This is a genomic window from Variovorax atrisoli 110B (assembly GCF_000382045.1).
In the GTDB taxonomy this organism is placed as follows: Bacteria; Pseudomonadota; Gammaproteobacteria; order Burkholderiales; family Burkholderiaceae_C; genus Variovorax; species Variovorax atrisoli.
Genome location: NZ_KB907451.1, coordinates 222,113 through 335,054 on the forward strand (window position 1 = coordinate 222,113; position 112,942 = coordinate 335,054).

Consider the following 112,942-nt stretch of genomic DNA (forward strand, 5'->3'; position numbering starts at 1 on the left):
GGACGTCCGATGCTGGAAGTGCTGCGCCACCAGCAGGTCGAGGGTGCGCTCGCGACCGTGGTGCGCTACTTCGGCGGCGTGAAGCTGGGCGCGGGCGGGCTCGTGCGGGCCTACACCGATGCGGTCGCGCAGGCCCTGCTCGGCGCCACGCTGGTGCCGCTCCTGCGCCAGCGCAGCCTGCGCTGCTTGGTGCCCTATGCGCTCGAAGGGCTGGTGCGGCGCGAGCTCGCTGCCGCGGGCGCGGTGCTCGAGGGCGTGCAGCACGGCGACGACGTAGCCTTCGCATTCTCGCTGCCGGAGCCGGAGGCCGACGCCTTCATCGCGCGCCTCGGCGATGCTGCGCAAGGGCGCGTCGTCTGGCCGCAGGAGTGAGCCTCTTCGCCCGGACCGCGGGTGCCGGCTCGACCATCGCGAGAACGCCGCGCTGCGCCACCGGCAGGACGGCCGGTTCGTCGTCGCTCCCGCGCCGCGCCATCTCGGCGGTCACGATGCCGGTCGGCACCGCGAGCACGCCCCAGCCCACCAGCATCATCACCGAGGCGATCGCGCGGCCGAGGTCGGTCTTGGGCACGAGGTCGCCGAAGCCCACGGTGGCCATCGTCGAGATCGCCCAGTAGACCGCCACCGGAATGCTGGTGAAGCCGTGCTGCGGCCCCTCGACCACGTACATCAGCGTGCCCATCACCAGCACCACGAGCATCACGAAGCCGACGAACACGGTGATCTTCCGCCGGCTCGCCGCCACCGCCGAGACCAGCGCGCGGTACTCGACCGAGTAGCGCGATAGTTTGAAGATGCGGAACACGCGCAGCAGTCGCAGGATGCGCACGTCGATGAGATAGCCCAGCCCCATCTCCGGCGCGAAGACCACGAGGAAGGTCGGCAGCAGCGCGAGCAGGTCGATCACGCCGTAGAAGCTCGTCGCGTAGCGCAGCGGCCTGTTCACGCAGCTCAGCCGCGCGATGTACTCCAGCGTGAAGAGCGCCGTGAACACCCATTCGAGCACGTTGAACACCGAGCGCCACTGCTCGCGGATGGACTGCACGCTGTCGAGGATCACCACGAGCACGCTCGCCACGATCACCGCGATCAGCGCGAGGTCGAACCACAGCCCTGCGCGCGTGTCGGCCTCGAAGATCACCGTGAAGAGCGTGCGCCGCCAGCCGTGCGCGGGCTTGTCGAAGCGCGAGTCCGAAGAGGCCGACATGGCTCGCGATGCGGGCATGGTGGAAGGCGTGGCGTCGGCTGCGGTGTTCTGGCGGGTCATGGCGTCACATTGTCATGCGCGCGATCGACTTATTCAGTTACGCTTCTTGCGCAATGAAGTGCCGCAGGCCGTGAGTGCGTTCTTACGATAGTCCCTTTCATGAGGAGCTCCCCTTTGGCTACACAGTCCCCCTTCTTCGGCAAGCGTGATCGTGACACCGATTCGTTGACATCGCGCCCCGCGCCGCTCGTCGGCTCGGGCACCAACCTCTCCGGAAGCCCCGTCAATCCTTCTTCGCTCACCGCACAGCAAGGCGGCCTGAACACCCCCGCGACCGCGCCGGCCAAGGAAGGCGGCAGCAAGCTGACCGTCGGTCCCAACATCAAGCTCAAGGGCGTGGAGATCACCGATTGCGACACGCTCGTGGTCGAAGGCCTGGTCGAAGCCACCATGGACTCGCGCCTGATGCAGATCGCCGAGCAGGGCGCGTTCAAGGGCTCCGCCGAGATCGACATCGCCGAGATCCGCGGCGTGTTCGACGGCAGCCTCACCGTGCGCGAGAAGCTCGTCATCCACTCGACCGGCAAGGTCACGGGCAAGATCCGCTACGGCAAGATCGTGATCGAGGAAGGCGGCCAGATCTCCGGCGAGATCAGCTTCGGCGCCGCCAAGCCCTCGCTGCAGGCTGCGGCCTGAAGTCGGCCCCCCGGCTTTTCACTTCGCTTCGCTGCGTGTAAATCCATCCCTCGAGGGGGATGGCGCGGACCGCCCGGGGAGCGGCCCGGTGGCGCCCACGGGCGCCTTTCACGTGGCAGGCGCGGTCCATCCAAGACGCTCCAGCAAGGCACCGGCAGCAGCCGGTGCCTTTTCCTTTGCGCCGTTGATGAAGTAGACGAACACGTCGCGCTTCTTCGGCGACGTGCCCCACCCCTGCGCGCGCTCGGCCCAGGTGTCGAGGGCCTTCGGCGCATAACCCAGCTTCAGCTTGGCGTCGGCCATCATCAGCCGCGCGTAGGCGATGTCGCCTTCGGGCTCTTCGAAGGACGGAAACTTGTCGGCGTCGGTGAACACCGTCGACACCTTGTACTTCTTCGCGAGCGCCTTGTAGGCGGGCACGATGAAGCTCTCGTGCCGCACGTCCATCACGTGGCGCAGCGCGCGGCTGCCCTCCTTCTTCGGCAGCAGCGCGAGAAAAGCCTCGAAGTCCTCCGCATCGAACTGCTTGGTCGGCATGAACTGCCACACGATCGGCCCGAGCTTGTCGCCGAGCTCGGCCACGCCGCTGTCGATGAAGCGCTTGATGGAGTCGCCCGCGCCCGACAGCAGCTTGCGGTTGGTCGCGAAGCGCGAGGCCTTCATCGAGAACACGAAGTCGTCGGGCGTGTCGTCGTGCCACTTGCGGAAGGTCTCGGGCTTGAAGGTGCTGTAGTAGGTGCCGTTGATCTCGATGGCGCTGACCTTGCGGCTCGCGTAGTTGAGTTCCTTCGCATGCGCGAGCCCCTTGGGATAGAAGTTGTCGCGCCAGGGCTCGTAGGTCCAGCCGCCGATGCCCACCTTGATGTTTGCCTTGCTCACGTGGCCCTCCGGGTTGAGATCGCCCGCACTCTACGCGCGGTCGCTCCAAGGCGCAAAATGCGTCCTTTCTTTCGTCACCCGCGGAGAACCCACCGATGAACGCCCCCCTGCACCGCGAAATGCCCGCCGGCACGCTCGACGCCGAGCGCGCCCTGTCCGACGTCACCGCCCAATGGGACGGCGACATCCTCAAGCAAATCACCGACTACATCGGCATCCCCGCGAAGTCGCCCGGCTTCGACAAGGACTGGTCGGCCAACGGCTATCTCGAGACGGTGCTGCGCAACGCCGCCGCGTGGGTCGAGGCGCAGAAGGTCGAGGGCCTGAAGCTCGAGATCGTGCGCCTGGAGGGCCGCACCCCGGTGCTGTTCTTCGAAGTGCCGGCCACCGGCACCGACATGGGCGAGACCGTGCTGATGTACGGCCATCTCGACAAGCAGCCCGAGTTCACCGGCTGGCGCAACGACCTCGGCCCCTGGACGCCCAAGTACGAGAACGGCCTGCTCTACGGCCGCGGCGGTGCCGACGACGGCTACGCGGTGTACGCCAGCATCGCCGCGCTGCAGGCGCTCAAGAACCAGGGCGCGACGCATCCGCGCATCGTCGGCCTGATCGAGACCTGCGAGGAAAGCGGCTCCTACGACCTGCTGCCCTACGTCGACGCGCTGCGCCCGCGCCTGGGCAACGTCGAGCTCGTGATCTGCCTCGACTCCGGCGCCGGCAACTACGACCAGCTGTGGCTCACCACGTCGCTGCGCGGCATGGCCAGCGGCACGCTCAAGGTCGAGGTGCTGACCGAGGGCATCCACTCGGGTGACGCCTCGGGCCTCGTGCCCTCCAGCTTCCGCATCATGCGGCAGGTGCTCGACAGGCTCGAGGACAGCGCCACCGGCCGCCTGCTGCCCGCGAGCTTCCACTGCGAAGTGCCCGCCGACCGCCTCGCGCAGGCCAAGGCCACCGCCGCCATCCTCGGTGAGGAGGTCTACAAGCGCTTCCCGTGGGCGCACTACGACTGCGGCGGCTCGACCGTGTTCGCGCTGCCCACCACCACCGACCCGGTCGAGGCGCTGCTCAACCGCACCTGGAAGCCCACGCTGTCGGTGACCGGTGCCGAAGGCTTCCCGGCGCTGAAGGACGCGGGCAACGTGCTGCGTCCCTACACCGCCTTCAAGCTGTCGCTGCGCCTGCCCCCGCTGGTGGACGCGGCCGAGGCCGTGCAGAACCTCAAGACGCTGCTGGAGGACAACGCGCCCTACCAGGCCCGCGTCACCTTCGAGAGCAACGGCGGCGCCACCGGCTGGAACGCACCCACCATCACGCCGTGGTTCGAGGACGCGCTCAACAAGGCCTCGAAGGCGCACTTCGGCGCTTCCTGCGGCTACATCGGCCAGGGCGGCACCATCCCGCTGATGAACATGCTCAGTGCCGGCTTCCCGAAGGCGCAGATGATGGTCTGCGGCGTGCTCGGCCCGAAGAGCAATGCGCACGGCCCCAACGAGTTCCTGCACGTGCCCTATGCCAAGAAGCTCACTGCTGCCGTGGCCGAAGTGATCGCCGCATTGCCGGCCGCGCACCGCGCAGCAGCATCGGAGCCGGTGGCCGCTTGAGCGAGGCGCTGCCTCTGCCCCAGCGCGTTTCGCTGTCCACGCCCGGCGGCGAGACGCTCGCATTGCGCCGGCTGCCCGCGCCCGGCCCGGCGCGCGCCGTGGTCGTCGTGGTCCACGGGCTCGGCGAGCATGCGGGCCGCTACCACGGCCTGGCCGAGTACCTGCACGAATGGGGCTTCGCGGTGTGGGCGCACGACCACTACGGGCACGGCGAATCCAGCGGCCCGCGCGGCGGCCTGCCGAGCGAGCTGCGGCTGGTGGATGACCTCGCGCTGGTCATCGACGACGCGCGCCGCGAGAACCCCGGCCTGCCGCTGGTGCTGCTGGGCCACAGCCTCGGCGGCCTGGTGGCGGCGAGCCTGGTCGCGCGCGGCGTGCGGCAGGTCGATGCGCTGGTGCTCTCCTCGCCGGGGCTCGACCCGGGGCTGAGCGGCTTCCAGAAGATGCTGCTCGCGGTGCTGCCGCGCATCGCGCCCGGGCTGCGCGTGGGCAACGGCCTGGACGACAACTTCCTCTCGCACGATCCGGCCGTGGTGCAGGCCTATCGCGACGACCCGCTCACGCACGACCGCATCGGCGGGCGCCTCGCGCGCTTCCTCGCGTACGAGGGGCAGACCGTGCTGCAGCAGGCCCCGGACTGGCCCGTGCCGACGCTGCTGCTCTACGCGGGCGACGACCGCCTCGTGCGCCCCGCGGCCAGCCGCGCCTTCGCCTCGGCGGCGACGCCCGGCGGCAAGGTCGAGGCGCACTGCTTCGACAGCCTGTACCACGAGATCTTCAACGAGCTCGAAGCCGAGCCGGTCTTCGAGGCCCTGCAGCGCTGGCTCAACCGGCGCTTTCCGCCGCGGATCTGACGGCGCGCTTGCGGCGCGCCAGCCAGAGCAGCGCCGCACCGGTCAGCACCACCGGCACCAGCGAGCCGACGTTCAGCAGTTGCCAGCCCTGCGTGGTCACCAGCACGCCCGAGGCGAACGAGGTCAGCGCCAGCGTGGCGAACACGCAGAAGTTGAGCGCGCCCTGGGCGCGGTCGCGCTCCTCGGGCGCGTAGGCGGTGAGCGAGAGCGTGGTGCTGCCGGTGAACAGGAAATTCCAGCCCACGCCCAGCAGGAACAGCGCCACGATGAAGTGATGCAGTTCCACGCCCGAGAGCGCGACGGCGATGCAGCCGAGGTTCAGCAGCAGCCCCACGCCCATCACCGGCAGTGCGCCGAAGCGGCGGATCAGGTGGCCGGTGAAGAAGCCCGGCGCGAACATGCCGATCACGTGCCATTCGAGCACCAGCGCGGCGTCGGAGAAGGGCAGGCTGCAGATCTGCATCGCGATCGGCGTCGCGGCCATCAGCAGGTTCATGACGCCATAGCCCAGCGCGCCGGCTGCGGCCGCCACGATGAACACGGGCTGCCGCGCGATCTCCGACAGCGAGCGTCCGCCGCCCGACTCCTTGCGCGCGGGCGCTGGCGGGAATTCGATGAAGTGCATCACCACCATCGACAGCAGCGCCACCGCGGCGAGCGCGATGTAGGCGCCCGCGAAAGGCACGGCGAAGGCCTCGCGCGTGGCCTTGGCGAGGTTGGGCCCGGCCACGGCGCCGATCAGCCCGCCGGCCATCACCATCGACACCGCCTTCTCGCGCCATTCCGGCGCCGCCAGTTCGGCCGCGGCGAAGCGGTAGAGCCCCGCGTTGGCGTTGTAGTAGCCCGCGATGACGGTGGCGAAGCACAGCAGCCAGAAGTTCCTGGTGACGGCCGCGAAGCAGCACAGCAGCGCCGACACCAGCGCCACAGCCAGACCGGTCTGGAACGAGCCGCGCCGGCCGAAGCGCTGCTGCGTGCGCGCCACCAGCCCGGTGGAGAGCGCGCCGCCGATCACGTAGCTCATCACCGGCAGCGTGGCCATCCAGCCGCGCGGAGCGATGGCCAGGCCCACCAGGCCGTTGATGGCGATGAAGGTGACGTTGTTCGTCAGCAGCAGGCCCTGGCAGATGGCGAGCAGCCAGAGGTTGCGGTTCATGGTGCGGTCTCTCGTATCGCGCGCTGCAGGTCGCGCTCGATCTCGCTGAAGGCGATGGCGGGCAGGTCGCCCAGCGTGCGCTCGGTGCCGGTGAGCGCCACGCCGAGCACGGTCTGGAGCGCCTTGCCGTCGGGGCTGTCCTGCACGAACCAGCCTTCCTCCAGCTGCAGGCGGACCTGGCCCTCGCCGGGCACGCCCTTGTTGAAGGCGTTGACCATGCCGCCGTCGCCGATCTCGCGCACCCAGCCGCGCGTCTCCAGGCCCATGAGCGCGGCGTTCGACACCGCGCGGCCGGCCCATTGCGGCAGCTCGCGGCCGGCGCGCAGCGCATCGTCGAGCACGAAGGACTGGCGCGAGAGCTGCTCGAAGGGCTGCAGCAGCTCGTAGTCGGCCAGCACCTGGCCCCATGCGGCCGCGAGCGAGGCATCGAGCGCTGCGAAGTCCAGCGGATGCGGCAGGCCGATGCGCGCGTTCTCCGCCAGCTTCACCGGGTCGTCGTTCAGGTCGGCCAGCTCGCCTTCCGCCGTGACGCGGAACGTGCCCTGCAGCCTGTCGGCGGCATCGAACAGGCCCCAGACCAGCGGCCGGCTGAACACGCGCAGCACCGGATGGTTGGCGAAGAAGGGCATGAATTCGTCGGGGCTCCAGCGGCGCTGCGCGCACATCGCGGCTTCGAGCCGCCTGATCTGCGTGGTGGCGACGGTCTTCGCGAGCTTGCGCAGTTCCTTGAGCTGGGTCGTTGCGGCGGCCGCCTTGCCGGGGTCGTCGTTCGCGCCGGCCTTGGGCAGCGTCTTGAGCACCTTGCCCTTCGCATCGTGGACGACGGGCTGGAAGCTGTCGTCCATGCGCACCTCGAAGCTGCGCGAGCCGAAGTCCAGGGTGAGGCGCGCGCGGACATCGAGGCCGAGCTCGGGCACGGTGCGGTCGGCCAGCTGGTCGAGGCTCAGGCCGCGCTGTTCGGCCACTTCGCCGAGCATGCGGTCGGCGCGGGTGCGCAGGTCGTCGTAGCGGGTCTGGCGCGAGAGTTCGGCCAGGTGCATCAGCGCGGCGTCGCTGCCGATCTCGCCGAGCATGGCCATGGCGTCGTAGGCGCGCACGCGGTCCAGCGCGGCGCGCCACTGGCGCAGCAGGCCGTAGAGCTGGCGCGCGGTCTCGCCGTCGCCCAGGCGGCCCTGCAGCGCGAACATCCAGCGTTCCTTGCTCGGGCGGCCGTTGCCGATCCACCAGGCCAGCAGCGCGCGGCCGAAGCGTGCCAGCGAGTCGGGCGTGATCGCCTCCAGCAGCCCGGCGAGCCCCGGATAGGGCGCGTCGGCCTTGCCGAGCATCATCGCCATCAGCACGTCGGGCACCACGGCCTGCGGCAGCGCGAGGCCGTCCTTGGCGAGGATCAGCCGGGGCAGCGTCGGCAGCGGCAGCGTCTTCGGCACCGCGGGCAGGCTGTCGGGCAGCACGTCCTCGGGCGCGATGGACAGCAGCTGCGCCACTGCGTCGGCGGCTTCGGCGCCGTAGGCCTGCGCCTGCGCACGCACCGCATCGGCATGGCCGTTGTCGTGCAGCCAGCGCAACGCGGCCTGTGCCGATTCATGCGCGGCGCCGGGCTCGCCCAGCGCGATGGGGACGAGCCCGCGCGCTGCGGTGTCGGGGTAGCGCTCCAGCCATGCGGCCGCCTCGCGCCGCACCCAGCGGTTGGTGTGGAAGCCCCTGGCGATCCAGCCGGCGAGCGGGTCCCACTCGATGACCGACGCCAGCTCGAACATCGCGCGCGAGCCCTGCTTGAGAAAGCGCGGCAGCCCCGGCAGCGCGTCCGCGCCGAGGGCGTGGAGGATGGGCCGCACGCGCGCCACGTCGCCCATGAAGTGATCGACGGCCGGCCCGTGCGTGAACGCCGCCACGGCCAGCGGCGCGGGCAGCTGCCAGATGTATTCGGCCACGCCCCAGCGCGTGCCCGGGAGCGGGCCGAAATCCTCGGGTCCGGCGATCTCGCGGCGCCCGGCGGCCACGTCGTCGACGAGCTCGGGGCGCAGGCCCAGCATCCACAGCGCCTTGTGCACGCTGCCGCCTTCGCGGATGGCGTCGGGCGCATCGGGCTGGTGGCGCGGGAACTCGGTCATCCACTGGTTCGAGCGGTCGCGCGAGACGCGCACCTCGCGCGCCAGCCAGTCGGACAGGTCGCCCGTGGCCTGCAGGTACTGCGGCGGCTGCAGGTCGGCCCAATGCAGCCGCGCTGTCGGTGGCAGCGGCTGCAGCGCCAGCACCGGAATGACGGGCAGCGCCTGCCGGTTCTTCCATGGGGGGCGGCGCAGCAGCGCGGGCCAGTCGTCGGCGGATGCGTCGGCCACGCCGGGAGAGCCGTCTTCCTGCAGGCGCGCGAGCGTCTTGCGCTGCGCCTCGTCGCAGGAGGCCTCGAGCGGCTTCTGCCATTCGGGGTTCGCCGCGAGCAGCTCCAGGATCAGCGCGGCCCCGGCCTGGTGCCGAGCCGGGTTCGCCGACAGCAGTTCGCGCAGCACGAAGAGCGGCCAGCGCGCCGCCTGCTTCACCAGTGCGTTCTTGCAGTCGATCTGCTTGACCTGCGCGACGAAGAAGCGCACCACCTCCGCGTCATGGATGGCCAGCAGGTCGGTGACGGCTTCCTTCTGCGGCGAGGGCTCGAAGAGGAGCTCGGCTGCCGCAGCGCCATGCATCTCGAGCATGCGCAGCCGCGCGGCGCGCGGGGGATAAAAGCTGGAGCGGTGGCGGCGGAAGAAGTCGAGGCTGTCGGCCAGGCTGCGTTCGTCGGAGAGCGAGCCGCCGCACTGGCCGCAGGGCCGGTCGTTGAACCGCGCGAGCGCGTCGCGCATGCTCTTGGACCACCGCACCTTGCCGTCGGGCCGCGCGTCGAGGCCGCCCTCTTTCTTCTCGTCTTCTCCCTTCGACTTGCGACTGCCCGCCATGCCATTGCTCTCCGTTGATGCCGCAGGGATTGTCGGCCAACACGCGCGGGCCAAAAAAAAGCGCCCTCGCGGGCGCTCGAACGCTGGAGAAGGCAGTCCGGTTCAGGACTGCTTGCCTTGCAGCAGACCGCTGAGCGAGCCCAGCAGGTCGTCATGGTTGCCCAGCCCCTGGTCGGGGACCTTGCCGTGGGGCGTGAGCTGGTCGATGAGCGCCGGCAGCATGGTGGCCAGCATTGGCAGGAGCGTCTGCGCATTGATGCCGAGCTTGGATGCGATGCTCGCGATGGTGTCGCTGCCCAGCGCGTTCTGCAGCTGGTCGCCGGTGACGGGCTGGTTTTCTCCCTTGCCGATCCAAGAGCCGATGACGTCGCCCATGCCGGCCTGCTCGAACTTCGAGACCAGGCCACCCAGGCCACCCACGCTGCCGTTGTTGGCGAGCAGGCCGCCCAGCGCGCCGGCCAGGCCGCCCAGATCACCCAGACCGCCGAGGCCTCCACCTTGCGGCTGCTGCTGTTGCGCAGCGCCTCCGAGCACCTGGCCGAGTACCGAATCGAGCAATCCCATGGCTGTTTCCTTGATGTGTGACAGAACCGCCAACATTGTTAAATGCCGCGGACCGTAAGTCGAAAGTGCCACGCCACTTTCGAACCGGCAACGTGACAAATTACTTGGTACGTGCCGTCCGTTTGGCGAGCAGCGCGGGGCTGACTCCCTGCACGCCCACCAGGCCGAGCACGGTGACGAGCGAATTCTGCGCGCCTTTCCACGCATCTGTCATGTCAATGGACTCGCTCAGCGAATGGAATCCCGAGGCCCTTCCTCCGCCGCCCACGATGATCGCCGGCACGCCCAGCGAGATCGGCACGTTGGCGTCGGTGCTGCCGCCGCGCAGCAGCGTCCTGTTGCCGAAGGCGGCGTTCGAGCGGATCGCGGCCTCGACGATCGGCGAGTCGGGCGGCGTACGGCCTCCGGGGCGCTCGCCGATGAGCTTGGTGCTCACGCTCAGCGTGCTGACGTTCCAGCGCCTGTTCTCCTCGACCACGGCTTCGTCGATGGCCGCAAGGATCTTCTTCTCGGTCTCCAGCAGCGAGGCCATGTCGTCCGAACGGATGTCGATGGCCATGCGCGCATCGGGCGCGATGGTGTTCACCGACGTGCCGCCGCTCACGGTGCCGACGGTGAACGTCGTCTTCGGGAAACTCGGCGTGCGGATGTCGGCGATCTTCGCGATGGCGCGGCCCATGCCGTGGATCGCGCTGGGCACCTGCCCGAAGGCGCCGAAGCTGTGCCCGCCGGGCCCCTGGAAAGTGACCTCGTAGCGGTGGCTCGCGGTGCCCAGCACCAGCACCGAGCCGGGCGCCGAAGGCTCGAGCCCCACCATGCCGTCGATGTCGAGGTGGTCGCGGAAGATCGCCTTCATGCCGCGCAGGTTGCCGAGTTCTTCCTCGCCCACGTTGGCGACGAACATCAGGTCGCCCACCGTCTGGATCCTGTTGTCGTTGAGCACCTTGAGCCACGACAGCAGCACTGCGAGGCCGCGCGTGTCGTCGGCGATGCCCGGCGCATGGAGCCGGCCGTCGCGCTCCTTGACCTTCACGTCGGTGCCGGCGGGGAACACGGTGTCGAGGTGGGCCGAGATCAGCAGCTTGGGCCCGTTGCCCGTGCCCCTGCGCAGGCCGACCACATTGCCTTCGGCGTCGATCTTCGCGCTCGTCAGCCCGAGCGCCTTCATGCGGGCGAGAAAGGCTTCGGCGCGCCGGTGCTCCTTGAACGGCGGGGCTTCGATCTCTGTGAGCATCTTCAGGTCTTCGATCGAGCGGTCGTGGTCGGCCCTGACTGCGTCCAGCAGCTTCTGGATGGGGGGGGACGCCATCAGCTGGGTGAAAGCCTGGTCGATCTCGGGGCTGACCTGAGCGGGCGTCGGGGCGACGGCCTGGGGCTGGGCGAGCGCGCCTTGAGCCGCGCAAAGCAGCGTCGCGGCAAGTGTCAGAGGGGCGAGGCGCAGCAGGCCGGGCAACTTGAACATGGGCGCGGGAGTCCTTCTTTTGTCTTAAAGAAGTAACGATTGTTTCTCAGGCTGTCCGGGCGCGCGTTGCGGAAAACACCCACCGGCACGCCGGCGGCGCTCCGCCTGACTGTTCGCCCGCCTAGAGGCCGGCCAAGGCCACCAGCGCGGCCAGCGCCGCCGTCTCGGCACGCAGCACCCTCGCGCCGAGGGTGACGGGAGCGAAGCCTCGGGCGATGGCCTGCTGCTCCTCTGCGGCGCTCAGGCCGCCTTCGGGGCCGCTCAGCACGGTCGCGCCCTGGTCGCCCGGGGCGATGGCCGCGATGCCGCGCGTGCCCTCGGCCAGGCTCAGCACCAGGCGCACGGCCGGCTCGCGCCGGGTTTCGAGCCAGGTCGCGAAAGGCTGCACCGGATGGATCGCCGGCACGCGGTTGCGGCCGCATTGCTCGCAGGCCGCGACGGCGATGGCTTCCCAGTGCGCACGCTTCTTCTCGGCACGCTCGCCGGCCAGGCGCAGCACGCCGTGGGCCGTGGCCAGCGGCTGGATGCTCGCCACGCCGAGTTCGGTCGCCTTCTCGACCAGCCAGTCCATGCGCTCGTTGGCCGGCATGCCGACTGCGAGATGCACCGCGCGCGGCGCTTCGCGCTCCACGGCGAGGTGCGCGCCGACCGTCACCGAGACGTCGCTGCGGCCCATGCGCTCGACCGTGGCCGCGTACTCGCCGCCCGCGCCATCGAACAGCGTAAGGGCATCGCCGGGCTGCATCCGCAGCACCTGCACATGGCGCGCGGCGCCTGCCGGCAGCGCCAGGCTGGCGCCGACGCTCAACGGCACTGAACAATGGAAACGCGGCATGCTCCGGAATCGATAGCTGCGAGCGGCCGTTGCGCGGGCGCCGCAGGGTGGTGCTTTTTCAGTTCGCCTTCAGACACGGCCGTAGGCGTAGCCGGTGATGGCCGAGGTGCCCTCGATCTCGTCGATCACCCGCGACAGGGGCGTCAGTTCCGAATAACGGCTCGCGGTGGCGCGGATGTAGGCGATGAAGCGCGGCGTGTCGGCCAGGTAGCGCGGCTTGCCGTCGCGCAGCGTGAGGCGCGCGAAGATGCCGGCGACCTTCAGGTGGCGCTGCAGGCCCATCCACTCGACCGCGCGATAGAAGGCGCCGAAGTCCTCGTCGACCGGCAGCCCGGCCTTGCGCGCCGCCTGCCAGTAGCGGATGGTGACGTCGAGCACGAACTCCTCGTCCCAGCTCAGGAAGGCGTCGCGCATCAGGCTGGCGATGTCGTAGGTGATGGGGCCGTACACCGCGTCCTGGAAGTCGAGCACGCCGAGAGCAGCGCCCGAGTCGCCGCCGGGCGTGGGGGCCGCATCCACCATCAGGTTGCGCGGCATGAAGTCGCGGTGCACGTAGACGCTGGGCGACGCGAGGTTGCTCTCGACGATAAGCTTGAAGCTGCGCTCGAGCCGCTCCTTCAGCTTGCCCTCGACGGCGATGCCGCGGTGGCGGCCGATGTACCACTCGGGGAAGAGGGCCAGTTCGCGCTCCAGCAGCGCCCGGTCGTAGGGGGGAAGCACGCCGGGCCTGGAGGAAAGCTGCCAGCGGACCAGCGCGTCGATGGCCTGGTCGTAGAGCGGGCGGGCGGCCTCCGGGCGGGTCGGATCGATCACGTCCAGCATGGTCTGGCGGCCCAGGTCGTCCAGCAGCAGGAAGCCGTTGGGCTCGTCCCATTCGAGCACCGTGGGGGCCAGCACGCCGGCCGTGGCCATCAGTCCGGCCACCTGCACGAAGGGGGCGCTGTTTTCCTTGTCGGGCGGGGCGTCCATGACGATGCGCGTGGGGGTGGCAGCGTCGGTGGTGTCGAGCCGGAAGTAGCGGCGGAAGCTCGCGTCGGCCGAGGCGAGCCTCACGGTTTCGGGCCGCAGCGCGTGGCGCGGCGCGACGGCCGCCAGCCAGCCTCGGAACGCTTCGGCCCGCTGCGGATCCGTCCAGGCAATGGTTTCGGCGGGGCGGCTTGGGGCCAATGCGGCCGGGGGCGGGGGTGCTGTCATGGATAATCGATTCTACAAATCCGCCTGGCGCGGCAATCCCCCTTGGCCGGCTTCCGGCCGATGCGGATCGCCACCGGCCCCTGCAACCCGCCGGCCTGCCGCGCCGTCCCCCGACGACCTTTCGTTCCGAACCGATGCCTACGACCCAAAGCCCTCACGCTTGGCACCTTGTGCGCTCGCTGCTCTCCACGGGAGAGTCGCCGGCTTTCCTCGGAACGGCCGGGCGGGAGGCCTGATGAGCCGACGTCGTGTCGCCGCCCCGCGTCCGCGGCGCCCGGGCGTGCCGCCCCTGCCGCTGGCCGTGCTGTCGCTGGCGCTGATCCATGTGCACGGCGCCTCGGCCCAGACGGCCGGCAATCTCGCCGACGCCCCGCTCACGCTGAAGCGCACGCCGCAGCTCACCGAGACCCTGACGCCCGCCGACCGCGGCCAGATGCCCAGCCTGGTCACCGGCGACCGCATCTCCGGCCGGCCCGACCTCGAGACCGTGGTCGAGGGCAACGCCACGCTGCGCCGCGGCGCGGTGTCCATCACCGCCGACCGGCTCGAGTACTACCAGCCCGACGACCGCGCCAAGGCCACCGGCAACGTGCGGGTCAACCAGGCCGGCAACGTCTATGAAGGCCCCGAGCTGCAGCTCAAGCTCGAGACCTTCGAGGGCTTCTTCAACAACGTGCGCTACCAGTTCCTCGCGAACGAGGCGCACGGCGAGGCCAAGCGCATCGACTTCGTCGACGCCAACGTCTCCATCGCCCGCGAAGCCACCTACACCACCTGCCGCCGCGAGGACTTCCCCGGCTGGATGCCCGCCTGGCTGCTGACCGCGACCTCGATCACCACCGACACCGAGGAGAACGAGGGCGTGGCGAAGAACGCGCGCCTGAGCTTCATGGGCATCAGCACGCCGCCCATCCCGAGCGTGAGCTTCCCGCTGTCGAACGACCGCAAGACCGGCCTGCTGCCGCCCACCATCGGCATCGACAACATCAACGGCCTGGAGATCGCGCAGCCGTACTACTGGAACATCGCGCCCAACCGCGACGCCACGTTCACGCCGACGATCATGAGCAAGCGCGGCGTCAACTTCAGCAACGAGTTCCGCTACCTCGAGAAGCAATACAAGGGCGAGATCCGCCTCGACCTGATGGGCAGCGACCGCCTCGTGGGCGACCGCTACAACGAGCTGCGCACCAGCCAGCTCCAGCAGCTGGCCAACGGGCAGATCACGGCCGGCAGCCTGACCAACCCGCCGAAGAACACCCGGCGCTGGGGCCTGTGGCTCACGCACCACCAGGACTTCGACGCCAAGGCGCTCGGCCTCGATTCGCTCTCGGCCAACGTCACCATCAACCGGGTGAGCGACGACGACTACTGGCGCGACTTCACCCGCACGCCCTCGCTCGCGCAGCGCCAGCTGCCGAACGACGCCTCGCTGAACTGGAGCAAGGGCGACTGGAGCGGCATGATCCGCACGCTCAAGTACCAGAACCTGCAGTACAACCTGTCGCCGATCACGCCGTCGTACGACCGGATGCCGCAGATCACGGCCAACTACAGCAAGTACGACTGGCACGGCTTCGACGTCGCGCTGAACCTCGACTACACGCGCTTCCGCGTGAACAAGCTCTCGCCGACGCAGCTCGGCTACGACGTCAACCAGCAGTCTCAGCCCGACGGCGACCGCGCCATGGCCGTGGCGACGATCAGCCGGCCCTTCATCACGCCGAGCACGTACGTCATCCCGAAGCTGATCCTGAACGCGGCTTCGTACAACTACTACCTGCCGCAGGCCGATATTCCGAAGCTCACGCTCAATGGCGTGCAGTACGTCAACGGACAGGTCTACAACCCGAGTTCGCTGTACTTCTTCCCGACGTCCAGCAACCGGGTGGTGCCGACCTTCAGCCTCGACAGCGGCATGACCTTCGAGCGCGACGCCAGCTATTTCGGCCGCGCCTTCCGCCAGACGCTGGAGCCGCGCGCGTACTACGTGTACACGCCCTACCGCAACCAGAGCATGCTGCCGAACTACGACTCGGCGGCCAACGACTTCAGCTTCGCGACCATCTACACCGAGAACGCGTTCTCGGGCGGCGACCGCATTTCCGACACCAATGCGCTCACGCTGGGCGTGACCTCCCGCCTGATCGACCCGGACACCGGCGTCGAGGCCGCGCGCTTCGGCATCGCGCAGCGCCTGCGCTTCAGCGACCAGAAGGTCACGCTGCCGGGCGGCACGCCGGTGACCGACCGAGCGAGCGACCTGCTGCTGGGCGCCACGATCAACTGGACGCCCAAGTGGAGCCTGGACACGCTGGTCCAGTACAACCCCGACACCCGCCGGTCCGAGCGCTCGGCCATCAGCGCGCGCTACAACCCCGAGCCGTACCACAACCTGAGTGCGGCCTTCCGCTATCAGGCGCCCAGCACCCCGACCGCGACCGACGGCAACAAGTCGATCGACGTGGGCTGGCAGTGGCCGCTGAACGACCTGTGGGGCGACAAGGGCAAGAACCTCGGCCCCGGCAAGGGCCAGGGCGGCGGGCGCTGGTATGCGGTCGGCCGGCTCAACTACAGCCTGCAGGACAAGAAACTCACCGACGGCGTGCTCGGCTTCGAGTACGACGGCTGCTGCTGGATCGGTCGCGTGGTGATGCAGCGCATCACCACCGGCCAGGTGACGGCGAACACGCGCATCATGTTCCAGCTCGAATTCGTCGGCTTCTCCAGCATCGGCTCGAGCCCCATGCAGACGCTGCGGCAGAACATCCAGCGCTACGAACCCCTGCGCCAACCGGGCGAAGCGCCCAGCCGCTTCACCAACTACGACTGAGACGACTGACTCCGACTGAGCTAGCGAGCGACGCCATGAAAAACATCCGTTCCATCATCACCCTGGGTTGCCTCGCGGCGATCGCCGCCACGGCGGGTGCCCAGGGCTATCGTCCCGGTACCGGCATCACGGACATCATGCGCGCCGGTCCGCGCCTGGGTCCGCCGCCGGCGCGCCCGTCCACCGCTCCTGCGGCGGCCCCGGTGCAGCGCTCGGCGGAATTCATCGTCGCGCTGGTCAACTCCGAGCCGATCACCAACACCGACGTGCAGTCGCGCGTGACGCGGCTCATCAAGGAGAACCCCGACGCCGAGCGCGTGCCCCGCGGCGAGCTCACGCGGCTCGTGCTCGAGCGCCTGATCACCGAGCGCGCGCAGCTGCAGCTCGCGAAGGAAAACGGCATCAAGGTCGACGAAGTGGCCATCGACCAGGCCGAGCAGACCGTGGCGCGCCAGAACGAGATCAGCCTGGTGGAGCTGCGCCGCCGCGTGGCTGCCGAGGGCATCGCGCAGCAGGACTTCCGCAACGACCTGCGCGACCAGCTGCTGCTCACCCGACTGCGCGACCGCGAGGTCGAGTCGAAGGTCAAAGTCAGCGACGCCGAGGCCGACGAGTACCTGCGCGATCAGCGCAACCAGTCCGTCAAGAACGTGGCGCTGGAGAACCTCAACCTCGCCCAGGTGCTGGTGGCCGTTCCCGAGAACGCCACCGACGCGCAGGTGGCCGCCGCCCAGAAGAAGGCGCAGGACATCGCCCAGCGCGCCCGTGCCGGCGAAGACTTCGCCAAGCTGGTGCGCGAGAACTCCGATTCGCCCGACCGCGGCAACGGCGGCGCCATCGGCATGCGAAGCGCCGACCGCTACCCCTCGCTGTTCGTCGAGGCCACGCAGTCGACCGCCGTGAACGGCATCGCCGGGCCCGTGCGTTCGAGCGCCGGCTTCCACGTGCTGAAGGTGCTGGCCAAGGCCCAGATCGGTTCCGGCGACGCCACCGTCACCCAGACCCAGGTGCGCCACATCCTGCTGCTCAACGATCCCAAGCGCACCACCGCTCAGGCGGTTGCGCAGCTGGCCGAGTTCAAGCGCCGCATCCAGGCCGGCACGGCAGACTTCGCGGGACTGGCGCGCGACAACTCGCAGGACGGCAGCGCCAAGCAGGGCGGCGATCTCGGCTGGTCGCGCCCCGGGCAGTTCGTGCCAGAGTTCGAGGAAGCCATGGACCGCCTCTCGCCCGGCCAGATCAGCGACCCGGTTGTCTCGCGCTTCGGCGTTCACCTGATCCAGGTGGTGGCGCGCCGCGATTCCAAGCTGAGCCAGTCGGAGCAGCGCGAAGCCGCACGCGCCGCGCTGCGCGAACAGCGCGTCGAGGAAGCCTTCACCACCTGGGTGCAGGAAGTGCGCGCGCGTGCCTACGTCGAATACCGTGAGCCGCCGCAGTCCTGATGGCATGCGCCCAGGCTGCGCGCACCTCGGGTCGGTTTCCCGGCTTCCTTGCGGGAGCCGGCTCGCTTTCACATCGATGACGGCCTGACGGTATGGCGCAGCACATCGCCAGGAAGCGATTCGGCCAGCACTTCCTGTCCGACGGCGGGATCATCGATGCGATTGTGCGCGAGATCGCGCCGCAGCCCGGCGATGCCATGGTCGAGATCGGCCCGGGGCTCGCCGCGCTGACGCAGCCGCTGGTGGAGCGGCTGGGCCGGCTCACCGTGATCGAGCTCGACCGCGACCTTGCGAAGCGCCTGCGCGAGCATCCGCAGCTCGACGTGGTCGAATCCGACGTGCTCAAGGTCGACTTCGCCGAACTGGCCGCGAGGTTTCCGGCCGGCAAGCCGCTGCGCGTGGTGGGCAACCTGCCCTACAACATCTCCACGCCGATCCTGTTCCATCTGCTGGGCTGCGCCCATCTGGTCGCCGACCAGCACTTCATGCTGCAGAAGGAAGTGATCGACCGCATGGTGGCCAGGCCCGCCACGTCCGACTACAGCCGCCTGAGCGTGATGCTGCAATGGCGCTACGAGATGGAGAACGTGCTGTTCGTGCCGCCCGAGAGCTTCGACCCGCCGCCGCGCGTGGACAGCGCCGTGGTGCGGATGGTGCCGCTGGCGACGCCGCCGACCGTCGACGAGCAACGCCTGGGCGAAATCGTGCAGGTCGCCTTCAGCCAGCGCCGCAAGCTGCTGCGCCACACGCTGGGCAAGTGGCTGGAGGAACACGGTTTTTCCGGCGACTTCGACACCCAGCGGCGGGCCGAGGAGGTGCCGGTGGCCGACTACGTGGCGCTGGCCCAGGCCGTACCCCGATGAAAAAAGCGCGCCTGGGGCGCGCTTTTTTCATTTGCTCGTCGTCGCCGGCAAGCTTTGCCGACTTTTCCCGATCAAGCGGCAGCGAGCCAATAGCCCGCGTTGAAGGGGCTGCTCATGCGCAGCGCCAGCGGCGAGACGTCGACCAGTTTGTCGGTCGGCATCTTTTCGCCGGCCGGCTCGGCTGCTGCCGTGGAGTTCACTTCGATGCCATCGAGGGTTTCAACGTTCGGTTGAGCCTCGTTCGCCCGTTCTGCTTGGCTGGTGGATGCAGAACGGGCTACAGAAAAGAATAGAAGCACCGGAACGGGACCTTGCGGTCGCCCCAGTAGTCCGAGGCATCGCGGAAGATGTCGAGCAGCTGCTCGCGGGCTTCCTTGTCGAACTTGGCGTTGGCCGGAATCTGCTCCAGCACGATGACGAATCCCGGCTGCGGGCCCGATTTATGCAACGGGTCGGTCATGCAGTCGTACAGCGCGTCGAAGTTCTTCCCGAAGTGGGCCGGGAACGTGAACTGCTGCGCGATCAGGTCGAGGACGTCCTGCTTGGTCTGGGCGTTGCCCAGGTTGGCGTACAGGAAGTGCTGGCCGGCCGCATTGGCTGCGTCCTGCAGGTCGTTCACGCGGAACGCGCGGATCGATTGCACGATGTTCGGGCGTACGGCACGAAGGGATAAGGTCATCTCCGCTGGTCTTTCCATAGTCATCATCATTTCGTCGGGGCGCTTCGAGGCGCCGCTCAGGTCGTTTTCATCGCTCATGGCGCAATCCGTCTGAAGCTCGCGTAGTGGTCTGCGGTGTACCAGCAGGCCTCGGGCGCGGTGCGTCGCTCTCCGCCGCAGACGATCCGCCGTGCGCCGCGGTCGCGAGAACCGGGCGTGGATACCGTGTATTCACGGTAGTGGCCACGGCGGGCGGGCGGCAACAGACGTTCGCGATTGCCGAACACCGAGCCGTCCTTGTCATACCGGAAGGGGCCGCCATCGAGGATGGCCTGGTAGGTCCGCTGGCCCTGTACCGGCAGGTCGGCCAGTGCGATGGTTTCATCGGCGGAGGTCTTCCCGGCGCCGAACCATCCGCGGGCCTCGGCCCCCGTCGTCAACGCCACCAGCATCAGACTGGTGAGCGCAAACTTTGTGACAGAGGACGTGATCGAGGCGTAAGCCGCCATGGGGCACCACAAGAAAAGAGCGGGGGGTCGAATCGGCGATCAACGTCGGGGTTAACCCGCAAATTCAAGCCCGCGAGTGTGCACCACGCTGGCGAAAATAGCAAGCGACTGCCCAAAGTTTGAGCAGTCGCGAGGCTATCGAATGGCTTTTCAAGTTGGCGGCCACTCTCGCCAGAGGGCTTATCTCTCGGCGTTTGCGTCCGCCACCGTCAAGGCTGTCATGTTCACGATGCGCCGAACAGTTGCACTCGCCGTGAGAATATGCACAGGTTTGGCCGCACCAAGCAGAACCGGGCCGATGGCGATGTTGCCGCCCGCTGCCGTCTTGAGCAGGTTGTAGGAAATATTGGCCGCGTCGATGTTCGGGAAAACCAGCAGGTTGGCGTCGCCCGCCAGCGCGCTGTGGGGCATGACGACGGCGCGCTGCTTGCTGTCGAGCGCCACGTCGCCGTGCATTTCGCCGTCAACCTCGAGCCAGGGCGCCTGAACGCGCAGCAGGTCGAGCGTGCGGCGCATCTTGACGGCGCTGGGCCCGTTGCTGGTGCCGAAGTTGGAGTGCGACAGCAGCGCAGCCTTCGGCTTCAGGCCGAAGCGCATCATTTCCTCGGCCGCCATGGTGGTGATCTCGGCCAGTTCCTCGGGCGAGGGGTCGTAGTTGACGTGCGTGTCGACCAGGAACACCTGGCGATCGGGCAGCAGCAGGCCGTTCATGCAGGCGTACACCGGCACGTCCTGCGGGGTGCTTTCGCAGCCGCCGGGGCGCTTGCCGATCACCTGGTCGATGTAGTGCAGGTGGTTGGCGGTCGTGCCCCAGGTGCCGCAGATCAGGCCGTCGACCTCGCCCTTGTGCAGCAGCATCGAGCCGATCAGCGTCAGGCGCCGGCGCATCTCGATCTTGGCGACCTGCACCGTCACGCCCTTGCGCTCGGTCATGCGGTGGTAGGTCTGCCAGAACTCGCGGTAGCGGTGGTCCTGCTCGACGTTGACCACGTCGTAGTCCAGCTCCTCCTTCAGGCGCAGGCCGAATTTCTCGATGCGCTGGGCGATGATGGCCGGCCGGCCGATCAGCGTCGGGCGTGCCACGCCCTCGTCCACCACGATCTGGGCCGCGCGCAGTACGCGCTCTTCCTCGCCTTCCGAATACGCCACGCGCTTCTTGCTGGCGCGCCGGGCGGCGTCGAAGATCGGCTTCATCGTGGTGCCCGAGGCGTAGACGAAGCTCTGCAGCTTGTCGCGGTAGGCGTCCATGTCCTTGATGGGACGCTGCGCCACGCCGCTTTCCTCGGCAGCCTTGGCCACGGCCGGCGCGATCTTCATCATAAGGCGCGGGTCGAAGGGCTTCGGGATCAGGTATTCGGGGCCGAAGCTGAGCTTTTCACCGACGTAGGCGGCGGCCACGCGCTCGCTCTGCTCGGCCTGGGCCAGGTCGGCGATGGCGTGCACCGCGGCGATCTCCATCTCGTCGGTGATCGTCGTCGCGCCGCAGTCCAGCGCGCCGCGGAAGATGTACGGGAAGCACAGGACGTTGTTGACCTGGTTCGGATAGTCGGTGCGGCCGGTGGCCATGATCACGTCGTCGCGCACCGCGTGGGCGTCTTCCGGAGCGATCTCGGGGTTGGGGTTGGCCAGCGCGAAGATCACCGGGCGCTTGGCCATCTTGGCCACCATGGCGGGCTTGAGCACGCCGCCGGCCGACAGGCCCAGGAACACGTCGGCACCCTCGATCACCTCGCCGAGCGTGCGCGCGTCGGTCTTCTGCATGAACTGGCGCTTGTCGTCGTCCATCAGCTCGGTGCGGCCTTCGTAGACCACGCCGGCCAGGTCGGTGACGAACACGTTCTCGCGCTTCAGGCCCACCTTGAGCAGCAGGTTCAGGCAGGCCAGCGCCGCGGCGCCCGCGCCGGAGGCGACCAGCTTGACTTCCTCGATCTTCTTGCCGGCCACCTTCAGGCCGTTGACCATCGCGGCCGCCACGGTGATGGCCGTGCCGTGCTGGTCGTCGTGGAAGACCGGGATCTTCATGCGCTTGCGCAGCTCGCGCTCGACGTAGAAGCAGTCGGGTGCCTTGATGTCTTCCAGGTTGACGGCACCGAAGGTGGGCTCCAGCGAGGCGATGATGTCCACCAGCTTGGCCGGGTCCTTCTCGTCGATCTCGATGTCGAACACGTCGACGCCCGCGAATTTCTTGAAGAGGACGCCCTTGCCTTCCATCACCGGCTTGGAGGCCAGCGGGCCGATGTCGCCCAGGCCCAGCACGGCGGTGCCGTTGCTGATGACGGCCACGAGGTTGCCCCGGGAGGTGTACTTGAAGGCGTTGGCCGGGTCCTTGACGATCTCCTCGCAGGGAGCCGCCACGCCGGGCGAATAGGCCAGCGACAGGTCGCGCTGGTTGACCATCTGTTTCGTCGCCGCGATGGCGATCTTGCCGGGAACGGGAAACTCGTGGTACTCGAGGGCGGCACGGCGCAGCTCTGCGCGTTTGTCTTCGGGCGTGGGAGTCGATGAGGTCGAGGGGGTCGAATCTGACATGTGCCGTAGCTCCTGGTGGCGCTTCTTCTGGGGGCGCCGATTGTAGACCTCGCGCATGACGCCCTAGGCCGCATGGCCAGGGGCTCCCATGACCAATAGCACGGGTGTTTCCGCGGGGCTGTGTGGCAATATGCACGGTTCGGACAAAACCTGAAAAACCTGAAGAGGAGTGACCGACCATGGCCCTGATGGATTTCATCAAGAAGCAGTTCATCGACATCATCCAGTGGACCGAGACCGGCGATGGCACGCTGGCCTGGCGCTTCCCGATGGCGGAGATGGAAATCCAGAACGGCGCCTCGCTCACGGTGCGCGAATCGCAGGTCGCCGTCTTCGTCAACGAGGGCAAGGTGGCCGACGTGTTCGGCCCCGGCATGTACAAGCTCACGACGCAGACGCTGCCCGTGCTCACGTACCTGAAGAACTGGGACAAGCTGTTCGAGTCCCCCTTCAAGAGCGACGTCTACTTCTTCAGCACCCGCCAGCAGGTCGACCAGAAGTGGGGCACGCCCCAGCCGATCACCATCCGCGACAAGGACTTCGGCGCCGTGCGCCTGCGCGCCTTCGGCAACTACTCCTTCCGCATCGGCGATGCCAAGGCCTTCCACACCGAGATCTCCGGCACGCGCGACACCTACACCGTGGCCGACCTCGACGGCCAGCTGCGCGGCCTGGTGCTGCAGAACATCAGCAACGCCATCGCCTCCAGCGGCGTGCCCTTCCTCGACCTCGCGGCCAACCAGATCCAGTTCGCGCAGGCGCTCGCCGCCCAGCTGGTGCCCGAGTTCGAGAAGATCGGCATCAAGCTCGAGAACATCACGGTCCAGAACGTCTCGCTGCCCGAGGAGCTGCAGAAGATCCTCGACCAGAAGATCGGCATGGGCATGGTCGGCAACGACATGGGCAAGTTCATGCAGTACCAGACGGCGCAGGCGATTCCCAAGTTCGCCGAGGGCGCGGCCGGCGGCGGCGGTGTCGCCGGCGACGCGATGGGACTTGGCGCGGGCGTGGCGCTCGGCCAGGTGCTGGCGCAGAACCTCGCGCAGGGCCTGAGCCCCAACGCCGCGGCTGCCGCTGCAGCCCAGCAGCAGCAACCGTCGGTGGCCGTGGTGAGCGCTGCCGACGTGATGACCACGCTCGAGAAGCTCGGCGAACTCAAGACCAAGGGCATCCTCACCCAGGAAGAGTTCGACGCCAAGAAGGCCGAACTGCTCAAGAAGCTGGTCTGACCCCAGGCTTCGCGCACTTCGTGTCGCCCTCCCTCGTCCCTTGCAGGGGGCGATGCCAGCAGCCCGGCATAGCCGGCTGCGCGGTATCTCCCGCCTCGTTCGTCGTGTCTTCAGCCGCGTGCCATGGCTGAGGAAAACGGCAACCAGCGCTACTACCGGGCGCCCTGCCCCGGCTGCGGAGCGCCGGTCGAATTCCGCTCGGCGCAGTCGACCCATGCGGTCTGCCCCTACTGCCAGAGCACCGTCGTGCGCCAGGGCGACACGCTCGCGCGCACCGGCAAGATGGCGGAGCTGTTCGACGACTTCAGCCCGCTGCAGCTGTTCGCCGCCGGCCGCATCCAGGACAAGCCCTTCACGCTGATCGGCCGGCTGCAGTACACCTACCCCGGTGGCCGCTGGACCGAATGGATCGCCGCGCTCGACGGCGACCGCACCGCCATCCTCAGCGAGGACAACGGCGCCTACGTCTTCGCCCTGCCCTTCGACCTGCAGCGCGCGGCGCCGCCGCCCGGCGACCTTCGCGTGGGCGCCACCAGCGCCTTCGCCGGCCAGAGCTACACCGTCACCTCGAACGAGCAGGTGGCGCTGACCTCGGCGCAGGGCGAGCTGCCGCACCCGCCCGAGCTCGGCCGGCCCTTCGCGATGGTCGAGCTGCGCAACGACCGCGGGCTGGTGCTCAGCATCGACTACGGCACCGCCAAGCCCAGCGCCTACCTCGGCCGCTCGGTACAGCTGGAAGACCTGCAGCTGACCGGCCTGCGCGCCGAGTCCGCCAAGGACGAAAAAGGCCGCAGCTTCAACTGCCCCAACTGCGGCTCGCCCGTCACCGTCAACCTCGCCGACAGCAAGAGCATCACCTGCGGCTCGTGCCACAGCATCATCGACCTGTCGCAGGGCATCGGCGGCGAGCTCAAGCACGCCACGCAGGACGAGCCCGTGCGCCCGCTCATCGCGCTGGGCAGCATGGGCCAGCTGCAGGGCGCGCAGTGGCAGGTGGTGGGCTTCCAGCACCGCATGGGCAGCGAGCCCGGCGACGACGAGCACTTCGGCTGGGACGAATACCTGCTCTACAACAACAAGCGCGGCTTCAGCTTCCTGGTGGACGCCGAGGACGGCTGGAGCATGGTCAAGCCGACCACCGGCGCGCCGGTGATGGCCGAGAACGGCACGAGCGCCACCTACCTCGGCAAGCGCTACCAGCAGCAGTACGCCTACAACGCCGAGACCACCTACGTGGCGGGCGAGTTCTACTGGCAGGTCGAGCGCGGCCAGAAGACCTTCAACCGCGACTTCGCCAGCGGCGGCGCGCTGCTGTCGATGGAGCGCTCGGCCAACGAGCTCACCTGGTCTGCGGGCAGCAAGATCGACAGCGGCGCGGTGGCCACCGCCTTCAAGCTCGACGCGAAGAAGGACATGTTCAAGCGCGCCGACGCGCTGCCGGTGAGCGCCGCGTCGGGGCTGGGCTGCGGCACCATCATCCTCATCATCGTCGTGATCATCATCCTGCTGATCATCCTGAGCACCTGCAGCAGCAGCGGATCGTCCAGCGGCTACCGCAGCTCGGGCGGCTCCTACGGCGGCTATTCCAGTGGCGGCGGCCACAAATGACGGCGAAGATGCGCGCGATGCTCTCTCTAACTACTGCTACGACTGGAGGTCCCCATGGGATTTGAATGGCTGAAACCGGGCGTGGTCCTCGGATCGCTCGTGTACGCGCTGATCGGCGTCGTGATCTTCTGGCTGTGCTTCCTGATCATCGACAAGATCACGCCCTACGACCTGTGGGGCGAGATCGTCGAGAAGCAGAACGTGGCGCTGGGCCTCGTCGTGGCGGCAATGAGCCTCGGCATCAGCATCATCGTCGCAGCAGCGATCCATTAGCCCCCGGCCTTGCACTTCGCTTCGCTACGCGTCGTTCGCCACCCCCCGCGGGGGAGGCGCGGTCCGCCTCGGGGCGGTCCGGCGGCGACCGCCTGATCCATGGATACCCCTGCCAGTCCGCTGCCGGCCAAAGGCCCGCAGCCCGTGGAGATCGCGCTGCTCGCCAGCGTGTTCGTGGTCGCCGCCTGCGGGCTGGTCTACGAGCTCACCGCGGCCGCGCTCAGCTCCTACCTGCTGGGCGACTCGGTGCTGCAGTTCAGCACCATCATCGGCACCTACCTGTTCGCCATGGGCGTGGGCTCGTGGCTCTCGCGCTACTTCGAGCGGCAGCTGCCCGCGCACTTCCTTCGCATCGAACTGCTGGTGGCGCTGATCGGCGGCGCGCTGCCGGCGATCCTGTTCCTGGCCAACGCCTACGTGCCCGGCGCGTTCCGGCTGCTGCTCTACGGGCTGGTGATGGTCGTGGGCACGCTGGTGGGGCTCGAGATCCCGCTGGTGATGCGCATCCTGAAGCGCAACATCGTGCTGAAGAACCTGGTGTCGCAGGTGCTCACCTTCGACTACCTCGGCGCGCTGGCGGTGTCGGTGGCGTTCCCGCTGATCCTGGTGCCGCAGCTCGGCATGATCCGCACCGGCCTGCTGTTCGGCTTCATGAACGCGGCGGTGGCGGTGTGGGCGCTGTGGCTCTTCCGCCATGAGCTGCGCCGCGTGGGCGCGCATGCCGTCGCGTGCGTTCTCGCGCTGGGGGCGCTGGTGGGGGCTTTCGTCGGCGCCGACCACATCACCACACTGGCTGAAGACAAGTTCTACCAGGACCGCATCGTCTTCAGCGCCACCTCGCCCTACCAGCGCATCGTGGTCACGCGCGGGCTGCTGGGGCACCGGCTCTTCCTCAACGGCAACCTGCAGTTCGCCGAGCGCGACGAATACCGCTATCACGAGGCGCTCGTGCATCCGGTGATGGCCGCCCAGGGCGCGCCGAAGAAGGTCGCGGTGCTCGGCGGCGGCGACGGCATGGCGGTGCGCGAGATCCTCAAGTACCCGTCGGTCGAATCGATCACGCTGGTGGAGCTCGACCCGAACATGACCAGGCTCTTCACAGAGCACGAGACGCTGGCCGCGCTGAACGGACATTCGCTGTCTTCGCCGAAGGTGAAGATCGTCAACACCGATGCCTTCCAGTGGCTGCAGCAGCCCGGTGACATGTATGACGTGATCGTGGTCGACTTCCCCGATCCCACCAACTTCGCCATCGGCAAGCTCTACACCAACAGCTTCTACGCGCTGCTCGAGAAGCGGCTGTCGGCCAGCGGCTACGCGGTGATCCAGACCACCTCGCCGCTGGTGGCGCGCAAGAGCTACTGGACCGTGGCGGCGACCATCGAGTCGGTGGGACTGCGCGCCACGCCGTACCACGCGCACGTGCCCAGCTTCGGCGAATGGGGCTACATCATCGCGAGCCGCAGGCCCTACCGCATGCCCGATGCGCTGCCGCCCGGCCTGCGATTCCTCTCCCCGACCACCCTGCCGCTGATGTTCGACTTTCCGCTCGACATGGCGCGCGTGCCGGCCGAAGTGAACCGCCTCTCGAACCAGATCCTCGTCACCACCTACGAGCAGGAGTGGGGCAAGGTCATGGCGCATTGAATGACGTACTCCCCCAGGCTTCGCGCACTTCGTGTCGCTTCGCCAACCCCCTCGCCGGGGGCAACACCTGCGGCCGGGCGGAGCCGGTTCCGCGGTGTTCCTGGAACAGGCAGGTGCGTATGAGGCGGCGTGGGTTTCTTGGGGCTGCCGCGGGGGCTGCTGGTGCATTCGCGCTCGCCGGCTGCGAGGCGCCTCCGCCGCCCATCGAGGGTGGCTTCACCGGCATCGACGTCACCCGTGGCCATGCGATGCGCGACCACACTCTCGGGAGCACGACGCCTGCCGTGGTGAAGCGCACGCGCGTGGTCATCGCGGGCGGTGGCGTGGCGGGCCTTGCCGCGGCCCGCGCGCTGCGGCTCTCGGGCGTCGACGAGTTCGCGCTGCTTGAGCTGGAAGACACTGCCGGCGGCAACGCGCGCGGCGGCATGGTCAACGGCATCGCCTGCCCGCTCGGCGCGCACTACCTGCCGGTGCCGGGCGACGACGCGCGCGAGGTGCAGGACCTGCTGGAAGAGCTCGGCCTGCGCCGCCGCGTGGCCGGCCGCTGGGAATACGACGAGGTCACGCTCTGCCACAGCCCCCAGGAGCGCCTGTTCTTCCAGGGCGAGTGGCAGGACGGTCTGCTGCCCGTGCATGGCGTGGGCGAGGCCACGCTCGCGCAGTACCGCAGGTTCGCGCAGCGCATCGACGCGCTGCAGCATGCCGCGCATTTCGCCATTCCAACGCTCAAGGTCGCCATCACGCCCGAGCTGCTGGCGCTCGATGCGGTCAGCTTCCAGAACTGGCTCGACAGCGAAGGCTTCAGCGATGCGCAGCTGCGCTGGTACCTCGACTACTGCTGCCGCGACGACTACGGCGCCGGCATCGGGCAGGTGTCGGCCTGGGCCGGCATCCACTACTTCGCGAGCCGGCACGGCTTCCATGCGCCGGGCGATCCGACGGGCAGCGTCAACGATTCGAGCCCCGAGCGCGACGGCATCCTGACCTGGCCCGAAGGCAACGGCTGGCTCACCAGGCAGCTCGCCAGGCCGCTCGGCGAGCGGCTTCGCACCGGCAGCGTCGTCACGCGCATCGCGCAAGTGCGCGACGGCGTCGAGGTCGATGCATGGGATGCGGCATCGAAATCCATGGTGCGCTGGCAGGCCGAGCGCTGCATCGTCGCGCTGCCCGTGTTCATCGCCGCGCGCGTCGTCGAGAACCCGCCCGAGCTGCTGAAGAACGCCGCCGCGCACGTGCGCTATGCGCCCTGGCTGGTGGCCAACATCCACCTGCGCGGCCCGCTGGCCGACCGGCCCGGCGCCGCACCCAGCTGGGACAACGTGATCTACGGCACCAGGGGTCTCGGCTATGTGGATGCGCGCCACCAGGCACTGGACCCCACGCCGCGCGGCACCGTGCTGAGCTGGTACCGCCCACTGGGCCCGAGCGGCTACGACACCGTCGACGGCCGCAAGCTGCTGCTGGAGCGCCCGTGGACCGGCTGGCGCGACGACCTGCTCGCCGAGCTGTCGGTGCCCCACCCCGACCTGCCTTCGCTGGTCTCTCGCATCGAGATCACGCGCTACGGGCACGCCATGTCCATCCCCAGGCCCGGCCTGCTGGCGCAGATCGGCTCCGAGCGCAGCGCACCCGACGCCGGGCATCGCGGCAGCGTGGTGGCGGGCCGGCTGTCGTTCGCGCACGCGGACTGGTCGGGCTATTCGATCTTCGAAGAGGCGTTCACGCGCGGGCACGTCGCGGGAACGGATGCGGCGGCGGCATGAAGACACTGGTGCTCGGCGGCTACGGCAACTTCGGCGCACGCATCTGCCGCGCGCTGGCCGGCAGTCCTGGCATCGAGCTGCTCGTGGCGGGGCGTGACGCGCAGCGCGCCACGGCCTTCGCTTCATCGCTGGACGCGGCCGCGAGTGGCGTACGCATCGACGTGCAGGCTGCCGATCTCGCACACACGTTGCGAGGCCTTGGCGTGGAGCTCGTGATCCACACCGCCGGCCCCTTCCAGAACCAGGACTACCGCGTGCCGCACGCCGTCGCAGCCGCGGGCGCGCACTACATCGACCTGGCCGACGGACGGCGCTTCGTGTGCGACTTTCCTGCCGCCCTGGACGCCGCCTTTCGCCGCGCCGGCCGCATCGCCGTGAGCGGCGCCAGCACAGTGCCCGCACTGTCGTCCGCCGTGGTCGACCATCTCGCGGACGGCTGGCAGCACATACGGAGCATCGACATCTGCATCGCCCCCGCGCAGGGCGCGCCGCGCGGCGAGGCCACGCTGGCCGGGGTGCTCGCATACTGCGGCGAGCCCATCCGCGTCTGGCAGGGCGGTCGCTGGGTCGAGCTTCCCGGCTGGGCCGACCCGGAGAAAGTGGAGTTCGCGCGCATGAAGCCGCGCCGCGGCGCGCTCTGCGACATTCCCGACCTGGAGCTCTTTCCGGCGCGGTACGAAGGCGTGCAGTCGGTGATGTTCCGCGCCGCGCTCGAAGTCGGGCTGACGCAGCGCGCCTTCGCCTTTCTGGCCCTCATGCGCCGCGCGGGACTGCTGCCGGCGCCGCAGAAGCTGGCGCCCCTGCTGCACGCCACCGGCGGCGTGTTCGACGCGCTGGGCACCGCGCTGGGAGGCATGGTCGTGCGTGTCGAAGGCACCGATGCACAGGGCCGGCCGGCACGGCGCGCCTGGCACATCGCTGCCGACGACAACCATGGGCCGGAGATCCCGTGCATGGCAGCGATCCTGCTGGCGCGCCGGCTCGCGAAAGGCGACGCGACGCTGCCGCCCGGGGGTGCGCACGCCTGCATGGGTCTGTTGACCCTGCCCGAATTCGGGCCGGAGTTCGCTCGCTGGGGCATGGTGACCGACGTGGTCGAAGAAGCGCTGATCGCAGTGGCAGGCCATGGCGCACCGGCGTTTTGAGTTCGACATGCCGGCGCCTGCCGACGTGGTATTCGACGCTTTCCATTACCACGTGTGGCGCGCACGCTGGGACTCGCTGGTCGGCAACGCCCGCGTGGTGGGCGGCGCGCCGTGTCCCTTCGTCGGGGCCGAGACGGAAAACACGGGTCACGGTTGGTTGCGCGGCTTGTCGATGCGAACGCGCTTCGTGAGCTTCGATCGACCGCATGTGGCTGCAGCCTCGATGGTCGGCCGCTCTTTCCCCTTCAGCCGCTGGGCCGCTTCCATGCGGCACCGCGACTTGCAGCCGGGTCATTCCGTTCTCATCTACGTCTACACCATCGAGGCGGGGCCGAAGGCCTTGCGCTGGTTGCTGGAGCCGGTGGTCGCGTGGGTCTTTGCATGGCAGACGCGGCGGCGCTTTGCGCGCTTGCATGCGTTCCTGGCCACGCATGCGCATGAAGTCGTTGCGTGGCAGCACGCTGAGCGTGGGAGCTCCGCCAGGTGAAGGATTCTGTTGCGCAGGAGCGCTTGTTGCGTCTGAGCCTCGTCGCCGTCTGGCTATTCACCGCCGTCGCCAGCATCGTCGAGTTGAACGGCCAGAGCCGCCAGGCGCTGGCTGCCGCCGGCATCGCATCGCCGCAGTGGCTGGTGCAAGGGCTGATCGTTGGCGGCGCGGCTGCCGATCTTGCAGTCGGCATCGCACTGTGGCGCTGGCCTGGCCGCGCAAGCTATGCGGCGGCCCTGGCCCTGATGCTCGTCATGACACTGGTGGCGACCGTGCTGCAGCCCGGTCTGTGGCTGCACCCGCTCGGGCCGCTGCTCAAGAACATCCCGATTGCCGCACTGCTCTGGCATCTGTATCGGCGCGCCGCACCATGACATGAACACCTACCTCGTCCTCAAGTGGCTGCACATCGTCTCCAGCGTGCTGATGGTCGGCACTGGGCTGGGCTCGGCCTTCTACATGTTCTTCGCCAACCGCAGCGGCAGCGTGCCCGCGCAGGCGGTGGTGAGCCGGCTGGTGGTGCGCGCCGACTGGTGGTTCACCACACCCACCGTGATCCTGCAGCCGGCCACCGGATTCGCGCTGGCGCACATGGCGGGCTTTCCGCTTTCCACGCCGTGGCTTGCGCTGTCGCTGGGGTTGTTCGTTTTCGCGGGGGCCTGCTGGCTGCCGGTGGTGTGGCTGCAGATCCGCATGGCGGCGATCGCGGCGCAGGCGAATCGCGACGCAGTGCCGCTGCCGCCGCTCTATGCGCGCTACCAGCGTTGGTGGGAGTTGCTGGGCTACCCGGCCTTCGCGGCCATGGTGGTGGTGTTCTACCTGATGGTGAACAAGCCCCAGCTATGAGCCGCTGAAACGAGCCGATGAAAGAAGGCCTGGCGCGGGCCTGTGCGGTTTTCACGAAGACTTCACACACAGCGCGATTGCTTCACAGATGGCTCGCACACTCGCGGGCGCCAACAAAAACAGTGGGGAGCTTCCATGCTTCAAGTCGCCAACAGAAAACTCGCGTCGATCAGCGACGTGCTCTTCACCGGGCTGGGCCGCGCGCTCGGCTTCCTGCGTCCGCTGGCTCGCGGGCTCATCGGTTCCTGGCGACCACCGGGCTGGCTGCGCATCCTGGGCGCCTTCCTTCTTCTCGGGCTGCAGTGGCTCCAGCAGCGGCTCGCATGGCTGGTCTTGCTGGTGTTGATCGCACTGGCCGGCTGGATCGCCCATCCCCACGTGATGAAGTGGTGGCACGGCCTCACGCCCGACCGCGTCGAGCCGGTGGTCGCCACCGCCAAGGCCGATGCGCCGCAGCGCACCCAGATCGAGCTCGACAAGGGGCCGAATCCCTTCGTCGTGAATTTCTCTGCCTCGGTCGCTCCCATTGCGCGCATCGGCCAGGAGGCCACCGGCGTCACCATCGAGCCCGCCGTTGCCGGCCGCTGGACCTGGACAAGCCAGAAACGCCTCGAATTCCTGCCCGCACAGGACTGGCCCGTCGGCCAGCCGTACAAGGTTCAGATCGCCGACAGCGCCCTCGCGCCGCACATCGAGCTGGCACAGCGCAAGTACGAGTTCACCTCGCCCGAGTTCACCGCGCAGATCATCGGTGCCGAGTTCTACCAGGACCCGGTCCAGGCCAACGTGCGACGCGCACTCTTCCAGGTGCGCTTCTCGCACCCCGTCAACACGGCCGAGTTCGAGAAGCGCCTGGTGCTGACCTACGACCAGCCCTGCAGCAGCTCCTTCTTCAGCGTGGGCAAGTGCGCGAGCGAGAAGTTCACCGTCAGCTACGACAAGCTGCGCCTCATCGCCACGCTGCAGTCGGAGCCGCTGCCCATTCCCGAGAAGAACCGGCCCGCGATCTTGAGCCTCACGGCCGGCGCGGTCGCGCAGAAGGGCGGGCCGGCGCTGCGCAACGACCAGTCGCGCGCGGTCGACATTCCCGGCCTCTACAGCCTTTCCATCTCCGGTATCGAGCCCACCATCGTCACCGGCGAGAACGGCGAGCCCGAGCACGTGATGCAGGTCAGCGCCTCCATGCCGGTGCACGAGCGCGAGATGGCGCGCGTGGTGCAGGCCTGGCTGCTGCCCGTGACGGAAGAGGCCAAGGGCGATCCCGCGGAGAAGTTCGACTGGTCCGCCGATCCGTCGAAGGTGACCGACGCCGTGCTGCGCCGCGCGAAGAAGCTCAACCTGCAGCCCATCGCCAGCGAGCGCGAGGTGACCGAGATGGTCAGCTTCCGCATGCCGCAGGCCGAAGGCGGCCGCTACCTGCTGGTGCGCGTGGCCAAGGGCCTGAAGACGCCCGGCGGCTACCAGCTCGGCGCCGCGCGGCAGGACGTGCGCCTGCTCAAGACCTTCGCGCCCGAGCTCAGCATCATGAGCCAGGGCTCGCTGCTCGCGCTCTCGGGCGAGCGCAAGCTGCCGATCCTGGTGCGCGACCTGCCCGGCATCCGGCTGGAGATCGGCCGCCTGCTGCCGCAGCAGCTGCAGCACCTGGTGACGCAGACCAGCGGCGACTTCGCGCATCCGCAGTTCTACGGCGGCCTGCAGTCGGACAACCTCGTCGACCGCTTCCAGAAGGAGATTCCGCTGAGCATCCCCGCCGGCAAGGCGCACTACGAGACCGTCGACTTCGCCGACTACCTGCGCAGCGACGCGACCGATCGCCGCGGCGTGTTCCTGCTCAAGGTGCAGGGCTACGACCCCAAGGCGAAGAAGAAGCCCGATGGCGAAGGCCAGCCCGAGGAGGCGCAACAGCAGCAACAGGAAGAGCAATCCTCCGAAGAGGATGGCAGCAGTGACGGTGAAGGCGGCAGCCCCGAGCAGCAGGTCGACCAGCGCCTGGTGCTCGTCACCGACCTGGGCATCGTCGCCAAGAAGTCGCTCGACGGCACGCGCGACGTGTTCGTGCAGAGCATCGCCAGCGGCCAGCCCGTGGCGGGTGCGATGGTCGAGGTGTGGGGGCGCAACGGCATGATCGTCGCGTCGCAGTCCACCGACGCCACTGGCGCAGCCAAGCTGCCCAACCTCGCCGGCTACCAGCGCGAGAAGGCGCCGGTGGTGCTGGTGGTGCGCAAGGACGGCGACCTGAGCTTCCTGCCCTTCAACCGCAGCGACCGCACGCTGGACATCTCGCGCTTCGACGTGGGCGGCCTGCGCGCGGCCGGCGTGCCGAACCAGATGACGGCGTACGTCTTCAGCGACCGCGGCATCTACCGCCCCGGCGACACCATGCACATCGCGATGATGGTGAAGGCCGGCAACTGGGGCACCTCGCTGCGCGACCTGCCGCTCGAAGCCGAGATCATCGACGCGCGCGGGCTCAGCGTGCGGCGCGAGAAGCTCCGCCTCGGCCCGGGCGGCGCGGCCGAGATCGCCCACACCACGCAGGACACCTCGCCCACCGGCAACTACGCCGTCAACCTGTACCTGCCGCGCCAGTCGTCGCCCGGCACTCCCGAGGTCGAGAGCCTGCTGATCGGCAGCACCACGGTGAAGGTGCAGGAGTTCCTGCCCGACCGCACCAAGGTCACGGCCAAGCTCAGCAATGAAGTTGCCGAAGGCTGGGTGAGCCCGAAGGACCTGAAGGCGCAGATCGACGTGCAGAACCTCTTTGGCACGCCCGCGCCCGACCGCAAGGTGGAAGGCACGCTCACGCTGAGCCCGGGCTTTCCGGTGTTCCGCGCCTTCACCGACTATGCCTTCTTCGACCCGCAGCGCGCCACCGAGAAGCAGGTGGACGACCTGGGCAGCGTGCAGACCAGCGCCGAGGGCAAGGCCGAGTTCGACCTGCGCCTCTCGCGCTTCGACGCCGCCACCTACCAGGTGCACGTGCTTGCCAAGGCCTTCGAGCCCGAGGGCGGGCGCAGCGTGTCGGCCGAGGCCCAGACGCTGGTGAGCGACCTGCCCTACCTCGTCGGCGTGAAGGTCGACGGCGACACCAGCTACGTGAGCAAGGGCGCCACGCGCAACGCCACGGTGATCGCCATCGACCCGCGCGCGAAGAAGACGGCCGTGGCCGACCTGAAGATCGAGCGCGTCGAGCGCAAGGTGCTGTCGGTGCTCATCAAGCAGGACAACGGGCTGTACCGCTACGAGTCGCGCCTCAAGGAGATCGTGCTCGACGAGAAGCCCTTCGCCATCGCGGCAGCGGGCAACAACGTGGCGCTGGACACCTCCGCGCCCGGCAACTTCGCCTACGTGATGCGCAACGCGCAGGGGATGGAGCTCAACCGCGTGGAGTACAGCGTGGCCGGCAACGCCAACGTGTCGCGCTCGCTCGACCGCAACGCCGAACTGCAGCTCACGCTCGACCGCAAGGACTACGAGCCGGGCCAGGAGATCTCGGTGAGCATCCGCGCGCCCTACGTGGGCGCGGGCCTCATCACCATCGAGCGCGACAAGGTCTACGCCCACGCGTGGTTCAAGACCGACAAGACCGCCTCGGTGCAGAAGATCACCGTGCCAAAGGACTTCGAGGGCACCGGCTACATCAACGTGCACTTCGTGCGTGACCCGGCCTCCGACGAGGTCTACATGAGCCCGCTGTCGTACGGCGTGGTGCCCTTCGCGACCGCGCTGGCCAGGCGCACCGCCAACCTGCAGCTCACCAGCAGCGAGCTGGTGAAGCCGGGGCAGACGATGAAGATGAAGCTCACCAGCGACAAGCCCACGCGCGCCGTGGTGTTCGCGGTGGACGAAGGCATCCTGCAGGTGGCGCGCTACAAGACGCCCGACCCGCTCAAGCACTTCTTCCAGAAGCGCGCACTCGAGGTGGGCACGCTGCAGACGCTCGACCTGATCCTGCCTGAGTTCAAGAAGCTCATGCAGGGCGCCGCCCCCGGCGGTGACGGCGAAGGCGAGCTCGGCAAGCACCTGAACCCGTTCAAGCGCAAGCGCGACAAGCCGGTGGCCTACTGGTCGGGCCTGGTCGACGTGAACGGCAGCCGCGAGTTCAGCTACACCGTGCCCGAGAGCTTCAACGGCAGCCTGCGCGTGATGGCCGTGGCGGTGAACGACGAGACCACAGGCGCCAAGAGCACCCGCACCGTGGTGCGCGGCGACATGGTCATCCTGCCGAACGCACCGCTGGCCATGGCGCCCGGCGACACCGTCGAGGTGGGCGTTGGGCTGGCCAACAACATCGTCGGCTCGGGCAGGGAGGCACCCATCGCGCTCACGCTCACCGCATCGGGCGGCCTCGAAGTGGTGGGCGACGCCACGCAGACGCTCAAGGTCAACGAGCGCGGCGAGGCCAGCACCAAGTTCAACGTGCGCGCCAAGCCGGGCGAGCAGGCGGTGCTGGGTTCCTCGGCGCTGGTGTTCACTTCCACGCACAAGAACTACAGTGCGCGCCTGTCGACCGAGGTGAGCGTGCGGCCCGCGTCGCCCTTCGTCACGCTGGTGCAGGCCGGCAGCTTCCAGCGTGCGGGAGAAATCTCGAGCCAGGCCGACCTGTATCCGAACTTCCGCCAGAGCGACGTGGCCGTGTCGGCCGCGCCGTGGGCCTTCGCGACCGGACTCATGCAGTACCTGGAGGCGTACCCGCACGGCTGCACCGAGCAGATCACGAGCCAGACCTTCCCGGCCGTGCTGCTGTCGGGCCGCCCGGAACTGGTGAAGGAGATGTCGCGCGGCCGTACCGCTGAGCAGGGTCCATTGCCCGAGGCGCGCAAGACCTTCGAGCGCTACCTGGTGCAGCTGCGTGCGCGGCAGACGGCCGACGGCGGCTTCTCGCTGTGGCCCGGTGCCGGCACCGATGCCTTCGCGACGCTCTATGCGGTGCAACTGCTGGTCGAGGCCAAGGACCACAAGCTGCCCGTGCCGCAGGACCTGCTGCAGAAGGCCGACACCTACCTGCAGGGCTGGCTCGGCAGCGGCGACAACACGCTCGACGGCTGGCGTCAGCGTGCGCAGGCGGCCTACCTGCTGACGCGCCAGGGCATCGTCGCGCCGGCCGCGCTCGCCAACCTGCGCGAAGCCCGCCGCAACCAGATGTCGCGGCAGGGCGTGGGCTGGGGCGACGACCTCGGCGCCGTGTACCTCGCCGCGAGCTATCAGCTCGTGAAGCAGGAGCAGGTGGCCAACGAGCTGCTCGACCCGGTGTGGTCCGACCTGCTCGCGCGCACCGAGAAGAAGCAGCGCCGCAATGCCTGGGGTGCCTACTACGACCCGCTGGTGCACGACAGCATGACGCTGCACCTGGTGGGCCGCCACTTCCCCTCGCGCCTGAAGGCGCTGAAGCCTGCGGTGTGGGAAGGCATGGCCGAGATGGTGCGGGAGGGCTGGTACAACAGCCTGTCGTCGGCCTCGATGCTGCTGGCGGTGGACTCGTACTTCGAGGCCGTGGGGCAGAACGTGGAGGGCAAGCTCTCGGCGAGCGCCGTCAACGCCCAAGGCCAGGCCGCGGCGCTCGCGCTGGGCTCGGTGAACCCGATCACGCGTGCCGCGGTGCCGGCCGGCACCGCCAGGCTGAAGCTGTCGAACGACAGCGACTTCAACCTCTACTACAGCTGGGCCGAACAGGGCTTCGAGCGCAACGTGCCCGCCACGCCGGTGAACAAGGGCATGGAGATCTTCCACGAGGTGCTCGACGCCAAGGGCAACCCCATCACCAAGGCGAAGCTCGGCGAAGAGGTCACGGTGCGGGTGCGCGTGCGCAGCCTGGAGCGCGCGCAGATCAACGACGTGGCGCTGGTCGACGTGCTGCCCGGTGGCCTGGAACCGGTGCTGCAGGCCGTGGGCGACGACGAGGATGCAGCCAATGCCGATGCGCCGATCTGGAAGAAGCGCCTGGGCGGCGGCGGCTCGTGGAAGGTGCAGTACGCCGACATCCGCGAAGACCGCGTCGTGTTCTACGGCGGTGTCGGCAAGGACCTGCTCGAGGTGACGTACAAGGCCCGCGCCACCAACGTGGGCGACTACGTGGTGCCGGCCGCCTACGGCGAGGCGATGTACGACCGTCGTGTGTTCTCGCGCTCGGCGGGAGCACGCTTCCAGGTGGTGGCGAATTGATTACGACGCGCGCTTGCCTTGTTCCCTCTCCCGCGTGCGGGAGAGGGCCAGGGTGAGGGCGCGGCGCCTTCCATGAGCACCGAGCTCGATCCGTCGCCCACGCCCTCACCCCAATCCTCTCCCGGGGGGAGAGGGAGGAAGAGAGCAGTCATCGCTTTCGCAGCCGTAGTCTTCCTGCTCGCGCTGCTGCGCCTGTGGCCCCACGCCCCGCTGAGCGAAACCGTCGGCAGTTCGCGCGCCGTCTACGCGCAAGGCGGCGAGCTGATGCGGCTCACGCTCGCCGCCGACGAGCAGTACCGGCTCTGGGTGCCGCTGGAGCGCATCTCGCCCACGCTGGTCGATGCGGTGCTGCTGTACGAGGACCGCCGCTTCTACGCGCACCCCGGCGTCAACCCCGCCGCGCTGGTGCGCAGCGCATGGCGCATCGCCAGCGGCGAGCGCAGGCAGGGCGGCTCCACCCTCACGATGCAGCTTGCACGCCGCGTCTACGGCATCGACAGCCGCACGCCCACCGGCAAGGTCGTGCAGATCTTCGCGGCGCTGTGGCTGGAGGCCCGCTTCAGCAAGCACGACATCCTGGAGGCGTATCTCAACACCGCACCCTACGGCGGCAACATCGAGGGCGTGCAGGCCGCCAGCCTCATCTACTTCCGCAAGGACGCCGCCAGGCTGAGCCTGCCCGAGGCGCTGACGTTGGCGGTGATTCCGCAGAACCCCGTCAAGCGCATCGCCGAGCGCGGGCGCAATGCGGAGCTGCAGGCCGCGCGCGAGCGGCTCTCGGCGCTGTGGGCCGAGCGCGATCCGACGGCGAAGCAGCATGCTCCCGACGCGCAGCTCGCGCTGTCGGCCCAGTCGCGCGGCAGCCTGCCCTTTCTCGCGCCCCACGCCACCGACATGCTGCTCGCGCAGGAGCGCGGCGTGCAGGAGGTGCGCACCACCATCGACCTGCGCATGCAGGCGACGCTCGAGCGCGTCATGGCGCAGTACCTGCGCGCGCATGCCGACGTGGGAATGAACAACGCGAGCGCGCTGCTGCTCGACGCGTCGACGATGCAGGTGCGCGCGATGATCGGCTCGGCCGACTTCCGCAACGACGCCATCTCGGGCCAGGTCAACGGCGTGCTGGCCAAGCGCTCGCCGGGCTCCACGCTCAAGCCCTTCATCTACGCGCTGGCGCTCGACCAGGGCCTGCTGCATCCGAAGACGATGCTGAAGGACGCGCCCACCTCCTTCGGCCCCTACACGCCCGAGAACTTCGACCACCGCTTCGCAGGGCCGCTGCCGGCGCAGGAGGCGCTGATCCGCAGCCGCAACGTGCCCGCGGTGGCCGTGGCCGCGAAGCTCTCGAAGCCCGGCCTCTACGACTTCATGCGCCTTGCGGGCGTGCAGAAGCTGCAGAGCGAACAGCACTACGGCCTCGCGCTGGTGCTGGGCGGCGGCGAGGTCACGCCCGAGGAGCTGGCCGGCATGTACGCGACGCTGGCCAACGGCGGCGTCTCGCAGCCCATCCGCTACACGCAGCCCGCGCCCGGCGAGAAGCCCGTGCAGCCGCTGCGCCTGCTGAGCGAGGAGGCCTCGTTCATCACGCTCGACATGCTGCGGCAAACGCCGCGCCCCGACACCACGCTGCCCGCGCGCCCCGCCATCGCATGGAAGACCGGCACCTCCTGGGGCTTTCGCGATGCGTGGACCGCGGGCGTGTTCGGCCGCCACGTGCTGGTGGTGTGGGTCGGCAATTTCGATGGCAGCAGCAACCCCGCGCTGGTGGGCGTGGATGCCGCCGCGCCCCTCTTCCTGCGCATGGTCGACGCACTGCGCGCCGAGCGGCTGGACCCGGGCGAAATGGCTTCGCGCCGACCGCCCGACCTGCGCCGGGTCGAAGTCTGCTCGGCGACCGGCGGCCTGCCCGATGCGCTGTGCCCGGTGCGCACCATGACATGGTTCATCGCCGGCAAGTCGCCGATCCAGGTCAGCAACCTGCACCGCGCCGTGTGGGTCGACGAGACCACGGGCAAGGTCGTCTGCGGCCCGCAGCCGAATGCGCGGCAGCAGGTGGTGGAGCAATGGGGCAGCGACATGCGCCGGCTGTTCCGCCAGGCGGGGCTGCCGCGCGCGAGCGCACCTTCCGACGGCTGCGAGAAGTCGCAGGGCAGCGAGGGCGACGCCTCGTCCGACAGCGCGCCGCTCATCACCTCGCCGCTGCGCGGCGTGCGCCACACGCTGCGTGCGAAGAAGCCCGAGCCCCTGGTGCTGCGCGCCGAAGCCGCGGCCGGCACGCAGGCGATCTACTGGTTCGCGGACGACGCGCTCATCGGCCGCGCCGCGCCGGGCGAAGGCATCACATGGATGCCCGATCTCGCGTCATCCGGGCGGCGCTACCTGCTGCGCGCGGTCGATGACCAGGGCCGCGCCGAGTCGCGCGAGGTGACGGTCGACATCGCGCCCTGAAGTCCCATGGGGCATGTCATGGCCGCGTCATGCCTGGCCGGCATGGTCACGCGTTTTCGACTTGGAACCTTTCCCGCTCATGACGCGTTTCGCTCCCCTGTCCTTCGTCGCCCTTGCCGCCGCCCTCGCATGCACCGCAGCCCAGGCGCAGACCGCCTTTCCCGCCACGCTCGCCGGCCACGCCGTGCTGCCAGCGCAGAGCTTCGTCGCCGCGCCCAAGGATGCGCCGGCCGACCTGCAGGTCAGCGGCAAGTTCACCACCGGCAAGCGCGTGGAGGCGGTGGGCTCGGTCGAAGGCCTCTCGGGCGGCCGCGGCACCGGCGTGTCGCTGCCCTTCAAGGGCCAGCCGCTGCAGGGCCACTCGGGCATCAAGAAGATGGACGACGGCAGCTTCTGGATCCTCACCGACAACGGCGCCGGCACCAAGGCCAACTCGCCCGACTTCATGCTCTACCTGAACCACTACAAGGTGGACTTCAAAAGCGGCAAGTTCAACCGCATCGAAACCGTCTTCCTGCACGACCCCGACAGGAAGGTGCCCTTCCGCATCGTCCATGAAGGCACGAAGCAGCGCTACCTGACCGGCTCCGACTTCGACCCCGAGAGCTTCCAGTTCGCCGGCGGCGCGCTGTGGATCGGCGAGGAGTTCGGCCCCTTCCTCATCAAGGCCGACCTGAAGGGCAAGGTGCTCGCCGTGTACGACACGCTGGTCGACGGCAAGACCGTGCGCTCGCCCGACCATCCGGCCGTGACCACGCCCGGCGCCCCGGGCGGCGCGGTCGACTTCCAGATCAAACGCTCCAAGGGCTTCGAGGGCATGGCCTCGTCGAAGGACGGCAGCAAGCTGTACGCGCTGCTCGAAGGCCCGGTGTGGAACGCCGAGGCGAAGGACTACGAGAAGGTCGAAGGCAAGGAAGCGCTTCGCGTGCTGGAGTTCGACGTCGCCACCGAGAAGTGGACCGGCCGCCACTGGAAGTACGTGCTCGAGGCGAATGGCAACGCCATCGGCGACTTCAACATGATCGATGCGACCACGGGCCTCATCATCGAGCGCGACAACGGCGAAGGCACCAGCGACAAGGCCTGCCCCGAAGGCCAGAAGCGCACCGACTGCTTCCACGACATCGCGAAGTTCAAGCGCGTCTACAAGGTCGAGCTCAACGACGCGAACGTGGGCGGCCCGGTGCGCAAGATCGGCTACATCGACCTGCTGGACATCGCCGACCCGAACAAGCTCGCGCGCAAGTCCCTGAACGACGGCGTGCTGAAGTTCCCCTTCTTCACCATCGAGAACGTCGATGTGGTCGACGCGACGCACATCGTGGTCGGCAACGACAACAACCTGCCCTTCTCGAGCAGCCGCGAGCCGAACAAGGCGGACGACAACGAGCTGGTGCTGCTGGAGGCGGGGGCGCTGCTGCAGGCGAAGTGAGCTAGCGGGCGCGTCCGGGGGAATGCCCCGGATCGCAGGCGGGGTGGTTGAGAAGATTCCTTTTCAGATGAGTATCATTCTCATCTTCTCGGATTTCCTCTCCCCTCCTCCATGAACCTCCGTACGACCTCGCACGCCGTCCGGCGCGCGTCGTGACTGCCGGCGTTCGCCATCGCTTAGGCGTTGCTTTGCGCGCCGTGGCCGCCATCGCCGGCGGCTACGGCGTCGCGGCGCTCTCTTCCGTCGTGCTCGCACTGTGCCTGCCCGCCGCCTTCGGCATGGCGCGCAGCGAGGCCACGATGACCGGCCTGCTCGCTTCCTTCGCCGTCTTCGCGCTCTCCGTGATGTGGGTCTTCGCCGCGCGCACGGCGTTTCGTGCGTGGTCCGGCCTTGCCGTGGCCGCGGCGGTGCTGGGTGCGCTCCTCCTGCTGCTCATGCGCACCACCGGAGCGGCCGCATGAAGGAAGGCTTCCGCCAGTCGATGGCATGGCTTCACACCTGGTCGGGCCTGCTGGTCGGCTGGGTGCTGTTCATGGTGTTCGCGGCCGGGACGGCTTCGTACTTCAAGGACGAGATCACCTTATGGATGAAGCCCGAGCTGCATGCACCGGCCGCGCGCGCCCAGGTGCCGCAGGTCCAGGCGGCCGAGAGCGCGGTGGCCTATCTGCAGAAGCACGGCGCCGGCAGTCCGCGCTGGTTCATCAACCTGCCGGCCGAGCGCCAGCCGTCGACCGACGTGCTGTATCTGGCCACGCCGGCCTCGGCTGCCGCACCCGGCGACAAGCCGCGCCGCCGCTTCGACCGCGTCTCGCTCGACCCCTCCACCGGCGAGGCGCTCACCGCCGCACGGGCCACGCGCGGCGGCGAGTTCTTCTATCGCCTGCATTTCGACCTGCACTACATGCCCGCGCTATGGGCGCGCTGGATCGTCGGCTTCTGCGCGATGTTCATGCTGGTGGCGATCTTCAGCGGCATCGTGACGCACAAGCGCATCTTCAAGGACTTCTTCACCTTCCGCCCGAAGAAGGGCCAGCGCTCGTGGCTCGACGCGCACAACGTGACGGCGGTGCTCGCCCTGCCCTATCACCTGATGATCACGTACACGGGCCTGGTCACGCTGATGTTCATGTACATGCCCTGGGCCCCGCAGGTGGCCTACAAGGAGCGCGGCGGCGAGCAGGCCTTCTTCTCAGAGGTCTTTCCCGGCGGCGGCCGCGACCAGGTCAAGGCGTCCGGCAACAAGGCGCCGCTCGCACCGATCGCGCCGATGATGGCGCAGGCCTCCGCGCACTGGAACGGCGCCGCCGTGGGCCGCATCACCGTGCACCAGCCCAACGACGCCAACGCGGTCGTCTCGCTCACCCGCGCGGAAGGGCCGCAGCTGTCCTACGACAAGCCGTCGATGCTCTTCAACGGCACCACGGGCGCGCTGATCGGCGCTTTCGGCGACGTGCCCAAGCCCGCGGCCGAGACGCGCGGCGTGCTCTACGGCCTGCACATCGCACGCTTCGGCGATCCGCTGCTGCGCGCGCTGTTCTTCCTCTCGGGGATCGCGGGCTGCCTGATGGTGGCGACGGGGCTTCTGCTGTGGGCCGTGAAGGAGCGCCAGAAATTCGCGAAGACGCTCAAGCAGGGTGGGCGCATCGGCTTCGGACTGCGCCTCGTCGACGGTTTGAACCTCGGCGCCATCGCCGGACTGCCCGTCGCGATGGCCGCCTTCTTCTGGGCCAATCGCCTGCTGCCGGTCGGCATGGCCGAGCGCGGCGACGCGGAGATCCGCTGGTTCTTCATCGTCTGGGGTGCGGCTGCGGTGCTCGGGCTGCTGCGGCCCACGCTGCGCATGTGGCAGGCGCAACTCGCGGCGGGCGCGCTGCTCTTCGCTCTGCTGCCGGTGCTCAACGCCTTCACCGGGCCGGCGCCGCTGACCGTCAGCCTGCGCACCGGTCCGAGCGCGGTGGCGGGTTTCGACCTGGTCGTGATCGCGCTGGGCCTGGGGCTCGCGGGCGCGGTGTGGATCGTCGAGCGCAAGCGGCGCAAGTCGATGGCTGCCCGGCAGCAGGCGCAGAAGCATCCGCCGGCCTCGCCGCAACAGCAGCAGTCGTCGTCGACGCTCGCCGCGTCGGGCCAGGGATCGTGACGGCGATGGATTCGTCCCTTCTTTCCCTCGTGTTCGCCGCCTCGCTCGCGGGCTTCTGCGCGCTGAGCCTCGCGATGGACCGCCACAGCGAGGACGTCTACGGCCGAGGTAGCACGCCGGGGCGGTGGCGGCGCTGGCTGCAGCTCGGCGGTGCCGTGCTGCTGTGCCTGTCGCTGGGCGGCAGCCTGCGGGTGGCCGGCAGCGCGGTCGGCTGGGTGCTGTGGCTGGGCACACTCACGGCCGCGGCGCTGTCCACGGTGGCGCTGCTCAGCTACGCGCCGCGACGCTTCCACTGGATCGCATTTGCGGCGACGGCCGTCGCGCTCTGCAGCCTGCTGGCGAGCTTGCTTTCGCCGTCGTCCGCATCGCTCGCGCCGTGACGGAAGCGGTGCGCAGCGCCTGCGCGCTCATCGCGCCTTCCACCGCCCTACATAGGGCCGCGCCACATCGCAAGCCGGCGTGATCTTCTGGCCTTGCAGGCCCATCGCGTCGAGCGTTTCCTGCACCTGGCTCAGCGCGGCCACCACCGAGCGGCCGATGACCGCCATCCTCAGCCTCCGCGGTTTCACGCAGGCCGCCGCACCGAGCTGCCGCCCGAGAGCACGCCCTGCGTCATCGGCAGCGCCATGAAGTCGTGCGGGAAGCCCATCGACACGGCGCTGGCCGCTTCCAGGCGTTGCAGCGCTTCGGCGTCGAGCTGAACGTCGAGCGCGCCGAGGTTGTCCTCGAACTGCGCGAAGGTGCGCGCGCCGATGATCGGCATCACCGTCGGCGCCCGGCGCTGCAGCAGCCACGCCAGCGCGACCTGCGCACTCGAGCGGCCCTGCTCCTTCGCGACCTGCCCGACCACTTCGGCGATCTCCAGCGAGCGGGCGCTGAGCGCGCCGTTGCCCACGGCCACGTCCTTGCGCGAGCCCGTCACGCCCGAGCCCGGGTCGTTGCGATGCTCGAGATCGGCGCGCGTGTACTTGCCCGAGAGCACGCCGCTGCCCAGCGGCGACCACGCCAGCACGCCAAGGCCCAGCTCCTGCGCCATCGGCAGCAGCTCGCGCTCCACGGTGCGCTCGATCAGGCTGTATTCGATCTGCAGCGCGACCAGCGGCGCCCAGCCGCGCAGCTCGGCCAGCGTCTGCATGCGCGCGATCTGCCAGGCCGGCGTGTCGGAGATGCCCGCGTACAGCACCTTGCCCGAGCGCACGAGGTCGTCGAAGGCGCGCATCACTTCCTCGAAGGGCGTGAGCCCGTCCCAGATGTGCAGGTACAGCAGGTCGATGTAGTCGGTGCCCAGCCGCTTCAGGCTGGCCTCCACCGAGCGGACCATGTTGCGGCGGTGGTTGCCGCCCGCGTTCGGGTTGCCCGGCTGCATGTTGAGCGAATACTTGGTAGCCACCACCACCGACTCGCGCCTGTCGGCGATGAACTGGCCCAGCAGCCGCTCCGAACTGCCGTTGGTATAGAAGTTGGCGGTGTCGATGAAGTTGCCGCCGCGCTCCAGGTAGAGGTCGAACATGCGGCGCGATTCGCCCGCGTCGGCGCCCCAGCCCCATTCCTGGCCGAAGGTCATGGTGCCCAGCGACACGGGGCTGACGCGCAGGCCCGAGCGGCCGAGGGTGATGTAGTCGTCCAGCTTCATGATGCAGCTTCCTTTCGTGCTTTCGTTGCGAGGTGAAGGCGGCGGCGCGAGGGCCGCTGCCACCGCCAAATAGAGTTCTTTACTGAAAACCGTCTAAGTCCTTGATCTGCAACGGTGCGTCCGATATCGTCCAACAGCCAAGTTCTTTACTAGGGTGCGCGAGCCTGCTGCCAAGAAGTTCTTTACCCGTTGAAGTCAACCTGCCTAGGTGCAGCGAAGTTATCGCCTGGGCGCCTCAGAACAAAGCTGCACTGTCTTCAAGCTTTATGAAGCTTGGCTTCAAGATGCATTGCGATTGCGGGAAAACATGGGGTGAACGTGAAGTACCGCCTTCGTGTCCTGTCGACCAAGCGGCGGGCATTCGCTCGAAGCTTTGGGATCACCGCCATCTCCGAAACTCTTTGGCCCAGTTGTGCAGGCGCGGAAGTGGGGGCGAGAAGTTGCCGCAAACCCGCCGTTGAGATTCCTTCGGGCGAAGGTGTCCGTCACCTGCCGCACGCGCCCAACTTGTTGGGTACGACGAAGACGGATTCAAGCAGACCTCACCCATGTTCATGTTCTTCGTTGGGCGGCCCGCAAAGCGGGCACCGGAATTTCGCCTAGGAGAAAGCTATGAACATCGAGCAACTCAAGCTGCTCGCTCAGCGCCTGCGCGGCGTGCTGGAGCGGCGCAATCAACCAATCGGGCACGGTCAAGCCTTTGACCAAGTCGCGGCCTTGCCGGGCTTGCGAAACTGGCCGGAAGTGCTTGCATTCCCCGGTCGACTCGCCGCATGCGAACTCGATATATCTGCAGCACAGCGTTTGGCAGTCAGAGTGAATAGGCACCACGGGATCGATCTCATGCCGCAAGCGCTTCTGGGGGTGCTTTCCGGGAACGGCACTCGACTAGTTGAAGCGCGCCGTATCAATCCCTGGGAGACCGAGAGTGCTGTGTATGAAGTTGCGCTGGAATCATGTGAGTGCGTCTTCATGCGGGCGAATGGGGCGAACTACCGCAATACCGAGCGCATGGTCGTAGTGGTCGACGCGCAGCGCTTCCTTTTTCATTGGAGGGCTGATCGCGATGGGCATCACGCGGCCGAGGCCAATGGGGATCCGAGCACCTGGATTCATGACTACAAGTTCGACTTGGCGGTCGACGGCTTTGCGCAGGGCGTCAAAAACCCAGTTCCTCTCGCAGATGTCGGGTGCTGGCGCAAGCCTGATGTGCCACGAACTGAAATGAGCAAGATGGCCAGCGATGCCCATGCACCTTTGACTACACCGGTCGTTTCGTTCACTAACGGCATCACGCGCACTTTGTGGTTGCTTGTGCATGGTGCTCCAAGTTTTCCTGTCGAATGCTCGCGAAGCGAAGCTGAGTTGCTCTCGCACTATTGCGGAGTACCTGGCGTATTTCCTCAAAGTGTTTGTGAACTCACGGGCATGACGGATCATTCAGATTGATCTGCAGGGGGCTGACTTCAGTCACCGTTGGAGCATCTCCTCGGGTTGGGCCACCGGACAAATCAGAACTGATGCACTGGCTGGGTCTTCGGCTGCTTGGGGGCGCAGTGACGCTGGCCGCTGAGTCCTTCAATCGGATCATTCCCGAATGGCATCGCGCGTGTTGACCATGTCAGAGACGAGTCTCAGCTCAATCTGATTCAGCCACTCGATCTTCGAAGGCGCGCAATCTCAATTCCGGAAGCGGATCCTTCTTTGCTTGCTCCAACCAATCAAGAGCTGCCGGAGTGGAGTACCTGGAGTGCAGAGTTATCGCAAAGGCCAACTCTGCGCATCGGAAACGGAGTAGCGGAACAGCTTCTTCATCGATCTCCTCGCACCTGCCATGTCCGTCAACTTTCAGTTCCTCCTGAAGGGACGCCAACGTACCATTGAGCAAGAACAATCGGGGGAGACTTAGATATTTTTTCCACACCGGTGATGGCTGCGTCGCAAGGACATCCAGAGCGCTCGAGAACGAGGGCATGACGCGGCTGCTGACCGTAGACACCAAGCGGTCGTACAACGAATCCAGAGACGGCAGATCACCCTGTATGGAAATATTCAAAGCCCATCCGGCAATTGCGTGCGCGGACGAGGCAGTGAACAAGTCCCGGCTGACCATAGCCAGTTCCAGTTCTCCCACACAGGCGACAAGCTGCTGCGGATCAGGGGAAGACGCAGCTTTCAGAAGCTTGAGTCGCCACATCGGCATCCGGAAAATCTGAAGTCGATCATAGATCGGCCAAACGCGTGCGGTCAGCACCTTGTCGGCATGCCCATCTTTCTGCTTACCGCGGCCTAGAAAGACCAAACTGAGTATTTCATCAAGTATTTGCAGAAGTTTCGTTACCCCGGCCTGCAGTTCGGAGTGAGACCTCATGTCCGCGTTTAAGTTGTCGATCCCCAGGTCAAGCCATTTCTCGATGATCGAAAAAAACTCGGAAAGATCAGACTCCGACCAGGCAGCTCTTCCCATCGATAACTTGACGCCTTGAAGAAGGCCATCGTTCAACGGCAGTCGATACGTCCGCCCACCTGCAGCCTTGAGAGTCATGTACCCTTCGGTAGATGAGAAGGGAACGAATTCCTGCTCGAGCCAGAATCGCTTGTACACAGTATCTGCATCGACACCGTTTGGGGCTGGCCACCGTAACGTCGCATGTGGATAGAAGCCCGGGACAACGGGGAGTTCTTTCCCATCATGTCCACGCCATAGCAGTGCTCCCACGGCTCGCCGCTGGTCGGCGCTTATCCTTTTTAGGATGTCCAATGCAAACAAGCGAAGCCAGGCGTTTGGGGAAACTTCAGGACCTGCTTCAGATAACTCACGCAGGAGTTCCTCAAACATCGGATTCCAGTCAAGGTCATTTGCCACTCCATTGTTGTCGCGTCGCATCGCGGCAAGCAAAGGTTGCACACTGAGCCAGTTGTCTCCATGTCGCTTTTCATCGCTAGGCGCTTTGTGTGGCAGCTGGAACAGTCGAAATAGGACACGTTGCTGCCAGGGAGTGTCAAGCGCCTCCATGCACTGCGCCAGTGCTTGGCCGACAATGCGCCATTTGTCGGATGCGCCGAGCAATCCCCGTGTAGTGTGGAGCTCAAGGAGACGATTTGCCCACTCAAAAACCTTCTCCTGTGATTCGACGCGAATTACGATGCGCGAAAAGCTCGTTGCGAAGAAGTCGAATTCCCTGGAAGCATTGGCAATCGTTCGAGGCGAAGACGCTAGCAACTCTAGACGACTGAGGAAGCGTTCTGCGTGAGTCTCTGCATAGCTGGAATCCAGGCTTGCAACTTGTAGCCGGGAAAGCCATCCAGTCTTATGCGGCGGCTTGGTGCGGTCGCGTGATTTAAGCGCGTCTGCATGAACACATCGGAATAGGACTCCGACGCCGCGCCGAAGTGGATCCTTCTCGACATCTCGTATCCACCAGGCAGCTTGCAAGAATTCCTCGGTGTAGAAGCGCGTCTTCCCGACCATTGGCGTTAAACCTACACGCTCTGCAAGTTGCAGCCACGTCTGTGCCGCGGTCACCTTATTTCTGTGTTCGGAGCCCAATCCGACGATGCGCGACTGAGGCCTAGCATAGAGCTCAAAGCTACTGTAGGGCGAGTTCTTGGCCGTAGGATCACCCGCATCTTCGTTCAAACGCTCGATGATTCGGCGAAGCTCATCCTCCGAGTCATAGCCCTTCTTGCCCAACGCGCGCAAACGATCATTGAACTCGTCGCTGCGCAGCCGTGCCCTGTTTTCTTTTCCCGAAGCTCCTTCGGAATTCGGCTTCACAGACTTGTCCTGTGAGTCGCGTGCAAGAAACATGTCACCCAGACTGTGTCTCGCCTGAGAGGTAGCAGGTGCTTTTGTCGGCTTGACGTCGCGCTGTTCATCTGCGTCGTCGCCGCTGTCTACGCTCATTCCGAATAGAGAGAGTTGCTCAACACTTTCATGAATTTGCATCGTGATGAGACATGCCCATGACTCCATCGAGAGAAGAAGAGGATCATCGGGGTCAAGTCGCTGCTGCTGTCGCATTAGCTGAACGGCCTTCTCGCAGCTCGAAAGCGCTTCCGTGACACGCCCCATTTCTGCGACCAGCACCGCATGCCTGATCTGCATGTAAACATCGCTTCCTTGGACGCGCCAGCGTCCGAGCCTGCGCAAGGCCTCACCGCGATTTCCTTCATGCAATTGAGAAAGGACGGCTTGATAGGCCAAATGGTCGTTGACAACCAGATCCTCAGGCCGCCATTCAATGAGGAGGGCTTCAATTTCCTTATAGTCGGCAGAGTGATGACCTTGTCGAGCCCATGAAAGGATGGCAAGAGCCAACTTGGTCCAACCCTCAGCCAGTGCATTTTGGTTCGTGAAACCAAAGGGTCGGAGCCTCTTTTCCAAATGCTTGATCTGGGAAAATTTCAGATTCGCCGTTTTGTGCAGAACGCGAAGTGATGTCTGCGCCGCCTGATCATCAAGATCCTCTAGCAGGATTGATTGCGCCCATGCATACAGCCCGAGGGTCGCGAGTGCAACCGCTGGTTCTTCTTCTTCGAGTTTTTTCAGATATGCGATTTGATCGAACCAGTGCCCAGCACCTTGTAGATGATTCGCAAACCTTCGGCGAATTCTCTGCGGTGCGACGAGCCAGCCAGGATAGCTGGCTCGCTGGGCCGCGATGAGCGGCAAGGCCTCGATGAACTGACCGTATCGCTCGTCGACCGATTCCCTGTACTGACGGTGTGTGTCACTCCATTCGATTTTTCCCCAGCCAGATATGCTTCCTTCGAGTGGTTCATTGAGCATTTCAAAGAGTCGTAGGTAGCGCCCTTCGTAGTCCGAATCTTCACCACTCGCGCTTGGAGGCAGAAGTACCGGAGTGACTCCCCGTGCCTGCAAGAGTGCGCGTTGGCCCGCGGTTGCCTCCTTGGAAAGCAAGAGATAGATCGGGAGTGCGTGTTGGTCCTGCATGTCGCGGACCCAGCCGATCCAGTGCAGGAAGTTCGGATCGTCGCCCGAGAAACCGATCAGGCACAGGACGTTTTCTAGCAAGGACTGCCGCACTAGATTGACAAATGGCGCGGAATCGTTCGGATATTTTCGATAGTCTTCTTCTGTAACGATAAACGGTCGATGCGATGCGAAGGAGCCGTGCAGTTTTACTATGCGCCGGCGGCCGAGAATCCGGGACTGAGGAATGTCTTCACGACAGCAGATCGTGAAGTACGAACTCTCCAAGAGAGTCTCTGCCGTCCGCTCGAGTAGCGTGTCGTAGTTGGTCGTCAAGACCTCAGACCAGGGCATCGACATCAGAGCGATGTGCAGGCGCCCTGGCGCGAGACGCTCATCGGGGACGACTTGCCGCAACACTTGCTCCAGTGCAGGGCGAGAAAAGAGACGCTCGTACTGTTCAGCAAGCTGTGTGGCGTTCGCCGCGTTGAAGACGACCTTCTCTGAAGAAGGATTCAGTCCGCGTGCCAACGCTTCGGCGAGGTCTTCCCAGGTTCCTACGTTCTGACCACCTTCTGCGTTGCGACTGAACCCGGAGCCAACCATGACGGCGGCATTTCGATTGGCAAGTGCCTTGCGTATGGCGCGCAGATGTATCGCGTCGCTGTATGTATTGCTCGACATGGGATGGAATCGTTAAGTTGAGGGGCGCATTGGCTTCAAACGGACTTTACGGTCGAATCCGACGATCTGGGGCTTTCGATCTTTTGTCGCTCGGGCAACAGCGTTGTGTGCACAGAGCGCGGCCTGGGAACAGGCTGATCAAAGGGAAGCTTGGTGCCAATCCCTCGTTCATGGGATGAACACACTGTGCTTCACAGTCAGGTTGTGGGACCCTTGCAAGATTCTTGATCAATGAAGAACGTCACCCGTCCCGTGGATCGGGTGTGCGGGAGCCTGCGAAAGGAGTGAGAGAATGGATCGACAGCAAAAATACTCAAGGAGGTTGCGATGGATCAGTCACTTTCTCAATTCGCGCTGGTGAGTTTGATGGCAGTTGCGGCAGTCTTGATGGGCCTGTGGCAAGCCCGCAAGTCGGGACTGTTGTCTGCTTGGGGACATTTCACGGTGGCAGGCATGGCCGCGGGCTTCGCGCTACGGAGTGAAGCCTTGGTGCAATGGGCTATGTACCTGGGGGTTGCCGCCGGCGCCCTGTTCATAGTGGTCAGCGCCCGAAAATGAGGCGCCTGCTTTTCAAACGTCTCATGGGAATGTGGATCCAAGAGCAGTAGTCGTCTACTGATTGCCTTGGGTTTCGGATGGGTGTTGGGACGACGGAGCGGCCAGGCTCGCTCTCGGTTACCTTTTCACTCCCGAGGATGCCGGTAGGTGCGAATCCGCGAATGGTCTCCCTCTTAGTCGCGCTTGACCAAGGCAACTGCGTATGAATCCATGATTTGCTGCAGCCGCAGATGAGGTTCTTCGCGATGATGATGAAAGAACAGTGCTGCCGTCTGAACCAGCGCGCTGAAGGCGGTGCCACACGCTCGAGCCGCCAAGCTCTCGTCCATGAAGGCTAGAGTCGACCTCGCCGCCGAATGATCAATGTTGAAAACCACACGCCCGGGGCGTCCAGTGCCCAACTTGCGAGAGTTCGTCGTAGAGCAGTTTCATGTCGGGATCGCCGATTTCTTCTGCCATCGTCCGCAGCTCCACTCTTGATCCGTCTCCGTTCACATGCCAGGTGTTCTGATAAGGGTCGAAAAGCTTCTGAGTCCCGACCCGTCGTGCGCCAGATGCCAAGAACTCCAGGTGCGCTTGCAGCCGTTGCTCCAAATCAACTTTCTTGTCCTCCGGGGTACCAAAAGGCGGTGTGCCTCCTCTCTTCACGAGCTTCCAGTCGCTCACCAGACTGAAAGCTCTCCATCTAAGGGGGCGCTCTTCGGGCTCGAGGGCCGCCCAGGCGACCAGGATCAGACCTTCCAGCATGGTCCGGGAAATGGTCGCCGCATCCACATCCTGTCGGGAGTCCAGAAGCATATCGATCGATCTCGCATGAGCTGTCTGCTTGTAGAGGAAGCACATGGCCATGAAGCCGAGATGATCGCTCTCGTGGAGAACAACGTCCGAGCTGGAGAGCACAAAGACAGACCTGAAGAACCGAGACGAGTTGCTCGATTCAGAACGTCAGAAACGGGGCGAGGCCGATGCAGCCCAGGCGGCGGCAAGCAAACGCGTTGAGGAGGCAGAGACGAGGGCCAAGGAGGCTGAGCAACGTGCTCAGGAGCTCGAAGCCGCGAGACGGCAGTTGGAGCTGCAACGCGTTATCGACGTCGACCAAGCAGAAAAAAGGGCGAGAACAGAATCGGAGCGAGCCGAAACCGCTGAGCGCAACTTCTCCCGCCAGAGGTACATCGCGCTGTTCTACGTGTTGCCCATTGTTCTGGGAGTGGCGGCAGCAGCTTTCGCCAACTCGAACCTAGTAGCCGAAGCGTTTCCTGCTCTTGCGCAGGGATGGCGGTGCTGGGCGCTGCTCGTGAGCGTTTCCCTGCTGCCTGTTTCCATCGGATTTCTTCTGTCTCCGGGTTATGTGACGCGCCGTCAGCATCTGGATGGTTGGTGGCCGGCGCGCTGCGCACACTTTATCGGCAAGAGGCTGATCGTGGCACCAACGCTCGCCGGCTTGGGAGCCATCTTTCAAGGTGGCGTCTGGGATGGAGCCAAAGCGCTTCTCGGCATCGGCTCGTGACAGGGACGTATTCGGCTGGTCGTCTCATCTTGACGACTTGATGGCTCTGGAAACCGTAGGCCAGACTTCGATCGCCGGCCAAGAGGAGCGATGCATGAAGAAAAAGCCTCCGTGATCTCGCGCAGATTGCGCCGCTCTCGTGCTGCAGCGCTTGGACTGGCGCCGAACCGGCGCGTGGAGATCGAGGTGTTCGTGCAGCGATGAATGGCCAAGGAGCGGGCTTAGCGGGTCATCGAGCCGGCTTGCCGCTTGCGGGCCGGCCGCACCTAAGCGCTTTGGGGGGCTCAAGAAGGCCATTCTTGGCATCACACAGCACATGACGGCCCAGCTTCGTGAACTCGAGGCAGATGGCTTTGCTTGTGAGTTTTTGGTGAAGAGCATCGACAATCCGGAAAAACAATGTCCGGAGGGAAAGCATGGATATCGCTCAGATCAATCAGAAATCCATTCTCGTAGACGTGGACTTTTACGACGATACCGAAGAGAAAGCTCTACTGGGTACTGGCTATCCCAGCGGTGCGCGAAACATGCTCAAGGCGTTAGTGACCAAGCCGATCGCCATTCCCACGAGCGAATTCCTTTCCTACTTCCTATTTCATCGCAAGGGCTCCGATGGCTATGGGAACTACGAGCAGATCCAGCGACGCGTGAAAGTCGCGGAGAGCTATATCGACACGTGCCTCCGATTCGACGGTACGTCGGTCGGCCTGCCGTCCAAGGGGCGGCCCCCAAGAGACATTACCGAGCATGTCGGCGAGTCCATCAGCTTGTCGGTCGTTAGTCGGCTATTTGGACTGAACGAAGCGGACTGGACGCCACTACCCTCTCGCGGTGGAAAGAGGGCGCTGCGTTCATTTGATTTTGAGATTGCGTCCGATGGAAAGACTATCGTCCAGGTCGAGTCCAAGGGAAGTGCGGTTGAAAACAACGCCCGCAAAGAGGGATCTGTGCCTAATCACAAGAGAAGCATCCGTGGAAAGAAGGATGATCTCTCGAAGCCCGGTGTTAAGGACCCTTATCCCGCATCGGTTCGCTATGGCGCAATAATTGCGCTTGATGCGCGCCCGCAAAGCCGGGCCAAGTGTTGGCTGGTAGATCCGGATCCCGAGTGGCAAGCCTACGAGCCAAAAACGCTCAGGCTACTCAAGCGGATGGCATTCCTTCAGTCATGGATCGGTCTGCTGAGCCCGAGATCGCAGCTTTCAGCTTCGCTGGCAACAAGGCTGTCAGATCTCATGACTTTGCGCGACCCATTCGAGTTGGATGGCCTCCCACTGCTTCGTGGCAGCGGAGAGCCAATAAAGTACGCCAGCTTGTCTCCCAACAGCATTCATTCGACCTTCCTCGCAGGCAAATCCCGCGTCGTCGACAGCGCTGCTGGCGGCATTGTCATCCCCGTGCGCGAGGACCTTTTGGTGTTTCTCGCAATTCGCGAAGAACTGGTGGGCGTCGCGGCCGAGCAGCATTTTGCATCGATTATTTCGTTCGACTATCCCGCTTCGACCAGATTGACGACAGTCGAGTGTGTCCTGCCCAAGAGCCGGTTGAGCGGCATCAAAATGCCACCCGACGCTGTGAGTAGCGGGAGTCATCTTCATTTCTATCTGGAAGGAGAAGTCCACTACACGCCGTCGGGACTGGGATTTGGGTTCTTGTCCATTCCCGATTGACGCTCAACGCTGACTATATATGTACGAATTTATTGCATGGTCTAAGCTCAATCCGTCAGAGCAAGCTGCGTGGGTGCAGGCAGTCGGCTCGGTAGTTGCCATTCTTATTGCCATCGCCGTACCTGCTCTCGCCGCTCGGTCCAGATTCAGGACCGAAAGTGCTGCCCGCAAGGAGCGCATGCTGAATGCCGCATTAAGGGTTTTCGACCCGATAAGCAGCCTACGTGAATCGATGGCGGAGTTTCTGGAGACACTCTCGGATGACTTCGACCCCGAGAATCGTGGAGTCCGTACAGACCCCAACAACGGAGACTATGAGCCGCTCATACAACCGGTCATAGCATCTGTTGCAGTACTCGATGATCTAGGGACAATGGCGCCAGCCATGCGAAAGTTTCTCTTTGAGCTTATCGAGCTGGATCGCTTCATGAAGGCTATCCCAGCGATTCAGAGTTCCGGCGTACCTGCGTTCTGGCGCGCCAATCTCCCCGATATTCGAGATCGAATAAGAGAAGTTGTCGGCAGCGCAGACTTTGTGATTGCCGAAATGAGAAAAGTCATGGTCTCCCCTGCAAGCCAGTAGACGACTGCCCCGGGGGGGGGCGGGTAGCTACTTGAGCTTCGCTTCACGCTGCTGAGCGAGTGTCTGCTTGCGCATGATGATCTCATGATCGCTTTTGAGAATGAGATCGTGGTATTGCTGCTTCCCTTTGAGGGGACCTACATTAGGATCATCCAGCCTGGAGTCCTTGCGGGCGCGTCTTGGCAAGTCCTCAATCAGGAACGAAAACTCCGCCATCGCCTCTTGAAAGCGGCCGGCTTTCTGAAGATATAGAGGTAGCTTGCACCAAGTGGCTGCAGGATAGATGGTCCGAGAGCTCAACATGAGCTCCTTGGCATTTCTCAGAGCTTCGATGGCCTCAGTCCAGCAGTGAGCAGTTGCAAAAGCTGTTGCGGCTCGATGACTAGCGGCAATGACATCATCGGCGTCTACCGGACTTGATTGAATTGGTTCCGGCACCCAGATCTCCAGCAGCTCTGACAAGGTGGGAATACCTCACTGACGTATGCGGAACTCCACCGCCTTGCGGAAAAAAGCCATGGCCGGAGTGCTCGATGGTTTTGCCTGCACATATGACAAAAGGAGCGTCAAGCGAGCCTATTGCACGTGGCAAGCAACTGCTCGTGCGATTGAAGAAATGCAGGTAGCTTCGCGTCAATAGCTTTGGCTTCATCTCGAACATGTGCTGGAAGGTTCTCCGGATCCATATCCCGTGTAATCACGCTAACGTAGCCTCTGCCGTCTGGAACGGTGTAGCGAACCAGCTCCGCGGCCAATTCGTTGGCTGCCTTGATGAAAGCGGCTTGTTTAAGGCGAAGTTCTGGGTGCGTGAAGTAGTGGGCTTCGTCGGTCCAAGTTTCAACAACTGTGTACAGCGGGGTAGTGGCCTTCGCCCTGAATGGAAGCAAGAAGTCATGCTGTTGATACTCCCGGAATAGACCTGAGTCAGCGAAGAGCGAACGAAAGGTCTTCGCAAGTTCGCGATCGTGACCAGAGAGTGCGCTGACGGTCGGCCCTTGAGATGTCGCGGCTGAAGACGCTGAAGTTCTCCAGCCAAGCATGGTGAGGAACTTGGACCTAGGCGTCTCAAAGGCGAACGCGATACCAACTATCGCTAGAACAAGACCTGCGACCTCGATCATTGGGTGTCTCCGAAAGTTGCGCACTCTATCCACTTCGTGCGAGATAGCCTACCCCGATTTTTTTCGAGGACAGACTCGCCCACATTCAAGGTCAGTACGCGCCAGACCAGGGAACTCCTAAGTCTCAACCTCGAAACTCGACTGTCCCATGACGGTCATTCAAGGCTACTACCTAGCCATGGGGAATGCTCTTACTTGCCCCTCATCCGACCTCGCGCGTCTTGTACAGCATTCTTTCCCGATGGAATTCCGACCATTCTTCCGTCGGAGCCTTGAACGGCCCGAGACCCGCTCCGAATTGCCACCATTCGCCCATCAGACCCTTGGACTCCCCGGGCGCCGCTGGGAATTTCCACCATTCTTCCATCGCTGCCTTGAAGCCCTTGCGCACCGGAGCGAATGGCGACCATTCGCCCGTCGCTCCCTTGTAGACCTCGACCGCCGGGAGGTATAGCGACCATTCGTCCGTCACTTCCTTGAAGACCACGACCGCCTGATGGAATGGGAACCATCCGCCCGTCGGAGCCTTGCAGCCCCCTCCAGCCATCTGGTATGACTATCGCCATACCATCGCTACCTGTCAGCGTTCGTTTCACGGCGTGACTCCTGATTGCTTATGAAGGTCGAGTGACGGTCGCATTCTGCCGTCGAAATGCCATGGTGCGGTGCATGCATGCAGTTCAGTCAGGAGCAACTCGGATTGATCCCTCTCCGGTTGGGGTAGCCACCGAATCTCTGTCAGTTGACTCAAGAGGGTCGAGTTTTCCTGGCGCCGATGAAGCGTAGCGGTTCAACGGATTGATCTGCTACTTCTTTGCTTCCTTCAGCAAGAGATCGGAGGGGAACTTCCCGCACATCTCGGCAATCTTGCCAAGCATGTCCTCCATCTTCTTTTTGTCGGCAGCAGCACCTGGGTCGAGAGTCTTTTGATATTCCGAAAAGATATCGCTTCCCGACGCAAGGCACTCCGCCTTCGCACGCTCTACTTGAGCGACACCGGCACCCGCATAGTAGGTACGCATGCCTTCGGTTAGATTCTGGGAAGCAACGCCGGTCGAAAAGACCTTGCCGATGGTCAGTGCCGTTTCGACCTTGGGAGCCACCGTCGTTCCGGCCTCAGCGCGCGCTTTCGTGTTGGCGTCAAAGCTTCCGAATACGGAATATGCATCCGTCTTCTTGTTCTCACCGCCCACCAGGCTGAATGCTTCGGCCAGCCCGGCCACATTCGCTGCATCGAATGCTTCGTCGGCCTTTTCCTTCTTGGCGATCGCAAGTCCGACCTCCGATCTGGCCGCATTGAATCTGTTCGCCAAGGTCTCTCTTTCACCCAAGAGAACCTTTTCGTCCGGTGACCGAGATGCCTCGGCCTTACCGCCGGCAACGCTCAGCGCGGATTGATTGCTGTCTACGTAATTGTTCAGAGCCTTTTGCAGCTCTCTGGCCTTTGCAACGGCTTTGTCGTACTCGTTCTCCGCTTTATCCCGTTCAAGACTTGTACGCTTGAACTGATTGATCTTGTCCTCCGCAGCTTGCAGAGCGCTCTTCGGAACGCTCGAGTCGCCGACATTGTTCGTTCCTTCAATTTTTTTCAGCGCGTAGCTCGAATGCGTGCAGTTTTGCTTCGTCGAAGCACCTTCATCGCAAGGCTTTGCCACGGCGACAGGCACATAGGCGGCGTCGACCTGCTTGTATCCGAAGTTCACCGACACACCGGGCTGCTCCGTTGCTGTCGCCGAAACGTCCATCCCCACGGTGACCTTTGAGGAATAGACGAGTGGTGCCTGCTGAAGCGGCGCACAGCCCGCTACGGCAATAAAAAAAGACACGCCCGCCGCTTGGTAAAAAACTGGAGCTTTCATGGTCTCTCCTCGTTGACGACACAAAGGTCGCCGAGCCTTTGGGGTTCTTCTTTCAGCAGACGCATAAGGGCGTCAAACTGTGTGCTGCTCTGAACCACCACCATCGTGTGGCATGCGGACGGATGCGGAAAAGCAGCAACGCGCTCCTTCACGGCGCCAATCGTCAATGAGCGCGTCGATGCCACAAGGCCGAGGCCATCTGTTGCAACCATCAGTGGTGCATTGCCATCGGCTGGAAAATGGATGTTGACGAAACCAATGCCGTATGAAATTCGAGGGTCGGATCCCGAAACACGAACACTGACGCAGCCAGTCAGCGCGCCGGTGCCGAGCAGTGACACCGCGATCATGAGACTTCGAGATGCGATGCGCTTCATTCAGAATTCCAGGCCGTGTACCTTGGGGCAACGCGCCGAAGTCGGCGACGGGTATATCGTAGTAGTACGCCAGATGACGCAGGGCATCGGTGTTTTGTGCTCGCGACGTCGAGCGCTTGCTCAGATTGACGACGAGTTCAGACACTCATAGAAGTCTTTTCCATGACCGGCTGTAATCTCCGCACGCCGAGATCCCGGATTCACAATCTTGCGTGCCCCAACCCAGTCAGCCTTCTCTCCTTTGAACGAGTCGGCCAGTGAGCGCCCCGTAAAAAGGCCTTGCGCCATGCCCTCTACCAGGATGACGACCGACTTGTCGGGGTCCAGTGCGAGCTCGGGCTTTTCAACCAGGGCGTCCCCCCAGCCGAGGGTTTTTCCGACCGACTCATACTTTCTTTTGTGGGTTATCTGAACTAAGCCGCGGCCGAAGTAAGAACGGCCTTGCGCATCGGGCTTGCTGTAGTCCGAAGATATGTGCTTTCCACGAAAGTGCTTTCCCACCGCCTCGATGGAGCAGCTATCGGTTTTGCAAAGCCCCTCGCGGACGGGCGCCATTGTTCCAACGCTCTCCCGGTAGGCCGTGCCAAGGATGTACGCAAGCCAGCGTTGATCCGTGTAACCAGTCTTCTCCCAATAATTCAGGATTCGATCGATGCCTGCACGCCGGTCGCCTTTGAAAAGGCTCTTGGGCAATGTCTTGGATCCCTCGCATTCGGCATAGAAGCGAGTTCGATCCAGATTTCCAGCTTGCGCCTGCGTGGAAAAGAAAGCCAGCAACGCAAGTCCAAACACGAAGCGTTTCATCACGACCCCCTCCAGATCGCCCTGGCGATCATTTGTGTTGTCGGGAAAGCATGCGAGAACAACGAGCGATTTTCCATCCCATATTTGAGCGATGCACCGTCCTCACCGATATCTTTGAACGTGCCCTAATCGACTCACGCGTCGTGACACATCCGCCGGGCCGCAGGGCGGTGGAGGCCTTGCACCTCCGGTGGGGGACGCATCCCCGCCGCCATAGGTGATTGATGCGCGCCGAAACTCAGACGTCGATCACTAATCCGGGATTGAATTCCTTGTTCTCGATCCTGCCACTCCAGTTCACGTAACCCCGCGGGTTGCACACAATTCGGCAGGAGCGGACCCAGTAGTCGAACCGTTGATGTGTATGGCCGTGCAGCCATAGCACGGGTACATCGAAGAAGACCTCGGGAAGCTCTGTGACGAAAGCACCCGACGCCCAGTCATCGGCATAGCGCTGCGACAGCGAGCCGCGATGAGGCGCATGGTGTGTCACCACCACCGTTGGGCTGGTGAACGGTTCCGAGAGCTTCGCCTGCAGCCAGGTGCGCTGCGTCTGATGAATCCGCAACGTGTCCGCAGCTTGAAGCTTTCTTCCTTGCTTGTGGCGCCAGGTACCAGGCTCTGCTGACTCGTCGGGTGCCCGGATCAGCGTGTAGTCGTTCAGCAGGTTGGTCGCCATTTTCATGGCGCGCGCTGCGTCGCTGACCAGTCCTTCAGGCGTTTCGATGGCGAGCTCGAAATCGGTCCACAGCGTCGCTCCGAGAAACCGCACGCCGTCGATCACCACTTCATCACCATCGAGTAGATGAACATTGGTTCCTTCGGCTTCGCGGCGCGCTCCAGCCAGTGTTGTGTCCAGCCGTCCGTCGTAGTACTCGTGGTTACCAAGCAGGTAGATCACGGGCTTTCCTCGAAAGCGATCCGCAGCCCACTGGACGGCGCGCTTGGCTGGCGAATGAATGTCGCCGGCGAGGACGACGACATCGAAATCGAGATCAGGTGCGGGTTCGAACGGCGCGAACTCGAGGTGAAGGTCGGAAAGGATCAGGAGTTTCATCGGGAGGTGCCTTCAAAGCGAGCGCGAAGCTCGGCACTGGCCTTGTCGTCGAAGCCGGTGAACGATCCGCACACCACCAGGTGGTCCTTGCAGTGATCGAATTGCCAGTAAGCATCGTCGAGCGCGACCCAGGGCTCGTCGACCGCATCGTGAAGCTGGAGCCAGGCGAGGATTTCTCCTTCACGTGGCCTGTACGGCGGAGGAAGGCCGCACCCCGGGTACGGGGTCATCCCCAGGACGCGAGCTCGAATGTCACTGGAGAAGGGCTTCATCAATGTCTTGTAGCGGAGATGCGCGCGCCAGGACGAACTGATCACGATGTTCACGTGCGGGAACTCGCGCAGCAACGCCTCCAAGCGCGGCAGGAAGCAGAAGTCGACGCCGTTAAGGATGTGATCTTCCCCCTCCGGATGCAGCACACCGTCGAAGTCGAGGAACAGGATCACGCTGGGCCTCGCCGCCTGTTCTTATCAGTCCTCATACGACACCGCCGTGCTGGATAGCGATGAGCATTGATCTCACCTTTTTCGACCCGCCCCTGACCGCGAACGCCACTGGTGTTTGACCGTCGAGCAGTTTGTGTGGCTTGTTTAGCCAAGCCTGCGCCGCTGCGCCGAAGACCCTAGTGGCGAGCTCCAGCAAGTCTTGTGGAAGAGCTTCTGATTCAGTCTCCGCCCGTGAGTCCAGCGGCCACGCCAGGTGCGAGCCCATGTCGACCCCGAAGGCGCGGAACGGTGCAGCAGTGCTCATCAAGCCTTCGACGACATAGTCGATGTTCTGATGGTGATGACCGTGGACTACGAGCTGAACGCCAAGCATCTCGGCGAGTTCGTCGATCGCTCGCCAGCCGTGCGGGTGCGCACCCGGCGCCTCGTGCGTCACCAGGATGTCGGCGGGGCCGCTGCGCAGCAGCCGCAGGTAGTCGACCGGGAAGATGGAGGATCGGTGCTTGCGGGAAATATCATCGCGCCATCGTTCCTCTCGCTTCATGGCTCGACGCATGGCATCGCTCGACTGGAACGCAGCCTTCTCGACCGGCTGCCGCGGATCCCAGATCTTGGTGCGGAAGATGCCGCCCAGGCCCGCGACCTTGTACCCGGCGATCTCGACGATGCGCCCGTGCAGGTTGCGGTCGGCGAGCTCCGATCCCCACAGGTTGTCGTAGTCGGCATCTGTGTCGGTGTCATGGTTCCCGTGGATGAACCAGACCTCAGTGTGATTCAGGATTGGGCTCAACTCAATGTGCAGCAGTTGGCGCGCCTGGATGTCGCCCAGGAGCACGATGGCCTCAGGACGGCAGTGCTCGACTGCGGCAACCACGGACTCGAGATCGCCGTGGGGATCGCCGAAGAACATCAGCTTGGGCGCCGACTGCTTGCGCTCGGATTGCGCCTGAAGGTTCGGCGAGATGCGCGGTGTCATTTCATTTGCCGAATGGCGGCTCATCGGCCGGCGGCGAATCGCAGGAAGTGCGCGCGCAGTTCCTGGAAGCTGTCCTGGTCGAACGCCCGCTTGGGCTCGGTGAACACGAGCCGCGTGAAGCCAGCTTCAAAGCTCTCAGGCCAATCGTCAAGTGCGACCCACTCTGCGTCCCTGCGGCCGTTCCCCTCGAGCCAGGCCTGGATCTCCAGCTGGCGCCGGTGCTGGACGGCCGCGTCGGGATCGAGCTGTGGCGTGGCTCCGATGATCCGATGCCGGATGTCCTCGCTGAAATACCGCTGCAGCTGCTCGACACTCTCGGCCAGGCGCCAATCCGAGGAGATGACGACGTCGACAGATCTGAACTCCCGAAGCAGTTCCTCCAGCAGCGGCAGATGGCTGAAGAACCTGCTGCTGAACGAGTAGTCGGTCTCGACGGGATGAAGAACACCATCGACATCCAGGAACAGCAAGTCACTGGATTCATCAGTGTGGGTGGTGCGCGGGGATGTCATCCAACAAACCCAGCCTGGATGGACTCCAGAAGATTGAGTACATCGGCGGCCCACCCTTCGGCTACCAGCGACTCAGCGGTCCTGTTGTCAAACAGCGCGAGTGGCTCGTTTCTGTACCAGAGGACGGCCGCCACGAGGTCCCCGCCCGAGACCGCAGTCGCGGCAGCCAGCACTTGCTGGATCGCACGGGTGGATGACAGGATGTCACTCATAGCTCGACCACCAACCCTGGGTCGAACTGCTTGTTTTCATGGTCTCGACCATCTCGCACGTACCCTCGCGGGTTGCACACCACCCGGCAATTGCCGACGCCATAGCTATGGCTCTCGTGGAGGTGGCCGTGCACCCAGAGTGACGGCACTTCGAAGAAGGAGTCTGGAAGCTCGCTTACGAAGGCCGGGGACAGCCAGTTGGACTGATAGTGCGGCGCGAGCGAATTCCGGTGCGGGGCATGGTGAGTCACGACCACCGTTGGCCCTGCAAAGGACTCGGCCAGCTTCTGGGCCAGCCACGCACGATCGCTCAGATGGAGTGCCCGTGTGTCCTCGGGCGTCAATCGCCGCTTCTTGGGTTTGGCTGCCGCCTGAGCTTCGGACGGTTCCGGCACCTCGGCCCACCGGATGGACGAGTAATCGTTGAGATGGATCTTGGCCGTCTTCATGGCCCGCTCGGCGTCGACCAGAGACCCCGCCTTGGTCTGGATCGACAGTTCGAAGTCGCTCCACAGGGTGCAGCCCAGAAATCGGACGCCGGCGATCACGGCCTCGCCCGGTGCCAGGAGATGCACGTTGCACGACCTCGCGGTGAGCGCCATTTCCTTGAGCGAGGTCTGGTAGACACCTTCGTAGTACTCATGGTTGCCGGGCACGAACAGGATGGGGGCTGTTTCCCCAAAGTTTCCCGGCCGGCGAGCCCAGCGCATGGCCTTGGAGCCGGGCACGAAGATGTCCCCGGCAAGGATCACGACGTCGTAGTCGATCTTCGGGACGTTGAAGATGCCGAACTCAAGGTGCAGGTCCGAAAGGATGAGCAGTTTCACGTCAGCAGGTCCATTCTCAGAACGGCACTCAAGACATCAGGATCGAGAGCTTGGCGTTCCATGTCTTGCCATAGGACATGGAAGGCACGGCGACGCGGATCGTCGGGCGATCGAAGTCATTGGTCTCGAAGAGGAAATGCACGTGCTGAAAGCGCCACATCGCCGGTTGCCTGAAGTCTTCGGTCCACAAGAGCTGCCAGGTCCGGAAGTAGTCGAAGTCGACTGTCAGGGCGGACTTTCCACGAAAGACGATGCAGGCTTTGCGTGCATCGGTGTCGAACAGGATGCTGGTTCCGTCCCAGTCGCCCAGCATGCGTCGGGGATCGACCGGGAAGAAGGTCGCGCCGGCTGCGTGGCCTTGTTCCCGCAGCATTTGCTCGCGTCCAGTCTGGATCGAACGAGGCGATGCGATCCAGGCCCAGTAGAAGAGAGCCACGGCGACGGCGAGCATTGCCAGGAGGGGAAGCGTCACGACTGAGCCTCCAGGCGCCACCGTGAAAGACCACTGCTTTTCTTTACGGCGCCGCCGATATTCGCGGCCGTGCTCTCGACTGAAGGTTGTGTCGGTTCTGTTCTCATTCCTCGTCCTGTTCTGTATCCGCAGCAAAAACGATCCGGCCTTGACCGAGAGCTGCTGCTGGCCGAATCACTTCGGCCCGAGATTCGAAGAATAGTCGAATTTCCACTATTCCATAACGAACTTCAGGGTGCGAGCCACAAGGACGTGGCTCATGCAGAAAACGATTTACAGCCGGCAAAGCAAGCTGGTGACTACTCTCCTACGAGAGTTCAGGCAAGCGAGGGAAATGACCCAAGTGGAGTTGGCGAAGAAACTCGGCATGACCCAAAGTGACCTCAGCAAAGTTGAGCGCGGAGCCCGACGTATCGACTTTGTTGAGTTGCGGCACTGGGCCGCCGCAGTGGGTATCGATATGGGACTCTTCGTCGCTGAGTTTGAGGCGAGGCTCGACGCGGCGTCGGTGGCTGCTCGCGGGCCTCATGGCTAACAGCAGTCCGGAATGCAGAGGCCGCGGGGCGATATCACGTCAAGAGGAGTTCGAGTTGCTGAGGCGGTGGTCACTTTCGCCGTGCGTGAACTCGCCCCTGTCACCTCAAACTGGTCCATCGGGATGGAAGAGGAGGCGCCGCTAGTTAAGAACTAAATTTTGCGGGAAAGGACTTAATTTTTCGGTAAAGAACTCTATTTGGCGGAGGCAGCCGCACTGCCATGGCCTCGAAGGTATTGGCGCGATTGCTCCTGAAAAAGCCGGCTGGATCGAATGCTTTGTGAAGCCGGTCTTCATAATGGCCACCATGTCGCCCGAACTGCTTCCGGCCATCGCCGCCTTCGCCCGCGTGGCGCACCACGCCAGCTTCACGCGCGCCGCCGAGGAGCTCGGGGTGTCGCCATCGGCTCTCTCGCAGACCGTCCGTACGCTGGAGCAGAAGCTCGGCGTGCGGCTGCTGGACCGCACCACGCGGCGCGTCGGCGTGACGGAGCTGGGGCAGCAGTTCCTCGCGGGTGCGCAACAGGGCCTGGCCGCGCTCGCGCAGGCGGTCGAGGGCATCGACGAGGCGCGCGACAGGCCGGCAGGGTTGCTGCGCCTGAACGTCTCGCGCGTGGCGGCGGAACTGCTCTTCTTCCCGCACTTCGGCGCGTTCGCCGATGCCTATCCGGACATCACGCTCGAGTTCGTCTGCGACAACCGCATGGTCGACCTCGTGGAAGGCGGCTTCGACGCCGGCATCCGCCTGGGCGAGAGCCTCGCGCAGGACGTGGTGGCCGTTCCGGTGGGCGGGCCGCTGCGCATGGTGACGTACGCGGCGCCCAGCTACCTGAAGGGGCGCAAGCCGCCGCGCACGCCCGAGGACCTGCGCGAGCACCGCTGCCTGAACTACCGCCTGACCACCGGCGGCCTCTATCGCTGGGAATACGCGCAGGACGGGCGCGTGCTCGACGTGGAGCTCGCAGGCCCGCTCGTCAGCAACGACGCAGACCTGCTGCTCGCGGCCGCGCGCTCGGGCGCGGGCATCGCGACGTCGTTCGAAGGAGCGGTGCGGGAGGACTTCGCGAGCGGCCGCCTCGTGCCGCTGCTGGAGCCCTGGTGGCCGACCTTCCCGGGCTTCTATCTCTACTACCCGAGCCGCGCGCAGATGCCGCGCAAGCTGCGGGTGTTCATCGACTTCCTGCAGGCGCGGCACGCGCCGCCGCCGGTGTCGCAGCGGGCGGTCAAGCCCGCATCAGCGCCTCGATCTCGTCCGCCTTCACCGGCACGCCGCGCGAGATGAGTTCGCAGCCGGTGGCGGTGACGATCGCGTCGTCCTCGATGCGGATGCCGATGTTGTGGAACTGCTCGGGCACGCCCTCGGCGGGGCGCACGTAGATGCCGGGCTCCAGCGTGAGAACCATGCCGGGGTGCAGGATGCGGCTCGGCCGGTTCTTGATGACCTCGTTCGACAGCGGGTCCTTGCGCTCGCTCACCTCGCCGACCTGCGTGGGCTCGACGTAGCTGCCGCAGTCGTGCACGTCCATGCCGAGCCAGTGGCCGGTGCGGTGCATGTAGAACTGGAAGTAGGCGCGCTTGTCGATCACGTCGTCGACGCTGCCGACCTTGTTGGCGTCGAGCAGGCCGAAGTCGAGCATGCCCTGCGCCAGCACCCGCACCGCCGCGTCGTGCGGGTCGTTGAAGCGGTTGCCGGCCTTGGTGGCCGCAGCCGCCGCGTCCTGGCTGGCCAGCACCAGGTCGTACAGCGCGCGCTGCGGGCCGGTGAACTTGCCGTCGGCGGGGAAGGTGCGGGTGATGTCGCTGGCATAGCCGTCGAGCTCGCAGCCCGCGTCGATCAGCACCAGCTCACCCTTGCGCACGGGCGCGGCGTCGGCGCGGTAGTGCAGCACGCAGGCATTCGCGCCGGCCGCGACGATGGAGTAGTACGCGGGGTACTGCGAGCCGCCCAGGCGGAATTCGTGCAGCAGCTCGGCGTCGAGGTGGTACTCGCGGGCGTCCTTGTCCTCGCGCAGCATGCGGGCCGACAGCTGCATCGCACGCACGTGCGCGCGGGCGCTGATCTGCGCGGCGCGGCGCATGATGTCCTGCTCGTGCGCGTCCTTGACCAGGCGCATCTCGTCGAGCGGGCCGCACAGGTCGCGTTGCTCGTCGGGGCACAGCGCGCCGTAGCGCACGCGCGCGCGCACCGATTGCAGCCAGCCGTCGACGCGGCTTTCCAGGCCCTTGTGGATGGCGAAGGGAAACCACACGGTGGCGCGGTTCTCCAGCAGCTTGGGCAGCTTCGCGTCGAGTTCGGTGACGGGGAAGGCCTCGTCGACGCCGAGTGCCGCGGGCGCCGCGTCGGGGCCCAGGCGGTAGCCGTCCCAGATCTCTCGCTCGATGTCCTTGGGCGCGCAGAACAGCGTCGAGCGGCCGTCGCCCGCCAGCACCAGCCAGGCGTTGGGCTCGGTGAAGCCGGTCAGGTAATAGAAGTAGCTGTCGTGGCGATACAGGAAGTCGGTATCGCGGTTGCGCGGCCGCTCGGGCGCGGTCGGGATGATGGCGATGCCGTCCTTGCCCAGTTGTGAGGCGAGGCGCGCGCGGCGCTCGGCGTAGATCGTGGTGGCGATGTCTGCTGCGGTCATCTTGTTGGCGTGTTCAGTTGGGCGAGCCGTTCGGGGGTTCCCACGTCGGTCCAGGGGCCGGTGTAGAGCTCGGCGCTCACGAGTTCATTGTCCATCGCGGCGCGCAGGATCGGCGCCAGCGGGGCTTTGCGGCCGGCCGGGTTGCCGTTCGGGATGTCGCAATAGGGCGGCGCGAAGAGCGCCGCGCGGTACAGGCCGATGGTCGAGAAGGTGTATTTCTGGTCGGCGGTGTTGAGCGCGAGGCCATCCGGCGAGAGGCCGAAATCGCCCTTGGGGTTGTGCGCGGGGTTGGGCACCAGCCAGAGGTGCGCGAGCCTGTTGCTGGCCACGAACCGGTCGACCGAGGCCTGCGTGAAGGCGAATCCGGGCGCGAATACGTCACCCGCCGCGACCCAGAACACGTCGCCCAGCAGGGGCAGCGCGCGCACGATGCCGCCGGCTGTTTCCAGCGCACCGCCGAAGTCGCGGCCCTCGTCGGAGTATGAAATCGATAGCGCGGAATGACCGCTCAACAAGGGTTTTGCGCCGAACCGTTCCGAAATCTGGGCGCCGAGCCAGTCGGTGTTGACGACCAGTTCGGTGAAGCCGCCGTCGGCCAGCGCCTCCATCGGCCATTGCATCAGGGGCTTGCCGTGCACCTCCAGCAGGGGCTTGGGGGTGGCATCGGTCAGGGGCCGCATGCGCTCGCCGCGCCCGGCGGCCAGGATCATGGCGCGCACCGCGTTGCCGCTCACGCCGCGACCCGTCCGCGCTGCAGCTCGTTGCGTTCGCTGTGCCGAGGCTGGAACAGCGACACCAGGCATTCCATCAGCGCATGCGCCTTGGCCGAGTGGTCGCCGCTGAAGTTGCAGACGTACACGTCCAGCGTCACGCCGCGCTGTTCGGGCCACGTGTGGATGCAAAGGTGCGATTCGGCCAGCAGCACCGTGGCGGTGACCCCGCCCGGGCCCTGTGGCGTGGCCGGGAAGCCGTGGATCAGCTTGCCCACCGCCTGCAGCCCGGCGGCCGCCACCGCCTTGAGGCAGACCGCGCCGAGGGCATCGCGATCGGTGAGCCACTGGGGGCCGCATTGGCAGTCGTGGAGGTCGGCGGTGAGGTGCAGCCCGTGCATGGGTGGCAACTCTAGCAGTCCGCCCTGGTGCCCAGGCGCACAGGAGCATCGGAAGGGTGTTCGGGCCGTATCGGGAGCGTTCGGGGCTCGCCCGGTAAAATCGCGGGTTCTCCCCACCCCAACCTCCCTTTTCCCTCCGAAAGTCCACCGCACATGGCAAACCACGCCCTGATGGCCAACGCAATCCGCGCACTGGCCATGGATGCCGTCCAACAAGCAAATTCCGGACATCCGGGCGCACCGATGGGCATGGCCGACATGGCCGTCGCACTCTGGGGCGATCACCTTCGCTACAACCCTGCCAACCCGCACTGGTTCGACCGCGACCGCTTCGTGCTGTCGAACGGCCACGCCTCGATGCTGCTGTACTCGGTGCTGCATCTCACCGGCTACGACCTGCCCATCGGCGAACTCAAGAACTTCCGCCAGCTGCACAGCAAGACCGCCGGCCACCCCGAAGTGGACGTGACTCCGGGCGTCGAGACCACCACCGGCCCGCTGGGCCAGGGCATCACCAACGCTGTGGGCTTCGCGCTGGCCGAGAAGCTGCTGTCGGCCGAGTTCAACCGCAAGGACCACACCGTGGTCGACCATCACACCTACGCCTTCCTGGGCGACGGCTGCATGATGGAAGGCATCAGCCATGAGGCCTGCGCGCTGGCCGGCGCCTGGCACCTGAACAAGCTGATCGCGCTGTACGACGACAACGGCATCAGCATCGACGGCCAGGTCAAGCCCTGGTACATCGACAACGTGGCCGAACGCTTCCACGCCTATGGCTGGCATGTGATCGGCCCGATCGACGGCAACGACGCCGCCGAAGTGTCCAAGGCCATCGCCAAGGCCAAGCTGTCGACCGACAAGCCCACGCTCATCAACTGCAAGACCGTCATCGGCAAGGGCAGCCCGAACCGCGCCGGCACCGCCAAGGCCCACGGCGAGGCGCTGGGCGCCGAAGAAATCAAGCTCACGCGCGACGCCATCGACTGGCACTACCCGCCCTTCGAGATCCCGGCCGAGGCGTACGCCGACTGGGACCACAAGGAAGCCGGCGCCAACATCGAAGCCGAGTGGAACGCCAAGTTCGCCGCCTACGCCGCCGCCTACCCTGAGCTGGCTGCCGAGTTCACCCGCCGCATGAAGGGCGAGCTGCCCAAGGACTTCCACCAGGTGGCGTTCGACACCGTGGTCGCCGCACACACCAAGGCCGAGACCGTCGCCAGCCGCAAGGCCAGCCAGCTCGCGCTCGAAGCCTTCACCGCCGCGCTGCCCGAGATGCTCGGCGGCAGCGCCGACCTGACCGGCTCGAACCTCACCAACACCAAGAGCACCGCCGCGCTGCGCTTCGACGCGAAGACCGGCGCGGTGGTCATGAACGTGCCCGCCGTCGAAGGCAAGCAGGGCGCGGAAGATGAAGCCAAGTCCGAAGCCCCGGCCGAAACGCCGCACGGCACCATCGGCCGCCACATCAACTACGGCGTGCGCGAGTTCGGCATGGCGGCCATCATGAACGGCGTGGCGCTGCATGGCGGCTACATCCCCTACGGCGGCACCTTCCTCACCTTCAGCGACTACAGCCGCAACGCCATCCGCATGGCCGCGCTGATGAAGCGCCGCGTGATCCACGTCTTCACGCACGACTCCATCGGCCTGGGCGAAGACGGCCCGACGCACCAGTCGATCGAGCACGCCGCGTCGCTGCGCCTGATCCCGAACCTCGACGTCTGGCGCCCGTCGGATACGGCCGAGACCGCCGTGGCCTGGGCCGTGGCGCTGCAGAACCAGTCGCGCCCGACCGCGCTGCTGCTGAGTCGCCAGAACATCGCCTACTCGCCCAAGAGCGAACTCGGCGACATCAGCCGCGGCGCCTACGTGCTCTCCGAGCCCGAGAACGTCGGCCTCAAGAACAAGAAGACGGCGGCCGTCATCATCGCGACCGGCTCCGAAGTGCCGCTCGCGCTGGCCGCCCAGAAGCTGCTGGCCGAGAAGAAGATCGCCGTGCGCGTGGTGTCGATGCCCTCGACCACCACCTTCGACCGCCAGGACCTGGCCTACAAGAAGGCCGTGCTGCCGAAGAAGCTGCCGCGCATCGCCGTGGAGATGGGCTGCACCGGCGGCTGGTGGAAGTACGGCTGCGCCGCCGTCGTCGGCATCGACACGTACGGCGAATCGGCCCCCGCGCCGGTGCTCTTCAAGCACTTCGGCTTCACGGCGGAGAACGTCGCGGCCACGGTGGAAGCCGTGCTGCGCGACTGATCGATTCCTTCTTCGCCGTTCACGACACACAACAGTTTTTCAACCTTAGGAGCAAGTCAGATGGCTATCAAACTTGGTATCAACGGCTTCGGCCGCATCGGTCGCAACGTGCTGCGCGCAGCCGTGCAGAACTTCCAGAACGACATCGAAATCGTCGCCATCAACGACCTGCTCGAGCCTGACTACCTGGCCTACATGCTCCAGTACGACTCGGTGCACGGCCGCTTCAAGGGCGACATCGCCGTCGAAGGCAGCACGCTGATCGTGAACGGCAAGAAGATCCGCCTCACGCAGGAACGCGATCCCGCGAACCTGAAGTGGAACGAAGTCGGCGCCGACGTGGTGCTGGAATCGACCGGCCTCTTCCTCACCAAGGAAACCGCGCAGAAGCACATCGACGCGGGCGCCAAGAAGGTGATCCTGTCGGCACCGTCGAAGGACGACACGCCCATGTTCGTCTACGGCGTGAACGACAAGAAGTACGCCGGCGAAGCCATCATCAGCAACGCCAGCTGCACCACCAACTGCCTGGCCCCGCTGGCCAAGGTGCTGAACGACAAGTGGGGCATCAAGCGCGGCCTGATGACCACCGTGCACGCCGCCACCGCCACCCAGAAGACCGTGGACGGCCCGAGCAACAAGGACTGGCGCGGCGGCCGCGGCATCCTGGAAAACATCATCCCGTCGTCGACCGGCGCCGCCAAGGCCGTGGGCGTGGTGATCCCCGAGCTCAACAAGAAGCTCACCGGCATGAGCTTCCGCGTGCCGACCTCCGACGTGTCGGTGGTCGACCTGACGGTCGAGCTGGTGAAGGAAGCGACGTACAAGGAAATCTGCGCCGAGATGAAGGCGCAGAGCGAAGGCGCGCTCAAGGGCGTGCTGGGCTACACCGAAGACAAGGTCGTGGCCACCGACTTCCGCGGCGACGCCCGCACCTCGATCTTCGACGCCGAAGCCGGCATCGCCCTCGACGGCACCTTCGTGAAGCTCGTGAGCTGGTACGACAACGAATGGGGCTACTCGAACAAGTGCCTCGAGATGGTGAAGGTCGTGTCGAAGTAAGGCTTCGCCGCTTCCATAAAAAAACGCGCCTCCGGGCGCGTTTTTTTTGTTGGGCTCCTTGATCGGGCGCCTCACCGCTATCGCAGCTTCTCGTTCCTGCGTATCTCGCTGCTCAACTGCGCCGTCAGCCGCGTCGCGGCCCTTCGCGCAGCCAGCCCGAAGTCTCCCTTGAACTCGCCGAACTCCGCTGTGCCGTTGCCCGCGGCGCGCACGCGCGTGACCTCGGTGCCCGCCGCATCGGTCACCACGCACGAGACCTCGGCCGTGAACGAGGTCGGCGGCCAGCTGATCCATGAGGACGAGCTCGAATCGGTCTTGATGCGCGGCGAGAACACCAGCGAGACGCCCGCCGCCTCGTTCGCCTTCGCGTCGCCGGCGCTGCGCAGCACGACCACGTCGCGGTAGACGGCGCGCAGCGCATCGCGGATCGACTTCTCCAGGTCGCGGTACGGGTAGTAGCTCACGCGGTCGCCGCTGCCGCCGGGGGTGATCACTTCGAGGTCGCGGTCGGCATCGGTCATCACGTAGGCGACCTTCTTCGGCACGAGGTACGCCTGCGAACGTGGCGGGGCGGTCTCGGTGATCATGGTGATCGGGTGCACGCAGCCGCCGAGCAGCAGCAACAAGGCCGACAGTGCGATGGACGCCGGACGAAAAAGGGATTGCATCGAAGCGCCTCCTGGCCTCAGGGGTCAACGGCCGATGGCGGCCACGAACTGCGGATCGGCATACACCTGCCGCAGCAAGGCACGCACGAGGCGCGGGTACGCGGCCTGCCCGGCGGGCACGGCGACGATGCTCGCGTAGCTCGAATCGAAGGCGGTCTCGGCGCGGTAGGTCTTGCGCAGGCGCTGCGTGGCGTCGCGCGTGACGGTGATCTCGACTTCCATGCGGCCCGCGCCGTTGATCACGCCGAGGTCGATCTCGTTGACCAGCACGCGCGCCGCGATGCGCGTTGGCGCCTTCGGGTCGTAGACGGAGATCTCGCCGAGGTCGCGCATCATCGCGTCCTGCAGGTACTGGGCGAAGCTGCCGCTGGGCGACAGCAGCCGGGCGCTGCGCAGCCGCACGGTGTTGACCTTGTCGTTTGCATCGGAGGGCTGCGCCTTCGCGAGGGCCACCATGCCGGGGCGCGCGGCTTCCAGCTTGTCGAGGGTCTCGTAGTCGGCCGCGTAGGGCGGCGCCAGCAATGGCGCGCAGCCGGTGGCCAGAACGGCGGCTGCCAGCGCGCCTATCAAGAGCAGGCTGCGCAAACGCCAGCCTTGCTGCGAACTAAAGATCGCCATCCCTTCGGTCCCCTCTCTGCATCTTCACGAGGCCCGCGATGCATGCATGGTGCATCGGTGGCGCGTGCTCCCGGCGCGACGGTAGCACGCATCGCGCGGCGCGCGAATGCGTGAAGCCGCGAAACCGAAAGGTACGAAGAGGTGGGAAGGAGGGGCTAAGGCGAGTCTCAGACCGGCTCGAGCACGTGGATCAGCTTGCCCGCGGTGAGCTCCTTCGTCTTCTCGCCGTGGGCCTTCATGTGCGGCGCGACCGCGTGCGCCTGCAGGTGCGCCAGGGTTTCCCACTTCTCGATCACGACGAAGGTGTCGGGGCCGAAGCTGGCCTTCGACGCGGGGATGCCCTGCGCATCGACCGTGGCGCCGTACTCGATGCAGCCTGCCTCGGCCAGCACGGCTGCGCGGTTCTCCGCGAAGGCTTCGAGCAGCCTGGCGCGCTGGCCGGGCTTGGCGGTGATGACGGCGACGACGTGGATCATTGAAAGGGTCTCCGGTTGGTTGGTTGGATGGTTGGTCGATTTGAATGCGACGGCCGAATCTAAGAGATTTGGCGCGGCGGTGCCGGTCAGGTCCGCGACAAGGCCGTGTCCCTGTCTTGTCCCTATCATCTTCCGCATGTTCTTCCCGCTCCCTCGCACGGCCACCGCGCCCTTTTGTCCTTCCGAAGTCAAGGGCAGCGTCGCCGTCCCGCAGGAACTGCCGTTCTTCAAGAAGCTGATGCGCTACGCGGGTCCGGGCCTGCTGGTGTCGGTCGGCTACATGGACCCGGGCAACTGGGCGACCGACATCGAGGCCGGCTCGCGCTTCGGCTACGGCCTGTTGTTCGTGGTGCTGCTCGCGAGCCTGGCCGCGATGCTGCTGCAGACGCTGTGCGTGCGGCTGGGCATCGTCGCGCGCAAGGACCTGGCGCGCATCTGCCGCGAGCACTACTCGCCGCGCGTCAACCGCCTGCTGTGGCTGGGCGCCGAGCTGGCCATCGTGGCCTGCGACCTCGCCGAGGTGCTGGGCAGCGCGCTCGCGCTGCATCTGCTGTTCGGCGTGTCGATCCCGGTGGGCATCGCGATCACCGCCTTCGACACGCTGCTGGTGCTGGGCCTGCAGGGCGCGGGCTTCCGCCGCGTGGAGGCCATCGTGCTGGGGCTCGTGGGCACGATCGCGGCCTGCTTCGTGGTCGAGCTGGCGATGTCGCCGCCCAACTGGTTCGGCGTGGCGATGGGCTTCGGCCCGAGCCTGGAGCGGCTGCACCAGCCGGGCGCGCTGTACCTGGCCATCGGCATCGTCGGCGCGACGGTGATGCCGCACAACCTGTACCTTCACTCGTCGATCGTGCAGACGCGCCTGATCGCCGACACCGAGCCCGCGAGGCGCGAGGCGGTGCGCTTCTGCACGCTCGACGCGGTGGTGTCGCTCTCGCTTGCGCTGCTGGTCAACGCGGCCATCATGGTGCTCGCTGCAAGCGCCTTCCACGCCACCGGCCACCGCGAGGTGACGGAGATCGACGACGCCTACCGGCTGCTGGAGCCCGTCGTCGGCAGCGCGGTCGCGGCCACGCTGTTCGGCATCGCGCTGCTGGCCTCGGGGCAGAGCTCGACCTTCACCGGCACCATTGCAGGCCAGATCATCATGGAAGGCTTCCTCGACCTGAAGATCCCGTGCTGGCAGCGCCGCCTCATCACGCGCGCGCTGGCGCTGGGCCCGGCGTGGCTGGGCGTATGGTGGTTCGGCGACGGCGGCGTGGGCAAGATGCTGGTGCTCAGCCAGGTGGTGCTGAGCTTCCAGCTGCCCTTCGCGATGTGGCCGCTGATCCGCTTCACGAGCAGTCGAGCGCTGATGGGCGGCTTCGCCAACGGCCCGGTGGTGAAGTCGCTGGCGTGGCTGCTGTTCGGCGTGATCGGCGCGGCCAACGTTTGGCTGATCGCATCGGTGGTCGTGGGCGGTGCCTAGGCCTCAGCGCTTGCCCGCTTCCTTCCACAGGTGCACCAGCGCCTCCGGCGCCTCGGCCTCGGGCACCTCGAAGCTCACGAAGATGTCCTGCTGCTCGCCAGCGCTGCGCACGAGCACCTCGACGCGGTAGAAGCGCTGGTCGCCGCCCGACACCGTCGCGCCGGCCTGCTGTTGCGCGTGGGGCACGGCGCTGTGCAGCGCGTCGCCGATCTGCTGGCGCAGCTCCTGCGTGCACTCCCCCAGCCGGAAGCTGCGCGGCTGCGCCAGCCCCGGCACGAAGGCCAGCCCGCCCTCGCGCGTCACGCGCACGGTGGTCGCCTCGTTCAGCGGCGGCAGGCGGATCATGGCGCGATCACCCCCACGGCCTGCCAGGCGTCGACGACCGCCTTGCGGACTGCGCTGCCGGCGCCGAAGCGCTGCGACGCGACATCGATGCTGAGCGTCGCGAAGGCCTCGAAGTCGGCATCGTTGCGCAGGCGCCTGTCGCGCAGCGTGTCGTACCAGACGCGGCCTGCGCTCTCCCATGCCGGCCCGCCGATGGCGACGGCCGCCAGGTGGAAGGCGCGGTTCGGAATGCCCGAGTTGATGTGCACGCCGCCGTTGTCCTGCGAAGTGACGACAAAGTCCTTCATGTGCGCGGGCTGCGGGTCCTTGCCGATCACCGGGTCGTCGTAGGCGGTGCCGGGCTCGGCCATCGAGCGCAACGCCTTGGCCTTCACGGTGGACATGAAGAGGCCCGCGCCGATGAGCCAGTCGGCCTGCTGCGCGGTCTGCTTCAGCACGTGCTGCTTCACCAGCACGCCGAACACGTCGCAGATCGATTCGTTGAGCGCGCCGGGCTGGCCCTGGTAGATGAGCGCGGCCTCGTGGTCGATCACGCCGTGCGTGAGCTCGTGGCCGATGATGTCCACCGCGATGGTGAAGCGGTTCATCACCTCGCCGTCGCCGTCTCCGAACACCATCTGCGCGCCGTTCCAGAAGGCGTTGTCGTAGTCCTTGCCGTAGTGCACGCTGCCGGTCAGCGGCATGCCCGCGCCGTCGATGGAGTCGCGCTCGTACACCTCGCGGTACAGCCGCCAGGTCGCGCCCAGGTGCTCGTAGGCCTCGTCGGCCGCGATGTCGCCGGTGGCGGGCCGGCCTTCGGTGCGCACCAGCCTGCCGGGCAGCTTGGTCGTGTGGCCCGCGTCGTGGATGGCGCGCTCTGGCGAATCGGGCCGTGCGGGGCGCACCGGTGTGCCGGTGATGTTCGACACCACCGCCGGCGGCACCAGGCCGCGCAGCGCGCGATGTTCGCGGTCGATGGCCAGCGTGCTCACCGCGCGCTCGCTCAGCGGCGGGCTGGCGCTTTCGGCAAGCCGGCTCAGCAGGTACGGCGGCACGAAGGCGGGCGGCAGGATCTGCGGATTGCGCAACGGCATGGGCGGGCCTCTCGTCGAAGATCGATCGGGGTGTCGATCGGGGCATCGATCGGTTCGAAACCACCGTAGCAGAAACGCGAGGCGGCGCCTGTCGGATCGCGGCTCAAGCCCTGGGCGGCATGTCGTCTTTGCCGAGCGCGGCGGCCATGAAGTCGACGAAAGTTCGCACGCGCGCCGACAGCTGGTGGCGCTGCGGGTACACCGCGTAGATGTCGGCATCGGGCGTGCGGTAGCTGGCGAGCACCTGCACGAGCCGGCCGCTGCGCAGGTAGCGCGCGATGTCCCACTCGGCGCGCATCAGGATGCCGTGGCCGTCGAGCGCCCAGTTGACCGCGATCTCGCCGTCGTTGGTGCTGAGCATGCCGCGCGTCTTCACTGCCTCGGTGCGTTGCGCGGTGCCGCGCCCGCTGCTCAGGCGCCAGATGCCGTAGGCCTCGTCGCCCTGGCGGATGCCGATGCAGCGGTGCCGCGTGAGGTCGTTGGGCACCTTGGGCTGCCCGGCGCGCGCGAGGTAGGCGGGCGAGGCGCACAGCAGGCGCCGGTTCGACGCGATGCGCCGCGCGATCACGCGGGCCTCGGGCGGTGCGCCGAAGCGGATGCAGACGTCGAAGGCGTCGTCGGTCAGCGGCGGCGGGTTCACCGAGAGCTGCAGCTGCACCTCGACCTGCGGATGCCTGCGCGCGAACTTCGAGATCAGCGGCGCCACGTGGCTGCGCCCGAAGCCCAGCGTGGCGTTCACGCGCAGCAGCCCCTGGGGCTCGCCCTTCGCGCCGCCGAGCAGCTGCGCCATGTCGTCGATCTCGCCGAGGATGCGGCGCGCGTGCGCCACGTAGAGCTCGCCCTCGGGCGTGAGGCTCATGCGCCGCGTGGTGCGGTTCACCAGCGTGACGCCCAGGCGCGACTCCATCTGCGCCAGCCGCTTGCTCACCGCGGGCGTGCTGATGCCGAGTTCTCGCGCCCCCGCGCTCAGGCTGCCGCTGGCCGCGAGCGTAGAGAAGAAACCGAGATCGGCGGGCTGGACCGGGGCTGCCATGGGTGATCCGATTGTTGAATTCAGGTTAACGATGGATTCACTTCTGCCGTGAATCGTTCGACTCGGCCGATCCTACAGTGGGAGCCCGACAGAGCACCCACACACACGAAGAAGGACATCGACGATGAGCAGCAGCTACAGCATCGCCACCATTCCCGGCGACGGCATCGGCAAGGAAGTGATACCCGCAGGCCGCCAGGTGATGGAGGCGCTGGCCGAGGCCTCCGGCGGCGCGCTGCGTTTCAGCTTCGAGGACTTCGGCTGGGGCGGCGACTGGTACCGCGAGCACGGCGAGATGATGCCGGCCGACGGCCTCGAGGCGCTGCGCGGCAAGGACGCGATTCTTTTCGGCTCCGCGGGCGATCCGCACATTCCCGACCACATCACGCTGTGGGGCCTGCGCCTGAAGATCTGCCAGGGCTTCGACCAGTACGCCAACGTGCGGCCCACGCGCATCCTGCCGGGCATCGATGCGCCGCTGAAGCGCTGCCGGGCGGAAGACCTGAACTGGGTGATCGTGCGCGAGAACTCCGAAGGTGAATACGCCGGCGTCGGCGGGCGCGTGCACCAGGGCCATCCGATCGAGGCCGCCACCGACGTGAGCATGATGACCCGCGCGGGCGTCGAGCGCGTCATGCGCTTCGCCTTCAGGTTGGCGCGATCGCGCCCGCGCAAGCTGCTCACGGTGGTCACCAAGAGCAACGCGCAGCGCCACGCGATGGTGATGTGGGACGAGATCGCGCTGCAGGTCTCGAAGGAGTTCCCCGACGTGCGCTGGGACAAGGAGCTCGTGGACGCGATGACCGCGCGCATGGTCAACCGGCCTGCCACGCTCGACACCATCGTCGCCACCAACCTGCATGCCGATATCCTCAGCGACCTCGCGGCCGCGCTCGCGGGCAGCCTGGGCATCGCGCCCACTGGCAACATCGACCCGGAGCGGCGCTATCCGTCGATGTTCGAGCCCATCCACGGCTCGGCCTTCGACATCATGGGCAAGGGGCTCGCCAACCCCGTGGGCACCTTCTGGTCGGTGGTGATGCTGCTGGAGCACCTCGGCGAGGCCGAGGCCGCGCGCCGCGTGATGGCCGCGGTGGAGCACGTCACGGCCAACCCCGCGCTGCACACGCGCGACCTGGGCGGCAACGCGACCACCGAGGAGGTGACGCGTGCGGTGTGTGCGCACATAGCTGCAGAACCGCTGCGGCTGGCGGCCTGATCGGCCCCTGCCGAGCAGGCGAACGACGGTATCCGCGCGCCTCGAAGCGCGCGGCGCAGAACAACGAGCCGGAGACAAGACATGAACGCTTCATCGAACGCGCGCCTGCATCGGCGCATCGTGCTGCAGGCCGCAGCCATCGCGCTGGGACTGGGCTCCACCGCCCTCGCCTTCGCGCAGCAGGGGCCGGGCGCCGCGGGCTGGCCCGCGCGGCCGATCAGCCTCGTCGTGCCCTTCCCGGCCGGCGGCACCACCGACGTGCTGGCCCGCGCGCTGGCCGACAAGCTCTCTCAGTCGCTGGGCCAGCCGGTCGTGGTCGAGAGCAAGCCCGGCGCCGGTGCCACGCTGGGCGCCGACTACGTCGCCAAGGCCAGGCCCGACGGCTACACGCTGCTGATGGGCGCGGTGCACCACACCATCGCCACCAGCGTCTACAGGAAGCTGCCCTACGACTTCCAGAAGGACCTGGCGCCCGTCACCGTGGTGGCGATGGTGCCGAACGTGCTGGTGGTCAACGCGGCGAACACGCCCGCGAAGAACGTGGCCGAGCTGGTCGTGCTCGCCAAGGCCGCGCCCGAGAAGCTGGCCTACGGCTCCAACGGCAACGGCACGGCGCAGCACCTGATCGGCACGCAGTTCCAGGCCAGCACCGGCACGAAGCTGCTGCACGTGCCCTACAAGGGCAGCGGGCCGCTCACCACCGACCTGCTCGGCGGACAGGTGGCGATGTCATTCGACACCATCACGCCGGTGCTGCAGCACATCAAGGGCGGCAAGCTGCGTGCGCTGGCGGTGACCACCGCGCGGCGCTCGTCGGTGCTGCCGGACGTGCCGACGCTGGAGGAGGCCGGGCTCAAGGGCTTCGACATCGGCACCTGGTTCGGCGTGCTGGCGCCCGCGGCCACGCCGAAGGAGATCGTGGCGCGCCTGAACGCCGAGATGGTGAAGATCATCCATTCGCCAGACTTCGCGCAGCGCATGCAGGCCATCGGCGCCGAGCCGCTGGGCGGCACGCAGGAAGAGATGGCGCGGCAGATCCGCGAGGAGACGGCGAAGTTAGCGAAGCTGGTGAAGGAAGGCGGCGTGGCGATCGAATAGCGCCGCGGCGGACGGCTCGACGGCGGCGTGCAGCCGGTTACGCACGCGCACACCTGCATTCAGCGGCATGGGCGCCGAGGCCATAGGATCAGGGCTTCCGAAATCACCGCCTCCCGCCCATGTTCATCGTCACCCTCACCTACATCCGTCCGCTCGAGGAAGTCGACGCGCTGATGGATGCGCACATGGTCTGGCTCAAGAAGCACTACGAAAGCGGGCTTTTCGTGGCCTCGGGCCGGCAGGTGCCGCGCCAGGGTGGGGTGATCCTCGCGCGCTCGGGCGACCGCGAGGGCCTGGAGGCGGTGCTGGCGCGCGACCCCTTCGTGCAGGGCGGGGTGGCGCGCACCGACGTCATCGAGTTCGTGCCGCGCATGACGGCCCCGGGCGTCGAGATCCTCAAGAACTTCTAGCGCGCCGCGGCCGCATCCGCCGGCAGTTCCTCGCGCCCGCCCGGATGCCGGGCGAAGCGCGGCGCGTCGTGGCCGTGCACCGGCGCGGGGTCTTCCCAGGGCCAGCCGCCGAACTGCGTGCGGCGGTAGTCGGCCATGGTCTGGCTGATCTCGGCCTGCGTGTTCATCACGAAGGGGCCGTACTGGACCACCGGCTCGGCGATCGGACGGCCCTGCAGCACCAGGAACTCCGCGGCGTCGGCGTCGCCGTTGGCGATCTCGACGTCCACGCCCGCGCGCAGTTCGATGGCCACCGGCCCCCGCACCTGCTCGCCGCCGACCCGCGCGGCCGACCCCTTGAAGAAGTACAGCATGCGCCGCGTGCCCTCGCCGGTGGCGGCGGGCAGCGTCCATTGGGCGCCGGGCGTCATCTTCAGCGTCCAGATCGCCACGTCGGCATCGGCCTGCGCGGCCCACGAATCGGGCGGGGGCGCCAGCGGCTGGATCGGTGCCCGGCCGTTGGAAGGGTCGTCGCCGAGCCGGCCCGCGATCACCGCGACCTCGGTGCGGCCGCCTTTCGCGTCGTCGGAGACGAAGCGCGGAATGGCCTCCGACCAGAACATCGTGAAGTGCGGCTCGGCCATCTTGTTCTTCGCCGGCAGGTTGAGCCAGATCTGGAACAGCTCCAGCGGGTTGGCGGAGTCGGCCTCGAGCAGTGGGAACATCTCGGAATGCACGATGCCCTTGCCGGCCGTGAGCCACTGCACGTCGCCGCCGCCGAAGCGCGCGGTGGCGCCCAGCGAGTCGGAGTGGTCGACCAGGCCCTTGCGCACGATGGTCACGGTCTCGAAGCCGCGGTGCGGGTGCGAGGGAAAGCCCGGCACCGTCTCGCCGTGGTACATGCTCCAGCCGTCCTTGCGGCTGAAGTCCTGGCCGATCTGGCGGCCGGCCAGCGAGGCCTCGGGGCCCATGCGGCCGTTGGCCTTCGGGTAGGCGTCGTCGTGGTAGACGCAGAAGAGGAACGGGTCGATCGTCTGCCAGGGAAAGCCCAGGGGCTTCACCTGCAGGACGGGGCTCCTGTCGTTGTTGTTCTTGTCGTCGGGCATGCGGATATTCCTTTCCTTGGGGCGCGCGGCCGATGATGCCGTGCCGGTGGGTGGAATATCGGGCCGCCGGCGCCTTTCGCCAGAGGCCTTCCGTGCAACAGTGAAGAGCGCGTATGGAACGATCGGCATCGTTCGGGTCCTCGGCGGCGGCGCCGCCGCCTCAGGGGTTCTGGTGCGTCACGGCGGCGTTCGGGTCCATGTAGACCAGCTCCCACAGGTGGCCGTCGAGGTCCTGGAAGCCGTGGCCGTACATGAAGCCGTAGTCCTTCGGCTCGGTCGGCGTGGTGCCGCCGGCCGCCTTGGCCTTGGCCACCAGTTCGTCGACCTCGGCGCGGCTCTCGCACGAGAGGCACAGCAGCACTTCGGTGCTCTTGGCGGTGTCGGCGATGCTCTTGGTGGTGAAAGTCTTGAAGAACTCCTCGACCAGCAGCATGACGTGGATGCTGTCCTTCTGGACGACCATGCACGCGGCATTGGCGTCGGTGAACTGCTCGTTGAAGGTGTATCCCAGCGCGGCGAAGAACGCCTTGGTCTTGTCGAGGTTCTTGACGGGGAGGTTCACGAAGATCTGCTTGGTGGCCATGGTGTCGTCCTGTCGATGAAAAGAGGTTTGTGAGGGTGTTGTCCGGCGCTTTGTGTACGCCGTCCACAAACGATAACAAATCAAATGGACGGCGTCCACATATTTTTTCGAGGCTGCCGATCCCGACGATGCGACCGCGATTGCAAGGGGCGAAACGGACCGGGCATCATGGCTGCCATCATGGAAATCGAGTTCAAGTTCTGCATCCCCGCCGGCCGCCTGAAGGCCGTCGAAGCCGCCCTCAGGCGCGGCACTGTCGCCCGCACCCGCCTGCAGGCCCGCTATTTCGACACCGCCGACCAGCGCCTGGCCGCCGACGGCGTGGTGCTGCGGCTGCGCAAGGAGGGGCCTCGCTGGGTGCAGACCGTGAAGGCCACCGGCGACAACGCCCTGCATCGGCTGGAGCACAACGTCGACCTCGGCACTGCAGCGCCGGCGCCGCAGATGGATCCGCAGCGCCACCAGGGCACGCCCGTGGGCGAACGGCTCGCGAAGCTGCTCGCCGACGGCACGCCGCTGGTCGAGCGGCAATCGACCGACATCGTGCGGCTCACCCGCGACGTCCGCGTCACCGGCCCCGCCGGCGCGGTGATCGAGATGGCGCTGGACGTCGGCAAGGTCGTCGCCCACGCCGGCACGTCCGAGCAGCGCGAATCGCCGGTGTGCGAGCTGGAGCTCGAACTCAAGCGCGGCGACGTGCAGGGCCTGGTCTCGCTCGCGCGGCGCTGGTCGCAGCAGCATGGGCTGTGGTTCAGCACCGTGTCGAAGGCCGAGCGCGGCGCGCGGCTGCTTGCGGCGCAGGAAACGGTGGAAGCCGTGAAGGCCGAGCCGCCGCGCTTCGCGGACCAGCATCCGGACGGCCCGGCCATCCGGCAGGCCGTGGTCGCGTCGTGCCTTGCGCAGATGCTGCCGAACGCAAGCGAGATCGCCGCGGGCAGCACCGACGAGGAGCAGATCCACCAGTTGCGCATCGGCATCCGCCGCCTGCGCACGGCGCTGCGCGAGCTCGCCGATCTCGACCCCGCCTCGGGTGCCGCCCAGGCCGCGGAATGGGAGTCCCCGCTCGTAGACGCCTTCCGCGCCCTCGGCGCACTGCGCGACTGCGAACAGGTCGTGAAGTTGGCGCAGCCCCGCCTGCGCGAAGCCGGCGCGCCGGACTTCGACCCGTTGGCCGCCGACGGTGGAGCCGCAGCCGATGCGCCCTCGCCCGGCGACATCGTTCGCTCCCCGGCCTTCCAGAACGTGCTCGTTTCGCTGATCGGCTTCACCGCGGCGAAGCCGGCCGAACCCGAACCCGCGCCCGCCGCGGAAGGCGACCCGCCATCAGCACCGGTCGGCGCCAACGACGCCCGCCGCCTGCTGCGAAAGCGCCTGCAGCGCCTCCACAAGCAGGTGCTGCGCGACGGCGAACGCTTCGAATCGCTGGACACCGAAAGCCAGCACCGTGTGCGCAAGCGCCTCAAGCGTTTGCGCTACCTCGCCGAGTTCGTGGCGCCGCTGTTCGATGAAAAAAAAGAAGGCGCCGACACCTATTTGAAGGCCCTGCGCCCCGCGCAGGACGCATTGGGCGAATTCAACGACGAGGCCGTCGCGCTCGCGCTGTACCGCGAGGCCGCCGCCCGCGATGCGCGCGCATGGTTCGCCGTAGGGTGGTTCACCGCGCGGCGCGAGGCCGGAGCGAAGGCCTGCCGCGAGGCGCTCGCGAAGATCGAGGGTGCGGCGAGGTTCTGGAAGAAGAGCGGTTAACTGCCGAAGTCCAGAGCCAGCTGGGAATCCGGCAGCGAAGGATCAAGCCGGCGAGCCGCCAAGTGCCTCGCTACGTATCCCGTGGCCCATGCAAGGAAGGAAATCCAGCACAACCAGATAGCGAAGCCGATCAGAAGCGCGCAGGTCCAGCGCTGTTCTTTCAGCGAATCCTTGATGAATGCCGCAGTGTCCTTGTCTTTGAGGACGCTGCAAAGAATGCCCACTTCCCTCTCGGTGAAAGATGTCCGGGCCGCGTTGAGGCTCGCTGGTTGTGAGCAGTCGTCGATACGCAATGGCTCTGGCCCGAACGGGAGGACGGACCGGAGTGTCTTGGCGTGGTTCGCTGTGGCGGCGAAGGTTCGCTGCGTTGCTTTCAACTTCAGGAAGGCCTGATCGTGAAAAAGCGCCGTCGTGCTGACGATGAAGAGCAGCATTCCGACGGCGACGCCTGCAAGCCGTAGCCCTTGCAGCAGATGCGACGGTAGCTTGTGCTGCCTGATCTGGCGAAGCTCCACGTCGAAAAGCTCGCCGCACATGCTCAAAGCCCTCATCTGCACGCCGTTGTGCTTTGCCCATTGAATGAGCTGCCGGGCCTGTTCCAGGCTGTTGACCTTCACGCCGGCGAACAGGCGAAACGAGATCAGGCTGGTTTGCTCATCGATGAATGCGCGAACTTCCGGATCGGTGATTTCCTGCTTGCCATGAACCAGCTGCCACAGCCGGTGCATCAGTACGTGGAGGGATTCCGTTCGCCAGATGACCCAGATGAAGGCCATACATATCAGCGAAGGAGCCGCAATGCTCAGAAAGCTTGAAAGGCTGGGGAGTGTGGCGAAGTCCATCGCCACAGTCTGCCTCAGTGATGGTGCCCGTGCGCCCCATGAACATGCCGGTGCTCGATCTCCACCGGCTGCGCCGCGCGAACGTCCGTCACCTGCAGGCTGAACTTCAGCGCCTTGCCGGCCCAGGGGTGGTTGCCGTCGAGCAGCACGACCGGGCCCTTGATCTTCATCACGGTGAAGACGTGCTCGCGGCCGTCGTCGAGCCGGCCCTGCAGCTGGCCGCCGACCTTCACGCCGGGCGGGAAGTCGGTCTTGGGAATGGAGCGCACCAGCGACTCGTCGCGCTCGCCGAAGGCGTCTTCGGGGGCGAGGTTCAGCACGGTCTGGTAGCCCTTTTCCTTGCCGTCGAGCGCTTCCTCGATCTTCGGCAGGGTGTTCTCATAGCCCCCATGCAGGTAGGCCATCGGCTCGGGGCTCGCCTCGATGAGCTTGCCCTGTGCGTCGGAAACCTTGTACTTGATGGTGACGACGGTGTCTTTTGCGATTTTCATGGGCTCGCATTCTCGGCCGAAACCCGAAGGCGCACGCAGCCGGGCCTTTCCCGGGGATTGCGGTGGCTGCCCGGCTACTTGAGCACGTCCATCTGGTCGAGCTTGCCCATCACCAGCTCAATGAAGGCCGACACCGCCAGCGGCAGGTGCTTGCGGCTCGGATAGACGACGTTGAGCCCGCGCCCGGTGTATTCGTACTGCGGCAGCACGCGCACCAGCTCGTCGGCCTGCTCGTCGCGCGTGGCCATCGCGGGCGGCAGCTGGGCGATGCCCAGGCCGGCCAGGGCCGCCCTGCGCAGCGCCTGGGCGGTGTTGCCGGTGAAGCGGCCGGCGACCTGCACTTCCTCTTCCACGCCGTCGGGGCCGGTGAGTCGCCAGGTGGTGTGGCCGGTGGGGGTCGAGGGGGTCACGCAGTCGTGCCGGGCCAGCTCCTGCAGGCTCTTCGGCTCGCCGCGCCGGGCGATGTAGGCGGGGCTCGCCAGCAGGCCGGCGCTGCGGGTGACCAGCCGCCGGCCGACGTAGCCCGAGTCGCGCAGCACGCCGCCGCGGAAGGCCACGTCGATGCGCTCGGCGATCAGGTCGGCGGCTGCGTCGCTGAGCACGAAATCGAGCTTGACCAGCGGATGCGCGGCCAGGAAGTCGGCCACCCATTCCATCGGGAAGAAATCGAAGAAATCCGCCGGCGCGGCCACGCGCACCAGGCCGCTGGGCTCCTGGCCGCCGGCCGCCAGCGCCTGCCCGGCGGCGGCCAGGCCGTCGATCAGCCCGGCGCAGCGGTCGTGGAAATCCTGTCCGGCGCTGGTCAGCGTGAGCTTGCGCGTGGAGCGCTGCATCAGCCGGGCGCCCAGCTGCGACTCGAGCTGCTGGATGCGCCGGCTCACGGTGTTCGGCGGCAGGCCCAGCCGCCTGCCTGCCTCGGCGAAGCTGCCGTGGCGCACCACCTGGACGAAGACGGCGGCGTCGTTGAGGTCGAACATGGCGGGCTGATTCCTTCAATTCATGGACGAGTGCAATCCGACTCTACCGCCTAGTCGATCAATGGGTGCATGCCTAACCTTGTGCCCATGACTACTTCATCCCTTGTCTCCCCCACTCAGCGCCGCATCGTCTGGAGCGTGCGCGTCCTGCTGGCGCTGGCTTTCGGCGCCGCGGGCGCTGCCAAGCTGGCCGGCGCGCAGCAGATGGTCCAGGTGTTCGACGCCATCGGCTTCGGCCAGTGGTTCCGCTACCTGACGGGGCTGGTCGAGGTCGGTGGCGCGGTGCTGCTGCTCGTGCCCGCTACCGGCTTCCTCGGCGGCCTGCTGCTGCTCGCGACCATGGTGTGCGCCGTCGCCACGCACCTGCTGCTGATCGGCGGCAACCCCGCGCCGGCCGTGGTGCTGGCGCTGCTGTCGGGCTTCGTCGCCTGGCGGCTGCGGCCGCAGTCCGGGTCCGTCGCCGCGGCGGCCTGATTTCCTTTTTCTCTCTTTCTTCCAACCTCTTCCGGAGTACCCCATGACCCAGCAGCAACCCCGCATCGGCATCATCCTCGGCTCCACCCGCGAAGGCCGCTTCGGCGAGAAGCCCGCGAAGTGGATCCACGAGATCGCGAAGCAGCGCACCGACCTCGCCTTCGAACTGGTCGACCTGCGCGACCACCCGCTGCCCTTTTTCGACGAAGCCGGGGCGCCGGCCTGGGGCCCGGTGAAGAACGAGGCCGCGCAGCGCTGGCAGGCGAAGCTGGCCGGCTTCGACGGCCTGATCGTCGTCACGCCCGAATACAACCACGGCCCCACCGCGGTGCTGAAGAACGCCATCGACTGGGCCTACAAGGAGTTCATCCGCAAGCCGATCGGCTTCGTGGGCTACGGCGGCGTGGGCGCGGCGCGCGCCATCGAGCAGCTGCGGCTGGTGGCGGTCGAGATGCAGATGGCGCCGGTGCGCCACGCGGTGCACATCGGCATGGTCGAGTTCCTCGGCATCTGGCAACAGGGCAAGAGCTTCGCCGACTTCCCGCACCTCGCGCAGGCGGCCACCGCGCTGCTCGACGACATCGCCTGGTGGACCAAGGCGCTGAAGAGCGCGAGGGAGGCCGCATGATGAGCACGGCCATCGAGGCAGGCGCCCGCGCCATCGTCTACCGCACGCGCGGTTCGCGCCACGGCGGCATCACGCGGCTGATGAGCCCCGGCGACCTGGGCGAATTCCTCAAGCCCTTCGTGTTCCTCGACCTCTTCGGCTTCGACGTGACCGGCGGCCACAAGGGCTTCGGCCTGCATCCGCACTCGGGCATCGCGACGCTGACATGGCTGATGGAAGGCGACACCCAGTACGAGGACACCACCGGCGAGCAGGGCACGCTGCGCGGCGGCGGCGTCGAATGGATGCGCGCCGGCAACGGCGTATGGCACACCGGTGCGCCTGCGCCGGGCGTGGAGCGCGTGAGCGGCTTCCAGCTGTGGGTGGCGCTGCCGCCTTCGGAAGAGAACGGACCCGCGCAGAGCATGTACCTCGCGCCCTCGCAGGTGCCGGCGCAAGGCCCGGCGCGCGTGCTGCTCGGGCGCTACGGCGCGGCGCAGAGCCCCATCGCCGCGCCCTCGCCGATGAACTACCTAGCCGTGAAGCTGAAGGACGGCGAACGCTGGACCTACCTGCCGCCGGCCGGCCACACGGTGGGTTGGATCGCCGTCAGCGCGGGCGCGCTCGAAGCGGGCCGAGACACCGGCGGCCCCGTCGCCGCGGGCGAGCTCGCGGTGTTCGAGGAATCGGGCGCGGCCATCGACTTCGTGGCGCACGGCGACACGGCCTTCGTGCTGGGCTCGGCGGTGAAGCATCCGCACGAGCTGGTGATGGGCTACTACTCGGTGCACACCAGCAAGGCCGCGCTCGAGCAGGGCGAGGCCGAAATCCGGCGCATCGGCGCGCGGCTGAGGCAGGAAGGGCGCATCGCGTAGCCGGGCCGGCAGATGATCCGGCGTGCGCGCGGCGGGCTGCTGGGCCAGAATCGTTCGCTTCACCCCCAACGTCGAACGACCCGGCCGGCTTCGCAGCCGGCAGCAGCCCCGCCATGAACATCGCCGATTCCTTCATCACCAACGCCGCCCGCTTCGTCGAGATCCGGCGCGACATCCACGCCCACCCCGAACTCGGCTTCGAGGAGCACCGCACCTCCGACAAGGTCGCGAAGCTGCTCGCCGAGTGGGGCATCGAGGTGCACCGCGGCATCGCGGGCACGGGGCTCGTCGGCGTGCTGCGCAAGGGCACGGGCAGCCGCACCATCGGCCTGCGCGCCGACATGGACGCGCTGCCGCTGCACGAGGCCAACGAGTTCGCGCACAAGTCGACGCACCCCGGCCGCATGCACGCCTGCGGCCACGACGGCCACACCACCATGCTGCTGGCCGCCGCCTGGCACCTCGCGCAGCAGGGGCCCGACGACTTCGACGGCACGGTGAATTTCATCTTCCAGCCCGCCGAGGAGATGGGCAAGGCCGGCGCCAAAAAGATGATCGACGAGGGCCTGTTCGAGCGCTTCCCCTGCGACGCCGTCTTCGGCCTGCACAACTTCCCGGTGGGCGACGTGGGCCGCTTCGCGCTCAACGAAGGCGCGCTGATGGCCTCGAGCAACACCTACATGATCACCGTGCGCGGACGCGGCACGCACGCCTCGATGCCGCACACCGGCATCGACCCGGTGGCGGCGGTGGTCACGCTCGCGCAGCAGCTGCAGACCATCGTGGCGCGCACCATCCCGAGCACCGAGCGCGCGCTGCTCGCGGTCACGCAGCTGCAGGGCTCCGACGCACCGAACGTGATCCCCGACGTCGCCACCGTCGGCGGCACCATCCGCACCTTCTCGATCGACGCCATCGACAAGCTCGAGGCCCGCCTGCGCGAAGTCGCCGCCGGCGTGGCGGCCGCGCACGGCTGCACGGCCGAGGTCTTCTTCAAGCGCTCGTCGCCGCCGACCGTGAACCACCCGGCCGAGGCGCGCTTCGCGGCCGGCGTGATGCGCGAGGTGGTGGGCGACGACATGGTCACCGACGACTTCCCCGCCGTGATGGGCGCCGAAGACTTCGCCCACATGCTGCTCGCGCGGCCCGGCTGCTACGCCTTTCTGGGCAACGGCGACGGCGACCACCGGCTCGACGGCCACGGGCCCGGCCCTTGCATCATCCACAACACCTCGTTCGACTTCAACGACGAGATCATCCCGATCGGCGCCAGCTACTTCGTGAAGCTGGTGCAGCGCTGGCTGCCGGCGGCGCGCGCCTGAAGTTGTTTCCCTACTGCTGACCGATGACCAAGAAAGTGGCCACACCGATGACCCCCACCCGATTCACCCGACGTTCATTCACCGCGATTGCCGCCGCGGCGGCGCTTTGCGGCATCGCTGCGGCCCACGCTCAGCAGCGCGTGATCCACATCGTCGTGCCCTTCGGCACCGGCGCGGTGCAGGACACGGTGGCGCGCGCCTTCAACAACGAGCTGGGCGCCGCGCTGAACGCCAGCGCCATCGTCGAGAACCGCGCGGGCGCAGGCGGCACCGTGGGCGCGGCGATCGTGGCGCGCGCGCCGGCCGACGGCAACACGCTGGTCCTCGCCGCGGCGAGCCACAACATCGCGGGCTTCCTCTACAGCAAGCTCAGCTACGACCCGCTGAAGGACTTCGTCGGCGTCGCCAACGTCGGCAACGCGGGCTACGTGCTCGCGGTGTCCAGCGGCATGGGCGTGTCGAGCACGGCCGACTTCATCAAGGAGGTCAAGGCCAATCCCGGCAAGTACAACTACGCCTCCGCCGGCAACGGCAGTGCCACGCACCTGGCGATGGCCTCCTTCCTCGCGAAGGCGGGCCTGCAGATGACGCACATCCCGACCAAGTCGACCGGCGAGGCCGTCAACGAGGTGCTCGCGGGCCGCGTGCAGGCGGTGATCTCGTCGAGCATCGGCGTGATGGGCTTCCAGGAGGACGCGCGCATGAAGCTGCTGGCCTCCACCGGCCAGTCGCGCAGCCCCTTCCTGCCCAAGCTGCCGACCGTGGCCGAGAGCGGCCTGCCCGGCTACGCCTTCGATTCGTGGATCGGCCTGCTCGCGCCGGCCGGCACGCCCAAGGCCGAGGTCGAGCGCCTGAACGCCGTGACCAACAAGGTGCTGGCCGACCCGGTGATCCAGGAACGCTTCAAGCGCCTGGGCGTGGAGCCGCGCAGCCAGAGCGCGGAGGAGTTCCAGAAGCTGCTGCGCGCAGACTGGGATGCGATGGGGGCGGTGGTGAAGGCCTCGGGGGCGAAGGTCGACTAGGTGTGAAGTGTCAAGAGCTCATTTCTTGACAAGTCGAGCCTGGACCCCGGACCGAAGCCGCTGATGCCGCGGTGCCAGCCGGCCAGGGCATCCGTTCGCCGGGCCAGGTTCCGGCAGGTCCAGCCGCAGGCCCGTTCGCGCAGCGCGGTCTGGACTGCCTATCGGGCAGGTGCGAGCGTGCAGCGGTGGAAGCTGCCCTGTTTCATCACCACCGGCACGCGTTCGGGCTGCTGCAGCAAGCTGATGTCGGTCAGCGGATCGCCGTCTATCACCAGCAGGTCCGCATGGGCTCCGGGCGCAATGCAGCCCAGCCGGCCGGACTGGCCCAGCAGCTCGGCGTTCACGGCGGTTGCGCTCCAGACGATCTCATCGGCTGGCATGGCCGGCAGGCGCAGCGTGAACTCGTCGCTTTGCGAAGCGTGCATGTCGCCCAGCAGGTCGGTACCCAGGGCGATCTTGACGCCGGCAGCCCGTGCGATCCGCAGCGCTTCGATCCCTTGGTGCTTCACGCGGTCGGTCTTTTCCTTCATCGCCTTCGACCAGCCGAGCCGATCGGCATTGGCGGCGATCGCGGCGTAGGTGGCCAGCGTGGGAACGAGAAAAGTGCCGGCCTCGGCCATCAGGCGGGCGGAGGCCTCATCGAGCAGATTGCCGTGCTCGATGGAGCGCACGCCACAGCGCACGGCGCGCTCGATCGCCGCGGGCGAGTAGGCGTGCGCCATCACATAGGTGCGCGCGGCCTCGGCCTCCTGGACGATGGCTGTGAGTTCCTCGATGGAGTACTGGGTGCCTTCGAGCGGATCGTTGGGCGATGAGATGCCGCCGCCGGCCATGACCTTGATCTGGTGGGCGCCGTTGCGCAGTTCCTCGCGCGCCGCACGGCGCACGGCGCCGACGCCATCGGCGATATGGCCCAGGATGCCGACCGCGCCGCAACAGGCGCAGCCGACGTTCTGGAAGAACGCGGGTCGCGTGTCGCCATGGCCGCCGGTCTGCGTCAGGGCGCGGCCGGCGATGAACAGGCGCGGCCCGGCGAAGATGCCCTGCTCGACCGCCTGCACCAGGCCGGCATCGGCGCCGCCGGCATCGCGCACGGTGGTGAAGCCGCGATCGAGCATGCCGGCGAGCACGTCCTTGGACTGAGCCGTCACCAGCGACTGCGGCAACATCGAGAGCTTGAAGAAATCGGGGATGGTGGCCGTGACGTGCACATGCGCATCGATCAGCCCCGGCATCAAGGTGCGTCCGGCCAGGTCGAACACCTGGGCGTCGTCCACTGGCAGGTCGCCAGGCTCGACGGCGTCGATGCTGCCGTCTTCCACCACGACGGTGGACGCCGGCTGCAGGCCGCGTTGGAGACCGTCGAAGAGACGGGCGTTGCGAAAGACGATGCGACTCACAAGGAAGCTCCTGCCGGCTGCGTTGCCGGCCCACTGGACGAAGAAGATGAAAGAGACGAAGCGGGCGAAGGGGACGCGAAGAAGGCTGCACCCAGCAGCACCGCGAAGGGCTCGCACAGCGCCGTGTCGTCGGCACGGAACCAGTGCGCCTCGTGCAACAGGTTCATGGAGCCCAGGATGTGGCCTTGGAAGCAGATCGGCACATTGAGCGCCGACGCGCAGCCCAGGCCGAAGATCGCTTGGGAGTCGGGAAAATTCCGCCGTACGGCCTCGGTGTCGGGCGACAGGGCCGGACTCGGGTCGGCCAGCAGGCGCTGCAGCCAGGCATCGCCGGCGACGGACTTCACACCCCGTGCCGGGTATGACACGGGGTCGCTGGAATGCAGGCGCTCGAGCCCGTCGCGATCGGGTGTGGCGCGCAGCACGGTGAACAGCCGGAAGCCGACCAGCTCGCCGAGGGCGCGTTCCACGATGCCGCAGAGCATGGACGTGTCGGCAGAGGCGCCCAACTCGCGCGCCGCATCGCCCAGCAGGGCCAGCGCGCGTGCGGCATCGACAGAAGCGCGGCCGCTCATGCCCCGCGCCCCAGGTAGAGCGCGACGGCGCGCGGATCGTCGAGCAAGGAGCGGGCTGGCCCTTCCAGGGCCACGCGGCCCTGGTCGAGGATGTAGCCGCGATGGCTGATGTCCAGCGCGTCGCGGGCACGCTGCTCGACCATCAGCACCGCCACGCCCATCGACGGCAGGCGCGCGATGTGACCAAAGATGGTCTTGGCCATGATCGGCGACAGGGCCGCGGTCGGCTCATCCAGGCACATCAGGCTCGGCCTGGACATCAGGGCGCGGGCGAAGGCCAGCTGCTGACGCTCCCCGCCTGAAAGCGTGCCTGCCAGCCGCGAGACAAAGGGTTGCAGTGCCGGGAACAGTTCCAGCATCTCGTCGGCCCTGCGGCGCACGTCGGGAACGCCCTGCACGATCCACAGGTTCTCGCGCACGCTCAGGCGCGCGAAGACGTTGGCGATCTGCGGCACATAGGCAATGCCGTCGGCGAGGCGTTTCTCGGTCGGCCGTCCGCGCAGGTCGGTGTCGTTCCACAGCACCTTGCCGGTCACGCGCGGCAGCAGGCCCATGAGCGCCTTGAGCATCGTCGACTTGCCCGCGCCGTTGGTGCCTGCCACCGTGACGATCTCGCCGGCATCGACGTGCAGATCGACGCCCTTGAGGATGTCGGTTTCGGCATAGCCGCCGCAGAGGGATTCCAGTTGCAGTCGGTTCATCTTCAGGCTCCCATGTAGGCGGCCTGGACCCGCGGGTCGGCCAGGACTTCGCCGGGCGTGCCCTCGGCGAGCAGCCGGCCTCCGTCGAGTACCAGCATGCGATCGACCAGGCGTGAGAGCGCATGCAGGTTGTGCTCCACGATGACGAAGCCGATGCCTCGCGCGTGCAGCTCGCGGATGCGCTCGGAGATCTGCTCGATCAGCACCGGATTGACACCGGCGTAGGGCTCGTCGAGCAGCACGCAGCGGGGCTTCAGCATCAGGATGCGTCCGAGTTCGAGCAGCTTCTTCTGGCCGCCCGAGAGCTGGCCTGCCGGCGTCGAAGCGACGTGGTCGAGCCGCAGGAAGCGCAGCCATTCGTTGGCCTGCTCGACGTGCGCCTGCTCGCTGCGCCGCACGGCGGAGCGCCGCAGCAGCAGTGCAGTGAGCGATTCGCCGGGCTGATCCCATGGCGCGGCCAGCATGTTCTCGAGCACCGTCAGATGGCGAAATTCACGCGGCACCTGGAATGTGCGCATCAATCCCAGACGCGCCCGCTGCTCGGGTGGCATGCGTCCCAGGGTCTGGCCGAGGTAGACGACGTCGCCTGCCTGCGACTTCATGAAACCGCTGAGCACCGAAAACAGGGTGCTCTTGCCGGCGCCATTCGGACCGATCAGGCCGGTCAGACGCGTGGTGTCGAGACTCAGCGACAGCTTGTCGAGCACGACGTTGTCGCCGTAGCTCAGGACGATGCCGCGCGCCTCGAGTTCGTGGGAGGTGGACGGCTCAGTCACGCGGTGCTCCCCACAGGCCCTGCGGTCGGAAACGGATGAACAGGATCAGCGCGGCACCGATGACGGCCAGGCGCACGCTCGACATCGCCACCTCCGGAATGCCCGGGAACAAGTCTCGCGCCGCCCGCGAGCCCTCGAGCACCAGCAGCAGCAGGAATGCGCCGGCCACGGCGCCGCGCAGCCGGCCCACGCCGCCCATGATCATCGCCATCCAGACCTGGAACGTGACGATCGGCAGGAACTGATCGGGCGTGACGTAGCCGACATAGTGCGCGTAGAACGAACCCGCCAGGCCGGCGATGCCGCCTCCGAGCATCAGCACCTGCGTCTTGAAGCGCGCCGGGTTCTTGCCCAGCGCCAGCAGCGCCGTCTCGTCATCGCGGATGGCCTGGATCAGGCGTCCGTACGGACTCTTCACTATCGCTCGAATGACTCCGGCGACCAGCACGCATGCCGCGAGCAGAGCCGCCGCCAGCCACAGGTCGCCGAGAAGGCCGGCGCCGTCGCCGCCGAAGAGCTTCGGTACGCCGGCGATACCCTGGCCCCCATTGGTCAGGGCCTTCTCGTTGATGATGGCCAAGCGCACGATCTCGGAGAAGCCGAGCGTCACGATCGCCAGGTAGTCGTCGCGCAGCCTCAGCGCGACGCGGCCCAGTGGCCAGGCAAGGAAAAACGGCACCACCATGCCGAGTGCAAACCCGCTCCAGGCCGGCCAGCCCATGCGCACCGTGCAGATCGCGCTGGCATAGGCACCCAGGGCGAAGAATCCGACGTAGCCGAAGTTGATGAGGCCGGTGAAGCCGTACTGGAAATTGAGGCCCAGCGTCAGCAACACATAGGCCAGTGCCGTGATGAGGACGGCCAGCAGGTAGGCTTCCATCAGCGGACTCCCTGCACGCGGCCGAACAGGCCCTGGGGACGCCACAGCAACACCAGCAGCATGGCGACGTAGGACAGCGCGATCTTGTAGGTGAAGCCGACGAAGGGCGTGGAGAGTTCCTGCAGCACACCGAGTCCGATGGCGCCGAGCACTGCTCCCAGCGGATTGCCCAGCCCGCCGACCACGGCGGCGGCGAAGGCCGGCAGCAGCATGTCGGCGCCCGATTCCGGACTGACCTGCGTTTTCAGGCCGTAGGCCAGCCCGGCCACGCCGCAGACGATGCCCGAGAGCAGCCACATGCGTGTCATGGCGGCGCGGCTGTCGATGCCGACCACCCGGGCCAGGTCCATGTCGTCGGCGATGGCACGCATGGTGCGGCCCGTGCTCGTGAATCGCAGCAGCGCGAACACCAGGACGACGCAAGCCAGCGACATCCCGCCCACGAAGACATCGAGCGGATTGATGACCAGGTCACCCCAGCGCCAGGCGCGCATCGGCGGCAGGTCGAACAGCTTGATCTCGTGACCGAAGCCCAGCCCCATCGCCGCGCGCAGCACGAACCCGACCCCGATGGATGTCAGCAGCAGCGCCAGGCCCTTGCGCCTCAGCAGCGGCGCAAATGCCAGCCGCCACCCCAGCCAGGTACCCGCCGCGCCAGCGGCCGCAGCCCCGATGCCGGCAGCCAGCATCGAGCCGCCGGAGAGCCGGTGCGCCGTCAGGGCGCCGAAACTGCCCAATGACACGAAGTCGCCGACCGCCGCATTGGGAAAGCGGGCGACACCGAAGACCAAGGTCACAGCCAGCGCCGGAAGCGCCACCAGCAGGCCTTCGGCCAGCCCGTTGAGGGCCAGGTTCAGGAAGTCGGACAGAGCCAGATCCATGACGTGGTCGCCTTCAGCCGTTGATGGCGTAGGCGCGCTGCCATTTGCCTGCGCGGATCACGAATGCGGCGAAGGTGGGATCGACATCGTTCTCGTCGTCGAAATCGACCGAGGACGAGGCGCCCTCGTAGTTGATCGCTTTCTTCTGCGCCAGCAGCTTCTTGCCTTCCTCGAAGCTGCCCACCGGCTGGCCCTTGCCGGTCGTGACATCGCGGACCTTCGCCGCCACGGCCACCGCATCGGCACCCGGGCCGGCTGCCTCGATGGCCAGGGCCAGCACCTGGACCATGTCGTAGCACATGGCGGCGTAGACGTTGCTTTCCGGTGCCTGCTTCATTGTCAGGGCGTACTGGCGAGCAAAGCGTGCGTAGGCACTGCTGCGTTCGTTGACGACCGATTCCACCACGACGATGCCTTCGGCGACCTCGGGCGTGACGCCCTTGATGAAGTCCACGTTGGCACCGAAGCCCGGGATGATCCATTTCATGGGCGTGCCCAGCTGCCCCCAATCACGCACGATGGCCGTGGCGTCGGCGACATATGCCGACAGGATGATGCCGTCGGGCTTCGAGCGCAGGACCTGTTGCAGCTCCGAGCGATAGCTCGGGCGGCCCGGCTCGTAGAGCACGAAATCCGTCAGCTTGCCGCCGGCGCCTTCCCAGACCTTGCGAAAACCTTCGGCGTGCGGTGCGAGGGCGGGATTGTTCTGCGCCATGACGGCAGGACGCCGCAGGCCTTCCTTGCGCGCAGCCTCGGCGAAGGCACGGCTCAGGTGCTTGGAACTGCCCTGGTAGCGAAATGCGAGTTTCTTGGCGTTGACCTTGGGATCGGCCAGAGCGACCGCGCCGGAGGTGTGCATGAGGATGACATTGGCCGTGTTGGTCATGGGCAGCACAGCCAGCGAGACGCCCGAGGCCCAGGTACCCAGGATGGCCTGGACGCGATGGACTTCGAGCAACTTCTTCGCTGCCAGAACGGCCGCGTTGGGGCTCGTCTGGTCGTCCTCGGAAAAGACTTCGAGCTTGCGCCCTGCCGCGCCCCCGGCGGCATTCACTTCCTCTGCCGCGAAAACGATGCTCTTTTGCATGCCCGAGCCGAAGTTGGCACCACTGCCCGTGACCGGGTTGAGCGCACCGATGCGAAAGGTGGCCTGGGACTGGGCCCAGGCCCCACGGCTGCCGAGCAGCGCGGCGGTGACACCGGAAATGAGGAGTTGACGGCGGTCCAAGCGATTCACAGCGGGCCTCTCGAATTGGGGGATAAGGAAAAAATGGAAGTGGAAAAGGGGAGGAGGCGATTACAGATTCCGCGCTGGACGACGTCCAACGCATTGTGGAAATGGGGGATAACAGCCGCATCAATAACCCGCCGGCCCATCATTGACGCGGCTGGCACGCTATCTGCTGAGCTCCTGGCGACATGACACTTCTGACGACCGCATCCGCCGCCTGCCTTCACGCACAGGACGACGCGACGCCGACGCCGGGCCCCAGGAATGCGGGGCGCACCGCCGGCGCGCGCCGTGGCACCTTCGACGGGCTCGACCTGAACCTGCTGCGTGTGTTCGCGGCCCTCATGCGGGAGCGCAACGTGACGCGTGCCGGCGCCGCGTTGTGCCTGTCGCAATCAGCGGTGAGCAATTCGCTGCAGCGCCTGCGCACCGCGTTGGGCGACATGCTCTTCGAGCGCACGGCCTCGGGCATCCGGCCGACAAGCCACGGCCTGGAGCTGTGGCACCAGTTGCAGCCGCACTATTTGCAGATCGAGAAGGTGCTGACCCCGGAAGCATTCGATCCGCTGACCTACGAGGGCGCATTCACGATCGCAATGTCCGACTACACGGCCGAGCGGATCATGCCGAGACTGGGGGCCTACCTGGAGACGCACGCGCCACGCGTGCAGATCAATCTGTTGCCCTACAGCGTCGCCAACATGTTCCCCATGTTCGAGCGAGAGGGCATCGACCTGGCCATCGGCGCCAACCGGGACGATGCGCAGCACGCCCGCGGTCTGCGAGCCAGCACGTTGTGGCCCGTTCATTCCCGCTGCCTGATGCGCCGCGACCATCCGCTTGCGCAAGGCGAGTTGACGATGGAGCGCTTCCTGTCGGCGCGCCACCTCGACGTGTGCCTGCCGGGCATGACGATGCCGCTCTACGACAACCTGCTGGCAGCCCATGGCATCCGCCGCAACCTGATCCTCACGCTGAACCACTACACCCAGACGCTGGCGGTGCTGGCCGCGACAGACTACATCGCGGTGCTCCCGGTTTCGCTGCTCGACCTGAGCGCCTACGCCGACCGGCTCTGCCAGCGCGATCCGCCCATCGCGATGCCCGAACGGCCGCTGGGACTGATCTGGCACCAGCGGCACGACAGCAGCTCGCCCCAGGTCTGGCTGAGACAAGTCATGGTCGACTTGTTCGCTCAACCAGAGAGTTGCAGCCACGCATAGCTGCGAGCGCGCTTTTGGTGAAGATGCAGCATCCGGCTGTCCCAGCTTCGGCAACCTGCCAGTGAAGGTGTTCGGGACCGACAACACAGACGGCCGGCTGTGTCGGCCGATTTGCCGATTGGAAGCATGCCTCGGCCGCAGGGGCTTTTCTGCAGGCCCCTGCCGGGCAGGAGTTCAGGACTCCGAAGTGAACCCGATCTGCTTCACCAGCGGCCCCCAGCGCTCGTACTCGGCCTTCTGGTCGGCCGCCATGTCCTGCGCCGTGGTGCCGTTCGCGACCAGGCCGACCAGGGCCAGCGCGTCGACCACGGCTTTGTCCTTCAGCGCCTGGGTGATGGCGGCGTTGGCGGCAGCGATGGTGGCGGCGGGTGTCCTGGCCGGCGCGTAGAAGCCGAACCATTCCTCGGAGGTCACGTCGGGGTAGCCCAGCTCAGTGAAGGTCGGCACGTCGGGCAGGAAGGGCGAGCGCTTCTTGCCGGAGGTGGCCAGCACGCGGATGCGGCCGGCCTTCACGTACTGAAGGTAGTCGCCGCTGGGGTTCATGGCTGCAGCGATCTGGCCGCCCACCAGGTCGGTGATGCTGGGCACGGTGCCGCGGTAGGGCACGTGCTTGAGGTCGACGCCCGCGCGCATGCCCAGCAGCGCGCCCAGCAGGTGCGGCATGGAGCCGGCGCCTGGCGAGCCGTAGCTGGCCTTCTCGGGATGGGCCTTGGCCCAGGCCAGGAAGTCCTTGAGGGTCTTCACTTCCGCCGGTACCGAGGGCCCAACGGCCAGGCCGTGGAACATCACCGCGCCGATGGACACGGCGGTCACGTCCTCGGGCTTGTACGAGAGCTTCGGATAGATGTACGGATACACCGACAGCGCCGACACGGGCGCCAGCGCCAGCACCGAGCCGTCGGCCGGCGCTGCCTTGAGCGTCTCCAGCGCGATCCGTCCGCCCGCACCGGGCTTGTTCTCCACGTAGCCCGGGTTCCTGCTGTAGGGCGTGCCGCCGAGTTTCTCGGCGACGCGTCGCGCCACGCTGTCGCCGGCGCTGCCGGCGGGAAAGCCGTAGATGACCTTCACCTGCTCCAGCGCCTGGGCGAGGGCGGCGAAGGGCGTCAGTGCGCCGGTGGCGGCGGCGCCTGCCATGGCGTTGAGGAAATGGCGTCGTTGCATCTTCTGTGTCTCCTTGGGTGTGTGTATGCGTGGGATGCGGGTGGAAAGCGAAAACGGGAGGCCGCGCGGCATCAGGCCGCCGCGCGCTTGCCTGCGTAGTCGACGAAGAAGGCGAGGCTGCGCGGGTTCTGCATGCTGTCGGGGCTCGCCACCTTCTCGGCCGGCGTGCCCAGCAGCAGCTTGCGCAGGGGCACTTCCATCTTCTTGCCGCTGAGCGTGCGCGGAATCTCCTCCACCTGCACGACGTCGTCGGGCACGTGGCGCGCCGACGCCTTGGTGCGGATGGCGGCGCGGATGCGTTCGACGAGGGCCGCATCGAGCGCCATGCCCGGCTGCAGCACGACGAACAGGGGCATGAACGAGGGACGGCCCAGGTATTCGAGATCGACCACGAGGCTGTCGCGCACCTCGGGCAGCTGCTCGACCACGCGGTAGATCTCGGCGGTGCCCATGCGGATGCCGAAGCGATTGATGGTGCTGTCGGAGCGCCCGTAGATCACTGCGCTGCGCCGCGGCGTGAAGCGGATCCAGTCGCCGTGCCGCCACACATCGGGGAAGGTCTCGAAGTAGCTTTCGCGGTAGCGCCGGTTCCCGGGATCGTTCCAGAAGTACAGCGGCATCGAGGGCATCGGCTCCGTGATGACCAGCTCGCCCACCTCGTCGACCACCGGCCGGCCGGCATCGTCGAATGCGTAGGCCGCCACGCCGAGTTCGGGGCACTGGATCTCCCCGGCGTGCACCGGCAGGCTGGGCGCGCAGGCCACGAAGCCCGAGGCGATGTCGGTGCCGCCGCTGATCGAGGCCAGCCAGAGGTCGGGCTTGACGGCGTCGTAGACCCAGAGATAGGCCTCCACCGGCAGCGGCGAGCCGGTCGCGTTGATGGCGCGCAACCGGTCGAGGTCCGCGATGTCGCGCGGGCGCAGCCCGTCCTTCATGCAGTTGGCCAGGTAGGCCGCGCCGCAGCCGAACAGCGTGACGCCCTGCTCGCCGATGAAGCGCCACAGCGCGCCGGCGTCGGGCCAGGCGGGGTTGCCGTCGAACAGCACGATGCTCGCGCCGGTCAGGAGCGCGCCCACCTGCAGGTTCCACACGATCCAGCCGGTGCTGCCGAGGAACAGCAGCCGGTCGCCCGCGCGCAGGTCATGCTGCAGCGCCATGGTCTTCAGGTGCGTGACCACGATGCCGCCGTGGCCGTGCACCATCGCCTTGGGCAGGCCGGTGGTGCCGGACGAATAGACGATCCACAGCGGGTGGTCGAAAGGCAGGCGCTCGTAGCGCGGCGGGGCGTCCTCCCGCAGCGCATCGGCCCAGTCGACGCGGTCGCGCCAGTCGGGTGCCGGGGCCTCGTCGCCCGGGCCCGGCACGCGGATCACGCGCTTCACGCTGGGCAGTTCGGCCAGCAGCTCCTTCACCTGGGCGCTGCGGTCGTGGCGCTTGCCGTTGTAGCGGTAGCCGTCGGTCGCCAGCAGCAGGCAGGGCTCGATCTGGCGCAGCCGGTCGAGGACCACGCCCGGGCCCATGTCCGGCGCGCAGCTCGACCAGATGGCGCCGATGCTGGCGCAGGCCAGGAAGGCGACGACGGTCTCCGGCCAGTTGGGCAGGTAGCCGGCCACCCGGTCGCCGGGGCCGATGCCCCATGCGCGCAGCCGGCCGGCCAGCGCGGCGGTGTCGCGCTCGAGCTCGGCCCACGACATGGTGCGCAGCGGCGCGTCTTCCCTGCGCGCGACGATCGCGGGGCTCGCCGGGTCGTTGCCCACCCTGCGGAACACGTTCTCGGCGTAGTTCAGCCGCGTGCCGGGAAACCACTGCGCCCCGGGCATCTCGCGCTGCGCGAGCACCGGATGCGTGTCGCCCTCGCCCACGACGCCGAAGTACTCCCAGATCGACTGCCAGAAGGGCTCCAGCGAATCCACGGACCACTGCCAGAGCTGCTCGTAGCCGCCCGCCGGCACGCCGTGGCGTTCGGCCAGCCACTGCTGGTAGGCATGGAGCCCGCTGGCGCGGACCTGTTCGGCCGAGGGTGTCCACAGCAGCTGGCCGTGGGCGTCGGAAGGGGGCGAATCGTGCATCGTGTAGCGGGCATCCAGAAGCCGCCCGGCGGGCGGTTCGGGCCGGATTGTTCGGGCGATGCGGCGGCGATACTGTTGGAAATGAGACATTTGAATTAAGGGTTTGCCCGTTGGAAAAGAAGCCACACGAGCCGTCGCAGGGGCCGTCGCGCGAGCCGCCGGCCGTGCCTCATCGGCGGGCAGCGGAGCCCCTTCCTTCGCGGCGTGCGAAGGCCGACGAACCCGCGGGCCTGGGCATCGACGAGCTGCTGCGCCTGTCGCCGTGGAGCGCGGCCCTGCCCGCGCCGCTGCGCAAGCGGGTGATGGAGCGCATGCGCGAGCACCGGGTGTCGAAGGGCCAGCTGCTGGCGCGGCGCGGCGAGATTCCGTCGACCTGGTTCGGGCTGATGGAGGGGCTGCTCAAGACCTCGGTGCTCGCCGCCGACGGCCGCAGCTCCACGCTCGGCGGCATCCTGCCGGGCTGCTGGTTCGGCGAGGGCGCACTGCTGCGCGGCAAGCCCCGGCATGCCGACTACGTGGCGCTGCGCGACAGCCGCGTGGCGCTGCTGCCGCTGGACGATTTCGCCCGCCTGCTGCAGGAGCACCCGGCTTTCAAGGACTTCATCTACGCGCAGATCAACGAACGCCTGCATTACTTCATGGACCACGTGGGCGACGTGCGGCTGATGCGCGGCCCCGCGCGCGTGGCGAACGCGCTGTGCGGGCTGGCCCATCCGCTGAACAACCCGCTCGGGCTGATCCACCTGCCCATCGCGCAGGACGAGCTGGCCGCCATCGCCGGCGTCTCGCGCCAGCGCTGCAACCTCGCGCTGCAGCACATGCAGGCCGAAGGCTGGCTGCACGTCGGCTACGGGCAGCTGACCCTGCTCGCGCTGGAGCCGATCGCGGACATGGCCCGGGCGGGCTGATCCCCTGCGGCGGCGCCTCCGGCGCGAAAATCGCCTTGTAGGACGCCGGCGGATTGAACTTCCCGCCCCTCGAAGCCATGCTTCGGCGGTGCCCCTCGCGCCGTGCGCCGGGGCGGAAAGGAAATCTCATGAACTCGACATCGCACCTCGAACAGCCTGCCACCGTGCACGCAGGCAGATCGCCCAAGGTGCTCTGGGCCGTGATCGGCGTGCTGGCCATCGCGGTCGCGGCGCTGGGCGGGGTGCTGCTGCACAGGCAGGGGCAGGAAACCGCGGCGCCCGCCTCCGTGCCCCTGGCCGCCGCTTCGAACGCCCCGGCGCCCGACGACTTCAAGCCCGAGGCCATGCCGCCCGCGCCCGCCATGCCGCCGCCTGCGGTCGCTCCAGTCTCCCCCGCCCCTCAGGCAATGGCTGCCGCACCGCAGTCGGCGCCCGCTCCTGCAAATTCGACGGCCGTTGCTGCAGCCGAACCTGCGCCTGCCACGCGTGCCGCGCCGCCGTGCGCGGTCTGCGGCCGCGTCGAATCGGTCCGGCCGGTGCAGCGCCAGCAGAAGACCACCGGCGTGGGCGCCGTAGCGGGCGGCGTGGTCGGCGGCCTCGTCGGCAACCAGTTCGGCCACGGCAACGGTCGCGTCGCCACCACGGTGCTGGGCGCGGTCGGCGGCGGCTTCGCGGGCAATGCCATCGAGAAGCACGTTCGCACCGTCACCGTCTACGAGGTGGGCGTGCGCATGGACGACGGCAGGCTGCGCACCGTCGAGACGAAGACCGCGCCGCCGATCGGCAAGCAGGTCACGCTCCAGCGCGGCGTGCTGCGACCGGCCGACGGCCACAAGTAGGCGGGCGAGCCACCTGCACGGCAGGGCCGCTCGCCCTGCGCCGCCGCTTCCGTATCACAGAAGAACACGCTGCAAAAGAGCGCTTGCCCCAAAAGTATCTTGACCGTATATCCTTAATATATTTAGAGTCCGGTGTCTTCCACCGCACATCCGAAGGAGCGATCAAGTGAGCAATCCCCGCTGGCAAGGCGTCTTTCCCGCCGTCACCACCAAGTTCCACGCCGACGAGAGCATCGACGCCGAGGGCACCGCCCGGCACATCGACTTCCAGATCCGCAACGGCATCCACGGCCTCGTCACCTGCGGCTCGCTCGGCGAGGCCAGCACGCTGACGCTGGAGGAGAAGCTGCAGGTCGCCAAGATCGCGCTCGAAGCCGCCGACGGCCGCATCCCGGTGCTGGCCAACGTGTCGGAGACCAGCACCCGCGAGGCGCTGCGCTACGTCGATGGCGCCAACAGGCTCGGCGTGGCCGGCTTCATGGTGATGCCCTCGGTGATCTACGTGGCCGACGCGCGCGAGGCCATGCTCAACGTGCGCACCATCGCCAATGCGGCGCAGAAGCCCATCATGGTCTACAACAACCCGGTGGCCTACCGCGTCGACCTGAAGCCCGCGCACATGGTCGAGCTGGCCGACTGCGAATGGATCGCCGCCATCAAGGAAAGCACCGACGACATCCGCCGCATCACCGACCTGCGCAATACCGTGGGCGACCGCTACCAGCTGTTCCTCGGCGTCGACGACCTCGCCTACGAAGGCCTGGCGCTGGGCTGCGACGGCCTGCTCGCCGGCGTGGGCTGTGCCTTCCCGCGCGAGACGGTGGCGCTCTACGACCTGATGAAGGCCGGCAAGTTCGCCGAGGCGCTCAAGCTCTACCAGTGGATGACGCCGATGCTGCACCTCGACGTGTCGACCAAGCTCGTGCAGAACCTCAAGCTCATCGACGCGATCGTGGGCGTGGGCACCGAGCACATGCGCCGCCCGCGCCTGCCGCTGGTCGGCGCCGAGCGCGAGTTCGTCGAAGGCATCGTGAAGAAGGCGCTCGCGACGAGGCCTGTTCAATACCAGTCGGTCATGCAATAAACCGACGGCGCGCCGGCACCGGCTTACCGGTCGGCTGCCGGCCGCGTGTTTTTCATCGTCCCCAACCCAGCAGGAAGAAGCATGAAGACAAAAGCAAGCATGGTTTCGTTTCTCGGTCTCGCGGCCCTGGCCCTCGCCGGCCAGGCGCACGCGCAGGAGCAGGTGGTCAAGATCGGCCACAGCGGTCCTCTCTCGGGCCCCAATGCCTTCGCGGGCAAGGACAATGAAAACGGCGTGCGCCTCGCCATCGAGGAGCTCAACGCGAAGAAGCTCGTCGTCGGCGGCAAGACGCTGAAGTTCGAGCTGGTCTCCGAAGACGACCAGTGCGACGCCAAGACCGGTGTGAGCGTGGCGCAGAAATTCGTGGACGACGGCGTCAAGTACGTCATGGGCCCTTACTGCTCGGGCGTGGCCATCCCGGCCTCGCGCATCTACGCCGACGGCGGCACCATGGTCTCCACCGTGGGCACCAACCCGAAGGTCACGCAGGGCGGCTACAAGAACCTCTACCGCATCATCGCGAGCGACAACCAGATCGGCGGCGCCATGGCCGTGTACGCGGCCAAGGAGATGAAGGTCAAGAAGGTCGGCGTGATCGACGACCGCACCGCCTTCGGCCAGGGCCTCGCCGAGGAATTCACCAAGGAGGCGAAGAAGCAGGGCCTCACCGTGGTCGGCCAGGAATTCACCACCGACAAGGCCGTGGACTTCACCGCCATCCTCACCAACATGAAGGCCAAGGCGCCCGAGGCCATCTTCTTCGGCGGCTACGCGCCTCAGGCCGCGCCCATGGCGCGCCAGATGAAGCAGCTCGCGGTGCCCGGCAAGCTGCTGGGCGGCGACACCGTCTGCAGCCCCGCCACCGGCAAGCTCGGCGGCGACGCGGTCAACGACCTGGTGTTCTGCGCGCAGGGCGGCTCCATCCTCGAGAAGGCGCAGAGCGGCCCGGCCTTCAAGGAGAAGTTCAAGAAGCGCTTCAACATCGATCCCGATGCGTACGCCGCCTCGTACTACGACCAGGTGCTCTTCATCGGCGAGTCGATGAAGAAGGCCAACTCCATCGATCCCGACAAGGTCGGCGCCGAGCTCTACAAGGCCACCTACAAGGGCGTGGCCGCCACCTACGCCTACGACGACAAGGGCAACATGAAGCAGGCGCCGATCACGGTGTTCACCTTCAAGAACGCGGCCCCGGTGCCCATCGCGAGCTACTGAGACGAAGCGAAGAACATGCATCGCATCCAGGTCATCGACTCACACACGGGCGGCGAGCCCACGCGCCTGGTGATCGGGGGCTTCCCCGATCCGGGCAAGGGCAGCATGGCCGAGCGCCGCGCGCTGCTGGCCGAGCGGCACGACAAGTGGCGCGCCGCCGCCGTGCTGGAGCCGCGCGGCAGCGACGTGGTGGTGGGGGCGCTGCTGTGCGAGCCGGTCTCGGCCGATGCGGCCGCGGGCGTCGTCTTCTTCAACAACGCCGGCTATCTCGGCATGTGCGGCCACGGCACCATCGGGCTGGTCGCTAGCCTCGCGCACATGGGGCGCATCGGCGTGGGCGAGCACCGCATCGAGACGCCCGTGGGCACCGTGACCACCACGCTGCACGAAGACGGCTCGGTGAGCGTGCGCAACGTGCCCGCCTACCGGCACCTGCGGCAGGCGGCGGTCGAGCTGCCCGGCCACGGCATCGTGCGCGGCGACGTGGCCTGGGGCGGCAACTGGTTCTTCCTCGTGAGCGAGCACGGCCAGCGCGTGGCGAGCGACAACCTCGCCGCGCTCACCGACTACACCGCCGCATTGCGCAAGGCCCTTACGGCGCAGGGCATCACCGGTGCCGACGGCGCGGAGATCGACCACATCGAGCTCTTCGCCGACGACAGCGAAGGCGCCGACAGCCGCAACTTCGTGCTGTGCCCGGGCAACGCCTACGACCGCTCGCCCTGCGGCACCGGCACCAGCGCCAAGATCGCCTGCCTCGCGGCCGACGGCAAGCTCGCGCCGGGCGAGGTGTGGAAGCAGGCCAGCGTGATCGGCAGCGTCTTCGAGGCCAGCTACGCGCTCGACGGCGAAGGCCGCGTCATTCCCACGCTGCGCGGCCGTGCGCACATCAGCGCAGAGGCCACGCTGCTGATCGACGACGCCGATACCTTCGGCTGGGGCATCCGGCTCTGACCACGGGCACGACGGGCACGACGGGCGCAATGGACGCGGACGTCATCGTCATCGGCGCCGGCATCGTCGGCGCCGCGTGCGCGCATGCGCTCGCGAATGCGGGCGCGAAGGTGCTGGTGCTCGACGCCGGCATCGGCGGCGCCACCGGCGCCGGCATGGGCCACCTCGTGGTGATGGACGACAACCCGGCCGAGCTGGCGCTGAGCCGCCATTCGATCGCGCAGTGGCGCGAGCTCGCGCCGCGCATGGGCGAGGACTGCGCCTACAGCGCCTGCGGCACGCTGTGGATCGCCGCGAACGACGAGGAGATGGCCGAGGCCGGGCGCAAGCTGCAGCGGCTGCGCGCCGACGGCATCGACAGCCGCCTGCTCGACGCACGGCAGCTCTCGGCCGCCGAACCTGCATTGCGCAAGGGCCTCGCGGGCGCGCTCGAAGTGCCTGGCGACGGCATCCTCTACGCACCCAACGCGGCGCGCTGGCTGCTCGCCCAGCATGGGGCATCGATCCGCGTCGAGCAGGCGAAGGTCGATGCCATAGAGGAAAACGGCACGCTGCGCCTGGCCGACGGCGGCCGCCGCGCCGCGCCGCGCGTCGTGCTCGCCAACGGAATCCAGGCCACCGCGCTGTGCCCCGAGCTGCCGATACGTCCGAAGAAGGGCCACCTGCTCATCACCGACCGCTATCCGGGCACGGTGCACCACCAGCTCGTCGAACTCGGCTACATGACCAGCGCCCACCACAGCGAGGGCGACTCGGTCGCCTTCAACGTGCAGCCGCGTCCCACGGGGCAGCTGCTGATCGGCTCCTCGCGCCAGTTCGACACCACCGACGCGGCCGTGGAAGCGCCGATGCTCGCGCGCATGCTCCGGCGCGCGCTCGACTACCTGCCGGGGCTCGCGAACCTCAACGCCCTGCGCTCGTGGACCGGCATGCGCGCGGCCTCGCCCGACGGGCTTCCGCTTCTGGGCAGGCATCCGTGGCGCGAGAGGCTCTGGCTCGCCGTCGGGCACGAGGGCCTCGGCGTGACCACGGCACCTGGCAGCGCGCACCTGCTCGCCGCGCTGATGACCGGGGCGACACCCGGTTTCGACGCCGCGCCCTACGCACCTCGCGGCCTGCGGGAGGCCGCATGAGCGCCCACACCCTGCTGAACATCGACGGCCGCCTGGTCCGCGTGAAGGCCGGCAGCTCGGTCGCCGCCGCGCTGCGCGTGGCCGGCGGCGCGGGCGTGGCGCGCACCTCCGTCGGCGGCCAGCCGCGCGCGCCCTTCTGCGGCATGGGCGTGTGCCAGGAATGCCGCGTGCTCGTCGACGGCCGGCGCAGGCTCGCCTGCCAGACGATATGCGTCGAGGGCATGCGCGTGGAGACCGCGGAATGAGCGGCGTCGTGCCCGAGCATTGCGACGTGCTGGTCGTCGGCGCCGGCCCGGCCGGCATGGCGGCGGCAGTGGCGGCTGCGCGCAGCGGCGCATCGATCGCCGTGATCGACGACAACCCCGCGCCCGGCGGACAGATCTGGCGCGACGGCCCCGGCGCGAAGCTGCCGCCGGCCGCGCGCAAGTGGCGCGAGGCGCTCGAACGCCATGCCAACATCCGTGTGCGCAGCGGCACGCGTGTCGTCGCTGCGCCCTCGCCCGGCGAACTGCTGCTCGAAGACGCCGATGGTGCCGTGCGCATGCGGTGGGGCAGGCTCATCCTGTGCACCGGCGCGCGCGAACTGCAGCTGCCCTTCCCGGGCTGGACGCTGCCCGGTGTGACCGGCGCGGGCGGGCTGCAGGCGCTCGTCAAGGCCGGCCTGCCGGTCGAGGGCGAGCGCATCGTCGTCGCGGGCAGCGGACCGCTGCTGCTTGCCGCCGCGGCCACTGCGCGTTCGGCGGGCGCCAAGGTGCTGCGCATCGCCGAGCAGGCTTCGTTCGCCGCGGTCGCGCGCTTCGGCGCCAGCCTCGCGCGCTGGCCCGGCAAGGCGGCGCAGGCCGTCGCGCTGGCCGACCCCTGCTATCGCACCTCGTCGCACGTCGTCTCGGCGGGTGGCGCCGTGCAGGTCGAGTCGGTGCGCCTGCGCCAGGGCAACGGCCAGGAAGTGGAGATCGCCTGCGACCGCATCGCCTGCGGCTTCGGCCTGGTGCCCAACACTCAGCTCGGCCGCATGCTCGGCTGCGCGCTGGCTTCGGACGGCTTCGGCGTGCGGGGCCTGCAGGTCGATGCGCGGCAGGCCACCAGCGTGCCGGGCATCTACGCGGCGGGCGAGTGCACCGGTTTCGGCGGCAGCGAGCGCGCGCTGGCGCAGGGCAGCATCGCCGGCCATGCAGCGGTGGGCGACGAGCGCGCGGCCGCCGCGCACGAGGGCGAGCGCGCGCGCTGGGATGCCTTCGCGGCGCAGCTGCACCGCGGCTTCGCGCTGCATGCCGCCATCCGGGCGCTGCCACGGCCCGACACCCTCGTGTGCCGATGCGAGGACGTGCCCTTCTCCGCGCTGCAGGACTGCAGCGGCTGGACCGACGCCAAGCTGCACCGCCGCTGCGGCATGGGCGCCTGCCAGGGGCGCGTGTGCGGCGATGCCGCGCAGTTCCTCTTCGGATGGACGCCGCCCGCGCCGCGCCCGCCGCTGTCGCCGGTGCGCATCGCGACGCTCGCGGGACTCGCCGAGATCGAGTCCACGGGCGCGGACGCCCGACAATGACGGCGCCGCCGCATCCGCAGAACGAGACCATGGCCTCCCCGAAGACAGCACCGAAGAAGAAAGAAGCAGAGACAGCCCCCGTGGCCGCCGCCCGCGCGCGGCCCAAGCGCCGTGCCGCCGACGAGGCCTACGACGCCATCGAGACGCTGCTGTCCACCATGCAGCTGCAGCCCGGCAGCCAGATCGTCGAGGCCGAACTCGCCGAGCGCACGGGGCTGGGCCGCACACCGGTGCGCGAGGCGCTGATGCGAATGGTGTCCATCGGGCTGATCGTGCAGCAGCCGCGCCGCGGGCTGCTGGTGTCGACCATCGACCTGGCCGACCACCTCGACGTGATCCAGACGCGGCGCGTGCTCGAGGTGCTGATCGCCGCCTGCTCGGCGCGCCGCGCCACCGCGCAGCAGCGCCAGGAGATCGTGCGCTGCGCCGAGATGATGGTCGAGGCCGCGAGCCGCGGCGACCTCAACGACTACATGCAGGCCGACCGCGCGCTGGACCTCGTCAACCACCGGGCGAGCCACAACGACTCGGCGGTGCGCGCGGTGATCCCGCCCATCGTCCAGTGCCGGCGCTTCTGGTACGCCTACCAGCACGAGGGCGAGATCGTCGAGGGCGCGAACGCCCACCTGCAGCTGGCGCGGGGCATCGCGACCGGCGACGAGGCGGCCGCCACCGCGGGCGCCAACCGGCTGATGGACTATCTCGAAGTCTTCGCGCGCAAGATCATCGACAACTAGGCCGAAGGGCTTCGCTTTCCGCACTGGCACCCCGGGCAACTCCGCGTGCCTGCGCCCGTCTCGCGGCGCATACTGGCCCGCATGGCCGTCGCACCCCGCGCCCAACCCGAGGACTTCTTCACCGCCGACGAGTGGGGCTCGCTCACCGCGCGCTCGTCGTGGAAGGGCCTCTGGCTGGTGCTGCACTGCTGGGGCGTGATCGGCGCGGCGATGCTCGCGGGCATCATGTGGCCGTGGACCGTTCCGCTGGTCGTGCCGATCGTCGGCGCGCGGCAGCTGGGCCTTTTCATCCTCATGCACGACGCCGCGCACGCGGCGCTGCACCGCAACCGAAAGATCAACGACTGGGTGGGCCACTGGCTGTGCTCGTCGACGCTGCGCGACTACCGGCCCTATCACCTTCAGCACCATCGCTTCGTGCAGCAGACCGAAGACCCGGACCTCGTGCTGTCGGCGCCCTTCCCCATCACGCGCGCCTCGATGTGGCGCAAGGTGGTGCGCGACCTGAGCGGGCAGACCTTCTACAAGCAGCGCTTCGGGCACATCGCCGAAGGCATCCGCAAGAGGGCGCCCGGCGAATCGGCACTGCAGGTTTTCGGCCGCGAGCTCGCGAAGGACCGGCGATTCCTCGTTGCCAACGGGCTGGGCTTGCTCGCCTTCGCGCTCGCCGGCTACGGGTGGGCGTGGCTCGCGATGTGGCTGCTGCCGATGGCGACCTGGCTGCCGCTGGTGAGCCGCGTGCGCAACATCGCCGAGCATGCGCTGGTCGCGCAGAACGAGCCCGATCCGCTGCGGCAGGCGCGCACCACGCATGCCGGCTGGCTGGAACGTGCGCTGGTGGCGCCCTACTGGGTCAACTACCACTGCGAGCACCACATGTTCACCAGCCTGCCCTGCTGGGCGCTGCCGAAGGCGCACCGCCTGCTGCAGCGGCAGGGCGCCATCGCGCGCATGGAAGTGCAGCCGGGCTACCTGAGCCTGCTCGGGCGGGCCACGGCCGCAGCCTAGCCTTCCCTCAGCGCGCGCCCGCCGGCGCGGTGCGCACCTTCGGTGCCTGCGCGCCGCGCTGCGCATGCTGGCTCAGCCAGATGCTCGCGATCACGACGAGGATGCCCAGCACCTGCCAGGTCGAAAGCGCCTGGCCGAGCAGCGCCCAGCCGAGGATCACCGCTGTCACCGGGCTCAGGAAGGCCAGCGGCGCGACGGTCGATGGCTCCAGGCGGGCCACGCCGCGGAACCACACGATGTAGGTCAGCGCGGCGCCCACCAGGCCCAGCCAGCCGAAGCCGATCCAGTTGTGCAGCGTGAGCGCAGGCAGCGGCGGCTCCAGCAGCAGCGCCACGGGCAGCAGCAGCAGGCCGCCCGCGGTGAGCTGCCAGGCGGTGAAGGTCAGCGCCGACACCGGCGGCTGCCAGCGCCGGCTCAGCACCGTGCCGAAGGCCATCGACACCGCGGCGGCGATGGCGGCCGCGATGCCCAGCGCATCGAGCGCCGCGTTCGGCGTCAGCACCAGCAGCGCCACCCCGCCGATGCCGACCACCGCCGCCACCACCGACAGCGCGCGCACCGGCGAGCCCAGGAAGACGCTGGCCAGGAACACCACGAAGAGCGGCTGCACCGAGGTGATGGTGGCCGCCACGCCGCCCGGCAGCCGGTAGGCCGCGAGGAACAGCATCGCCCACAGCACCGAGAAGTTCAGCGCGCCGAGCAGCAGGATGCGGCCCCACCACGCGCGCTCGGGCAGCTGACGCACGATCGCCAGCAGCAGCAGGCCGGCGGGCAACGCACGCAGCAGCGCCACCGTCAGCGGGTAGTTCGCAGGCAGCAGCTCGGTCGTGACGATGTAGGTGCTGCCCCAGACGGCGGGCGCCGTGGCGGTCAGGAGGATGTCGGTGGTGCGGCTGGTCATGCCTTGAATCTAGTGAGTTGACCGGTGGTTGTGAATGTTCGAATAATGAATTGATTCTTTACCGTCAGTTGTCAATCAGGCATGGACCATCTCACCGCCCTCAGAGTCTTCCGCACCGCCGCCGCCACGGGCAGCTTCGCCGGCGCCGCGCGGCAGATGGGGCTCTCGCCCGCGGCGGTGAGCAAGAACATCGCCGAGCTGGAAGCGCACCTGAAGGTGCGGCTCATCAACCGCACCACGCGGCAGATGAGCCTGACGGAGGCCGGCGCGGCGTACCACGAGCGGCTCTCGCGCATCCTCGACGAGCTCGCCGAGGCCGATGCCGCGCTCGCGCCCATGGGCAGCAGCCCCGGCGGCGTGCTGCGCGTGAGTGCGCCCCTGACCCTGGCGCTCACGCTGCTGTCGCCGGCCATCCCGGAGTTCATGGGCCGGCATCCGAACCTGCGGCTGGAGCTGAACCTGCAGGACGCCCGCGTCGACATCATCGGCGAGGGCTACGACCTCGCCATCCGCGGCAGCGACCGGCTCGAGGATTCGAGCCTCGTCGCGCGCGAGCTCATGACCATGGACCACGTGCTGTGCGCCGCCCCCGCCTACCTCGACGCCGCCGGCCGGCCGGCGCAGCCCGCCGACCTGAAGAGCCACGAGTGCGTGCAGTTCACGCTCTCGGGCCATGCCAACAAATGGACCTTCACGCGCGCCGGCCGCAGCGTGGCGGTGCCGATCGACGGACGCTACAAGGTCGGCTCCAGCATCGCCGTGCGCGACGCGCTGCTCGCGGGCTTCGGGCTGAGTCTGATCCCACGCATCTATGTGGAGAAAGAGCTGGCCTCCGGCCGGCTGGAGGCGGTGCTGCAGGAATGGGAGGCCGACCGCACGCCGGTGTACGCGGTGTACCCCTCGCGTCACCTCGCGGCCAAGACGCGCGCCTTTGTCGACTTCCTGGTGGAGCGGTTCTCCGGCCGCTGACCGTTCAGCAGCCTGCCGACGGGCGTGCGGCGCACCAGCAGCTGGTAGCTCGCGAGCGCGGCCAGCGAGGTGGCCGCGATGTTCAGCCCCATCTTCGCGACCGCGCCCAGCGGCACGTCGAACAACAGGATGCCGAAGCCCACGGTGCCCAGCATGTGCACCAGGTACACCCAGTACGAGCTTTGCGACAGGTAGTCGAGCACCGCGTTGCGGCGCGGCAGGTAGCGCAGGAAGCCGCCGATCAGCGCCATGCTCCAGAGCCACGCGGTCGCGCCGTAGGCGTAGGCGATCCAGAACTCGGGATGCGGCACACGATGCAGGCTGCCGCCGCGCGCGGCACCCAGCAGCAGCACCGTCGCGACCAGGAAGGCGAAGCCGGCCGCCGCATGGCCCTTGCAGCGTGCCGAGAAGACCGCGAGCAGCTGCTCCTGCCGGCCATGAACGTACCAGCCGGCCGCGAAGAAGAGGCCGCTGCGCATCCACTCGGCCGCAGGCGGCAGGAAGGAGCCGGTTTCCTGGAGCAGGCCCGACGGATAGGCCATGCCCACGAGGGCCAGCGGCAGCGCCAGCACCGCGAAGCCCCAGCGCCGCGACAGCAGTTGCGTGAAGCCCCGTGCCAGTGCCTCGCGCAGCCGTGCCGGCACGAAGCGCCGGACCCGCATGCCGGCCCAGGCCAGCACGCTGAGCCAGAACAGCTGGTACAGGAACCACAGGTGCATGGTGTTGAAGGGCGAGCCGCCGGCCTGCCGCCGGGGTGCCAGCGCGACGTCGATGCCCGGCACGCCGCGCACCGTCAGGTGGATGTAGACCATCGCCAGCACCGTGGTCGCCGCGAACAGCGGCGGCCAGAAGATCGCGAAGGGCAGCGCGAGCCTCAGGCAGCGGTTCTTCAGCATGCCGTTCGCGCCGCGCCGCTCGGCCAGCAGCGCCACGAAGAAGCCGGCCAGCACGAAGAACACCGGCATGCGGAAGCTGTGGATGAACAGCAGCAGCAGGTCGGCCACCGGCGACGTCTTCGGGTCGCGCCAGGGCAGCGGCGAGTCGACGGTGAGGTGGTTGATCGCCACGTGCAGCACGATGCCGAGCCACATCATGAGGGCGCGGA

Annotated in this window: 106 protein-coding genes (2 of these 106 cut by a window edge); 53 read left to right on the forward strand and 53 right to left on the reverse strand. The window is 67.0% G+C overall.

The window, feature by feature from the left end; translation table 11 throughout:
* A protein-coding gene (locus tag G369_RS0109100) for an IMPACT family protein (protein ID WP_019653682.1) crosses the window boundary here: on the forward strand, positions 1-372 show its 3' portion. Its footprint begins 216 nt before the window's first position; the window shows 372 of its 588 coding nt (coding positions 217-588); the start codon falls outside the window, past its left edge; its stop codon occupies positions 370-372.
* Here G369_RS0109100 and G369_RS0109105 read toward each other — a convergent pair.
* Entirely contained in the window at positions 317-1,267 is a 951-nt protein-coding gene (locus G369_RS0109105; protein WP_019653683.1) for an ion transporter, read from the reverse strand. The genes G369_RS0109100 and G369_RS0109105 overlap by 56 nt on opposite strands.
* Before the next feature lie 114 nt (positions 1,268-1,381).
* On the opposite strand from G369_RS0109105, the gene G369_RS0109110 reads away from it, so the two are divergent.
* Complete coding sequence (locus G369_RS0109110; protein WP_019653684.1) at positions 1,382-1,903, forward strand: bactofilin family protein; 522 nt, start codon at positions 1,382-1,384, stop codon at positions 1,901-1,903.
* A 108-nt stretch (positions 1,904-2,011) separates the two neighbouring features.
* Here G369_RS0109110 and G369_RS0109115 read toward each other — a convergent pair whose 3' ends face one another.
* Complete coding sequence (locus G369_RS0109115) at positions 2,012-2,782, reverse strand: DUF72 domain-containing protein (RefSeq protein WP_019653685.1); 771 nt, start codon at positions 2,780-2,782, stop codon at positions 2,012-2,014.
* 95 nt (positions 2,783-2,877) lie between these two features.
* Here G369_RS0109115 and G369_RS0109120 point away from each other — a divergent pair, with 95 nt between their 5' ends.
* Positions 2,878-4,389, forward strand: coding sequence for a M20 family metallopeptidase (locus G369_RS0109120; protein WP_019653686.1), 1,512 nt, complete (start codon positions 2,878-2,880; stop codon positions 4,387-4,389).
* Complete coding sequence (locus G369_RS0109125; protein ID WP_019653687.1) at positions 4,386-5,243, forward strand: alpha/beta hydrolase; 858 nt, start codon at positions 4,386-4,388, stop codon at positions 5,241-5,243. The genes G369_RS0109120 and G369_RS0109125 overlap by 4 nt, the downstream gene beginning before the upstream one ends.
* Here the strand turns inward: G369_RS0109125 and G369_RS0109130 are convergent.
* From G369_RS0109130 to G369_RS0109155, 6 genes are all read right to left on the reverse strand, one after another.
* Positions 5,215-6,399 carry an MFS transporter gene (locus G369_RS0109130; protein WP_019653688.1) on the reverse strand — a complete coding sequence of 395 codons (1,185 nt, stop codon included), beginning with the start codon at positions 6,397-6,399 and terminating at the stop codon, positions 5,215-5,217. The two genes, G369_RS0109125 and G369_RS0109130, sit on opposite strands and share 29 nt — an antisense overlap.
* A complete protein-coding gene (locus tag G369_RS0109135; RefSeq protein WP_019653689.1) occupies positions 6,396-9,329 on the reverse strand; it encodes a DUF4132 domain-containing protein in 2,934 nt (977 codons plus the stop codon). Before G369_RS0109135 ends, G369_RS0109130 begins: the two co-directional genes overlap by 4 nt.
* A gap of 102 nt (positions 9,330-9,431) precedes the next feature.
* Positions 9,432-9,893, reverse strand: a complete 462-nt coding sequence (locus G369_RS0109140; protein WP_020723009.1) for a YidB family protein — start codon at positions 9,891-9,893, stop codon at positions 9,432-9,434.
* A 100-nt stretch (positions 9,894-9,993) separates the two neighbouring features.
* Positions 9,994-11,355 (reverse strand): M20/M25/M40 family metallo-hydrolase, encoded by a 1,362-nt coding sequence (locus G369_RS0109145; protein ID WP_019653691.1) that lies wholly within the window; start codon positions 11,353-11,355, stop codon positions 9,994-9,996.
* Between the two features lie 121 nt (positions 11,356-11,476).
* Positions 11,477-12,190 (reverse strand): 16S rRNA (uracil(1498)-N(3))-methyltransferase, encoded by a 714-nt coding sequence (locus G369_RS0109150; protein WP_019653692.1) that lies wholly within the window; start codon positions 12,188-12,190, stop codon positions 11,477-11,479.
* Positions 12,191-12,259: 69 nt separating this feature from the next.
* Positions 12,260-13,384, reverse strand: coding sequence for an aminoglycoside phosphotransferase family protein (locus tag G369_RS0109155; RefSeq protein WP_019653693.1), 1,125 nt, complete (start codon positions 13,382-13,384; stop codon positions 12,260-12,262).
* A gap of 235 nt (positions 13,385-13,619) precedes the next feature.
* On the opposite strand from G369_RS0109155, the gene G369_RS0109160 reads away from it, so the two are divergent.
* From G369_RS0109160 to rsmA, 3 genes are all read left to right on the forward strand, one after another.
* On the forward strand, positions 13,620-16,217 hold the full coding sequence (locus tag G369_RS0109160) for an LPS-assembly protein LptD (protein WP_019653694.1): 2,598 nt from the start codon (positions 13,620-13,622) through the stop codon (positions 16,215-16,217).
* A 35-nt stretch (positions 16,218-16,252) separates the two neighbouring features.
* Complete coding sequence (locus G369_RS0109165) at positions 16,253-17,659, forward strand: peptidylprolyl isomerase (protein ID WP_019653695.1); 1,407 nt, start codon at positions 16,253-16,255, stop codon at positions 17,657-17,659.
* A 92-nt stretch (positions 17,660-17,751) separates the two neighbouring features.
* The gene (rsmA, locus tag G369_RS0109170) at positions 17,752-18,522 is read left to right on the forward strand and encodes a 16S rRNA (adenine(1518)-N(6)/adenine(1519)-N(6))-dimethyltransferase RsmA (RefSeq protein WP_019653696.1); all 771 of its coding nucleotides are present in this window, start codon (positions 17,752-17,754) and stop codon (positions 18,520-18,522) included.
* Between the two features lie 277 nt (positions 18,523-18,799).
* Here rsmA and G369_RS0109180 read toward each other — a convergent pair whose 3' ends face one another.
* The 3 genes from G369_RS0109180 to G369_RS0109190 form a co-directional block, all read right to left on the reverse strand.
* Positions 18,800-19,225: a barstar family protein gene (locus G369_RS0109180; RefSeq protein ID WP_086011111.1), complete on the reverse strand. Its 426-nt coding sequence runs from the start codon at positions 19,223-19,225 to the stop codon at positions 18,800-18,802.
* 50 nt (positions 19,226-19,275) lie between these two features.
* On the reverse strand, positions 19,276-19,689 hold the full coding sequence (locus G369_RS0109185; protein WP_019653699.1) for a guanyl-specific ribonuclease: 414 nt from the start codon (positions 19,687-19,689) through the stop codon (positions 19,276-19,278).
* Between the two features lie 180 nt (positions 19,690-19,869).
* Positions 19,870-22,218 carry an NADP-dependent malic enzyme gene (locus G369_RS0109190; protein WP_020723010.1) on the reverse strand — a complete coding sequence of 783 codons (2,349 nt, stop codon included), beginning with the start codon at positions 22,216-22,218 and terminating at the stop codon, positions 19,870-19,872.
* A gap of 179 nt (positions 22,219-22,397) precedes the next feature.
* Between G369_RS0109190 and G369_RS0109195 the strand changes: the two genes are divergently transcribed.
* From G369_RS0109195 to G369_RS35575, 15 genes are all read left to right on the forward strand, one after another.
* The gene (locus G369_RS0109195) at positions 22,398-23,447 is read left to right on the forward strand and encodes an SPFH domain-containing protein (protein WP_019653701.1); all 1,050 of its coding nucleotides are present in this window, start codon (positions 22,398-22,400) and stop codon (positions 23,445-23,447) included.
* A 123-nt stretch (positions 23,448-23,570) separates the two neighbouring features.
* Positions 23,571-25,055: a DUF4178 domain-containing protein gene (locus G369_RS0109200; protein WP_019653702.1), complete on the forward strand. Its 1,485-nt coding sequence runs from the start codon at positions 23,571-23,573 to the stop codon at positions 25,053-25,055.
* A 54-nt stretch (positions 25,056-25,109) separates the two neighbouring features.
* Positions 25,110-25,328, forward strand: coding sequence for a DUF350 domain-containing protein (locus tag G369_RS0109205; RefSeq protein WP_019653703.1), 219 nt, complete (start codon positions 25,110-25,112; stop codon positions 25,326-25,328).
* A 99-nt stretch (positions 25,329-25,427) separates the two neighbouring features.
* Complete coding sequence (locus G369_RS0109210; protein WP_019653704.1) at positions 25,428-26,975, forward strand: polyamine aminopropyltransferase; 1,548 nt, start codon at positions 25,428-25,430, stop codon at positions 26,973-26,975.
* A 119-nt stretch (positions 26,976-27,094) separates the two neighbouring features.
* Positions 27,095-28,738, forward strand: a complete 1,644-nt coding sequence (locus G369_RS0109215; protein ID WP_019653705.1) for an NAD(P)/FAD-dependent oxidoreductase — start codon at positions 27,095-27,097, stop codon at positions 28,736-28,738.
* Positions 28,735-29,883, forward strand: coding sequence for a saccharopine dehydrogenase family protein (locus tag G369_RS0109220; protein WP_019653706.1), 1,149 nt, complete (start codon positions 28,735-28,737; stop codon positions 29,881-29,883). The genes G369_RS0109215 and G369_RS0109220 overlap by 4 nt, the downstream gene beginning before the upstream one ends.
* Entirely contained in the window at positions 29,864-30,370 is a 507-nt protein-coding gene (locus G369_RS0109225; protein WP_019653707.1) for an SRPBCC family protein, read from the forward strand. Before G369_RS0109220 ends, G369_RS0109225 begins: the two co-directional genes overlap by 20 nt.
* A complete protein-coding gene (locus tag G369_RS0109230; protein WP_026346286.1) occupies positions 30,367-30,744 on the forward strand; it encodes a DoxX-like family protein in 378 nt (125 codons plus the stop codon). The genes G369_RS0109225 and G369_RS0109230 overlap by 4 nt, the downstream gene beginning before the upstream one ends.
* Before the next feature lies 1 nt (position 30,745).
* Positions 30,746-31,216: a DUF2269 family protein gene (locus G369_RS0109235; protein ID WP_019653709.1), complete on the forward strand. Its 471-nt coding sequence runs from the start codon at positions 30,746-30,748 to the stop codon at positions 31,214-31,216.
* 135 nt (positions 31,217-31,351) lie between these two features.
* Positions 31,352-37,378, forward strand: a complete 6,027-nt coding sequence (locus tag G369_RS39705; protein WP_019653710.1) for an alpha-2-macroglobulin — start codon at positions 31,352-31,354, stop codon at positions 37,376-37,378.
* Positions 37,379-37,450: 72 nt separating this feature from the next.
* Entirely contained in the window at positions 37,451-39,826 is a 2,376-nt protein-coding gene (pbpC, locus tag G369_RS0109245) for a penicillin-binding protein 1C (protein ID WP_019653711.1), read from the forward strand.
* Positions 39,827-39,905: 79 nt separating this feature from the next.
* Positions 39,906-41,258: an esterase-like activity of phytase family protein gene (locus tag G369_RS0109250; protein WP_019653712.1), complete on the forward strand. Its 1,353-nt coding sequence runs from the start codon at positions 39,906-39,908 to the stop codon at positions 41,256-41,258.
* A 197-nt stretch (positions 41,259-41,455) separates the two neighbouring features.
* Positions 41,456-41,719, forward strand: coding sequence for a DUF3649 domain-containing protein (locus tag G369_RS35570; RefSeq protein ID WP_309936452.1), 264 nt, complete (start codon positions 41,456-41,458; stop codon positions 41,717-41,719).
* Positions 41,716-43,395 carry a PepSY-associated TM helix domain-containing protein gene (locus G369_RS0109260; RefSeq protein ID WP_019653714.1) on the forward strand — a complete coding sequence of 560 codons (1,680 nt, stop codon included), beginning with the start codon at positions 41,716-41,718 and terminating at the stop codon, positions 43,393-43,395. Before G369_RS35570 ends, G369_RS0109260 begins: the two co-directional genes overlap by 4 nt.
* 5 nt (positions 43,396-43,400) lie before the next feature.
* Positions 43,401-43,775, forward strand: a complete 375-nt coding sequence (locus G369_RS35575; RefSeq protein ID WP_063827405.1) for a DUF3325 domain-containing protein — start codon at positions 43,401-43,403, stop codon at positions 43,773-43,775.
* Between the two features lie 27 nt (positions 43,776-43,802).
* Here the strand turns inward: G369_RS35575 and G369_RS38490 are convergent, their stop codons facing one another.
* The gene (locus G369_RS38490; RefSeq protein ID WP_019653716.1) at positions 43,803-43,943 is read right to left on the reverse strand and encodes a hypothetical protein; all 141 of its coding nucleotides are present in this window, start codon (positions 43,941-43,943) and stop codon (positions 43,803-43,805) included.
* Positions 43,944-43,960: 17 nt separating this feature from the next.
* A complete protein-coding gene (locus G369_RS0109275) occupies positions 43,961-45,028 on the reverse strand; it encodes an aldo/keto reductase (protein ID WP_019653717.1) in 1,068 nt (355 codons plus the stop codon).
* 612 nt (positions 45,029-45,640) lie between these two features.
* Here G369_RS0109275 and G369_RS38495 point away from each other — a divergent pair.
* Entirely contained in the window at positions 45,641-46,477 is an 837-nt protein-coding gene (locus tag G369_RS38495) for a plasmid fertility inhibition factor family protein (protein WP_157773666.1), read from the forward strand.
* 190 nt (positions 46,478-46,667) lie between these two features.
* Here the strand turns inward: G369_RS38495 and G369_RS37500 are convergent, their stop codons facing one another.
* Positions 46,668-50,648 (reverse strand): SIR2 family NAD-dependent protein deacylase, encoded by a 3,981-nt coding sequence (locus G369_RS37500; protein ID WP_080647824.1) that lies wholly within the window; start codon positions 50,646-50,648, stop codon positions 46,668-46,670.
* A gap of 327 nt (positions 50,649-50,975) precedes the next feature.
* On the opposite strand from G369_RS37500, the gene G369_RS0109295 reads away from it, so the two are divergent.
* Positions 50,976-51,206 (forward strand): hypothetical protein, encoded by a 231-nt coding sequence (locus G369_RS0109295; protein WP_019653721.1) that lies wholly within the window; start codon positions 50,976-50,978, stop codon positions 51,204-51,206.
* Positions 51,207-51,566: 360 nt separating this feature from the next.
* On the opposite strand, the gene G369_RS0109300 is transcribed toward G369_RS0109295, so the two are convergent.
* Positions 51,567-52,055, reverse strand: coding sequence for a DUF5677 domain-containing protein (locus G369_RS0109300; RefSeq protein ID WP_347876432.1), 489 nt, complete (start codon positions 52,053-52,055; stop codon positions 51,567-51,569).
* Between the two features lie 79 nt (positions 52,056-52,134).
* On the opposite strand from G369_RS0109300, the gene G369_RS0109305 reads away from it, so the two are divergent.
* The 3 genes from G369_RS0109305 to G369_RS38505 all read left to right on the forward strand — a co-directional run bounded on the left by G369_RS0109305 (position 52,135) and on the right by G369_RS38505 (position 54,966).
* The gene (locus G369_RS0109305) at positions 52,135-52,713 is read left to right on the forward strand and encodes a hypothetical protein (protein WP_020723012.1); all 579 of its coding nucleotides are present in this window, start codon (positions 52,135-52,137) and stop codon (positions 52,711-52,713) included.
* Between the two features lie 416 nt (positions 52,714-53,129).
* Entirely contained in the window at positions 53,130-54,383 is a 1,254-nt protein-coding gene (locus tag G369_RS0109310) for a hypothetical protein (RefSeq protein WP_019653725.1), read from the forward strand.
* A gap of 19 nt (positions 54,384-54,402) precedes the next feature.
* A complete protein-coding gene (locus G369_RS38505; protein ID WP_157773668.1) occupies positions 54,403-54,966 on the forward strand; it encodes a hypothetical protein in 564 nt (187 codons plus the stop codon).
* 27 nt (positions 54,967-54,993) lie between these two features.
* On the opposite strand, the gene G369_RS38510 is transcribed toward G369_RS38505, so the two are convergent.
* The 13 genes from G369_RS38510 to G369_RS0109365 form a co-directional block, all read right to left on the reverse strand.
* Positions 54,994-55,428 (reverse strand): hypothetical protein, encoded by a 435-nt coding sequence (locus G369_RS38510; RefSeq protein WP_157773669.1) that lies wholly within the window; start codon positions 55,426-55,428, stop codon positions 54,994-54,996.
* A gap of 104 nt (positions 55,429-55,532) precedes the next feature.
* Positions 55,533-56,087 carry a hypothetical protein gene (locus tag G369_RS38515; RefSeq protein ID WP_157773670.1) on the reverse strand — a complete coding sequence of 185 codons (555 nt, stop codon included), beginning with the start codon at positions 56,085-56,087 and terminating at the stop codon, positions 55,533-55,535.
* Positions 56,088-56,289: 202 nt separating this feature from the next.
* Positions 56,290-56,574 (reverse strand): hypothetical protein, encoded by a 285-nt coding sequence (locus G369_RS0109320; RefSeq protein ID WP_019653727.1) that lies wholly within the window; start codon positions 56,572-56,574, stop codon positions 56,290-56,292.
* 319 nt (positions 56,575-56,893) lie between these two features.
* Positions 56,894-57,946 (reverse strand): hypothetical protein, encoded by a 1,053-nt coding sequence (locus tag G369_RS0109325; RefSeq protein ID WP_157773671.1) that lies wholly within the window; start codon positions 57,944-57,946, stop codon positions 56,894-56,896.
* Positions 57,943-58,323: a hypothetical protein gene (locus G369_RS38520; protein ID WP_157773672.1), complete on the reverse strand. Its 381-nt coding sequence runs from the start codon at positions 58,321-58,323 to the stop codon at positions 57,943-57,945. The genes G369_RS0109325 and G369_RS38520 overlap by 4 nt, the downstream gene beginning before the upstream one ends.
* A gap of 120 nt (positions 58,324-58,443) precedes the next feature.
* On the reverse strand, positions 58,444-59,127 hold the full coding sequence (locus tag G369_RS35580; RefSeq protein WP_020723013.1) for a glycoside hydrolase family 19 protein: 684 nt from the start codon (positions 59,125-59,127) through the stop codon (positions 58,444-58,446).
* 238 nt (positions 59,128-59,365) lie between these two features.
* Entirely contained in the window at positions 59,366-60,184 is an 819-nt protein-coding gene (locus G369_RS0109335; protein ID WP_019653730.1) for a metallophosphoesterase, read from the reverse strand.
* Positions 60,181-60,630 (reverse strand): HAD domain-containing protein, encoded by a 450-nt coding sequence (locus tag G369_RS0109340; RefSeq protein WP_019653731.1) that lies wholly within the window; start codon positions 60,628-60,630, stop codon positions 60,181-60,183. Before G369_RS0109340 ends, G369_RS0109335 begins: the two co-directional genes overlap by 4 nt.
* Before the next feature lie 31 nt (positions 60,631-60,661).
* A complete protein-coding gene (locus G369_RS0109345) occupies positions 60,662-61,630 on the reverse strand; it encodes a metallophosphoesterase (RefSeq protein WP_244164297.1) in 969 nt (322 codons plus the stop codon).
* Positions 61,627-62,076: an HAD domain-containing protein gene (locus tag G369_RS0109350; RefSeq protein ID WP_244164298.1), complete on the reverse strand. Its 450-nt coding sequence runs from the start codon at positions 62,074-62,076 to the stop codon at positions 61,627-61,629. Before G369_RS0109350 ends, G369_RS0109345 begins: the two co-directional genes overlap by 4 nt.
* Positions 62,077-62,114: 38 nt before the next feature.
* A complete protein-coding gene (locus tag G369_RS0109355) occupies positions 62,115-62,330 on the reverse strand; it encodes an antitoxin Xre/MbcA/ParS toxin-binding domain-containing protein (RefSeq protein WP_019653734.1) in 216 nt (71 codons plus the stop codon).
* On the reverse strand, positions 62,327-63,157 hold the full coding sequence (locus G369_RS0109360) for a metallophosphoesterase (RefSeq protein ID WP_019653735.1): 831 nt from the start codon (positions 63,155-63,157) through the stop codon (positions 62,327-62,329). The genes G369_RS0109355 and G369_RS0109360 overlap by 4 nt, the downstream gene beginning before the upstream one ends.
* Before the next feature lie 28 nt (positions 63,158-63,185).
* On the reverse strand, positions 63,186-63,629 hold the full coding sequence (locus tag G369_RS0109365; RefSeq protein WP_157773673.1) for a hypothetical protein: 444 nt from the start codon (positions 63,627-63,629) through the stop codon (positions 63,186-63,188).
* A gap of 259 nt (positions 63,630-63,888) precedes the next feature.
* On the opposite strand from G369_RS0109365, the gene G369_RS0109370 reads away from it, so the two are divergent.
* A complete protein-coding gene (locus G369_RS0109370; RefSeq protein WP_019653737.1) occupies positions 63,889-64,164 on the forward strand; it encodes a helix-turn-helix domain-containing protein in 276 nt (91 codons plus the stop codon).
* 307 nt (positions 64,165-64,471) lie between these two features.
* Entirely contained in the window at positions 64,472-65,446 is a 975-nt protein-coding gene (locus G369_RS0109375; RefSeq protein ID WP_026346288.1) for a LysR family transcriptional regulator, read from the forward strand.
* On the opposite strand, the gene G369_RS0109380 is transcribed toward G369_RS0109375, so the two are convergent.
* From G369_RS0109380 to speD, 3 genes are read right to left on the reverse strand one after another with little or no spacing between them, the layout of a single operon-like run.
* Positions 65,388-66,788, reverse strand: coding sequence for an aminopeptidase P N-terminal domain-containing protein (locus G369_RS0109380; RefSeq protein WP_019653739.1), 1,401 nt, complete (start codon positions 66,786-66,788; stop codon positions 65,388-65,390). The two genes, G369_RS0109375 and G369_RS0109380, sit on opposite strands and share 59 nt — an antisense overlap.
* Positions 66,785-67,498 carry a nucleotidyltransferase family protein gene (locus tag G369_RS0109385; RefSeq protein WP_026346289.1) on the reverse strand — a complete coding sequence of 238 codons (714 nt, stop codon included), beginning with the start codon at positions 67,496-67,498 and terminating at the stop codon, positions 66,785-66,787. The genes G369_RS0109380 and G369_RS0109385 overlap by 4 nt, the downstream gene beginning before the upstream one ends.
* Positions 67,499-67,518: 20 nt before the next feature.
* On the reverse strand, positions 67,519-67,899 hold the full coding sequence (speD, locus tag G369_RS0109390; protein ID WP_019653741.1) for an adenosylmethionine decarboxylase: 381 nt from the start codon (positions 67,897-67,899) through the stop codon (positions 67,519-67,521).
* Between the two features lie 153 nt (positions 67,900-68,052).
* Here speD and G369_RS0109395 point away from each other — a divergent pair, with 153 nt between their 5' ends.
* Positions 68,053-70,155, forward strand: coding sequence for a transketolase family protein (locus G369_RS0109395; RefSeq protein ID WP_019653742.1), 2,103 nt, complete (start codon positions 68,053-68,055; stop codon positions 70,153-70,155).
* A gap of 60 nt (positions 70,156-70,215) precedes the next feature.
* Positions 70,216-71,217, forward strand: coding sequence for a type I glyceraldehyde-3-phosphate dehydrogenase (gene gap, locus G369_RS0109400; protein WP_019653743.1), 1,002 nt, complete (start codon positions 70,216-70,218; stop codon positions 71,215-71,217).
* A gap of 77 nt (positions 71,218-71,294) precedes the next feature.
* Here gap and G369_RS35585 read toward each other — a convergent pair whose 3' ends face one another.
* The 3 genes from G369_RS35585 to G369_RS0109415 all read right to left on the reverse strand — a co-directional run bounded on the left by G369_RS35585 (position 71,295) and on the right by G369_RS0109415 (position 72,979).
* Complete coding sequence (locus tag G369_RS35585) at positions 71,295-71,885, reverse strand: hypothetical protein (protein ID WP_020723014.1); 591 nt, start codon at positions 71,883-71,885, stop codon at positions 71,295-71,297.
* Between the two features lie 24 nt (positions 71,886-71,909).
* Positions 71,910-72,503: a hypothetical protein gene (locus tag G369_RS0109410; protein WP_026346290.1), complete on the reverse strand. Its 594-nt coding sequence runs from the start codon at positions 72,501-72,503 to the stop codon at positions 71,910-71,912.
* A gap of 167 nt (positions 72,504-72,670) precedes the next feature.
* A complete protein-coding gene (locus tag G369_RS0109415) occupies positions 72,671-72,979 on the reverse strand; it encodes a putative quinol monooxygenase (protein WP_019653746.1) in 309 nt (102 codons plus the stop codon).
* 136 nt (positions 72,980-73,115) lie between these two features.
* Between G369_RS0109415 and G369_RS0109420 the strand changes: the two genes are divergently transcribed.
* On the forward strand, positions 73,116-74,444 hold the full coding sequence (locus G369_RS0109420; protein ID WP_019653747.1) for an Nramp family divalent metal transporter: 1,329 nt from the start codon (positions 73,116-73,118) through the stop codon (positions 74,442-74,444).
* Positions 74,445-74,447: 3 nt separating this feature from the next.
* On the opposite strand, the gene G369_RS0109425 is transcribed toward G369_RS0109420, so the two are convergent.
* From G369_RS0109425 to G369_RS0109435, 3 genes are all read right to left on the reverse strand, one after another.
* Positions 74,448-74,789 carry a protealysin inhibitor emfourin gene (locus G369_RS0109425; protein WP_019653748.1) on the reverse strand — a complete coding sequence of 114 codons (342 nt, stop codon included), beginning with the start codon at positions 74,787-74,789 and terminating at the stop codon, positions 74,448-74,450.
* The gene (locus G369_RS0109430) at positions 74,786-75,862 is read right to left on the reverse strand and encodes a M4 family metallopeptidase (protein ID WP_019653749.1); all 1,077 of its coding nucleotides are present in this window, start codon (positions 75,860-75,862) and stop codon (positions 74,786-74,788) included. The genes G369_RS0109425 and G369_RS0109430 overlap by 4 nt, the downstream gene beginning before the upstream one ends.
* A 103-nt stretch (positions 75,863-75,965) precedes the next feature.
* The gene (locus G369_RS0109435; RefSeq protein ID WP_019653750.1) at positions 75,966-76,895 is read right to left on the reverse strand and encodes a LysR family transcriptional regulator; all 930 of its coding nucleotides are present in this window, start codon (positions 76,893-76,895) and stop codon (positions 75,966-75,968) included.
* A 124-nt stretch (positions 76,896-77,019) separates the two neighbouring features.
* On the opposite strand from G369_RS0109435, the gene G369_RS0109440 reads away from it, so the two are divergent.
* The 3 genes from G369_RS0109440 (at position 77,020) to G369_RS0109450 (ending at position 79,622) form a co-directional block, all read left to right on the forward strand.
* Positions 77,020-78,114, forward strand: a complete 1,095-nt coding sequence (locus G369_RS0109440) for a tartrate dehydrogenase (RefSeq protein ID WP_019653751.1) — start codon at positions 77,020-77,022, stop codon at positions 78,112-78,114.
* Between the two features lie 81 nt (positions 78,115-78,195).
* Positions 78,196-79,212: a Bug family tripartite tricarboxylate transporter substrate binding protein gene (locus G369_RS0109445; RefSeq protein ID WP_019653752.1), complete on the forward strand. Its 1,017-nt coding sequence runs from the start codon at positions 78,196-78,198 to the stop codon at positions 79,210-79,212.
* Between the two features lie 119 nt (positions 79,213-79,331).
* Positions 79,332-79,622 carry a YciI family protein gene (locus G369_RS0109450; protein ID WP_019653753.1) on the forward strand — a complete coding sequence of 97 codons (291 nt, stop codon included), beginning with the start codon at positions 79,332-79,334 and terminating at the stop codon, positions 79,620-79,622.
* Here the strand turns inward: G369_RS0109450 and G369_RS0109455 are convergent.
* Together G369_RS0109455 and G369_RS0109460 are read right to left on the reverse strand one after the other, a co-directional pair.
* Complete coding sequence (locus tag G369_RS0109455; RefSeq protein WP_019653754.1) at positions 79,619-80,707, reverse strand: pirin family protein; 1,089 nt, start codon at positions 80,705-80,707, stop codon at positions 79,619-79,621. The genes G369_RS0109450 and G369_RS0109455 overlap by 4 nt on opposite strands.
* A 160-nt stretch (positions 80,708-80,867) precedes the next feature.
* Positions 80,868-81,290 (reverse strand): VOC family protein, encoded by a 423-nt coding sequence (locus G369_RS0109460; RefSeq protein ID WP_019653755.1) that lies wholly within the window; start codon positions 81,288-81,290, stop codon positions 80,868-80,870.
* Positions 81,291-81,458: 168 nt separating this feature from the next.
* Between G369_RS0109460 and G369_RS0109465 the strand changes: the two genes are divergently transcribed.
* Complete coding sequence (locus G369_RS0109465; protein WP_019653756.1) at positions 81,459-83,036, forward strand: CYTH and CHAD domain-containing protein; 1,578 nt, start codon at positions 81,459-81,461, stop codon at positions 83,034-83,036.
* Here G369_RS0109465 and G369_RS0109470 read toward each other — a convergent pair.
* The 3 genes from G369_RS0109470 to G369_RS0109480 form a co-directional block, all read right to left on the reverse strand.
* Positions 83,033-83,878 carry a DUF6216 family protein gene (locus G369_RS0109470; RefSeq protein ID WP_020723015.1) on the reverse strand — a complete coding sequence of 282 codons (846 nt, stop codon included), beginning with the start codon at positions 83,876-83,878 and terminating at the stop codon, positions 83,033-83,035. The two genes, G369_RS0109465 and G369_RS0109470, sit on opposite strands and share 4 nt — an antisense overlap.
* Positions 83,879-83,892: 14 nt before the next feature.
* Positions 83,893-84,369 carry an FKBP-type peptidyl-prolyl cis-trans isomerase gene (locus G369_RS0109475; protein ID WP_019653758.1) on the reverse strand — a complete coding sequence of 159 codons (477 nt, stop codon included), beginning with the start codon at positions 84,367-84,369 and terminating at the stop codon, positions 83,893-83,895.
* A gap of 74 nt (positions 84,370-84,443) precedes the next feature.
* Positions 84,444-85,346 (reverse strand): LysR family transcriptional regulator, encoded by a 903-nt coding sequence (locus tag G369_RS0109480; protein ID WP_019653759.1) that lies wholly within the window; start codon positions 85,344-85,346, stop codon positions 84,444-84,446.
* Between the two features lie 87 nt (positions 85,347-85,433).
* On the opposite strand from G369_RS0109480, the gene G369_RS0109485 reads away from it, so the two are divergent.
* From G369_RS0109485 to G369_RS0109505, 5 genes are all read left to right on the forward strand, one after another.
* A complete protein-coding gene (locus tag G369_RS0109485; RefSeq protein ID WP_019653760.1) occupies positions 85,434-85,820 on the forward strand; it encodes a DoxX family protein in 387 nt (128 codons plus the stop codon).
* 43 nt (positions 85,821-85,863) lie between these two features.
* Positions 85,864-86,448, forward strand: a complete 585-nt coding sequence (locus G369_RS0109490) for an NADPH-dependent FMN reductase (RefSeq protein ID WP_019653761.1) — start codon at positions 85,864-85,866, stop codon at positions 86,446-86,448.
* Positions 86,445-87,302 (forward strand): pirin family protein, encoded by an 858-nt coding sequence (locus G369_RS0109495; RefSeq protein ID WP_020723016.1) that lies wholly within the window; start codon positions 86,445-86,447, stop codon positions 87,300-87,302. Before G369_RS0109490 ends, G369_RS0109495 begins: the two co-directional genes overlap by 4 nt.
* 113 nt (positions 87,303-87,415) lie before the next feature.
* On the forward strand, positions 87,416-88,624 hold the full coding sequence (locus tag G369_RS0109500; RefSeq protein WP_019653763.1) for a M20 aminoacylase family protein: 1,209 nt from the start codon (positions 87,416-87,418) through the stop codon (positions 88,622-88,624).
* A 23-nt stretch (positions 88,625-88,647) separates the two neighbouring features.
* On the forward strand, positions 88,648-89,646 hold the full coding sequence (locus tag G369_RS0109505; RefSeq protein WP_019653764.1) for a tripartite tricarboxylate transporter substrate-binding protein: 999 nt from the start codon (positions 88,648-88,650) through the stop codon (positions 89,644-89,646).
* A gap of 158 nt (positions 89,647-89,804) precedes the next feature.
* Here the strand turns inward: G369_RS0109505 and G369_RS0109510 are convergent, their stop codons facing one another.
* Genes G369_RS0109510 through G369_RS0109540 form a run of 7 tightly spaced genes read right to left on the reverse strand, consistent with a single transcriptional unit; the run spans position 89,805 to position 96,096 of the window.
* A complete protein-coding gene (locus G369_RS0109510) occupies positions 89,805-91,046 on the reverse strand; it encodes a metal-dependent hydrolase family protein (protein ID WP_019653765.1) in 1,242 nt (413 codons plus the stop codon).
* On the reverse strand, positions 91,043-91,621 hold the full coding sequence (locus tag G369_RS37055; protein ID WP_019653766.1) for a GAF domain-containing protein: 579 nt from the start codon (positions 91,619-91,621) through the stop codon (positions 91,043-91,045). The genes G369_RS0109510 and G369_RS37055 overlap by 4 nt, the downstream gene beginning before the upstream one ends.
* Complete coding sequence (locus G369_RS0109520) at positions 91,618-92,322, reverse strand: ABC transporter ATP-binding protein (RefSeq protein ID WP_019653767.1); 705 nt, start codon at positions 92,320-92,322, stop codon at positions 91,618-91,620. Before G369_RS0109520 ends, G369_RS37055 begins: the two co-directional genes overlap by 4 nt.
* Before the next feature lie 2 nt (positions 92,323-92,324).
* The gene (locus G369_RS0109525; protein ID WP_019653768.1) at positions 92,325-93,098 is read right to left on the reverse strand and encodes an ABC transporter ATP-binding protein; all 774 of its coding nucleotides are present in this window, start codon (positions 93,096-93,098) and stop codon (positions 92,325-92,327) included.
* Complete coding sequence (locus tag G369_RS0109530; protein WP_019653769.1) at positions 93,091-93,978, reverse strand: branched-chain amino acid ABC transporter permease; 888 nt, start codon at positions 93,976-93,978, stop codon at positions 93,091-93,093. The genes G369_RS0109525 and G369_RS0109530 overlap by 8 nt, the downstream gene beginning before the upstream one ends.
* Positions 93,978-94,859, reverse strand: coding sequence for a branched-chain amino acid ABC transporter permease (locus G369_RS0109535; protein ID WP_019653770.1), 882 nt, complete (start codon positions 94,857-94,859; stop codon positions 93,978-93,980). The genes G369_RS0109530 and G369_RS0109535 overlap by 1 nt, the downstream gene beginning before the upstream one ends.
* A 13-nt stretch (positions 94,860-94,872) precedes the next feature.
* Positions 94,873-96,096 carry an ABC transporter substrate-binding protein gene (locus G369_RS0109540; RefSeq protein WP_244164299.1) on the reverse strand — a complete coding sequence of 408 codons (1,224 nt, stop codon included), beginning with the start codon at positions 96,094-96,096 and terminating at the stop codon, positions 94,873-94,875.
* Positions 96,097-96,278: 182 nt separating this feature from the next.
* Between G369_RS0109540 and G369_RS0109545 the strand changes: the two genes are divergently transcribed.
* Complete coding sequence (locus tag G369_RS0109545) at positions 96,279-97,313, forward strand: LysR family transcriptional regulator (RefSeq protein WP_019653772.1); 1,035 nt, start codon at positions 96,279-96,281, stop codon at positions 97,311-97,313.
* A 174-nt stretch (positions 97,314-97,487) separates the two neighbouring features.
* Here G369_RS0109545 and G369_RS0109550 read toward each other — a convergent pair whose 3' ends face one another.
* A complete protein-coding gene (locus G369_RS0109550) occupies positions 97,488-98,474 on the reverse strand; it encodes a tripartite tricarboxylate transporter substrate-binding protein (RefSeq protein ID WP_019653773.1) in 987 nt (328 codons plus the stop codon).
* Positions 98,475-98,545: 71 nt separating this feature from the next.
* A complete protein-coding gene (locus G369_RS0109555) occupies positions 98,546-100,543 on the reverse strand; it encodes an acetoacetate--CoA ligase (RefSeq protein ID WP_019653774.1) in 1,998 nt (665 codons plus the stop codon).
* Positions 100,544-100,653: 110 nt separating this feature from the next.
* On the opposite strand from G369_RS0109555, the gene G369_RS0109560 reads away from it, so the two are divergent.
* The 10 genes from G369_RS0109560 (at position 100,654) to G369_RS0109605 (ending at position 109,967) form a co-directional block, all read left to right on the forward strand.
* Positions 100,654-101,451 (forward strand): Crp/Fnr family transcriptional regulator, encoded by a 798-nt coding sequence (locus G369_RS0109560; RefSeq protein WP_019653775.1) that lies wholly within the window; start codon positions 100,654-100,656, stop codon positions 101,449-101,451.
* A gap of 128 nt (positions 101,452-101,579) precedes the next feature.
* On the forward strand, positions 101,580-102,290 hold the full coding sequence (locus G369_RS0109565; RefSeq protein WP_019653776.1) for an outer membrane lipoprotein: 711 nt from the start codon (positions 101,580-101,582) through the stop codon (positions 102,288-102,290).
* A gap of 166 nt (positions 102,291-102,456) precedes the next feature.
* Positions 102,457-103,374: a dihydrodipicolinate synthase family protein gene (locus G369_RS0109570; protein WP_019653777.1), complete on the forward strand. Its 918-nt coding sequence runs from the start codon at positions 102,457-102,459 to the stop codon at positions 103,372-103,374.
* 81 nt (positions 103,375-103,455) lie between these two features.
* On the forward strand, positions 103,456-104,589 hold the full coding sequence (locus G369_RS0109575; RefSeq protein ID WP_019653778.1) for a branched-chain amino acid ABC transporter substrate-binding protein: 1,134 nt from the start codon (positions 103,456-103,458) through the stop codon (positions 104,587-104,589).
* A 15-nt stretch (positions 104,590-104,604) separates the two neighbouring features.
* On the forward strand, positions 104,605-105,543 hold the full coding sequence (locus G369_RS0109580; RefSeq protein WP_019653779.1) for a 4-hydroxyproline epimerase: 939 nt from the start codon (positions 104,605-104,607) through the stop codon (positions 105,541-105,543).
* Between the two features lie 29 nt (positions 105,544-105,572).
* Positions 105,573-106,676: an NAD(P)/FAD-dependent oxidoreductase gene (locus G369_RS0109585; protein ID WP_019653780.1), complete on the forward strand. Its 1,104-nt coding sequence runs from the start codon at positions 105,573-105,575 to the stop codon at positions 106,674-106,676.
* Positions 106,673-106,921 carry a (2Fe-2S)-binding protein gene (locus G369_RS0109590; RefSeq protein WP_019653781.1) on the forward strand — a complete coding sequence of 83 codons (249 nt, stop codon included), beginning with the start codon at positions 106,673-106,675 and terminating at the stop codon, positions 106,919-106,921. The genes G369_RS0109585 and G369_RS0109590 overlap by 4 nt, the downstream gene beginning before the upstream one ends.
* The gene (locus G369_RS0109595; RefSeq protein ID WP_019653782.1) at positions 106,918-108,222 is read left to right on the forward strand and encodes an NAD(P)/FAD-dependent oxidoreductase; all 1,305 of its coding nucleotides are present in this window, start codon (positions 106,918-106,920) and stop codon (positions 108,220-108,222) included. The genes G369_RS0109590 and G369_RS0109595 overlap by 4 nt, the downstream gene beginning before the upstream one ends.
* 29 nt (positions 108,223-108,251) lie before the next feature.
* Entirely contained in the window at positions 108,252-108,959 is a 708-nt protein-coding gene (locus G369_RS0109600) for a GntR family transcriptional regulator (RefSeq protein ID WP_221404310.1), read from the forward strand.
* Between the two features lie 81 nt (positions 108,960-109,040).
* Complete coding sequence (locus G369_RS0109605) at positions 109,041-109,967, forward strand: fatty acid desaturase family protein (protein WP_019653784.1); 927 nt, start codon at positions 109,041-109,043, stop codon at positions 109,965-109,967.
* A gap of 7 nt (positions 109,968-109,974) precedes the next feature.
* Here G369_RS0109605 and G369_RS0109610 read toward each other — a convergent pair whose 3' ends face one another.
* Positions 109,975-110,868, reverse strand: coding sequence for an EamA family transporter (locus G369_RS0109610; protein ID WP_019653785.1), 894 nt, complete (start codon positions 110,866-110,868; stop codon positions 109,975-109,977).
* 81 nt (positions 110,869-110,949) lie between these two features.
* Between G369_RS0109610 and G369_RS0109615 the strand changes: the two genes are divergently transcribed.
* Positions 110,950-111,837: a LysR family transcriptional regulator gene (locus tag G369_RS0109615; RefSeq protein ID WP_019653786.1), complete on the forward strand. Its 888-nt coding sequence runs from the start codon at positions 110,950-110,952 to the stop codon at positions 111,835-111,837.
* Here the strand turns inward: G369_RS0109615 and G369_RS0109620 are convergent.
* Positions 111,774-112,942, reverse strand: the 3' portion of a protein-coding gene (locus G369_RS0109620) for an acyltransferase family protein (RefSeq protein ID WP_019653787.1). The gene runs 70 nt beyond the window's last position; 1,169 of the gene's 1,239 nt are visible here — the last part of the coding sequence; the start codon falls outside the window, past its right edge; its stop codon occupies positions 111,774-111,776. The two genes, G369_RS0109615 and G369_RS0109620, sit on opposite strands and share 64 nt — an antisense overlap.

What these genes read in the sequence shown, in the direction of transcription:
- G369_RS0109465 (WP_019653756.1), top strand. Translation starts at nt 81,459, where the DNA reads ATGGCTGCCATCATGGAAATCGAGTTCAAGTTCTGCATCCCCGCCGGC.
- G369_RS35585 (WP_020723014.1), bottom strand. Translation starts at nt 71,885, where the DNA reads ATGCAATCCCTTTTTCGTCCGGCGTCCATCGCACTGTCGGCCTTGTTG.
- G369_RS0109395 (WP_019653742.1), top strand. Translation starts at nt 68,053, where the DNA reads ATGGCAAACCACGCCCTGATGGCCAACGCAATCCGCGCACTGGCCATG.
- G369_RS0109375 (WP_026346288.1), top strand. Translation starts at nt 64,472, where the DNA reads ATGTCGCCCGAACTGCTTCCGGCCATCGCCGCCTTCGCCCGCGTGGCG.
- G369_RS0109575 (WP_019653778.1), top strand. Translation starts at nt 103,456, where the DNA reads ATGAAGACAAAAGCAAGCATGGTTTCGTTTCTCGGTCTCGCGGCCCTG.
- G369_RS0109220 (WP_019653706.1), top strand. Translation starts at nt 28,735, where the DNA reads ATGAAGACACTGGTGCTCGGCGGCTACGGCAACTTCGGCGCACGCATC.
- rsmA (WP_019653696.1), top strand. Translation starts at nt 17,752, where the DNA reads ATGGCGCAGCACATCGCCAGGAAGCGATTCGGCCAGCACTTCCTGTCC.
- G369_RS0109165 (WP_019653695.1), top strand. Translation starts at nt 16,253, where the DNA reads ATGAAAAACATCCGTTCCATCATCACCCTGGGTTGCCTCGCGGCGATC.
- G369_RS0109300 (WP_347876432.1), bottom strand. Translation starts at nt 52,055, where the DNA reads ATGGCCATGTGCTTCCTCTACAAGCAGACAGCTCATGCGAGATCGATC.
- G369_RS0109605 (WP_019653784.1), top strand. Translation starts at nt 109,041, where the DNA reads ATGGCCGTCGCACCCCGCGCCCAACCCGAGGACTTCTTCACCGCCGAC.
- G369_RS0109155 (WP_019653693.1), bottom strand. Translation starts at nt 13,384, where the DNA reads ATGACAGCACCCCCGCCCCCGGCCGCATTGGCCCCAAGCCGCCCCGCC.
- G369_RS0109450 (WP_019653753.1), top strand. Translation starts at nt 79,332, where the DNA reads ATGTTCATCGTCACCCTCACCTACATCCGTCCGCTCGAGGAAGTCGAC.
- G369_RS0109430 (WP_019653749.1), bottom strand. Translation starts at nt 75,862, where the DNA reads ATGCCGTTGCGCAATCCGCAGATCCTGCCGCCCGCCTTCGTGCCGCCG.
- G369_RS0109480 (WP_019653759.1), bottom strand. Translation starts at nt 85,346, where the DNA reads ATGTTCGACCTCAACGACGCCGCCGTCTTCGTCCAGGTGGTGCGCCAC.
- G369_RS0109140 (WP_020723009.1), bottom strand. Translation starts at nt 9,893, where the DNA reads ATGGGATTGCTCGATTCGGTACTCGGCCAGGTGCTCGGAGGCGCTGCG.
- G369_RS0109195 (WP_019653701.1), top strand. Translation starts at nt 22,398, where the DNA reads ATGGCCCTGATGGATTTCATCAAGAAGCAGTTCATCGACATCATCCAG.
- G369_RS0109410 (WP_026346290.1), bottom strand. Translation starts at nt 72,503, where the DNA reads ATGGCGATCTTTAGTTCGCAGCAAGGCTGGCGTTTGCGCAGCCTGCTC.
- G369_RS0109495 (WP_020723016.1), top strand. Translation starts at nt 86,445, where the DNA reads ATGATGAGCACGGCCATCGAGGCAGGCGCCCGCGCCATCGTCTACCGC.
- G369_RS0109135 (WP_019653689.1), bottom strand. Translation starts at nt 9,329, where the DNA reads ATGGCGGGCAGTCGCAAGTCGAAGGGAGAAGACGAGAAGAAAGAGGGC.
- G369_RS37055 (WP_019653766.1), bottom strand. Translation starts at nt 91,621, where the DNA reads ATGAGCGGCCGCGCTTCTGTCGATGCCGCACGCGCGCTGGCCCTGCTG.
- G369_RS0109530 (WP_019653769.1), bottom strand. Translation starts at nt 93,978, where the DNA reads ATGGAAGCCTACCTGCTGGCCGTCCTCATCACGGCACTGGCCTATGTG.
- speD (WP_019653741.1), bottom strand. Translation starts at nt 67,899, where the DNA reads ATGCACGGGCTGCACCTCACCGCCGACCTCCACGACTGCCAATGCGGC.
- G369_RS0109580 (WP_019653779.1), top strand. Translation starts at nt 104,605, where the DNA reads ATGCATCGCATCCAGGTCATCGACTCACACACGGGCGGCGAGCCCACG.
- G369_RS0109275 (WP_019653717.1), bottom strand. Translation starts at nt 45,028, where the DNA reads ATGAAGCTGGACGACTACATCACCCTCGGCCGCTCGGGCCTGCGCGTC.
- G369_RS0109440 (WP_019653751.1), top strand. Translation starts at nt 77,020, where the DNA reads ATGAGCAGCAGCTACAGCATCGCCACCATTCCCGGCGACGGCATCGGC.
- G369_RS0109600 (WP_221404310.1), top strand. Translation starts at nt 108,252, where the DNA reads ATGGCCTCCCCGAAGACAGCACCGAAGAAGAAAGAAGCAGAGACAGCC.
- G369_RS0109585 (WP_019653780.1), top strand. Translation starts at nt 105,573, where the DNA reads ATGGACGCGGACGTCATCGTCATCGGCGCCGGCATCGTCGGCGCCGCG.
- G369_RS0109200 (WP_019653702.1), top strand. Translation starts at nt 23,571, where the DNA reads ATGGCTGAGGAAAACGGCAACCAGCGCTACTACCGGGCGCCCTGCCCC.
- G369_RS0109445 (WP_019653752.1), top strand. Translation starts at nt 78,196, where the DNA reads ATGAACGCTTCATCGAACGCGCGCCTGCATCGGCGCATCGTGCTGCAG.
- G369_RS0109565 (WP_019653776.1), top strand. Translation starts at nt 101,580, where the DNA reads ATGAACTCGACATCGCACCTCGAACAGCCTGCCACCGTGCACGCAGGC.
- G369_RS0109535 (WP_019653770.1), bottom strand. Translation starts at nt 94,859, where the DNA reads ATGGATCTGGCTCTGTCCGACTTCCTGAACCTGGCCCTCAACGGGCTG.
- G369_RS0109325 (WP_157773671.1), bottom strand. Translation starts at nt 57,946, where the DNA reads ATGAAAGCTCCAGTTTTTTACCAAGCGGCGGGCGTGTCTTTTTTTATT.
- G369_RS0109470 (WP_020723015.1), bottom strand. Translation starts at nt 83,878, where the DNA reads ATGGACTTCGCCACACTCCCCAGCCTTTCAAGCTTTCTGAGCATTGCG.
- G369_RS38520 (WP_157773672.1), bottom strand. Translation starts at nt 58,323, where the DNA reads ATGAAGCGCATCGCATCTCGAAGTCTCATGATCGCGGTGTCACTGCTC.
- G369_RS0109250 (WP_019653712.1), top strand. Translation starts at nt 39,906, where the DNA reads ATGACGCGTTTCGCTCCCCTGTCCTTCGTCGCCCTTGCCGCCGCCCTC.
- G369_RS0109425 (WP_019653748.1), bottom strand. Translation starts at nt 74,789, where the DNA reads ATGATCCGCCTGCCGCCGCTGAACGAGGCGACCACCGTGCGCGTGACG.
- G369_RS0109235 (WP_019653709.1), top strand. Translation starts at nt 30,746, where the DNA reads ATGAACACCTACCTCGTCCTCAAGTGGCTGCACATCGTCTCCAGCGTG.
- G369_RS0109370 (WP_019653737.1), top strand. Translation starts at nt 63,889, where the DNA reads ATGCAGAAAACGATTTACAGCCGGCAAAGCAAGCTGGTGACTACTCTC.
- G369_RS0109500 (WP_019653763.1), top strand. Translation starts at nt 87,416, where the DNA reads ATGAACATCGCCGATTCCTTCATCACCAACGCCGCCCGCTTCGTCGAG.
- G369_RS0109610 (WP_019653785.1), bottom strand. Translation starts at nt 110,868, where the DNA reads ATGACCAGCCGCACCACCGACATCCTCCTGACCGCCACGGCGCCCGCC.
- G369_RS0109550 (WP_019653773.1), bottom strand. Translation starts at nt 98,474, where the DNA reads ATGCAACGACGCCATTTCCTCAACGCCATGGCAGGCGCCGCCGCCACC.
- G369_RS0109460 (WP_019653755.1), bottom strand. Translation starts at nt 81,290, where the DNA reads ATGGCCACCAAGCAGATCTTCGTGAACCTCCCCGTCAAGAACCTCGAC.
- G369_RS0109105 (WP_019653683.1), bottom strand. Translation starts at nt 1,267, where the DNA reads ATGACCCGCCAGAACACCGCAGCCGACGCCACGCCTTCCACCATGCCC.
- G369_RS0109345 (WP_244164297.1), bottom strand. Translation starts at nt 61,630, where the DNA reads ATGAGCCGCCATTCGGCAAATGAAATGACACCGCGCATCTCGCCGAAC.
- G369_RS37500 (WP_080647824.1), bottom strand. Translation starts at nt 50,648, where the DNA reads ATGTCGAGCAATACATACAGCGACGCGATACATCTGCGCGCCATACGC.
- G369_RS0109120 (WP_019653686.1), top strand. Translation starts at nt 2,878, where the DNA reads ATGAACGCCCCCCTGCACCGCGAAATGCCCGCCGGCACGCTCGACGCC.
- G369_RS35580 (WP_020723013.1), bottom strand. Translation starts at nt 59,127, where the DNA reads ATGAAACGCTTCGTGTTTGGACTTGCGTTGCTGGCTTTCTTTTCCACG.
- G369_RS35575 (WP_063827405.1), top strand. Translation starts at nt 43,401, where the DNA reads ATGGATTCGTCCCTTCTTTCCCTCGTGTTCGCCGCCTCGCTCGCGGGC.
- G369_RS0109205 (WP_019653703.1), top strand. Translation starts at nt 25,110, where the DNA reads ATGGGATTTGAATGGCTGAAACCGGGCGTGGTCCTCGGATCGCTCGTG.
- G369_RS38515 (WP_157773670.1), bottom strand. Translation starts at nt 56,087, where the DNA reads ATGATCGAGGTCGCAGGTCTTGTTCTAGCGATAGTTGGTATCGCGTTC.
- G369_RS0109190 (WP_020723010.1), bottom strand. Translation starts at nt 22,218, where the DNA reads ATGTCAGATTCGACCCCCTCGACCTCATCGACTCCCACGCCCGAAGAC.
- G369_RS0109415 (WP_019653746.1), bottom strand. Translation starts at nt 72,979, where the DNA reads ATGATCCACGTCGTCGCCGTCATCACCGCCAAGCCCGGCCAGCGCGCC.
- G369_RS0109505 (WP_019653764.1), top strand. Translation starts at nt 88,648, where the DNA reads ATGACCAAGAAAGTGGCCACACCGATGACCCCCACCCGATTCACCCGA.
- G369_RS0109545 (WP_019653772.1), top strand. Translation starts at nt 96,279, where the DNA reads ATGACACTTCTGACGACCGCATCCGCCGCCTGCCTTCACGCACAGGAC.
- G369_RS0109225 (WP_019653707.1), top strand. Translation starts at nt 29,864, where the DNA reads ATGGCGCACCGGCGTTTTGAGTTCGACATGCCGGCGCCTGCCGACGTG.
- G369_RS0109310 (WP_019653725.1), top strand. Translation starts at nt 53,130, where the DNA reads ATGGATATCGCTCAGATCAATCAGAAATCCATTCTCGTAGACGTGGAC.
- G369_RS38490 (WP_019653716.1), bottom strand. Translation starts at nt 43,943, where the DNA reads ATGGCGGTCATCGGCCGCTCGGTGGTGGCCGCGCTGAGCCAGGTGCAG.
- G369_RS0109520 (WP_019653767.1), bottom strand. Translation starts at nt 92,322, where the DNA reads ATGAACCGACTGCAACTGGAATCCCTCTGCGGCGGCTATGCCGAAACC.
- G369_RS0109555 (WP_019653774.1), bottom strand. Translation starts at nt 100,543, where the DNA reads ATGCACGATTCGCCCCCTTCCGACGCCCACGGCCAGCTGCTGTGGACA.
- G369_RS0109455 (WP_019653754.1), bottom strand. Translation starts at nt 80,707, where the DNA reads ATGCCCGACGACAAGAACAACAACGACAGGAGCCCCGTCCTGCAGGTG.
- G369_RS0109385 (WP_026346289.1), bottom strand. Translation starts at nt 67,498, where the DNA reads ATGATCCTGGCCGCCGGGCGCGGCGAGCGCATGCGGCCCCTGACCGAT.
- G369_RS0109210 (WP_019653704.1), top strand. Translation starts at nt 25,428, where the DNA reads ATGGATACCCCTGCCAGTCCGCTGCCGGCCAAAGGCCCGCAGCCCGTG.
- G369_RS0109150 (WP_019653692.1), bottom strand. Translation starts at nt 12,190, where the DNA reads ATGCCGCGTTTCCATTGTTCAGTGCCGTTGAGCGTCGGCGCCAGCCTG.
- G369_RS0109215 (WP_019653705.1), top strand. Translation starts at nt 27,095, where the DNA reads ATGAGGCGGCGTGGGTTTCTTGGGGCTGCCGCGGGGGCTGCTGGTGCA.
- G369_RS0109595 (WP_019653782.1), top strand. Translation starts at nt 106,918, where the DNA reads ATGAGCGGCGTCGTGCCCGAGCATTGCGACGTGCTGGTCGTCGGCGCC.
- G369_RS0109490 (WP_019653761.1), top strand. Translation starts at nt 85,864, where the DNA reads ATGACCCAGCAGCAACCCCGCATCGGCATCATCCTCGGCTCCACCCGC.
- G369_RS0109590 (WP_019653781.1), top strand. Translation starts at nt 106,673, where the DNA reads ATGAGCGCCCACACCCTGCTGAACATCGACGGCCGCCTGGTCCGCGTG.
- G369_RS0109145 (WP_019653691.1), bottom strand. Translation starts at nt 11,355, where the DNA reads ATGTTCAAGTTGCCCGGCCTGCTGCGCCTCGCCCCTCTGACACTTGCC.
- pbpC (WP_019653711.1), top strand. Translation starts at nt 37,451, where the DNA reads ATGAGCACCGAGCTCGATCCGTCGCCCACGCCCTCACCCCAATCCTCT.
- G369_RS0109355 (WP_019653734.1), bottom strand. Translation starts at nt 62,330, where the DNA reads ATGAGTGACATCCTGTCATCCACCCGTGCGATCCAGCAAGTGCTGGCT.
- G369_RS39705 (WP_019653710.1), top strand. Translation starts at nt 31,352, where the DNA reads ATGCTTCAAGTCGCCAACAGAAAACTCGCGTCGATCAGCGACGTGCTC.
- G369_RS0109485 (WP_019653760.1), top strand. Translation starts at nt 85,434, where the DNA reads ATGACTACTTCATCCCTTGTCTCCCCCACTCAGCGCCGCATCGTCTGG.
- G369_RS0109260 (WP_019653714.1), top strand. Translation starts at nt 41,716, where the DNA reads ATGAAGGAAGGCTTCCGCCAGTCGATGGCATGGCTTCACACCTGGTCG.
- G369_RS0109475 (WP_019653758.1), bottom strand. Translation starts at nt 84,369, where the DNA reads ATGAAAATCGCAAAAGACACCGTCGTCACCATCAAGTACAAGGTTTCC.
- G369_RS0109295 (WP_019653721.1), top strand. Translation starts at nt 50,976, where the DNA reads ATGGATCAGTCACTTTCTCAATTCGCGCTGGTGAGTTTGATGGCAGTT.
- G369_RS0109160 (WP_019653694.1), top strand. Translation starts at nt 13,620, where the DNA reads ATGAGCCGACGTCGTGTCGCCGCCCCGCGTCCGCGGCGCCCGGGCGTG.
- G369_RS38495 (WP_157773666.1), top strand. Translation starts at nt 45,641, where the DNA reads ATGAACATCGAGCAACTCAAGCTGCTCGCTCAGCGCCTGCGCGGCGTG.
- G369_RS0109420 (WP_019653747.1), top strand. Translation starts at nt 73,116, where the DNA reads ATGTTCTTCCCGCTCCCTCGCACGGCCACCGCGCCCTTTTGTCCTTCC.
- G369_RS38505 (WP_157773668.1), top strand. Translation starts at nt 54,403, where the DNA reads ATGTACGAATTTATTGCATGGTCTAAGCTCAATCCGTCAGAGCAAGCT.
- G369_RS0109185 (WP_019653699.1), bottom strand. Translation starts at nt 19,689, where the DNA reads ATGGCGGCTTACGCCTCGATCACGTCCTCTGTCACAAAGTTTGCGCTC.
- gap (WP_019653743.1), top strand. Translation starts at nt 70,216, where the DNA reads ATGGCTATCAAACTTGGTATCAACGGCTTCGGCCGCATCGGTCGCAAC.
- G369_RS0109335 (WP_019653730.1), bottom strand. Translation starts at nt 60,184, where the DNA reads ATGAAACTCCTGATCCTTTCCGACCTTCACCTCGAGTTCGCGCCGTTC.
- G369_RS0109180 (WP_086011111.1), bottom strand. Translation starts at nt 19,225, where the DNA reads ATGACTATGGAAAGACCAGCGGAGATGACCTTATCCCTTCGTGCCGTA.
- G369_RS0109380 (WP_019653739.1), bottom strand. Translation starts at nt 66,788, where the DNA reads ATGACCGCAGCAGACATCGCCACCACGATCTACGCCGAGCGCCGCGCG.
- G369_RS0109615 (WP_019653786.1), top strand. Translation starts at nt 110,950, where the DNA reads ATGGACCATCTCACCGCCCTCAGAGTCTTCCGCACCGCCGCCGCCACG.
- G369_RS0109130 (WP_019653688.1), bottom strand. Translation starts at nt 6,399, where the DNA reads ATGAACCGCAACCTCTGGCTGCTCGCCATCTGCCAGGGCCTGCTGCTG.
- G369_RS0109435 (WP_019653750.1), bottom strand. Translation starts at nt 76,895, where the DNA reads ATGGCAGCCCCGGTCCAGCCCGCCGATCTCGGTTTCTTCTCTACGCTC.